Annotated in this window: 108 protein-coding genes and 10 tRNA genes (2 of these 118 cut by a window edge); 54 read left to right on the top strand and 64 right to left on the bottom strand. The window is 40.6% G+C overall.

Going from position 1 to position 115,343, the window contains the following annotated elements:
• The 4 genes from GGR22_RS00830 to GGR22_RS17115 form a co-directional block, all read left to right on the top strand.
• Positions 1-545 carry the 3' portion of a DUF4920 domain-containing protein gene (locus GGR22_RS00830; protein WP_246336904.1) on the top strand. The gene continues 88 nt to the left of window position 1, outside the view, so the window shows 545 of its 633 coding nt (coding positions 89-633); its start codon lies off the left edge, out of view; its stop codon occupies positions 543-545.
• Positions 545-997, top strand: a complete 453-nt coding sequence (locus GGR22_RS00825) for a hypothetical protein (protein ID WP_182492194.1) — start codon at positions 545-547, stop codon at positions 995-997. The genes GGR22_RS00830 and GGR22_RS00825 overlap by 1 nt, the downstream gene beginning before the upstream one ends.
• Entirely contained in the window at positions 997-1,662 is a 666-nt protein-coding gene (mnmD, locus tag GGR22_RS00820; protein WP_182492193.1) for a tRNA (5-methylaminomethyl-2-thiouridine)(34)-methyltransferase MnmD, read from the top strand. The genes GGR22_RS00825 and mnmD overlap by 1 nt, the downstream gene beginning before the upstream one ends.
• A 148-nt stretch (positions 1,663-1,810) precedes the next feature.
• Positions 1,811-2,008 carry a hypothetical protein gene (locus GGR22_RS17115; protein WP_121374514.1) on the top strand — a complete coding sequence of 66 codons (198 nt, stop codon included), beginning with the start codon at positions 1,811-1,813 and terminating at the stop codon, positions 2,006-2,008.
• Positions 2,009-2,034: 26 nt separating this feature from the next.
• Here GGR22_RS17115 and GGR22_RS00815 read toward each other — a convergent pair whose 3' ends face one another.
• The gene (locus GGR22_RS00815) at positions 2,035-2,982 is read right to left on the bottom strand and encodes a hydrogen peroxide-inducible genes activator (protein ID WP_182492192.1); all 948 of its coding nucleotides are present in this window, start codon (positions 2,980-2,982) and stop codon (positions 2,035-2,037) included.
• 118 nt (positions 2,983-3,100) lie between these two features.
• Between GGR22_RS00815 and GGR22_RS00810 the strand changes: the two genes are divergently transcribed.
• From GGR22_RS00810 to can, 4 genes are all read left to right on the top strand, one after another.
• Positions 3,101-3,580, top strand: coding sequence for a Dps family protein (locus tag GGR22_RS00810; protein WP_182492191.1), 480 nt, complete (start codon positions 3,101-3,103; stop codon positions 3,578-3,580).
• 216 nt (positions 3,581-3,796) lie between these two features.
• On the top strand, positions 3,797-4,027 hold the full coding sequence (locus GGR22_RS00805) for a hypothetical protein (RefSeq protein ID WP_170148720.1): 231 nt from the start codon (positions 3,797-3,799) through the stop codon (positions 4,025-4,027).
• A gap of 85 nt (positions 4,028-4,112) precedes the next feature.
• Positions 4,113-5,798, top strand: a complete 1,686-nt coding sequence (locus GGR22_RS00800) for a SulP family inorganic anion transporter (RefSeq protein ID WP_182492190.1) — start codon at positions 4,113-4,115, stop codon at positions 5,796-5,798.
• A gap of 34 nt (positions 5,799-5,832) precedes the next feature.
• Complete coding sequence (gene can / locus GGR22_RS00795) at positions 5,833-6,468, top strand: carbonate dehydratase (protein ID WP_121374510.1); 636 nt, start codon at positions 5,833-5,835, stop codon at positions 6,466-6,468.
• A gap of 33 nt (positions 6,469-6,501) precedes the next feature.
• Here can and GGR22_RS00790 read toward each other — a convergent pair whose 3' ends face one another.
• Positions 6,502-7,704 (bottom strand): LETM1-related biofilm-associated protein, encoded by a 1,203-nt coding sequence (locus GGR22_RS00790; RefSeq protein WP_182492189.1) that lies wholly within the window; start codon positions 7,702-7,704, stop codon positions 6,502-6,504.
• A gap of 194 nt (positions 7,705-7,898) precedes the next feature.
• On the opposite strand from GGR22_RS00790, the gene GGR22_RS00785 reads away from it, so the two are divergent.
• From GGR22_RS00785 to GGR22_RS00770, 4 genes are all read left to right on the top strand, one after another.
• Positions 7,899-9,101 carry an NAD(P)/FAD-dependent oxidoreductase gene (locus tag GGR22_RS00785; protein WP_182492188.1) on the top strand — a complete coding sequence of 401 codons (1,203 nt, stop codon included), beginning with the start codon at positions 7,899-7,901 and terminating at the stop codon, positions 9,099-9,101.
• Positions 9,102-9,230: 129 nt separating this feature from the next.
• The gene (locus GGR22_RS00780; protein ID WP_182492187.1) at positions 9,231-9,824 is read left to right on the top strand and encodes a DUF4142 domain-containing protein; all 594 of its coding nucleotides are present in this window, start codon (positions 9,231-9,233) and stop codon (positions 9,822-9,824) included.
• 36 nt (positions 9,825-9,860) lie between these two features.
• On the top strand, positions 9,861-10,022 hold the full coding sequence (locus GGR22_RS00775) for a lmo0937 family membrane protein (RefSeq protein WP_121374506.1): 162 nt from the start codon (positions 9,861-9,863) through the stop codon (positions 10,020-10,022).
• 40 nt (positions 10,023-10,062) lie between these two features.
• Positions 10,063-10,233, top strand: a complete 171-nt coding sequence (locus GGR22_RS00770; RefSeq protein ID WP_121374505.1) for a lmo0937 family membrane protein — start codon at positions 10,063-10,065, stop codon at positions 10,231-10,233.
• Between the two features lie 85 nt (positions 10,234-10,318).
• Here GGR22_RS00770 and GGR22_RS00765 read toward each other — a convergent pair whose 3' ends face one another.
• The 4 genes from GGR22_RS00765 to GGR22_RS00750 all read right to left on the bottom strand — a co-directional run bounded on the left by GGR22_RS00765 (position 10,319) and on the right by GGR22_RS00750 (position 16,389).
• A complete protein-coding gene (locus tag GGR22_RS00765; protein WP_182492186.1) occupies positions 10,319-12,124 on the bottom strand; it encodes an acyl-CoA dehydrogenase family protein in 1,806 nt (601 codons plus the stop codon).
• Positions 12,125-12,310: 186 nt separating this feature from the next.
• Positions 12,311-13,492 carry an acetyl-CoA C-acyltransferase gene (locus GGR22_RS00760; protein ID WP_182492185.1) on the bottom strand — a complete coding sequence of 394 codons (1,182 nt, stop codon included), beginning with the start codon at positions 13,490-13,492 and terminating at the stop codon, positions 12,311-12,313.
• A 23-nt stretch (positions 13,493-13,515) separates the two neighbouring features.
• Positions 13,516-15,906 carry a 3-hydroxyacyl-CoA dehydrogenase/enoyl-CoA hydratase family protein gene (locus GGR22_RS00755; RefSeq protein WP_182492184.1) on the bottom strand — a complete coding sequence of 797 codons (2,391 nt, stop codon included), beginning with the start codon at positions 15,904-15,906 and terminating at the stop codon, positions 13,516-13,518.
• Between the two features lie 9 nt (positions 15,907-15,915).
• Entirely contained in the window at positions 15,916-16,389 is a 474-nt protein-coding gene (locus GGR22_RS00750; RefSeq protein ID WP_182492183.1) for a MarR family winged helix-turn-helix transcriptional regulator, read from the bottom strand.
• A gap of 192 nt (positions 16,390-16,581) precedes the next feature.
• On the opposite strand from GGR22_RS00750, the gene GGR22_RS00745 reads away from it, so the two are divergent.
• Positions 16,582-17,385, top strand: a complete 804-nt coding sequence (locus GGR22_RS00745) for an AraC family transcriptional regulator (protein ID WP_182492182.1) — start codon at positions 16,582-16,584, stop codon at positions 17,383-17,385.
• Positions 17,386-17,543: 158 nt separating this feature from the next.
• Positions 17,544-17,921 (top strand): VOC family protein, encoded by a 378-nt coding sequence (locus GGR22_RS00740; RefSeq protein ID WP_182493489.1) that lies wholly within the window; start codon positions 17,544-17,546, stop codon positions 17,919-17,921.
• Between the two features lie 62 nt (positions 17,922-17,983).
• Here GGR22_RS00740 and GGR22_RS00735 read toward each other — a convergent pair whose 3' ends face one another.
• Positions 17,984-19,555: a Na+/H+ antiporter gene (locus GGR22_RS00735; protein ID WP_182492181.1), complete on the bottom strand. Its 1,572-nt coding sequence runs from the start codon at positions 19,553-19,555 to the stop codon at positions 17,984-17,986.
• Positions 19,556-19,760: 205 nt separating this feature from the next.
• On the opposite strand from GGR22_RS00735, the gene GGR22_RS00730 reads away from it, so the two are divergent.
• From GGR22_RS00730 to bla, 8 genes are all read left to right on the top strand, one after another.
• A complete protein-coding gene (locus GGR22_RS00730) occupies positions 19,761-20,345 on the top strand; it encodes a hypothetical protein (RefSeq protein WP_182492180.1) in 585 nt (194 codons plus the stop codon).
• A gap of 59 nt (positions 20,346-20,404) precedes the next feature.
• The gene (locus tag GGR22_RS00725; RefSeq protein WP_182492179.1) at positions 20,405-21,520 is read left to right on the top strand and encodes a helix-turn-helix domain-containing protein; all 1,116 of its coding nucleotides are present in this window, start codon (positions 20,405-20,407) and stop codon (positions 21,518-21,520) included.
• Positions 21,521-21,597: 77 nt separating this feature from the next.
• Complete coding sequence (locus GGR22_RS17095) at positions 21,598-23,013, top strand: hypothetical protein (protein ID WP_220477615.1); 1,416 nt, start codon at positions 21,598-21,600, stop codon at positions 23,011-23,013.
• Between the two features lie 188 nt (positions 23,014-23,201).
• Positions 23,202-23,696 carry an SRPBCC family protein gene (locus tag GGR22_RS00715; RefSeq protein ID WP_182492178.1) on the top strand — a complete coding sequence of 165 codons (495 nt, stop codon included), beginning with the start codon at positions 23,202-23,204 and terminating at the stop codon, positions 23,694-23,696.
• Positions 23,697-23,810: 114 nt separating this feature from the next.
• Positions 23,811-24,224 carry a DUF1801 domain-containing protein gene (locus GGR22_RS00710; protein WP_121374495.1) on the top strand — a complete coding sequence of 138 codons (414 nt, stop codon included), beginning with the start codon at positions 23,811-23,813 and terminating at the stop codon, positions 24,222-24,224.
• A 168-nt stretch (positions 24,225-24,392) separates the two neighbouring features.
• Positions 24,393-25,043 (top strand): NAD-dependent epimerase/dehydratase family protein, encoded by a 651-nt coding sequence (locus GGR22_RS00705; protein WP_182492177.1) that lies wholly within the window; start codon positions 24,393-24,395, stop codon positions 25,041-25,043.
• A 77-nt stretch (positions 25,044-25,120) separates the two neighbouring features.
• Positions 25,121-25,708, top strand: coding sequence for an LOG family protein (locus GGR22_RS00700; protein WP_220477614.1), 588 nt, complete (start codon positions 25,121-25,123; stop codon positions 25,706-25,708).
• A 66-nt stretch (positions 25,709-25,774) separates the two neighbouring features.
• Entirely contained in the window at positions 25,775-26,536 is a 762-nt protein-coding gene (gene bla / locus GGR22_RS00695; protein WP_182492176.1) for a BlaB/IND/MUS family subclass B1 metallo-beta-lactamase, read from the top strand.
• Positions 26,537-26,564: 28 nt separating this feature from the next.
• On the opposite strand, the gene GGR22_RS00690 is transcribed toward bla, so the two are convergent.
• Complete coding sequence (locus GGR22_RS00690; RefSeq protein WP_182492175.1) at positions 26,565-27,386, bottom strand: helix-turn-helix domain-containing protein; 822 nt, start codon at positions 27,384-27,386, stop codon at positions 26,565-26,567.
• A 59-nt stretch (positions 27,387-27,445) separates the two neighbouring features.
• Complete coding sequence (locus GGR22_RS00685; protein ID WP_182492174.1) at positions 27,446-28,456, bottom strand: helix-turn-helix transcriptional regulator; 1,011 nt, start codon at positions 28,454-28,456, stop codon at positions 27,446-27,448.
• Between the two features lie 132 nt (positions 28,457-28,588).
• On the opposite strand from GGR22_RS00685, the gene GGR22_RS00680 reads away from it, so the two are divergent.
• Both GGR22_RS00680 and GGR22_RS00675 read left to right on the top strand, forming a co-directional pair.
• Positions 28,589-30,010: an RtcB family protein gene (locus tag GGR22_RS00680; RefSeq protein ID WP_182492173.1), complete on the top strand. Its 1,422-nt coding sequence runs from the start codon at positions 28,589-28,591 to the stop codon at positions 30,008-30,010.
• A 13-nt stretch (positions 30,011-30,023) separates the two neighbouring features.
• Positions 30,024-30,167, top strand: coding sequence for a hypothetical protein (locus tag GGR22_RS00675; RefSeq protein ID WP_182492172.1), 144 nt, complete (start codon positions 30,024-30,026; stop codon positions 30,165-30,167).
• A gap of 10 nt (positions 30,168-30,177) precedes the next feature.
• Here GGR22_RS00675 and GGR22_RS00670 read toward each other — a convergent pair whose 3' ends face one another.
• The 6 genes from GGR22_RS00670 to GGR22_RS00645 form a co-directional block, all read right to left on the bottom strand.
• Complete coding sequence (locus GGR22_RS00670; RefSeq protein WP_182492171.1) at positions 30,178-32,505, bottom strand: BspA family leucine-rich repeat surface protein; 2,328 nt, start codon at positions 32,503-32,505, stop codon at positions 30,178-30,180.
• A 68-nt stretch (positions 32,506-32,573) separates the two neighbouring features.
• Positions 32,574-34,292, bottom strand: coding sequence for a T9SS type A sorting domain-containing protein (locus GGR22_RS00665; protein ID WP_182492170.1), 1,719 nt, complete (start codon positions 34,290-34,292; stop codon positions 32,574-32,576).
• A gap of 841 nt (positions 34,293-35,133) precedes the next feature.
• The gene (locus GGR22_RS00660) at positions 35,134-36,501 is read right to left on the bottom strand and encodes an alginate export family protein (protein ID WP_182492169.1); all 1,368 of its coding nucleotides are present in this window, start codon (positions 36,499-36,501) and stop codon (positions 35,134-35,136) included.
• A 1-nt stretch (position 36,502) separates the two neighbouring features.
• A complete protein-coding gene (locus GGR22_RS00655; RefSeq protein ID WP_182492168.1) occupies positions 36,503-36,943 on the bottom strand; it encodes a DoxX family protein in 441 nt (146 codons plus the stop codon).
• A gap of 3 nt (positions 36,944-36,946) precedes the next feature.
• Complete coding sequence (locus GGR22_RS00650; RefSeq protein ID WP_182492167.1) at positions 36,947-38,755, bottom strand: amidohydrolase; 1,809 nt, start codon at positions 38,753-38,755, stop codon at positions 36,947-36,949.
• A 69-nt stretch (positions 38,756-38,824) separates the two neighbouring features.
• Positions 38,825-39,514 (bottom strand): hydrolase, encoded by a 690-nt coding sequence (locus GGR22_RS00645; protein ID WP_121374475.1) that lies wholly within the window; start codon positions 39,512-39,514, stop codon positions 38,825-38,827.
• 1,330 nt (positions 39,515-40,844) lie between these two features.
• Between GGR22_RS00645 and GGR22_RS00640 the strand changes: the two genes are divergently transcribed.
• The 9 genes from GGR22_RS00640 to GGR22_RS00600 all read left to right on the top strand — a co-directional run bounded on the left by GGR22_RS00640 (position 40,845) and on the right by GGR22_RS00600 (position 41,860).
• A tRNA-Ser gene (locus GGR22_RS00640) sits at positions 40,845-40,932 on the top strand.
• A 4-nt stretch (positions 40,933-40,936) separates the two neighbouring features.
• Positions 40,937-41,010: transfer RNA gene (locus GGR22_RS00635), tRNA-Arg, on the top strand.
• Positions 41,011-41,031: 21 nt separating this feature from the next.
• A tRNA-Asp gene (locus GGR22_RS00630) sits at positions 41,032-41,104 on the top strand.
• A 6-nt stretch (positions 41,105-41,110) separates the two neighbouring features.
• A tRNA-His gene (locus GGR22_RS00625) sits at positions 41,111-41,181 on the top strand.
• Between the two features lie 6 nt (positions 41,182-41,187).
• Positions 41,188-41,259 (top strand) — tRNA-Pro (locus tag GGR22_RS00620).
• Positions 41,260-41,267: 8 nt separating this feature from the next.
• Positions 41,268-41,354: transfer RNA gene (locus tag GGR22_RS00615), tRNA-Tyr, on the top strand.
• 4 nt (positions 41,355-41,358) lie between these two features.
• Positions 41,359-41,431: transfer RNA gene (locus GGR22_RS00610), tRNA-Leu, on the top strand.
• Between the two features lie 6 nt (positions 41,432-41,437).
• A tRNA-Phe gene (locus GGR22_RS00605) sits at positions 41,438-41,510 on the top strand.
• Between the two features lie 29 nt (positions 41,511-41,539).
• The gene (locus GGR22_RS00600; RefSeq protein ID WP_182492166.1) at positions 41,540-41,860 is read left to right on the top strand and encodes a hypothetical protein; all 321 of its coding nucleotides are present in this window, start codon (positions 41,540-41,542) and stop codon (positions 41,858-41,860) included.
• A 256-nt stretch (positions 41,861-42,116) separates the two neighbouring features.
• Here GGR22_RS00600 and GGR22_RS00595 read toward each other — a convergent pair whose 3' ends face one another.
• Positions 42,117-42,383 (bottom strand): hypothetical protein, encoded by a 267-nt coding sequence (locus GGR22_RS00595; protein WP_182492165.1) that lies wholly within the window; start codon positions 42,381-42,383, stop codon positions 42,117-42,119.
• A gap of 130 nt (positions 42,384-42,513) precedes the next feature.
• On the opposite strand from GGR22_RS00595, the gene GGR22_RS00590 reads away from it, so the two are divergent.
• On the top strand, positions 42,514-43,611 hold the full coding sequence (locus GGR22_RS00590) for a slipin family protein (protein ID WP_182492164.1): 1,098 nt from the start codon (positions 42,514-42,516) through the stop codon (positions 43,609-43,611).
• A gap of 123 nt (positions 43,612-43,734) precedes the next feature.
• Here the strand turns inward: GGR22_RS00590 and GGR22_RS00585 are convergent, their stop codons facing one another.
• Together GGR22_RS00585 and GGR22_RS00580 are read right to left on the bottom strand one after the other, a co-directional pair.
• Positions 43,735-45,513: an AMP-dependent synthetase/ligase gene (locus GGR22_RS00585; RefSeq protein ID WP_182492163.1), complete on the bottom strand. Its 1,779-nt coding sequence runs from the start codon at positions 45,511-45,513 to the stop codon at positions 43,735-43,737.
• Positions 45,514-45,621: 108 nt separating this feature from the next.
• Positions 45,622-45,996, bottom strand: coding sequence for a ribosomal maturation YjgA family protein (locus tag GGR22_RS00580; RefSeq protein ID WP_182492162.1), 375 nt, complete (start codon positions 45,994-45,996; stop codon positions 45,622-45,624).
• A gap of 185 nt (positions 45,997-46,181) precedes the next feature.
• Between GGR22_RS00580 and GGR22_RS00575 the strand changes: the two genes are divergently transcribed.
• The gene (locus GGR22_RS00575; RefSeq protein ID WP_182492161.1) at positions 46,182-46,469 is read left to right on the top strand and encodes a hypothetical protein; all 288 of its coding nucleotides are present in this window, start codon (positions 46,182-46,184) and stop codon (positions 46,467-46,469) included.
• A gap of 36 nt (positions 46,470-46,505) precedes the next feature.
• Here GGR22_RS00575 and GGR22_RS00570 read toward each other — a convergent pair whose 3' ends face one another.
• The 4 genes from GGR22_RS00570 to GGR22_RS00555 form a co-directional block, all read right to left on the bottom strand.
• Entirely contained in the window at positions 46,506-47,258 is a 753-nt protein-coding gene (locus GGR22_RS00570) for a DUF3667 domain-containing protein (RefSeq protein ID WP_182492160.1), read from the bottom strand.
• An 81-nt stretch (positions 47,259-47,339) separates the two neighbouring features.
• The gene (gene purL / locus GGR22_RS00565) at positions 47,340-51,074 is read right to left on the bottom strand and encodes a phosphoribosylformylglycinamidine synthase (RefSeq protein WP_182492159.1); all 3,735 of its coding nucleotides are present in this window, start codon (positions 51,072-51,074) and stop codon (positions 47,340-47,342) included.
• A gap of 142 nt (positions 51,075-51,216) precedes the next feature.
• Positions 51,217-51,864, bottom strand: coding sequence for a DUF1579 domain-containing protein (locus tag GGR22_RS00560; RefSeq protein ID WP_182492158.1), 648 nt, complete (start codon positions 51,862-51,864; stop codon positions 51,217-51,219).
• A gap of 84 nt (positions 51,865-51,948) precedes the next feature.
• Entirely contained in the window at positions 51,949-53,493 is a 1,545-nt protein-coding gene (locus GGR22_RS00555; protein WP_182492157.1) for a hypothetical protein, read from the bottom strand.
• A 189-nt stretch (positions 53,494-53,682) separates the two neighbouring features.
• Between GGR22_RS00555 and GGR22_RS00550 the strand changes: the two genes are divergently transcribed.
• The 6 genes from GGR22_RS00550 to GGR22_RS00525 all read left to right on the top strand — a co-directional run bounded on the left by GGR22_RS00550 (position 53,683) and on the right by GGR22_RS00525 (position 56,899).
• Positions 53,683-54,108, top strand: a complete 426-nt coding sequence (locus tag GGR22_RS00550) for a hotdog fold thioesterase (protein WP_121374466.1) — start codon at positions 53,683-53,685, stop codon at positions 54,106-54,108.
• Between the two features lies 1 nt (position 54,109).
• Positions 54,110-55,171: a chorismate-binding protein gene (locus GGR22_RS00545; protein ID WP_182492156.1), complete on the top strand. Its 1,062-nt coding sequence runs from the start codon at positions 54,110-54,112 to the stop codon at positions 55,169-55,171.
• A 47-nt stretch (positions 55,172-55,218) separates the two neighbouring features.
• A complete protein-coding gene (bshB1, locus tag GGR22_RS00540; protein ID WP_182492155.1) occupies positions 55,219-55,935 on the top strand; it encodes a bacillithiol biosynthesis deacetylase BshB1 in 717 nt (238 codons plus the stop codon).
• Between the two features lie 63 nt (positions 55,936-55,998).
• A tRNA-His gene (locus GGR22_RS00535) sits at positions 55,999-56,074 on the top strand.
• A gap of 115 nt (positions 56,075-56,189) precedes the next feature.
• The gene (locus GGR22_RS00530) at positions 56,190-56,447 is read left to right on the top strand and encodes a hypothetical protein (protein ID WP_121374463.1); all 258 of its coding nucleotides are present in this window, start codon (positions 56,190-56,192) and stop codon (positions 56,445-56,447) included.
• Between the two features lie 122 nt (positions 56,448-56,569).
• Positions 56,570-56,899 carry a YegP family protein gene (locus GGR22_RS00525; RefSeq protein ID WP_121374462.1) on the top strand — a complete coding sequence of 110 codons (330 nt, stop codon included), beginning with the start codon at positions 56,570-56,572 and terminating at the stop codon, positions 56,897-56,899.
• A 32-nt stretch (positions 56,900-56,931) separates the two neighbouring features.
• On the opposite strand, the gene GGR22_RS00520 is transcribed toward GGR22_RS00525, so the two are convergent.
• Both GGR22_RS00520 and GGR22_RS00515 read right to left on the bottom strand, forming a co-directional pair.
• The gene (locus GGR22_RS00520) at positions 56,932-57,933 is read right to left on the bottom strand and encodes a M28 family metallopeptidase (RefSeq protein ID WP_121374461.1); all 1,002 of its coding nucleotides are present in this window, start codon (positions 57,931-57,933) and stop codon (positions 56,932-56,934) included.
• Positions 57,934-57,960: 27 nt separating this feature from the next.
• A complete protein-coding gene (locus GGR22_RS00515) occupies positions 57,961-58,923 on the bottom strand; it encodes a DUF3667 domain-containing protein (protein WP_182492154.1) in 963 nt (320 codons plus the stop codon).
• Positions 58,924-59,297: 374 nt separating this feature from the next.
• On the opposite strand from GGR22_RS00515, the gene GGR22_RS00510 reads away from it, so the two are divergent.
• From GGR22_RS00510 to GGR22_RS00490, 5 genes are all read left to right on the top strand, one after another.
• Entirely contained in the window at positions 59,298-59,990 is a 693-nt protein-coding gene (locus GGR22_RS00510) for a DUF421 domain-containing protein (protein ID WP_182492153.1), read from the top strand.
• Positions 59,991-59,999: 9 nt separating this feature from the next.
• Entirely contained in the window at positions 60,000-60,491 is a 492-nt protein-coding gene (locus tag GGR22_RS00505) for a GNAT family N-acetyltransferase (RefSeq protein WP_182492152.1), read from the top strand.
• 101 nt (positions 60,492-60,592) lie between these two features.
• On the top strand, positions 60,593-60,970 hold the full coding sequence (locus tag GGR22_RS00500; protein WP_182492151.1) for a SpoIIAA family protein: 378 nt from the start codon (positions 60,593-60,595) through the stop codon (positions 60,968-60,970).
• A gap of 18 nt (positions 60,971-60,988) precedes the next feature.
• Entirely contained in the window at positions 60,989-61,495 is a 507-nt protein-coding gene (locus GGR22_RS00495; protein WP_182492150.1) for a pyridoxamine 5'-phosphate oxidase family protein, read from the top strand.
• A 130-nt stretch (positions 61,496-61,625) separates the two neighbouring features.
• A complete protein-coding gene (locus GGR22_RS00490) occupies positions 61,626-64,109 on the top strand; it encodes an AsmA family protein (protein ID WP_220477613.1) in 2,484 nt (827 codons plus the stop codon).
• 3 nt (positions 64,110-64,112) lie between these two features.
• Here the strand turns inward: GGR22_RS00490 and tamL are convergent, their stop codons facing one another.
• The 14 genes from tamL to GGR22_RS00420 form a co-directional block, all read right to left on the bottom strand.
• A complete protein-coding gene (gene tamL / locus GGR22_RS00485; protein WP_182492149.1) occupies positions 64,113-66,422 on the bottom strand; it encodes a translocation and assembly module lipoprotein TamL in 2,310 nt (769 codons plus the stop codon).
• On the bottom strand, positions 66,415-71,496 hold the full coding sequence (locus GGR22_RS00480; protein WP_182492148.1) for a translocation/assembly module TamB domain-containing protein: 5,082 nt from the start codon (positions 71,494-71,496) through the stop codon (positions 66,415-66,417). The genes tamL and GGR22_RS00480 overlap by 8 nt, the downstream gene beginning before the upstream one ends.
• A gap of 419 nt (positions 71,497-71,915) precedes the next feature.
• Positions 71,916-74,522, bottom strand: a complete 2,607-nt coding sequence (ligD, locus tag GGR22_RS00475; protein WP_182492147.1) for a DNA ligase D — start codon at positions 74,520-74,522, stop codon at positions 71,916-71,918.
• Positions 74,523-74,526: 4 nt separating this feature from the next.
• Complete coding sequence (gene ku, locus GGR22_RS00470) at positions 74,527-75,315, bottom strand: non-homologous end joining protein Ku (protein ID WP_182492146.1); 789 nt, start codon at positions 75,313-75,315, stop codon at positions 74,527-74,529.
• A 131-nt stretch (positions 75,316-75,446) separates the two neighbouring features.
• Positions 75,447-75,782 (bottom strand): hypothetical protein, encoded by a 336-nt coding sequence (locus GGR22_RS00465; protein WP_182492145.1) that lies wholly within the window; start codon positions 75,780-75,782, stop codon positions 75,447-75,449.
• A 16-nt stretch (positions 75,783-75,798) separates the two neighbouring features.
• Positions 75,799-76,452: a YciE/YciF ferroxidase family protein gene (locus GGR22_RS00460; protein ID WP_182492144.1), complete on the bottom strand. Its 654-nt coding sequence runs from the start codon at positions 76,450-76,452 to the stop codon at positions 75,799-75,801.
• A gap of 135 nt (positions 76,453-76,587) precedes the next feature.
• Positions 76,588-77,349 (bottom strand): tryptophan synthase subunit alpha, encoded by a 762-nt coding sequence (trpA, locus tag GGR22_RS00455; RefSeq protein WP_182492143.1) that lies wholly within the window; start codon positions 77,347-77,349, stop codon positions 76,588-76,590.
• 3 nt (positions 77,350-77,352) lie between these two features.
• Positions 77,353-78,540, bottom strand: coding sequence for a tryptophan synthase subunit beta (trpB, locus tag GGR22_RS00450; RefSeq protein WP_182492142.1), 1,188 nt, complete (start codon positions 78,538-78,540; stop codon positions 77,353-77,355).
• On the bottom strand, positions 78,524-79,177 hold the full coding sequence (locus GGR22_RS00445) for a phosphoribosylanthranilate isomerase (protein WP_246336902.1): 654 nt from the start codon (positions 79,175-79,177) through the stop codon (positions 78,524-78,526). Before GGR22_RS00445 ends, trpB begins: the two co-directional genes overlap by 17 nt.
• The gene (trpC, locus tag GGR22_RS00440; protein WP_182492141.1) at positions 79,174-79,962 is read right to left on the bottom strand and encodes an indole-3-glycerol phosphate synthase TrpC; all 789 of its coding nucleotides are present in this window, start codon (positions 79,960-79,962) and stop codon (positions 79,174-79,176) included. The genes GGR22_RS00445 and trpC overlap by 4 nt, the downstream gene beginning before the upstream one ends.
• Before the next feature lie 2 nt (positions 79,963-79,964).
• Positions 79,965-80,957 (bottom strand): anthranilate phosphoribosyltransferase, encoded by a 993-nt coding sequence (trpD, locus tag GGR22_RS00435; protein ID WP_182492140.1) that lies wholly within the window; start codon positions 80,955-80,957, stop codon positions 79,965-79,967.
• A 39-nt stretch (positions 80,958-80,996) separates the two neighbouring features.
• Complete coding sequence (locus GGR22_RS00430; RefSeq protein WP_182492139.1) at positions 80,997-81,563, bottom strand: anthranilate synthase component II; 567 nt, start codon at positions 81,561-81,563, stop codon at positions 80,997-80,999.
• An 11-nt stretch (positions 81,564-81,574) separates the two neighbouring features.
• Positions 81,575-82,975: an anthranilate synthase component I family protein gene (locus GGR22_RS00425; protein ID WP_182492138.1), complete on the bottom strand. Its 1,401-nt coding sequence runs from the start codon at positions 82,973-82,975 to the stop codon at positions 81,575-81,577.
• 259 nt (positions 82,976-83,234) lie between these two features.
• Positions 83,235-83,750, bottom strand: coding sequence for a lipocalin-like domain-containing protein (locus GGR22_RS00420; protein ID WP_182492137.1), 516 nt, complete (start codon positions 83,748-83,750; stop codon positions 83,235-83,237).
• Between the two features lie 287 nt (positions 83,751-84,037).
• On the opposite strand from GGR22_RS00420, the gene GGR22_RS00415 reads away from it, so the two are divergent.
• Both GGR22_RS00415 and GGR22_RS00410 read left to right on the top strand, forming a co-directional pair.
• Positions 84,038-84,733: an SRPBCC family protein gene (locus GGR22_RS00415; RefSeq protein ID WP_182492136.1), complete on the top strand. Its 696-nt coding sequence runs from the start codon at positions 84,038-84,040 to the stop codon at positions 84,731-84,733.
• 244 nt (positions 84,734-84,977) lie between these two features.
• Complete coding sequence (locus GGR22_RS00410) at positions 84,978-85,421, top strand: hypothetical protein (protein WP_182492135.1); 444 nt, start codon at positions 84,978-84,980, stop codon at positions 85,419-85,421.
• A gap of 52 nt (positions 85,422-85,473) precedes the next feature.
• On the opposite strand, the gene GGR22_RS00405 is transcribed toward GGR22_RS00410, so the two are convergent.
• Genes GGR22_RS00405 through GGR22_RS00390 form a run of 4 tightly spaced genes read right to left on the bottom strand, consistent with a single transcriptional unit; the run spans position 85,474 to position 87,267 of the window.
• The gene (locus tag GGR22_RS00405; RefSeq protein ID WP_182492134.1) at positions 85,474-85,878 is read right to left on the bottom strand and encodes a VOC family protein; all 405 of its coding nucleotides are present in this window, start codon (positions 85,876-85,878) and stop codon (positions 85,474-85,476) included.
• Between the two features lie 20 nt (positions 85,879-85,898).
• Complete coding sequence (locus GGR22_RS00400; protein WP_121374440.1) at positions 85,899-86,321, bottom strand: VOC family protein; 423 nt, start codon at positions 86,319-86,321, stop codon at positions 85,899-85,901.
• 40 nt (positions 86,322-86,361) lie between these two features.
• Positions 86,362-86,745, bottom strand: coding sequence for a VOC family protein (locus GGR22_RS00395; protein WP_182492133.1), 384 nt, complete (start codon positions 86,743-86,745; stop codon positions 86,362-86,364).
• 18 nt (positions 86,746-86,763) lie between these two features.
• Positions 86,764-87,267, bottom strand: a complete 504-nt coding sequence (locus GGR22_RS00390; RefSeq protein ID WP_182492132.1) for a DinB family protein — start codon at positions 87,265-87,267, stop codon at positions 86,764-86,766.
• Between the two features lie 160 nt (positions 87,268-87,427).
• On the opposite strand from GGR22_RS00390, the gene GGR22_RS00385 reads away from it, so the two are divergent.
• Positions 87,428-88,390, top strand: coding sequence for a GlxA family transcriptional regulator (locus GGR22_RS00385; protein ID WP_121374437.1), 963 nt, complete (start codon positions 87,428-87,430; stop codon positions 88,388-88,390).
• Here GGR22_RS00385 and GGR22_RS00380 read toward each other — a convergent pair whose 3' ends face one another.
• Complete coding sequence (locus tag GGR22_RS00380) at positions 88,391-90,400, bottom strand: ATP-binding protein (protein ID WP_182492131.1); 2,010 nt, start codon at positions 90,398-90,400, stop codon at positions 88,391-88,393. It lies immediately after the preceding gene.
• 140 nt (positions 90,401-90,540) lie between these two features.
• Here GGR22_RS00380 and GGR22_RS00375 point away from each other — a divergent pair, with 140 nt between their 5' ends.
• Positions 90,541-91,443, top strand: coding sequence for a magnesium transporter CorA family protein (locus tag GGR22_RS00375; protein ID WP_121374435.1), 903 nt, complete (start codon positions 90,541-90,543; stop codon positions 91,441-91,443).
• A gap of 51 nt (positions 91,444-91,494) precedes the next feature.
• Here GGR22_RS00375 and GGR22_RS00370 read toward each other — a convergent pair whose 3' ends face one another.
• From GGR22_RS00370 to GGR22_RS00305, 14 genes are all read right to left on the bottom strand, one after another.
• Complete coding sequence (locus tag GGR22_RS00370) at positions 91,495-91,719, bottom strand: hypothetical protein (RefSeq protein WP_182492130.1); 225 nt, start codon at positions 91,717-91,719, stop codon at positions 91,495-91,497.
• A 97-nt stretch (positions 91,720-91,816) separates the two neighbouring features.
• Positions 91,817-92,845, bottom strand: a complete 1,029-nt coding sequence (locus GGR22_RS00365; RefSeq protein ID WP_182492129.1) for a serine hydrolase domain-containing protein — start codon at positions 92,843-92,845, stop codon at positions 91,817-91,819.
• A 6-nt stretch (positions 92,846-92,851) separates the two neighbouring features.
• Complete coding sequence (locus GGR22_RS00360; RefSeq protein WP_182492128.1) at positions 92,852-93,322, bottom strand: DinB family protein; 471 nt, start codon at positions 93,320-93,322, stop codon at positions 92,852-92,854.
• An 11-nt stretch (positions 93,323-93,333) separates the two neighbouring features.
• Positions 93,334-93,771, bottom strand: coding sequence for a DUF1801 domain-containing protein (locus tag GGR22_RS00355; RefSeq protein ID WP_182492127.1), 438 nt, complete (start codon positions 93,769-93,771; stop codon positions 93,334-93,336).
• A gap of 84 nt (positions 93,772-93,855) precedes the next feature.
• Positions 93,856-94,791 carry a hypothetical protein gene (locus GGR22_RS00350; RefSeq protein ID WP_182492126.1) on the bottom strand — a complete coding sequence of 312 codons (936 nt, stop codon included), beginning with the start codon at positions 94,789-94,791 and terminating at the stop codon, positions 93,856-93,858.
• 86 nt (positions 94,792-94,877) lie between these two features.
• Positions 94,878-95,432, bottom strand: coding sequence for a helix-turn-helix domain-containing protein (locus GGR22_RS00345; RefSeq protein WP_121374429.1), 555 nt, complete (start codon positions 95,430-95,432; stop codon positions 94,878-94,880).
• Positions 95,433-95,446: 14 nt separating this feature from the next.
• On the bottom strand, positions 95,447-96,109 hold the full coding sequence (locus GGR22_RS00340; protein WP_182492125.1) for a DUF6624 domain-containing protein: 663 nt from the start codon (positions 96,107-96,109) through the stop codon (positions 95,447-95,449).
• Positions 96,110-96,153: 44 nt separating this feature from the next.
• A complete protein-coding gene (locus tag GGR22_RS00335) occupies positions 96,154-96,858 on the bottom strand; it encodes a hypothetical protein (RefSeq protein WP_182492124.1) in 705 nt (234 codons plus the stop codon).
• Positions 96,859-97,034: 176 nt separating this feature from the next.
• Positions 97,035-98,846, bottom strand: coding sequence for a T9SS sorting signal type C domain-containing protein (locus GGR22_RS00330; RefSeq protein ID WP_246336901.1), 1,812 nt, complete (start codon positions 98,844-98,846; stop codon positions 97,035-97,037).
• 16 nt (positions 98,847-98,862) lie between these two features.
• Complete coding sequence (locus GGR22_RS00325) at positions 98,863-100,380, bottom strand: hypothetical protein (RefSeq protein ID WP_182492123.1); 1,518 nt, start codon at positions 100,378-100,380, stop codon at positions 98,863-98,865.
• A 341-nt stretch (positions 100,381-100,721) separates the two neighbouring features.
• Positions 100,722-101,726: a DNA alkylation repair protein gene (locus GGR22_RS00320; protein ID WP_246336900.1), complete on the bottom strand. Its 1,005-nt coding sequence runs from the start codon at positions 101,724-101,726 to the stop codon at positions 100,722-100,724.
• A 15-nt stretch (positions 101,727-101,741) separates the two neighbouring features.
• Entirely contained in the window at positions 101,742-102,266 is a 525-nt protein-coding gene (locus tag GGR22_RS00315) for an anthrone oxygenase family protein (RefSeq protein ID WP_246336899.1), read from the bottom strand.
• 10 nt (positions 102,267-102,276) lie between these two features.
• Positions 102,277-102,567 carry a c-type cytochrome gene (locus tag GGR22_RS00310; protein ID WP_121377577.1) on the bottom strand — a complete coding sequence of 97 codons (291 nt, stop codon included), beginning with the start codon at positions 102,565-102,567 and terminating at the stop codon, positions 102,277-102,279.
• 45 nt (positions 102,568-102,612) lie between these two features.
• Positions 102,613-103,425, bottom strand: coding sequence for a response regulator transcription factor (locus GGR22_RS00305; RefSeq protein WP_182492122.1), 813 nt, complete (start codon positions 103,423-103,425; stop codon positions 102,613-102,615).
• A gap of 250 nt (positions 103,426-103,675) precedes the next feature.
• Here GGR22_RS00305 and GGR22_RS00300 point away from each other — a divergent pair, with 250 nt between their 5' ends.
• Positions 103,676-105,313, top strand: a complete 1,638-nt coding sequence (locus tag GGR22_RS00300; RefSeq protein WP_211331205.1) for an NADP-dependent glyceraldehyde-3-phosphate dehydrogenase — start codon at positions 103,676-103,678, stop codon at positions 105,311-105,313.
• A gap of 53 nt (positions 105,314-105,366) precedes the next feature.
• Here GGR22_RS00300 and GGR22_RS00295 read toward each other — a convergent pair whose 3' ends face one another.
• Together GGR22_RS00295 and GGR22_RS00290 are read right to left on the bottom strand one after the other, a co-directional pair.
• Complete coding sequence (locus GGR22_RS00295; RefSeq protein ID WP_182492121.1) at positions 105,367-106,395, bottom strand: cytochrome d ubiquinol oxidase subunit II; 1,029 nt, start codon at positions 106,393-106,395, stop codon at positions 105,367-105,369.
• A gap of 5 nt (positions 106,396-106,400) precedes the next feature.
• Positions 106,401-107,702: a cytochrome ubiquinol oxidase subunit I gene (locus GGR22_RS00290; protein WP_182492120.1), complete on the bottom strand. Its 1,302-nt coding sequence runs from the start codon at positions 107,700-107,702 to the stop codon at positions 106,401-106,403.
• Between the two features lie 313 nt (positions 107,703-108,015).
• On the opposite strand from GGR22_RS00290, the gene GGR22_RS00285 reads away from it, so the two are divergent.
• Positions 108,016-109,506, top strand: coding sequence for an aminotransferase class V-fold PLP-dependent enzyme (locus GGR22_RS00285; RefSeq protein WP_182492119.1), 1,491 nt, complete (start codon positions 108,016-108,018; stop codon positions 109,504-109,506).
• Here the strand turns inward: GGR22_RS00285 and GGR22_RS00280 are convergent.
• Positions 109,499-110,392 (bottom strand): lysophospholipid acyltransferase family protein, encoded by an 894-nt coding sequence (locus GGR22_RS00280; protein WP_182492118.1) that lies wholly within the window; start codon positions 110,390-110,392, stop codon positions 109,499-109,501. The genes GGR22_RS00285 and GGR22_RS00280 overlap by 8 nt on opposite strands.
• A gap of 105 nt (positions 110,393-110,497) precedes the next feature.
• Here GGR22_RS00280 and GGR22_RS00275 point away from each other — a divergent pair, with 105 nt between their 5' ends.
• On the top strand, positions 110,498-111,121 hold the full coding sequence (locus GGR22_RS00275) for a rhomboid family intramembrane serine protease (protein WP_121377582.1): 624 nt from the start codon (positions 110,498-110,500) through the stop codon (positions 111,119-111,121).
• A 191-nt stretch (positions 111,122-111,312) separates the two neighbouring features.
• The gene (locus GGR22_RS00270) at positions 111,313-111,999 is read left to right on the top strand and encodes an SIMPL domain-containing protein (RefSeq protein ID WP_121377583.1); all 687 of its coding nucleotides are present in this window, start codon (positions 111,313-111,315) and stop codon (positions 111,997-111,999) included.
• Positions 112,000-112,155: 156 nt separating this feature from the next.
• On the opposite strand, the gene GGR22_RS00265 is transcribed toward GGR22_RS00270, so the two are convergent.
• From GGR22_RS00265 to GGR22_RS00250, 4 genes are all read right to left on the bottom strand, one after another.
• Positions 112,156-112,236, bottom strand: a tRNA-Tyr gene (locus GGR22_RS00265).
• Positions 112,237-112,397: 161 nt separating this feature from the next.
• Positions 112,398-113,546 (bottom strand): TlpA disulfide reductase family protein, encoded by a 1,149-nt coding sequence (locus GGR22_RS00260; protein ID WP_170148819.1) that lies wholly within the window; start codon positions 113,544-113,546, stop codon positions 112,398-112,400.
• An 81-nt stretch (positions 113,547-113,627) separates the two neighbouring features.
• Entirely contained in the window at positions 113,628-115,040 is a 1,413-nt protein-coding gene (locus GGR22_RS00255; RefSeq protein WP_182492117.1) for an MBL fold metallo-hydrolase, read from the bottom strand.
• Between the two features lie 20 nt (positions 115,041-115,060).
• Positions 115,061-115,343, bottom strand: the 3' end of a protein-coding gene (locus GGR22_RS00250; RefSeq protein ID WP_182492116.1) for a sulfite exporter TauE/SafE family protein. Its footprint extends 503 nt past the window's final position; only the last 283 of its 786 coding nucleotides appear in the window; its start codon lies off the right edge, out of view; the stop codon is at positions 115,061-115,063.

Below are 115,343 nucleotides of genomic sequence, written 5' to 3'. Positions count from 1 at the left end.
CAATGGAGACTCCTACAGATAGCATTCCTAAAACCGATTCAGTCGCTGTAGCTTCAGTTGAAACTGAGCAGGTTGCTGATCTTGAAAAAAACACTAACCCTGAAAAAGAAATTGAAGTCGTTCCTGCCAAAGAAGTCAAAGTAGAGTATGCTTCTTTTGGAGATAAGATTGCGGCAGATAAAGCATTGACCAAAGAGCAGATGCTTCAAAAATACAAATCCATGAAAAAAGGAGATACGATTGCAGTAAAGTTCAAGTCAAAAATCAACTCTGTCTGCAAGAAAAAAGGATGCTGGATGAAAATGGAATTGCCTAATCAAGCGGAATCTTTCGTGCGTTTTAAAGATTATGGATTTTTCGTTCCATTGAACGCAGATAGCCAAGAGGCGGTTGTTAGCGGAAGAGCTTTCGTTGACGAAGTTTCTGTTGCCGAATTGAAGCACTATGCTAAAGACGGAGGAAAATCTCAAGCAGAAATTGATAAAATCACAGAGCCAAAAATTACGTATGCTTTCCAAGCCGATGGGGTTTTAATCAGCAAATAATGAAGAATTACCTTTTAATTTTCTTTGGAATCATTGTGCTTTCTAGCTGTAATAAGAAGGAAGAAATAAAGCCTGTCGCTAAAAAAGATGCTCCTGCAAAAACAGATGCAAAAGAGTTCGAAATGTATGAGATGTCAGAAATGGCAGCACTTATGGAACAGATGTATGTCGACAACCAGCGTCTGAAAGAGCGTATCAAAAATGGCGATACAATAGGCAAGTTTCCTTCACATTTTTTAGAAATCCACAAAAGAGCAATGACCGATGAAACTGAAAATGATGCCTTTTTCAAAGAACAGGCTGCCGTTTTTATCAAGGCTCAAGAACTAATCTATGAAGATCCTAAAAATGCAAAAGCACATTTCAATAAAGCAGTTTCTGCCTGTGTTACCTGCCATGAAGTAAAATGCAGCGGGCCGATTCCAAGAATTAAAAAGTTATTTATTGAATAATGAAAAGAGAAATTATCCAGACATCGGATGGCTCGACGTCGATTTTGCTCCCTGAGTGGAATGAGACGTATCATTCAAAGTTTGGGGCAATACAAGAAGCAAAACATGTATTCATAAAAAACGGACTTTCCTTATTTCAAGGTCAGTCCGTTTCTATTTTGGAGATTGGTTTCGGAACCGGACTCAATGCGTTCATCACGTATCTGGAAGCTAAAGATCTTGAACAGAAAATAGAATATACCGGAATTGAAGCCTATCCTGTTTCAGAAGAAGATGCTTCAAAGATGAATTATGTCTCTGAACTCGATGCAGAAAAGGATAAAGCCGTTTTTCTGAAAATGCATCAGTCAGAATGGAACGAAAAAGTATTTCTAGCTCCTAATTTTTTATTAGAAAAGCAAAACATAAAGTTTCAAGAGATTGCAGATGAAAATAAATACGACCTAATCTATTTTGATGCTTTTGGGTATAGAGTCCAGCCTGAACTGTGGAGCCTGGAAATTTTCCAAATCATGTTCAAGGGGTTAAAAAGTGAAGGAATCTTGGTTACGTATGCCTGTCGCAGTTCTATAAAAAAAGCGATGGTCGAAGCTGGTTTTGCAGTAGAAAAATTAGCAGGCCCTCCTGGAAAGAGAGAAATGCTGAGAGCTAGAAAGTTAAGTTAGATTCCAGTTTTGCAAATCGGAAACAAAAATGTTAATTAATACAATACTTTATATCAATTAACGTTTTTTTATGGAAATGCAGTATTTAATTTCTGTAAATTTACAAACGTTCTTACAACAATAGTAACCTCCAAATTAAATTTTCACTATGACAAGACCTATGTTTGCTTATACGAAATCTATTCTTGAAAGAGTGAGTTTCGATCCTTTGTTGTTTTGCAAAGAGCTTGAAAAAGCAATACGATCATTGCTTCCTTATGAAATTGAGCAACTAACGGAATGGCTTTTAAGCTACACAGTCGAAAAACCAGAATTAAAAGAATGTTTATTAATCGTTAACAGATAAAGAAAAGGAGCCAATCGGCTCCTTTTTTATTGTGTTTTCTTTGACAGCGGACTTATTATCTGTACATTCTGAAAGACGATAGCACCTTTGACCACGCCCGCAATGACTTGACGCAGCGCATCAATAATGTGTATTTTCAGTTCGCTTTTCGGAAATATAAGGCTTACTTCTCTGGCAGGCTTTGGTTCCTTAAAATGACGAAGCTTTAATTTGTCTTTATCTTTTAGGTCTAAAGTATGTAGGTAAGGAAGAAGCGTCGTTCCTAATCCTTCATCAGCTAGTTTGATAAGCGTCTCAAAGCTTCCGCTTTCAATCTGGAAAGGTGAAGCTTCAGAGTTATTGACGTTTTTACACAAATTCAAGATGCCGTCGCGGAAACAATGTCCGTCTTGCAATAATAATAAAGTATCCACGTCAATATCATCTACTTCTATTTCTTCTTTCTGAAAACTGTGATGGTTTTCTGGGAAATAAGCGACGAAAGGCTCATAATACAAAACAATCTCTTTTATCTTTTCATCTTCCAACGGAGTTGCTGCTATTGCCGCATCCAGATGTCCATTTTTTAGACGTGTGATTATTTCTTCCGTATTGTGTTCCTCGATTATCAGCTTGATTTTCGGGTATTTTTTTATAAAATTATTCAAGAACATCGGCAAGAGCGTAGGCATTATCGTCGGAATGATTCCTAATTTGAATTCGCCGCCGATAAATCCTTTTTGCTGGTCTACAATATCCTGTATACGGTCTGATTCATTGACGATATTTTTCGCTTGAGTCACAATCTTCTGTCCAATTTCTGTCAGCTGGATTGGTTTTTTGCTTCGGTCGAATATCAAAATACCTAGCTCATCTTCCAGTTTTTGGATCTGCATACTCAGCGTTGGCTGTGTTACAAAACATTTTTCGGCTGCTAGGGTGAAGTTTTTATTCTCGGCGACTGCCAAGACATAATATAATTGTGTGATTGTCATTACTATAATAATTTATGATGCAAATATAAAAACTATAAGATTTATTTATGATTTAAATAGGCTATTTTTTTGTAATTTTATGATAGAGAATTTTTAAAAATTATAAAATCAACCAACAATGAAAACTAATATTTTAGGATTGCCAGTTAAAGAAACCGAAGAAATTTCAAATGATCTAAACATACTGCTTTCAAGCTTTCAAGTATATTATCAAAATTTAAGAGGAATACATTGGAATATTAGAGGAAAGCGTTTTTTTGATCTCCATGTGAAATTTGAAGAATTGTATAACGATGCCCAGCTCAAAATTGATTTGATTGCTGAAAGAGTTTTGACCATAGGCGGAAAGCCGTTACACACGTTCGAAGATTACGTTAAAAACAACAAATTAAAAGTAGGGAAAAATATTTCTGTAGATGAAGAAGCGGTACATTTGATCGTAACATCCTTATCGGATCTGCTAAAAATAGAAAGAGATCTTCTGACAAAATCTGCAGAAGCAAATGACGAAGGAACAAACTCGATGATGAGCGACTTTATCAAAGAACAGGAAAAAACAATCTGGATGATGAAAGCTTGGCTTGAAGAGAAAATATAGTCGGTTAGAATTTCGGAAATTAATTCCGTGTTTTTTATGAAAAATGCAACAATTATGATAGAGTAGCTGTTGCATTTTTTTCTGTTGTTAAAATTTGATTAAATTAATTTAGGATGTTTTAAAATAACGATTGAAATTTCTATTTTCGCGCTTATGAAATTGGCAGTAAAATTAGTTTTATTAATGTTTATGACTTTTATCGTCACACCCACGGTTGTGAGTCTGATAAAGGAAGACATCGATACGTCTATGGTTTACAGCATGTCTGAAGAAGAACAGCACAACCACAACTGCTGTAAAGAATTAAAAGCTGCTTTAAAAGCGACAGACTATATCACTTTCTCAAACTATACAGAAAGTTCATCAAGTCTTATCATTTCACAACACACTTTGAAGCACGATAATGCGGCTTCAAGCATTTTTTCTCCACCGCCTGAACAGGTTTAATACAATTTAAGATTTTGAATACTTCAAAATCTACGGTTGCATTTCTTTAATGTGATCTAAATTCTTGTATTAAATTTTTTTAGGTATGACAAAAAAAATCAATCTTTTTGCTAACCTTAAATCAGACTTTGCTTCTGGTTTAGTGGTTTTCTTGGTGGCGCTTCCATTATGTTTGGGTATCGCCTTAGCGTCTGGTGCACCGCCATTATCAGGTATTATTGCTGGAATCGTAGGTGGTGTAGTAGTGGGCTCCTTGAGCCGCTCTCACATCAGCGTTTCCGGACCTGCAGCCGGCCTGACTGCAATTGTTTTGACTGCTATTACAGATTTGGGAGCCTTTAATATATTCCTGACAGCCGGACTAATCGCTGGATTGCTTCAGTTGATTCTAGGATTTATCAAAGCAGGAAGCATATCTAATTATTTTCCGACGAATGTAATTGAGGGAATGCTTGCTGGTATCGGAGTCATCATTATATTAAAACAAATTCCTCATGCTGTAGGATACGACAGTGATTTTGAAGGAGATGAAGCTTTTACGGAGAAAGGTGGAGGAAATGCCTTTGAATCTTTAATGAGTTCACTTGATCATCTGCAATTAGGCGCAATCTTAATCACAGTTATCTCGTTGATTATCCTGATTTCATGGGATAGGGTAGGTTTTCTGAAGAAATTAAAATTAGTTCCTGGCGCTTTGGTAGCAGTTATTGTCGGTGTAGCACTAAACGAAATCTTTACAGCTTCCGGAAGCTCTTTGGCTATTTCTAAAGACCATTTAGTTTCATTGCCGGTACCTCAATCCTTAGATGATTTCAAAAACATTATCGTTTTGCCTGATTTTGCCGGATTCACGAACCCGCAAGTATGGGTTGTGGGAGCAACGATTGCTATAGTAGCTTCTATTGAGACGCTCTTATGTATTGAAGCCTCAGACAGGATGGATACACAAAAGCGCTATACAGATACCAATGTTGAGTTAAAAGCGCAAGGAATCGGAAATATGCTTAGTTCGCTTATAGGAGGATTGCCTATGACTTCTGTTGTGGTAAGATCATCTGCGAATGCGAATGCGGGCGCAAAATCAAAAATGTCTGCAATCATCCACGGTCTTTTGTTGTTGATAAGTGTCTTGTCAATTCCATTCCTTCTGAATAAAATTCCATTGGCTACATTGGCAGCTGTATTATTGATGGTAGGTTATAAGCTAGCTAAGCCGTCAGTTATCATGCATTTCTGGCACAAAGGGAAATACCAATTTGTTCCTTTCATTGCTACCTTATTGGCAGTAGTTTTCACAGATTTGCTTAAAGGAGTTGCCCTAGGAATCATCATCAGCATCATCTTTATTTTGAGAGGAAATTTAAAAAGAGCCTACCGCTTTAGAAAAGAGAAATTTGAAGATGGCGACGTGATCCGAATTGATTTGGCACAAGAAGTTTCTTTCTTGAACAAGGCTGCCATCAAGACAACCTTAGCTGAAATACCAGAAAATTCTAAAGTCGTAATCAATGCTTCGGATACGGTATATATTGCCCACGACGTATTAGACTTGATTCAAGAATTTGCAACCATCAAAGCCGCTGAAGAAAATATCAAGGTAAAACTAAAAGGCTTTAAAAGAGCATATGAATTGGATGATATTGACGATAAATCCAATCATGTCTTCTTCGAAAATTACGAAGAAGCAAGACTAAGAAAACAAGCCAAAGCCGATTATGACAGATGTATTGCATTAGTCGAAAACGAAAGAAACAATAAAGAGTCGGTATAACCGACGTAATTTTAAAATTATAATACTAAAAACAATGAGCGATTTTTATAAAAAGATATTAGACGGTAACAAAAAATGGGTTGAATCTAAAATTAGCCAAGATCCAAAATATTTCGAAAAATTAGCAGAAGGACAGTCGCCACCATTATTATGGATCGGATGTTCAGACAGCCGTGTTCCTGCCAACGAAGTAATTGGAGCACAGCCTGGCGAAGTTTTTGTTCACAGAAATATTGCCAACATGGTCGTGCATTCTGACATGAACATGCTTAGTGTTTTGGATTATGCCGTAAACGTTTTGAAAGTGAAACACGTTATTGTGTGCGGACACTACGGATGTGGCGGCGTAAAAGCAGCTATGGGCAACGATTCGATTGGTTTGATTGACAACTGGATTCGCCACATTAAAGACGTTTACAGACATCACCACCACTATTTGGATTCAATTTTGGATGAAAAAGAACGTTTTGATTCTTTTGTAGAATTGAACGTGAAAGAACAAGTGTATGACTTGGCTAAAACTTCAATTGTACAAGGTGCTTGGAAAAACGGACAGGAATTATGCCTCCATGGTTGGGTATACGGGTTGAGTTCAGGTATCGTAAAAGATCTAGAAGTAAACCTTTGCGGTAATGAAGACTTAGACAGCGTCTACCAGCTAAAATTCTAAATAAAAAAAGCCTCTTGATTCAAGAGGCTTTTTTTATTCTTCGGATTCCAGATTTTCGTTGAAAGTGGAAGGCAATAATTGCGGGATAAATTTTATAAGTATCGGCAGTAGTAAAGTTCCTCCAGGCAATAAAAAGATTGTCAGCGATGGAATCGTCTTGCAGATTTCCAAAAGCTGTTTTTTTACTTTTTTCTTCTCTTTTGCATCTAAGCTGCGGTGTGTGGAATGTGTAAGTAAAAGCATCAGATCGCCGTTGTTAGCCAATTCTTTTGCCAATCGCGACTTATTTCGCGTAATCAGTAGTTTTACATTCTGGGTGGCCTGATCGTAAAAATGCTTGACAGGATTCGAATAATTAAAATACGGAATTTGCTTTTTATACTTATTGATAAAATTGTCAGTCGAGACAATACTTTCGGTGACAAAATTATCAGGAACATTCATAGTTTTTGCGAGCTCGTAAAGAAAGTAAGCTTCGTTGCTCTCCATTTCCATATCATTCCAGAGTGCCATTCCAGCCATGTCTATCAGATACAGCTTTTCTAGTTGCTGGGTGAAAAAAATTAATTCCAAAGCTTCAAGGTCTTGGACATTCACTTTTGAAAATTTCGTATAACGGACAGAAGCTTCAAAAAGCTTGATTAGCAAATCGTCATACTGTGACTTCTTAAGCTTAGTCTTCAAAGCCAAAGAGATAATGCTGACAATAGTTTCTTCCAGCTTTTTTAAGTAATTCTCAGGAATAGCATTATTCATCAGATACTGCTGAAAAGCCAATACATCCATAAACAACAAAGCATTCGTCAAGATATGCGAAAAGTTCTTGCTGATGATGTCTTCGTTAGTTTGAACTCGTTCGGCAATAATCTTTTCAAGATTGTGCGACGGCAGACTTTCCGGAAGCATTTTATCCAAAAGCGTAAACCCTTTAGGATGCATTTCTTTGTAAAAAGAGATAGCTCTTGTGATAAAGTCTTTTGAATTGGATTCGTGAGAGACCAAACCGTAAACGCCATAAAGCGTATTCAAGAGCGCTACTTTAGAGTATTCTTCAGAAATCCATCCTTTAGTATCAATTGGCATCGGCGTATCGAAAGAAACCACATGGCCGTAGATAAAACCGGTCGCTCTTGTATTTTTATAAAACTCCAGAGGATAGCCCACGACAGGAAGCTGCAGATGTTTCTGTTCTGCAAAAAACTTGTCTATCCAGCCGTGTGCCGATGGGTTGATCATGGTTTGAATTTCTGATGCAAAGCTATGTTTTTTATTAAGAAGACAAAAAATATTTAAAGGCTGCCTTTTACGCTGTCGGTTGACATTAAAATCCTTAGAAAGTGTGTTGAACAAAACTTAAATTAGTCACAATTGAAACTGACTTTTGACGCTTTATACTTATTTTTAATAGACATAATCCTAAAATAATCTCCATGAACCTAAAATCAGGAATGCCTTTTTGGCTGATCAAAGACGGCCTGCCGTTTACTTTTCCAAAACTGGACAAAGACATAGAAACCGATGTGGTCATCATTGGTGCTGGCATTTCGGGAGCATTAGTTCGTTATTACCTTCTCAATGCCGGAATACAATGCACGATGATTGATGCCCGGACTATCGGGTTAGGCAGTACATCAGCCAGTACCTCGCTGCTTCAGTATGAAATTGACACGCCGCTGCATAAATTGATTGAAATGATTGGAAAGGAACCTGCAGAAAGAGCCTATCAGCTTTGTGATTATGCCATTGATGAATTGGAAAAGATTGCAAAAAAAGTCAAGGCGGAAGAATTTGAAAGAAAGAAAAGCCTTTATTATGTTGCTTATAAAAAAGATATTCCGATGCTGGAAAAAGAATTTGAAGCTAGAAAACAAGCCGGATTTGATGTAAAACTGCTCAACGAAAAACAGATTTATAGCCAATACGGATTCAAAGCTCCGTTGGCAATTCTTTCGAATCATGGCGCACAGACCAATGCCTATGCGCTAACGCATCGCTTATTACAGTTTAAAACAGGGAAGGAGCTTAATATTTATGACAGAAGTCCTATTGTCGATATTAAGACAAAAAAAGACGGAGCTGTGCTGAAGACCGAAACGGGTTTTACGATAAAAGCAAAAAAAGTAATTTATGCCACAGGCTATGAGATTGTGGAGTTTATCGATAAAAAGATAGTCGATCTAAAATCTACCTATGCCGTCGTTAGCGAACAATATAACGAAAAGAAATTTTGGAAGGACGAGGTATTGATTTGGAATACAGCTGATCCGTATCTGTACATAAGGACAACACCAGACGGAAGGGTTTTGGTAGGAGGCAGGGATGAAGATTTTCACGATCCTGATAAGAGAAATAAGCTTATCAACAAAAAAACCAAGCAGTTGACCAAGGATGTCAATACTCTTTTTCCTCATTTGCATTTTAAGCCTGAGTTCAGTTGGACGGGAACTTTTGGTTCTACAAAAGACGGACTTCCTTTTATAGGCACGTATGACAAGCTTCCGAACAGTTATTTTGCTTTAGGTTTTGGAGGAAACGGAATTACTTTCAGCTTAATTGCAGCAGAAATTATTACCGACTTAATTCTTGGCAAGAAGAACAAGGATGCCTCAATTTTTTCCTTTGATAGACTCTGATTTATACTAAAATTCGTGTCAGCAAAATCGTATAACATAAAAGACTAATTGTATAAGTAGGATGGATTTTTTATTAGGTAATTTAGATAAACTGAAAATTATTTATGAACCAGCTAAAATCTATATCTTATGAAAAAGCCCGCAATTTTTGGAAAAGCAATACTAAGCCTGGCTGTTTTGGCACTAAGTTTTGGAATGACATCCTGTAAAAACGAACCCAAAACAGAAGACCCTAAAGAAGTTGCAGAAGAAGAAAACGAAGCCAAGTTTGACGATACCAAAAAAGCCGAAGAAGATGCCGAAATCCTTGTCGATGCCGCTGAATTCGACTTGCAGCAGAGAGAGCTCGGGAAATTAGCCCAAGCCAAAGGAGTTTCGACAGCCGTAAAAGATTTAGGAAAGATGATGGAGAAACATCATAACGATTCCTTTAATGAATTAGCGACGTTGGCCAAAGGAAAACAGATATCTATTCCTTCCGCAATTACAGAAGACGGACAAAAAGAATATGACCGTCTCAACAAGGCCGATGCCAAAAACTTCGACAAAGAATACCTTGACCGTATTTATAAAGACCATCACGAAGCTATAGAAGATTTTACGCAAGATGGACAGAAAACACAAGATGTAGAAATCAAAGCCTATCTTGAAGGAAAAGTAATTGCTTTAAAAGGCCATCATGATGCCATCCAGCAGTTGCAATCCACCACTGTTAAAAAATAAGCCTTATAAAATCGTTATCAATCAAATTCATATACCATGGGAAATCTACTTTATACAATCGCCGTAATCCTGATAATTATCTGGGCCATAGGCTTTTTAGGAGGAATGGTTACTAGCAATCTTATTCATATTTTGCTTGTAATTGCAATAATTGTCGTACTTTTAAGAGTAATACAAGGAAGAAAGCCTTTAGAATAATTTATAAACAAATAGTCTAACCAATAAAAAACAAAACATTATGGGAAATTTGCTTTATACAATTGCAGTTATTTTGGTAATTATCTGGGCATTAGGATTCTTCGGAGTGCTAGGAACAGGAATTGCTACCAGCGGCTTGATCCACATTTTATTAGTGATCGCAGTCATTATTATCTTGCTTAGAATTATTCAAGGGAGAAAGCCTTTATAAGAAATTTAATCCCGCCAAAAGCAAAAACAAAAGCCGCCGCAATATATTGCGGCGGCTTTTTCATTGACCAACTATTTAAACTTAACTAAAAACAATATTGGTTTTCTTCAATTAACTTTGAAGCAATAGTTTCACGCAAAGCAACCACATTTGGGAGATTGGTGTATTTCGTGAAACGTCTTAATCCCATCAACATCATTCGTTGCTCGTCGCCTTCTGCAAAAGAAGCGATACCTTCTTTTCCTTTAGCATTTACGATATCTACAGCTTTGTATAAGTACAATTGCGCCATAGCAATCTGTTCTTTTACATTTTCGGCACCTTTTGATTTTGCTAGCTTTTCGGTTCTTAAGATGGTAGATTCGGCCATATAGATCTCAATCAAGATATCGGACGCAGCCATCAGCAATTGCTGGTGCGCGTCTAAATCCGGACCGTATTTTTGTACGGCGCTTCCGGCTACCATCAAAAATGCTTTTTTCAATTTGGCTATCAGTTCCTTTTCTTCAGCGAATAACTCAGAATAGTCAGGCGTATTGAAATCCGGAATTCCCATCAATTCTTCAGCCACTTTCATAGCAGGACCTAACAAATCGACATGGCCTTTCATTGCCTTTTTGACAAGCATTCCGACAGAAAGCATTCTGTTGATTTCATTCGTTCCTTCATAGATTCTTGCGATTCTCGCATCTCTCCAGGCACTTTCCATTGGTGTGTCTTCAGAGAATCCCATTCCTCCAAGAATCTGTATTCCTTCGTCTGAGCAATTTTGTACGTCTTCAGAAATAGCCACTTTCAAGATAGAACATTCGATAGCGAATTCCTCAACTCCTTTCAATTCTGCTTCTTGATGAGAAACGCCTTCGGCAACACGAGCATTAATTCGGTCTTCAATGGATTTTCCAGCACGATAGGAAGCGCTTTCTCCCGCATAGCAAGAAGTAGCCATTTCTGCTAGTTTAGAGCGAATAGCCCCAAAGTTTGCAATTGGCGTATTGAATTGGATTCTTTCGTTCGCATATTTTACAGCTCCCGAAGTCACTCTCCTTTGGGCATCAAGACAGGCAGCGCCTAATTTGATACGGCCCACATTCAAAGCATTCATGGCAATCTTAAAACCGTTTCCTCTTTCTGAAAGCATGTTCTCTACAGGAACTTTTGTCTCGTTAAAGAAAACCTGACGGGTAGAGGAGGCACGGATGCCTAATTTATGTTCTTCCTCGTTCATTGAAATTCCGTTATTCGGATCGTTTTCTACAATGAATCCGGTGATGTTTTTATCGTCGCCGATTCTAGCAAATACGATGAAAAGACTGCAGAATCCCGCATTAGAAATCCACATTTTTTGACCCGTGATTTTATAATGCGTTCCGTCTTCAGACAAAACTGCTTTGGTTTTTCCAGAATTGGCGTCCGATCCCGCACCAGGTTCGGTCAGGCAATACGAGCCAAACCATTCGCCAGAAGCTAATTTTGGTACGTATTTTTTCTTTTGTTCTTCCGTTCCGTATAAAGTAATCGGCATGGTTCCGATTCCGGTATGCGCCCCAAATGCCGTAGAAAATGATCCTGTAGCGCCCGAAATATAGTCGCAAACCAGCATGGTAGAAACGAATCCCATTCCTAAACCGCCATATTCTTCAGGAACAGCAACGCCAAGAAGCCCTAGTTCTCCAGCTTTGCGCATGCATTCTTCTGTAAAGGCATAATCCTTATTCTCGAAGCGATTTTTGTTCGGCCAGATTTCTTTATCTACGAATTCTTTTACCGTCTGCTTCATCATCAACTGTTCCTCCGAAAAATCTTCCGGAGTAAAAATGTCTTCACTTTTTGTTTCTTTTACCAAAAACTGCCCGCCACGGGTAACGTCTTTTTCGATTGTATCTGCCATTGTTTTTTCTGTTTTTTGTTAGAGTTTTTTAAGATAATAGAGAATAGAGCATAGTTTATAGTTGATAGAGGATAGTTTATAGAGAAGAGGATTGCAAAGAATTTTGAAAATCCATATAATCTCCTAAATTCTAAATTTTTTAAAATGATGTCTCATATCCACTATCCACTATCCACTTTCAACTATTTATAGTATTTCGTAAATCCCAGCAGCTCCTTGTCCAGTACCTACACACATAGTTACGATACCGTATTTGTTGCCTCGGCGTTTCATCTCGTCAAATAGCTGTACGGAAAGCTTGGCTCCTGTACACCCTAGCGGGTGTCCTAATGCAATTGCGCCTCCATTTACGTTTACGATATCGGGATTGATGTCCAATTCACGGATAACGGCCAATGACTGTGATGCAAAAGCTTCGTTTAATTCGATTAATTCGATATCGTTTAGCGACATTCCGGCTTGTTTTAATGCTTTTGGAATGGCTTTTACGGGACCGATTCCCATGATTCTTGGCTCGACTCCCGCTGCGGCATAGCTTACCAGTCTTGCTATTGGCTCCAGGTTTAACTCTTTTACCAATTCTTCCGACATGACCATTACGAATGCGGCACCGTCGCTCATTTGTGATGAGGTTCCTGCCGTAACACTTCCGTCAGCAGCAAAAACAGGCTTTAGCTTTCCTAAGGCTTCCAATGAGGTGTCTGCTCTTGGGCCTTCGTCTTTGGTCACCGTATATGATTTGGTGGCTTTCTTTCCGTTTTCGTCAACAAAAATCTGGTCGATGGTGATAGGAACGATCTGCTTGTCAAATTTGCCTTCAGCCTGTGCTTTCAATGCTTTTTGGTGCGAATTGTAACCGAACAAATCTTGATCTTCACGAGAGACCTTGAATTGCTTAGCAACTGCTTCAGCTGTCAGTCCCATTCCCCAGTAGTAATCTTCGTGCCCTTCTTTGGCTACGGCATAATCTGGAGTCGGCTTGTAGCCTCCCATCGGAATAAAGCTCATGCTTTCGGCACCACCAGCAATAATGCAATCGGCCATTCCCGACTGGATTTTTGCAGTCGCCATTCCGATAGTTTCCAATCCCGAAGCGCAGTAACGGTTTACGGTCACTCCCGGAACGTCGTCTATTTTTAGTCCCATTAAGGAAATCAAACGCGCTACGTTTAGTCCTTGCTCGGCTTCTGGCATGGCGTTTCCGACCATGACATCGTCGATTCGTTTTTTGTCGAAATCAGGCAGCTCATTCATCATGTACTGGATGGTTTCTGCGGCCAGCTCGTCAGGACGCTTGAAGCGGAAGACTCCTTTTGGGGCTTTTCCGACGGCTGTGCGGTATGCTTTTACTATATATGCTGTTTTCATTTCTAGTTTCTTTAATGTCTCGATTAGTTTCTCAATGGTTTCCCTTTAGTCAGCATGAACTGGATTCTCTCCAATGTTTTTCTTTCTGTACATAATGACAAAAAGGCTTCTCTTTCAATGTCCAGTAAATATTGCTCTGTGACCAAGGTTGGTTCCGATAAATCGCCGCCCGCCATTACATAGGCCAACTTGTTTGCGATTTTCTTATCGTGCTCGGAAATGTAGTGTCCGGCCTCCATGCTGTCGGTTCCTACCAGAAACATTCCCAAGGCTTGTTTGCCTAAGACTTTAACGTCTTTTCTTCTCACAGGCTGCGTATATCCGGCTTCTGCCAAAAGCAAAGCGTGTTTTTTAGCTTCTGCAATCTGACGGTCTCTGTTGACGACTACGACGTCTTTTCCATGCTGCAAGATGCCCAAGTCGTACGCTTCGTAAGCAGAAGTCGATACTTTTGCCATCGCCACCGTCAAGAAATATTCCTGCAATACGTTTAGCTCCACGTCGTTTTTGCGGAACAAGTCAGATGCTCTGAGTGCCATTTCTTTCGAACCACCACCACCAGGGATAACGCCAACGCCGAATTCCACCAAACCGATATACGTTTCTGCTGCTGCAACTACTTTGTCGGCATGCATGCTCATTTCGCAGCCACCGCCTAGGGTCATTCCGTGCGGAGCGACTACCACAGGAATTCCCGAGTAGCGCACGCGCATCATCGTGTCTTGGAACAGCTTGATGGCCATATTAAGCTCGTCATATTCCTGCTCGACGGCCATCATGAAAATCATTCCGATGTTCGCGCCGACAGAAAAATTAGCGCCTTGGTTTCCAATAACCAAACCGGAGTATTCTTTTTCAGCTAAATCGATGGCTTTGTTGATGCCTTGCAGCACATCGCCTCCAATCGTATTCATTTTTGATTGGAACTCCAGATTTAAGATTCCATCGCCCAAATCATGGATTACGGCGCCGCTGTTGCTCCATACTTTTTTGCTTTCGCGTATGTTGTTGAGGATGATAAACGCATCCTGTCCCGGTACTTTTTTCTGTGATTTCGAAGCCCTGTCATAAAAATAAGTAGCCCCGTCTTTTATAGTGTAGAAAGATTTGTTGCCAGATGCCAGCATTTCAGTAACCCAAACGGCTGGCTCATAGCCTTCGGCTTTCATCAATTCGATTCCTTTTTCAACACCAATCGCATCCCAGATTTCAAACGGTCCGTTTTCCCATCCGAAGCCCGCTTTCATGGCATCGTCTATCTTATAAAAATCTTCGGTGATTTCTGGTACCCTGTTGGCAACATACGAAAACATACCAGAAAAGTTTTTTCTGTAAAATTCTCCCGCTTTGTCCGTTCCTTTAACCAAAACCTTGAAACGATCAATCGGCTTGTCTATGGTCTTTGTGAGCTCCAATGTTGCGAAAGAAGCTTTCTTCGGCGCTCTGTATTCTAGCGTATCCAGGTCAAGCGACAAGATGTCTTTGTCTACTTTTTTGTAGAATCCTTGGCCTGTCTTGCTTCCTAACCATTTGTTTTCCATCATCTTGCTGATGAATTCTGGCAGCTTGAACAGTTCGTGTGCTTCGTCGTTCGGAACGCCTTCATACAATCCGTTGGCTACGTGCACCAGCGTGTCCAATCCAACAACATCTACTGTCCTGAAGGTTGCCGATTTTGGTCGGCCGATAACCGGTCCGGTCAATTTATCGACTTCTTCTATAGTGAGTCCCAATTCTTTTACTTGGTGGAACATGCTCATGATTCCGAAGATACCGATACGGTTTCCGATGAATGCAGGCGTGTCTTTTGCAATGACCGATGTCTTGCCCAAGAACTTTTCGCCATATTCATTCAAGAAATCCAATACCTCTGTGGAAGTTTTTGGCCCAGGAATGATTTCAAAGAGTTTTAAATATCGAGCAGGATTAAAGAAGTGCGTTCCGCAGAAATGTTTCTGGAAATCTTCGCTTCTTCCTTCGCTCATAAAGTGAATCGGAATTCCCGAGGTATTTGAAGTAATTAAAGTACCCGGCTTCCTGAATTTTTCAATCTGCTCAAAAACCTGTTTTTTGATGTCGAGCCTTTCGACTACGACTTCAATAATCCAGTCGGCTTCTGCTATTTTAGACAAATCGTCGGTTGTATTTCCCGTCTTGATTCTGTCAGCAAATTTCAGGCTGTAGATAGGAGAGGGCTTTGATTTTAACGCATTTGCCAAATGTTCGTTTACTACTCGGTTTCTGACCGCTTTGCTTTCAAGCGTCAGGCCTTTTTTCTGTTCTGCTTCGGTCAATTCACGAGGCACAATATCGAGCAACAGTACTTCTACGCCGATATTTGCGAAATGGCAGGCAATGCCCGATCCCATGATTCCCGAACCAATGACAGCAACTTTTTTAATGAGTCGTTTCATTCCTTTATATTATTTGTTTGTTGTTTGTATCTGTTTTTCTTCTTCGATATCCGAAAAGATATGCTTGTCTGCAATGAGATTGTTGATGGTTTCTGCCACTTCAATAAAGTGCTGCAGTTTTTCTTCAGAGATGTGCTCTCGGATCGTCTCGTTAAATTTCAGTACGGTATTTTTAGAGAGTTCTCTTTTTTCTTTTCCGAATTTGGTAAGGTGTATCAGCACGCCGCGTCCATCGACTGGATTTTTCTTGCGTGTAATCAATCCTTTGTCTTCCATGGATTTCAATGTTCTCGTAAGGCTGGTAGCTTCCATTCCCATTTTAGGGCCTAGCGTGGTCGAAGGCGAGCCTTTGTCTTTGTCAAGGCTCAATAACGCGAATCCTGTAGCCATAGTTGCACCGTATTTGGCGGCTTCTTCATTATACATGCGTGAGACGGCTTGCCATGTCGCTCTCAAAATATAGTCTATTGTTTTGTCTTTCATAAGTATTAGCTTATTCCAAATGTACAAAATAAAATATTATGCATGCATAGTAATTTGTTTTTTTAACAGAATAATTATCTTTTGATAACTTCCGTTGCTTTTTATCCGGTACCTAAATGCGGTTTCAGGCTATAGATTTCCTAAAGCAGCAATAAAATAATTTTAAATTTGTATAATCCTTATAATTGATAGATGAGAATAAGAGAGCTATTCACGCCTTTGCAGCCTACCGTAACGCCTTATAATCTTGAAGTGCTCTATCAAGATAAGGCTCCAAGTCTGGCATTGCAGGATACTATTTACTGCTATTGGCAATTAAAGACAAATGCGCCTCTAGAAAACGAATTCGTCTATCGGGTTGTGGCCGACGGCTGTATTGATATCTTTTTTGAGCTGCACAGGCCCGAAGAAAATTTTGTCATGGGCTTTTGCAAAAAATACACCGAATTTATTCTCGATAAAAACTTTCATTATATCGGCATACGATTTCTGCCGACCATGTTCACGCAATTATTTTCAGTCCCAGCCTTTGAACTGAGCAACCGTTCCCAAGAATTAGAATTGGTCCTGCCTGAAGTTGCCGCGTTTATCAGAAGCCGGTTCGACGCGACTATGGATTTTAGCAGCATTACAGATGTGCTAGATTCCCTTTTTATAGGCTACTTGCAAGAAGCCAGCTTGAGTTATGATAACAGGCTCTACGATGCCATCCAGATTATCCTTAAAAATTATGGCGTGGTCGACATCAAAAATGATCTGGATACGGGAATCAGTCCGAGGCAGCTCCATAGGCTGTTTGATTTTTATGTCGGGACCAATGCCAAGACCTTCAGCCAGGTCGTGAGATTCCAAAACATATTAAAAGCCAAGCCTTCCAGCCAGAGCCTTAGGGAGAACAAGCTGTTTTATGACGTAGGTTATTACGATCAATCCCATTTTATCAAAGACTTTAAAAACTTTTATGGCGTGACGCCGAGCAAAGCCTTCGGAAGGTAATTATGTCTATTTTTTACAATCTAATCCAATCGTATTTTGAGAAATTTGTAATGTAAAAAAGCAACATTATGAAAAAAGCACTATTAATTTTATTGTTGGCTGGCACATCAGCACATTTTTATGCTCAAAAAAGTCTAACCGTTAAAACCGCAAAACCCATGAAACTAAACGCAGGAATCGTAACAAATAAGCTATCCGAAAGCAAGGCATTCTATACCGATACCCTAGGATTTGGAGTCACCTTCGAAAATGAATTTTACCTGCTCATGCACACGCCCAACCATGAAGCAGAGATCAGCTTTCTATTGCCGAATCATCCTTCGCAGCAGCCGTTATTCCACAAGCCTTTTTTGGGCGACGGGATGTACCTGACCATCGAAGTCGAAAACGTCGACAGCCGATATGAAGAATTAAAAAAGAAAGGCGTCACTATCAAGATCGACCTGAGAGACGAGCCCTGGGGCGACAGGCACTTTGCCATCCAAGACCCGAATGGAGTAGGGATTGACATTGTCCAATATGCTTCAAGAGAATAATAAAAAAGAGTGCCCTGTATGTTAAGGCACTCTTTTTTTATTTTAAAAACAAATTAGTCGGTCTATTGAAACTGCATCTTTTCTTCCTCAATATCCAGACGGCGCAAGTGCCTTCGGACAACCTCTTCATTCACATGATGGTCGTGGTTCCAGGTACGCAGCCAATGCCTTTGCTGGTCGAGCATCGCGAGATAGACGGTCTTGCATTCCGAAGCCATCGAGGCATCATCCAGCAAAACGCTGCTGTCTTCCCATTTGCGGGCTATCTGCTGCAAGACGGGCTGTTCTTTTAGCTCTTTGGAATATTTGGTCTTTAGATGTTCCAGACTTTGCTGGGCCAGCTGTTTGTACATGTGATGATACGATTCCTCGTCACTAAGCAGATGGTCGTATTCCGGCAAGTTGAATTTCTTGATAATAAAAGGAAGCGTCAAGCCCTGCACGACCAACGTCAGTAAGATGACAACAAAAGTGATGAACAAGATGAGGTTGCGCTGCGGAAAGGCCGCCCCGTTGTCTAATTGTACCGGAATCGACAGTGCCGCTGCTAAGGATACCACGCCTCTCATGCCCGCCCATCCTAAAACAAACGGTCCTTTTATCCCTGGATTTCGGGTGTCGGCTACCGCGATAAAATTTCGGACGATCAGCGTAAAGATAACCGCCCCATACGCAGATATGATACGAACAATAATCAATACAGCCGTAATCAATACGCCGTAGCCCATGGCAGCACTTATGCTCACGCCTTCCAAGCCGTTTACGATTTCCGGAAGTTCCAATCCTATAAACATAAATACAAGTCCGTTCAGCACAAATACCAGCGACTCCCATACGTTTACGGCCCTGAGCCTGCTGCTTCCGGACAAAAAACGATGGTTTCGCGTGGCCAAGAACAAGCCGCCGCTCACGACAGACAAGACTCCCGAACTGTGCAGTTCTTCCGCAACCATATACATAATATAAGGCGCCACCAGTGTAAGCACGATGTCCATGTTGACGTCTGTTGGCAATAGCCTATGCACTTTAAAAAACACGAACGCGATAAGCACGCCGATGCCTATTCCTCCAAAGACCATCCACCCGAAGTTCAAGGCAGCTTCCTGCAAGATAAACTGTCCCGTACCAATGGTAATTAACGCAAATCGAAAGACGATCAAACTCGAAGCGTCATTCAATAAGCTCTCTCCCTCCAGCATAGAGGCCAGCCTTTTCGGCACTTTTACGAATTTTAATATGGCACCTACACTCACCGCATCAGGAGGCGATACGATGCCGCCCAAAAGGAATCCCAACGCCAGCGTGAATCCGGGGATAAAGTGGCTGGATACCAAGGCGACGGCAAAAGCCGTAAGAAATACGATCAAAAAGGCAAAGCTGCCGATAATCCTGCGCCAGCGCCAAAGTTCCTTCCAAGAGGTCGACCAGGCCGCTTCATAAAGCAGCGGCGGCAGGAAGATGATGAATATCAACTCAGGATCTATCTTAACCGGAGGTATGCCCGGTATAAAGCTGATAGCCAAGCCCGCCAATACCAATAAGATAGGGTAGGCAATCTTGATTTTGTTGGCCAGCATGACCAGAAAAATAATGGCCAGAATAACAGCCAGATAGAAAGGGAATTGGTGCAGCATAGGATAATTTTAGATACAAATATATAAATTTGGACGAGTCTTTTGCAATGGCCTAACTAAAGCTTCTTGCCACCTTAGAAATCGTGAATTACTTGCTGCCAAAACAAAAGAGTAGTTTGACTGCAAGGTATTTTAGCTTTGTTTATATTTGAAGTGCGCTATTTAGTAAGAAATAAAGAAAAGCTCTGAATTAACTTATGATACTATGAGGACTATTTTTGAAGGAAAGACTACTATTTGGAAAGAATTTGCTAGAGCAACTGATGGAAGATTTGTAGAAGGACATTCTTGGCATTCGGATCGGACCGAGATTGAGCATAAGGATTGGCTGGTTGTTTTTGACCATTATACGCTATGGTCCGGAAAATACAACCAGCAAATGACTAGAGTAATCGCCCCGTTGGTTTCATTAGACAATTTCCAATTTGAGATTTATCGTGCTGGTCTTGCTCGGAAAATTGAAAAACTATTTGGCGGACAAGATGTAGCAATCGGCTACCCTGAATTTGACAAAGCGTTTATTATTAAGGCCAATAACGAATTGAAAATAAAATCATTTTTACGCAATAAAAACATTCGAGATTCTATAGCACTGCAGAAAGAAGTAAATATACTGATGTCTGACCAAAAAGGAATTTGGGAAGAGAAGCTTCCGAAGAACCATTTCGAACTTTCCTTCTTTTTAGACGGATCGGTAGAAGATATCGCACTTTTAAAATCATTGCTGGATCTTTTTAAGGAAATGATAGACGAACTCTATCAATTGCAATCTATTGCGCCCAAAGCATAACACTATTTTAGAATGTAGTGCTGTTTATTTAAATAGCCTAAATAACCTTATTAGTATCGATGAACGTCTTCCTAATGTGCTTTTCTGCCGGAGCCTGCCTTCTCTTGAGCTTTATGCTTTTTTTCCATCCGCTGGGACAGAACCTAAAAGCCAACAGATGGCTTGCCCTGTTTGTCTTTCTGATGGGAAGCTCCTTTTTAGAAGTCAGCCTTAGAAGCGAAGAATATCCTTTTGCCAATCTTAGCCTATGGCTCAATGCCCTGCAGTTTATCATGGCGCCCAGCCTTTGGCTAAGCACGCTCTATTTTGTGAATCCCACCAAATCTTTTGCAAAGAAAGACGTATTACATTTTTTGCCCTTCTTGATCTACACGAGTATTGCTTTTCTAGGATTTTCAGGAAGCACTAACCTGATGTTGATAAAGCTATTTAGCATCGGTTCCGCAGATTTTTTAGTCCGCGATATAGTGCCCGTACAGTTGGCAGCCTACATAATCTTCTGTTATCTTGCCTTGATTCGGCACAAAAAGAACCTGCGCCTCATAGCAGCAGCGACTTCAGAGATAAGCTTGGACTGGCTTCGGTACTTTTTACTCATCTTGATTTTCATGCTGCTTTTCTGGATCAATGATGCCTTGATAGGCCTGCCGCAGATGCTAGATATCATGCCCGTCGTATATACAGGCGCTGTCTTTTTTCTATCCTATTTTTCCATCCGGCAGCGTACTATTTTTGAATTCGACACAAAAGAACTGCAAGACATAACCGCGCTTTTTGAAGCTCCCGTACCAAAACAGCCCAAAAAGACAGGACGGCTAGACAAAGCCGAGCTGGCCCTGTTATCAGAAAAGCTAGACAAGCTGGTTACTGAAGAAAAGATTTTCTTAGATAACGGACTAAGCCTTCCTGTTTTGGCAGACAAGCTCGGAATCAGCATACACGATGCTTCGTATCTGATCAATGAAGCTACGGGAGGCAATTTCTATAACTTCATCAACAGCAAAAGAGTAGAAGAAGCAAAACGGCTGCTGGCTTCAGATAAGGTAGAAGCACTCAACATGGTCGGCATTGCCTTTGCTTCCGGTTTTAATTCAAAGACGGCCTTTAATACCGCTTTTAAAAAGTGGACCGGGATGTCGCCTACCGAATACGCCAAGAGCAATAACAGGCAATAAAACCTGTTCGGATATATCCACCCGAACAAACAAGGCTGTTTTTCAGGCTAATTTTGGCCTTTCAAAACAGCGTACCTATGACCACTTACCGTAAAAATCTCGTTGCTTTTCTGTTCTCTATCTTTTTCAGCCTGCCGGCTTCCAATGCCTGCACGATATTTATTGCGAACGACGGGCGTCATGTCTGGATCGGCAATAACGAAGACGAAGCTCCATCTCTTAACTACAGGCTTTGGTATTTTCCTGCCCTCAAAAAATCCTATGGGTATATGATCTGGACAGAGCTTTCGTCCGATGAAAAAACCAACATCCAGATGTATAAGAATCCCCAAGGCGGCATGAATACCAAAGGGCTCTTTGTAGATTATACCGCCATAGACGAAATTCCTGCCACGCGCGACCCTAAAAAGACAGACAGAGAAACCGAAGTAGCTACAGACATCCTAAAGAGATGCAAGACCGTAGACGAAGCCCTACAATTCATCTCCCAATTTAATCTGGTGCGCCTCACGGGAGCCCAGCTTTTTATAAGCGATGCCAGCGGCGATTATGCTACGGTACACGGTAGTTATGTAATAAGACGTGCCGCAAAGAATTTTGCACTGACCAACTACAGCATCAACAACCAGCACCATGAAGCCTGCTGGCGAAGGGATCTTGCCAACGAATATTTACGCCAGGAAAAAAACTATGGATTGCAAGACATTGTAGAAATTCTGCAAAAGACAGCGCAGAAAAAGCCAAGCAATCTCGTTTCCAATTATTCCATGGCGGCAGAACTAAAAAAGAAAACCATCCATCTGTATTATAAAAACGACTTTGCTCTTCCGGTCGTTATTTCTTTACACGAAGAGCTTAAAAAAGGCAAGCATTTTCAAGACATGCAAGCCTATTTTCCCAAAAGTATTGCTCCGGTGATACTAGAAAAATATACAGCAGAAGGCATAGACAGCGCCTTGGCCGCCTATGATTCATTAAGAAAATACCATCCCCATGACTATAACTTCAAGAACAACGATGCCGTCGAACTGGCTGCACAGGCAATAGCCATGGGCCATACCAAAGACGGTATCCGTTTCTTAGAACGGCTGAAAGCATATGACCCAGAAAAACTCGAAATCGATACCTGGCTTGCAACAGCCTACCGCAAAGAAGGCAGGATTGCCGAGAGCGACCGATGCTTTGCAAAAGCGCTTGCTGCCGACCCATACAATTACGCTGCCACCCTCTTTGGCAAGCAGCACGACCAGACTATTACCTTCACGATGAATGATTTTGAGGGAGCTGAGCAGGTTTCCCTTACGGGAGATTTTTCCAATTGGGCAATCCTCCCGATGCAAAAAGAAAAGGGCAGGTGGACCTGTACCGTTTCACTGCCCAAAGGAGAATACCGTTATAAGTTCATCGTCAATGGCCTCTATCTGGCAGATCAGCTCAATTTGCTCTATGCAGGTTCCGGACCCGACATCTATTCTATTTTGTATGTGTGGTAGGCTGCCACGGACTGTTTTTCTGTTGTATGGTAATCGGGCAAGTTAAAAAAAACACTAAATTATTTTGTGCAACCAAAAAGTTGCATATATTTGCAACTGATAAGTTGCGCATTGAACCTTTCTGAAATCACTTTTTTAGGAAAATATTTTGCCAACTCGATAGTATTGAGTAACTTAAAGTAAAAAAAATGAAAAACAATCTTTTAATGAATTTTTCTGTTGACAAGGAAAATAAGAAAATCAGAGTAGAAAGGGAATTTGCAGCACCTCTAGACAAGGTATGGGCTGCGTGGACCACGAGCGAACTGCTCGACCAATGGTGGGCGCCAAAACCATGGAAAGCCAAAACCAAATCGATGGATTTCAGCGAAGGCGGAACCTGGCTCTATGCCATGGTAGGCCCTGACGGTACGCAACACTGGGCAAGAGCCGACTATAAAGACATCAAAGTTCCACAAAGCTATTCGGCCTATGACGCTTTCTGCGACGAGAACGGTACTATAAATACAGATTTCTCTAGATCGCTATGGAACAACACCTTCAAGCAGCAATCCGATTCGACTATCGTGACTATCGAAATCAGCTACAAAGAGCTGGCTGACCTAGAACAGATCCTCGAAATGGGCTTCAAGGAAGGATTTACTGCCGGATTAGAAAATCTAGATGCGCTTTTGGCATCCTGATCCCTTCTGTAAAAGCAATTATTTATCAAGCTGTCCTGCTATCATGCAGGGCAGCTTTTTTGTATATTAGCGGTGCATTGCAACAGGTTCCAATAATAAAGAAACACAAAGGCCATGGCAAAAAACAAGACGACAGAAACCCAATCCAGCGTAACAGATTTTATCAACACGGTTCCAGACGAGACCAAACGAAACGACTGCTTCCAGATAGCCGCTATCTATGAAGAACTTACAGGATACCCTCCCAAAATGTGGGGAGGCAGCATCATCGGGTACGGCAGCTACCATTACAAATACAACAGCGGCCATGAGGGCGACATGCCTTATGCCGCATTCTCGCCAAGAAAAGATTCGATAGTACTGTATATAGACGAATTTGAGACCCGCGAAGAATTATTGCAGAAACTCGGAAAACACAAGACAGGCAAGGTCTGCGTCTACATCAAAAAACTCGCAGATATCGACATCGACATCATGAAACAGCTCATCACTGCCTCGACAAAACACGCCAAGGCACTCTATCCTTAATCCGGTCTTCTAATCATAATTCGTAATTCCCAATTCATAATGCATTTGTGGACTCCACAACAAAGCACAATTGAACCTTACAGCAAAGCACAAAGTGTACAGAATACCGACTTTTGCCAGAAAAGATAACGACTGTATCATGAACATACAGCAAATACCCAATACGATATGAAAGTAATCATTACTGGAGCGACAGGCATGGTAGGAGAAGGAGTCCTGTTAGAATGCCTGCAGAACCCAGCCGTAAAGCAAGTACTGATGGTCAACCGCAAGCCATCGCCCTTAAGCCATCCAAAATTAGAAGCGCTTATCGTGCCGGATTTTATGAAGCTGGAACAATATGCAGCTGCCTTAGCCGGATACGACGCCTGTTTCTATTGCGCCGGCATAAGCTCGATAGGGATGAACGAAGCCGACTATACACACATCACCTACGATACGACGCTCGCTTTTGCCAAAGTTCTGGCAGCAATCAACCCGAACATGGTTTTTACTTTCGTTTCCGGCAGCCATACCGACAGTTCCGAAAAAGGCCGCATCATGTGGGCAAGAGTAAAAGGCCGTACCGAAAATGCGCTGCTAAAGCTTCCGTTTAGGGGCGAATACAATTTCCGTCCCGGATTCATGAAGCCCTTCAAAGAACAAAAGAACATAAAGGCTATCTTTAAGATTATCATACCGATAATTCCGATTCTGTTCCCGAAAAAATCGCTCACGATGCAGCAGATAGGGCAGGCCATGATTCATGCCGTGCAGAAAGGCTATCCGAAATCCATACTCGAAATAGAAGACATCAAGGAACTGGCAAAGCCAGTCTAACAGTCGTATACAAACAAATAATAAATGGGCTCTCGGGCCCATTTCGTATATTTGAACCCTACAAAAAAAGAAATGCTATGAGCATAAAAAGAATAACAGTGTTCTGCGGTTCCAGCTTCGGTACCGATGCGGCCTTTGAAAAACAAGCTTTCGGCCTAGGAGAAGCTATGGCAAAACACGGCTACGAACTGGTCTACGGAGATGCCAATGTAGGACTCATGGGTGCCGTAGCCGACGGCGTTCTAGGGCAGGGCGGAAAAGCCTACGGAATCCTGCCGTATTTCTTGAAAGACAAAGAAATAGCACACCAAGGACTGACGGAACTGCTTCTTGTAGAAAGCATGCACGAAAGAAAGACCAAGATGAACGAGCTCTGCGACGGCGTGATTGTCCTGCCGGGCGGCTTTGGTACCCTCGAAGAATTTTTTGAGATGCTCACTTGGGCCCAGCTCGGACTCCATAAAAAACCGATAGGCATACTGAACGTGGCGGGATTTTATGACCTGCTGCTCGAGTTTGTCTCCAACATGACCCAGAAAGGCTTTTTAAAGCCCATCAATGAGCAGATGATTCTTGTGAGCGATGATGCCGAAACACTTTTCCAAAAAATGGAAGCCTATAAAGCTCCCGAAGTAGGAAAATGGATTCCTAAAGGAAACGAGTAATCATGCCCAAAACCTCTTAGAACCCAGACAAGACACCCCGCCAAAATCAAAAATCCAAAATCAAAAATGATCCTACAAAAACACAACACCAATACCCAGCAGCCCGTATATGTCACAGCAGTATTCGCTATCCTGCTGCTGTTTTCCAATACCCTTTTCGGGCAGGCAGAAATACCCAAGCTTACGATCACGCCCTTGACGGATGACTTTTACGTCTATACGACCTACAAAGACCTCGACGGCAAGCCCTTTCCATCCAACAGCATGTATGTGGTGTCGGACAAAGGCGTTATCTTGATCGATACCCCTTGGGACGAATCCGACTTTCAGCCGCTATTAGACAGCATCTACAAAAGGCACCAGAAAAAAGTAGTGCTCTGCATTGCTACGCACTTTCATGACGACAGTTCGGCAGGGCTTGACTATTATAAAAAGCACGGCATCCCGACCTATACATCCAAGCTGACACATGAGCTGTCCGTTCAAGAGGGCAATGCCAAGGCAGCCTACCATTTTGAAAAGGACACCGTCTTTACTGTCGGGAATAAGAAATTTGAGACTTTTTATCCAGGTGCAGGCCATACTCAGGACAATATTGTTGTTTGGTTCGAAAAGGAAAAAGTACTGTATGGCGGATGCCTTATAAAAAGTACTGAAAACAATGATCTCGGATATACTGGCGATGCCGACATCGATGCTTGGGAAGGAACCATGAAAAAGCTAATCAACAAATACCCGAAGCCGAGCTATGTGATACCCGGACATTTTGCTTGGGACAGTCCCAAGGCACTGCAGCATACCCTAAAGCTCGTCAAGAAAAAACGGTAAGCAAAAGAAGTCACAGCAATCTGCGCTGCTATAAGAACAGCCAGTTTATGGTCGCATTTTCCTGCAGCGATATCGACTTAAAGAACGCCTTCGGTGTCAGCCCCGTAAACGACTTGAAGTCCCTGATGAGGTGCGACTGGTCATAAAAAGAATTGTCATAGCTTAAGGTGGTCAGGTTCGTGCCCTCCATGTTCTTCGCCATCGTCTGCCGAAAGCGCTGCGTCTTCTTGAATTCCGACGGCGTCTTGCCGATATGGATGCTAAACTGCCTGCTGATATTCTGCCGGCTGGTATGGTATTTCTCCGCCAGCTGTTCTATGGCATAGTCTTTTGTTTTGTCTGTAAGGTCAGACAAGATATCCTGCAAGAGTTCGTGCTCAAATCCCAAAAACTTTGACAGCCAATAGTTTTCGATGCTGTTCCGCTGTTCGTCCAGGCTCTCTTCGGCCAATACCGACTTCATCGCGGCCTCATAATCCTCGAACGGCAGAAACGAACGGAACGAATCTCCCAGATACTGCTGCAGCGGCTTTTCGATAAAAGCATTCAGTCCCAGCGGCTTAAAATAGAACGTAATCTCTCGGATACGCCCTTCGTAGCGGATCTTGATAGGCTTCTCGTAATGGCAGATAAGCTGCGAGGTAAAATCGCCCCCTGTTTTTTCTTCAATAAGCACGCTATTACCAGCCAAGGTCAGCTGCGTATCCTGCAGCAGCGATACGATGCTGAAATTGTTCGGAAACGTCAGGTATTCTACCGCAGGCTCGTCCCTTTCCTTTTCCAAGAAATAATATCCCTCAAGGTATCGGGCAAGAAGCTTGCTTTTCGGCGTGAAGTACTGTAATTGCATTTGGCGAAGTTCTGTTTTTATCTGATACGGATGCAGGCCATTATGATTTGTTTAACGGCCTATTCATAATTTCTCAGTGCTTTTTTCAGCTTTTCCCTGATGCGCTGTCTCAGGCTTTCCGGTGCCAAGACCTCGATGCCTTCGCCAAAGCCCAGCAGCAGCCTTTCGAACTCATAATTAACCTTGAGCCTCAGGCAGAAGACGATGCTTCCGTCTTCCCGCTGCTCTTCAATGGTCTGCGATGGATGAAACGGCTTGGTCAGTACATAAGGCGCATTATCGGCATCGACCCAAAGGCTGATTTTTCGAGCGTTGAGTCCTTGGTTGACCGTGACCCCGATGATGTCTTTGTAAAAATCTTCGGCATCAAAGTTTTCTTCGATATACGGAAGGTTAAAATCAAAATCAACAGCAACAATACGGTCTAAGGCAAGATTGACCACAGGCAGCGATGCTTTTTTCTTGCCGATCAAAAACCAGCGGTTGTTGAATTCTTTGAGCACAAACGGGTGAAAGGCAAACTGCTGCGGCTCTTTGGATTTGAACGACTGGTAGGTGAGCAGCACGACCACCTTTTTTATGATGGCCTGGTATAGCGTATCCAAAAAATGCAGTCCTTTCAAGTTCTCGTTCTTGTCGAGGTAGATGACCGGCTTGGTATGCGATTTCTCGGCATAGATCTTATCTTCGAGCCGCTGCAAGATGTCGGACACATCGCTAAAAAGAGAAAAGTCCTTGAACTGCTTGAGCATAGAAACCGTCTCCGTCAGCACGTTGATGTCCGTTTCTGTCAAGGGAATATCGGTAATCGTATACTCCTCGTCCTCATAGCGGTAATACTTCTTGTCATAGACCACTATGGGCGCATTATAGCCCAGCTTTTCGCTGCGCATAAGCTGGATGTCGAGCTGGGTCGTTCTCTTGCTCACGGAGTTTTCCTTGCCCTCATATTCAAACAAGGCATCAGAGCAAGCCTCCATCAGGTCTTCCAAAGTCCATTTCCGGTAGTGGTTCTGCAGGCACTTGTCAATCGTCTTATACCGGATAAGCGCATTTTTGTTTTGAGACATTTTTTCTTAGCTTTAAGATACAGCACAGGCAGGCTCGATAAAGCCTTACAGCCAAAAATAGAAATTCTTTTTTACTGCGCAAAATAATTGCGTACTTTGATTTCAGCTTTGTACCATCAAAAAACAAAAGACATGAAAACACCAATCAACGGTACAGACCTCCTAGAATTAGGATACCCGCAAGGAAGCATCATCGGGACGGCCTTAAAGATAAATAAAAAGAGAAATGGACTTACCAAAGAGCAGATGCTCGACTACTATAAAAAAGTGCTTGAAGCTCCAGAAAACTATATAGACGATGCGCTTTTCGGAAAGCTGGCCACGGCACTGATCGAAAAAGCAAATGAAAAGCCAGAAGATTTTATATCGCTAAACCCACAGCCAAAGGCATTTTCGTCTTACGGACTCGACCATATTGAAGAAGGCGCTATCCAGCAGATGAAGGTAGCGATGCAGCTGCCCGTTACGGCTGCCGGTGCCCTGATGCCCGATGCGCACCAAGGCTACGGACTGCCTATTGGAGGCGTACTGGCGACCCGAAATGCCATCATTCCGTATGGAGTAGGCGTGGATATTGGATGCCGTATGGCGCTGTCGGTATACGATATTCCAGAAGATTTCTATTACCAGAACGAAGACAAATTCAAGAGAGAGCTGATAGCCCATTCTAAATTTGGAGCCGGACACGGTTTCCACGGACAGTACAAATCGGACCATGCGGTATTGGAAAGCCCAAATTTTGAGACCAACCCGTTTATCAAGAACCTGAAAGACAAAGCCTGGTCGCAGCTGGGTTCGTCTGGTGGAGGAAACCACTTTGTCGAATTCGGAATCTTGGAATTTGCAGCCGATGATGCAGTACTGAACATTCCCAAAGGAAAATACGTCGCGCTGCTGACGCATTCCGGTTCCAGAGGTTTTGGCGCTACGGTTGCCGGACATTATACAAAGATCGCCAAAGAAGTTTGCCGACTGCCAGAAGTGGCACGAAACCTGGCGTATCTGGATATGGATTCTGAACTGGGCCAAGAATACTGGATTGCCATGAACCTGGCGGGCGATTATGCTTCTGCCTGCCACGAGATTATCCATAACAAGATGCAGCAGGCGCTGGGCGCTACGGTCTTGGCGAAGGTCGAAAACCACCATAATTTTGCATGGAAAGAAGTCTGGAACGGAGAAGAAGTCATCGTACATCGAAAAGGAGCCACTCCAGCCAGAAAGGGCGTGATGGGAATCATACCCGGAAGCATGACCGCGCCTGGGTTTCTGGTGCGAGGGAAAGGAGAAGAAAATGCCATCAACTCGGCTTCGCACGGTGCCGGACGACAGATGAGCCGTACCAAAGCCATCAAGACGATTACCAAAAACGAGATGCAGGGTATCTTAAAACACCATGGCGTGACCCTAATTGGTGCCGGACTAGACGAAGCGCCTATGGCCTATAAAGACATCAACCAGGTCATGGCCGCGCAGCAAGAACTGGTAGACGTGGTCGCCAAGTTTACGCCCAAGATGGTGCGAATGGCCGATGACGGAAGCCGAGAAGATTAACTTTAGGAATAGTATGAAAAATCTGTACAACAAAGGAAGATACCGCAACCGCGAACATGCAAAGCATCTGCGGCCATTTTTAAAGAAGCTTGGCAACCGAAAATGGCGCATGCAAGCTTCTTTATACATCCAAAATCAGCTTAAAGATCTGAATTAAGGCTAGTCTTTTATTCCTTTACGAACTTCCCGCTCCAATGCCCTTGGTCGGTAGAAAGCACAATCTGGTACATTCCGGCCGCCAAGCTAGCGATATCGATATCCGTTATATTTTGGGCAGTGCTGTACACGGCCTGTCCCAGCAAATTAGTTATCGTTATTTTTCGTATCGGTCCGTCTTGGCTGTCTGGCAGTTTCAGGTGCAGCAGGTTCTTCGCAGGATTCGGATACAGTACCAGCTGGCTGTTCTTGCCATTGTCTGGCACAGACAAGGCAGGCGAGAGCGGCCCATCCTGTGTCTTGGCGTACAGCCCGATAGTCCCCATCTTTGAAAGCTTGAACTCCACGAAAGCAATGCCGTTTTCAGAACCCGAATTGAACGGAACGATCTTTTCGGCACCCGGTAGCGCATAGGCAGCGGCAGACAAGCCAGCCACCACGCCCGCAGCCGTAGTCGTGCTAGACAAGAACCATCCCGCATCTACGATTTCTCCCGCAGGAGGCGTATTGATGACGAGATTGGTATATTCTGCTGTCGAATAATAGACCCTAACGATGACGCCCCCATTGGCGGTATGGTTTCCGGCATCGATAACCGTTACCAGACGGTTGCTGACTCTGGCGCTGTTCGTGCCGTTGCTGATCTGGTAGTAGCCGCTGGAAGAAGCGATTCCCGCCGGAAGCGCACCGATACTGTTATGGTTGATGGATACGCCAGACGGTGCCAGGCTATTGCCGTTCGGGTTAAGCGTCAGCATCTTTCGGGCACGGTTCGACGGATTCGACCAGTCGTAATTGCAGCCCGCATAAGTCAAGGTCACAGACGTGCCGGCCGTAGCCAGCAGCGGGGTAGAAGCCGCCAGCGACGTATCGCCCGAAATGTTCCATCCCTTTCCGCCGCTTGCAACCGGCAGGATCAGGTTGGCACGGGCAGCCGCGCCGTCATTGCAATAGTACATTCCCAAGGCTCCCATGGTAATGCCGTTTGGACCGTGCGTATTAAAGCCCACCAGTGTCGCGTCATAATTGGCGACGTTCATGCCGCAGTTCTCTAAAAAGCCGCCGAAAAAGCTGCCCAAGATGACATTCGGATTCAAGTGTTCTCCCCAAGGGCCAAGGTTCTGGTTAAAAGCCGTAGCATCTTTAAGCAAGGAATCCATATAAAGTGCCGAGGAAATATCCCAGCTGCTGATGTCTTGGTTGAAAGATGTCGCCTGCAGGAATAGATTCAGCATGTTGATGACCGAAGAAACGTTCCAGCCGCTGATGTTCTGGTTAAAAGCCGCAGCCTGACGGAACATGGCGTTCATGTTGGTAACAGCGCTGACATTCCACCCGCCGATATTCTGGTTAAAGGCGGTCGCGCCAGAAAACAGGGTAGACATGTCGGTCACCGCAGCCGTATTCCAGCTGCCAATATTTTGGTTAAAGGCCGTTGCTTCGTTAAACATGCCGCTTAGGGTAGTCACGGCTCCCGTATTCCAACCCCCGATAGGCTGGTTGAAGGCCGTCGCACCAGTAAACATGCTGCGCATAGTGGTCACGGCTCCCGTATTCCAACTGCCGATATTCTGGTTGAAGGCAGAAGCTTGCGAAAATGCGCTATCCATATTTGTGACATTTGCCGTATTCCAGTTCCCGATAGGCTGGTTAAAGGCCATGGCTGCATAAAAAAGATAATCCATGGTGGTTAGGGCACCCGTATTCCAGCTCCCGATTGGCTGGTTGAATGCAGTGACATTGGCCAGCATATTGCTCATGTTGGTCACCGCAGCCGTGTTCCAGCCGCCGATATTTTGGTTAAAAACAGAAGCCCCGCTAAAGAGGTAGCTCATGTCGGTAACCGAAGCCGTATTCCAGCTGCCGATATTGGCAGGGCCGTTCAAGGCCGTACAAAACTGGAACATATGGCTCATAGAGGTCACTCCCGCAAGCACGGGCACGTCGGTAGCCGTGATATTTAGCGTGGTACAGCCATAAAAAGCATTGCTAAAGCTGCTCCAGGCAATAGTGCCCCACTGCGTGATGTTTTTTATTTTGGTCTTGTCGCCCGCATTGTTAAAATGGATGCGCGGAAAAGCACCCGTAATCTTGACCTGATAGGCCGTATTTATAGCCAATCCCGTAAAAGAAGCATTGCCCGTTACGTTGGTCAGGGTGGTGAGGATGACGGCCGGAGTATCCAGCCGCGCTAGGGTAGCCGTATAATTATAGCCCGTTCCGGTAGTCGGAACCGTGATAGTAGTCGAAGCGCCCGTGTTCCATTCGGTGATGAACTGCCCGAAGCTCTGTAAAGAACAGAGCAGCAGGCCTGCAAAGAATAGTAGTTTTATCTTCATGGTCGGTTTGTTATTCTGGGTTGGTTTGATAGCCTATAAGGTTGATACGAAGCTAATTTGTATGGAAATTATTCCTTGACAAATTTGCCGTTCCAGTCGCCTTTGTCCGTTGTCAACAACAACTGGTAGAGTCCCGTTTTTAAGAAGCTGATCTCTATAGCCGGACTGTTATAAGCGCCGCTATAGACGAGCTGCCCCAGCATATTGGTGATCGAAATGTGCTGTATGGCAAAATCGGCCGCTTCCGGAAGCTTTAGGTTTAAGACATTCGCGGCAGGATTAGGATACAGCTTGATGGCATTTTTAAGGCCGATAGCCTCGTCCAGCCCTAGGCAGCCGTCAACCGTAAGCTGCAAAGGCATAGTCACGGTAGTGCCGCAGGCGTTGGTCATGGTGCAGGTATAGATGCCGCTGTCGGCCAGCGTAAGGCTGGCAATATTGAGTATTCCGGTAGTCTGCAAGGGCAGCACCGTAGAGCCTTTTCTCCATACGTAGCTTGCGGCGTTGGTATTGTGCACGTCGAACACGAACGGGTTGTTCTGGCAGACGATAAACGAGGCCGTATCAAAGAATCGGTACGACGGCTTGCGGCAGATCTCGATAAGGTCTTTTAGTTCAGACGTATTGCTGGCAATCATCTTGCGGATGACCGTATTGTTGGTTAAGTCGAGCTTGAAAGTTCCTTGCGGACTGTTGCCATAGATAGCATTATCGCTCCCCTTTAGCACCGCGCCGTAGGGCGACCGGACCAGATCATCTGCAACATAAGAAAAAATATGAGGCATCGATAAGGATCCTGTGGCAAGATCGTATTCAAAGACCAGCCCGTCTGCGTTGGCAAGAGCGCTGTTGTTGTTTCCGCCCAAGGTACCGTAGAGCTTGTTGTCTGCGCTCTTGGCGAGCGGGCTTGGGTTGGCCCCGTTGACTGCATAGTCGAAATCAAACTTTTTGGCCATGGTAGCGCCGGCTATCGTAAATTCATAGAGCGTGCCGCTTCCGAGCGGAGCCACGCCTTGAGGGCCTATATGTGCGCCGCCCAGAGCCGTGCCGTAAAGTTTTCCGGCGGCGCCTTCTACCAATCCGCTCTCATACATAGGATACATGATATCAGAGCCGCCCACGCCAAAGACATAGACCTTGACGAGCTGTCCCGTAGCAAGGTTGAGCCTGTAGATGCCGCCCGGATAGGGAATATTTTGCGTAGAAGGCGCCATAGACGTGACGCCGTAGAGATTTCCGTCGGAAGCCTTCATCATTCCTGCTATCAGTTTCGGGTACTGGTTGCTGCCGTTGTATATAAAGGGAGGCAGGGTAGCCACGATGCTGAACTGCTCTGAATCGATAACGTACTTGAACACCGAACTGCCGCCGTTGGTCACGCCATACAGCACACCCGGAAGCGGCTCGATTACGGCATGCATGGCGTTGACAAGACCGCTATAAAGAAGCTTGTAGCGGTCGGTCGTAAGGTCGTACTCAAACAAGACGCCCGAAGGCACTCCCGGTGCGGGAACGGTAGTCTCGTAGCTCGTAACACCGTATAATTTTCCGTTAGACGCCTGAAACAGCTTGCCTCTCGGATACCGTCCTGTCAGTCCCGTAGGATCAAAAGAGTACACCGTTTCCGGTTCAGTATCGGTTCCTGCAAGAGGAGTCTTGATAATCTGGCCGTCATTGCTGCCGGGCATACCGATTGAAGTCATTCGGTAGCCCCAAAGTTCTTTTTGGCTATAGGCTGAGGAAAATACAAACAGCAGGCCCGCTGTCCAGAGGGTAATTTTTTTCATAAGCATTGCTCGTGTTGGTCGGTTTTGTGGTATGGGTGGCGCTCTTTTTGTACTGCAACCGCCTTGTTTGGGGCATACGGTCTGTGTGGCAGATTCTGATTTGAGGGGCGGTAGACGGCAGGCAGCAGCTTGGTTATAAGGCCACTACTGCAAACTTAGGCTAATAAATTAAATATTGCGTTTTGTAATTGATAATTTTTATCAGGAAGTAGCTTCTCCGGCGCAGGCAACAGCCTGAACCACCCTCCCAGTCTTGTCCAGACCGTTTTTAATAGGCTGGAATCCTGTTTTGTAAGGAAGGTGGCAGGGCAGTATATAAATAAATTTGTTTATAGGGAGCTATCGTTTCTTTTTTTGGCTTGTTTTTGATAAAAATAGGCGTTTTTTTAGGGTTTATCCCAGTGTTGTTGCGGTCTTGTTCGGGTCTTGTTCGGAAAAAGATGTTTTTTTGCGAAGGTCACCCGAACAAGACCCGAACGAGACCCGAACAAAGCCCCTAAAATTTTGCTCAAAAAGAGGTTGTTTTTTTGAGTGTATTTGCGATTGTTTTTTTGTTAAATTTGAGAAATTATGGACGATAATAAATGAAATTATTTATAAATTAGCAATGGTAGATTGTAATTTTGTCGGGTTATTTCGATGAAATAAAAGTACTGGTTGTATTCGTTGGTGCTTGAGAAGCTAAAGGGGTATAGAAAGTTTTTCTGTTTTTAGCTTATTGAAGCCGTGGCAATGGATGGTGAAGAAAAGGATTTGAGCCTTTTTCTTTCTGTATTTTTTGATAATGATTTCGAAGTGCTGTACTTATCTTATAAGCTGCCTTGCCAGAACGAATGTAAGGTTAAAACCGTATTCGTGCCGTAAATGCGCTATAGAAATAGTCTTTTCCTGCTCCGGCTTCTTTGAGAAAGGCACCGCTGTCAAACCAGGCGCCTTCGAGCGTAAGGCTCAAAAAAGGGCTGGGCGTATAATCGATAGTGGCAGCGAGCTGGGAGCCGATAAAACTTTTGGTCGTGTTTTGTCCGGAATAGAGCAGCTGCATGTTGGGAGCATAGAGCCCATCGTTGGTACTCCAGCGCCAGAATAGGTCATAATCGATACCGAGGCTCCACGAATTGCTTATTTCTAGCTCTAAAGAGGGATGAATGTCAAACAAGTTGGCTGGCCCGATGAGTGCTACCAAGCCAAAGTAGGCGCCCCGGGGATATAGCGGATTGAATGTCTGTATTTTGTTGTCGTTGCTGGTCTTGTCTCCTGATATGATTTCGGACTTTAGTCCGAATACGGGCTTGAATTTTAGGCTTGCGGCTTTATAGCTGATGTTGGAAGATAAGGTCCAAGCCGATACGGTAGCCTGCGACAGTTTTCCAAATTGGTAAACGGCTTCGATATCATATTTCCAACGGTTGCTGTTTTTCCATACCCGAAAGCCTAAAGAATGGCGGGTTTCTTCTCCTGAAGCGGCATCATATTCGGCTCGTTTTTTCCATACGCCTAAGTAGTACAGGTCGATATTGTTTAAGAATTTCAAGTTGTTGATTACGGTATAGCTTCCCCATAAAAGAGCCTTTTTATTGAAAGGGTCATTAAATGTCCCTGGCTTGTTGGCAACGGGGTGGGCATAGAACAGATCGCTTTGAAACTGGTCTTGCTTATACAGCAATTTGGCGGCATCCATAGCGATGCGGCTGTTGGGACCTTCGCGTACGCCAATCAACCTTTGTGAGCCATAGAGGAGTTCTTGCCTGCCTGCCCGAATATTGAGCTTGCTTTTTTCATCGCTTAAAACGACAGCTTCTATAAATGCTTGATGCAGGTCTAGGGTGTTGTGGTCGACCGGACTGGGATTGTCTATGCCATAAGCCAGGCTGCTTTGCAATTGAATAAAAGTTCTGAATCGGCCAGACTTTAGGTCGGCATGAAGCAGGTAGCGCGACAGCAGGTAACCATCGGGAGCATCTGAAAAGTCACCCCATCCATTGTTTTTGGTATAGATGTACTGCTCCCGTATTTCTCCTCCGAACGAAAGGTAGTGCTTTTTATTTCCAAGGGGCAGGTATTTAATCTTTTCGTAGGTACTTGGAAGGGTGTCTTCTTCCAGATAGCTAAAGTCATCATCATACCTTAGCGGTTTGAAGTCGGCTTGGGTTTGAGCCGTCATGGAGGCGGCAAGCCCAAAGGTTAAAAGCAAATAAACGATTCGGTTCATATCATGCTAGTCTTTTTATTTTTTGGCTGAGGAAGTAATCGGCTGAATATCTGCCGCTGCCCAAAAATACGATTAGGAGCAGCGAAATGCTGTACATGTATGGAACATCGCTTACGGATAAAGGGTCGTGGGCATGCACTATAAAATATCCGGTCAGCGTTACGGCCAAGGCAGGCAAGGCAGCGAGCCTTGTGAGAAAACCAAAAATAAGCAGTACCGGCAGGTAAACATTTGCGGCAATAGCAATGCCGTCATTGAGCGCCGATGGGAATCCTAGTGGATTAGGAATGGCTTCTGCGTTTTCAACACCAATGCCTAGTTTTTTTAGTCCGTGTACGGCTATAAGTTGTACTGCTAAGGCTGTCCTGAAAAAAAGCATCGCGAGATTATAGAACGGATTTTTCAGATCGGACGCTATGACGTGGTAGGCTGCTTTTTTCATGGCTTAGTTTTTTTGGTATCCTCCATAATAGTTTACTGGACTCCACTCAGGGATGGCTTTAGGCTGAGGGGCGGCATAGTTTCGGTATTCTTCGTTGGCATACACTACTTTGCCATTTACGATAGTGAGCTTGGATTCGATGTTGAGTATCTTGTCTTCTGATGTTGTAAAATAGTCGTCTGAAAGGAGTATGAAATCAGCCAGATAGTTTTCTTTGAGTATGCCTCTGTCTTTATCGAGGTTGATGAGCGTGGCACTTCCTTGGGTAAACAGTTTCAAGGCTGTTGTCCTGTCAAGTATATTTTCTTCGCTCATGTATTTTAAGCCGCCTAGTGTTTTTCCGGTCGAAAGCCAATATAGCCCTACCCATGGATTGTAGCTCGCTACTCGAGTACCGTCTGTACCCATACCGACTTTAATACCCATTTCCATCATTTTTTTGACAGGTACGGTATTGGCGGCGGCTTTTTTTCCGTAACGCTTGATAAAGTTCTCTCCTTGATAGGCCATTCGATGCTGTATGGCGATACCGCCTTGTAACGTTTTGATTCGCTGCAGGTTTTCTGTAGATACGGTTTCGGCATGGTCAAAAAACCACAGCAGTCCGTCAAGGGGTGTTTCTTGGTTTATTTCTTCGATGACATTTAAGAATCGGGTGATGCTTTCATTATAGGTAGCGTGTATCCTGAACGGCCATCTATTTTTTATCAGCAGTGACAGCACTGCTTTTAGCTGGCCTTCCATGGCAGGACTTAATTCGGGTCTTGGCTTGTCGAAATTTTCAAAATCGCCTGCGCTCATTACCAGATTTTCTCCGCCGCCTTGCACATGGTATTCCATTTTTGGCATTTTTCCGAAGCGCTTGGCTCCGTCTGAAGGGACATCACATCCGTCGCCAATTTCTACAGAGCTGATCCACTTGGTGTAATCGGCAAGCTCGTTGCCTGCTTTTTGGGCAAACAGATAGTAGGGCATGCGTACGGTCAGGGCGTTTTCTTCGCAAAGCTTTGTGGTGATGCCATAGTCATCAGGGTAGTTTTGAAATCCGCCTCCGGCATCCATAATGGCGGTTACGCCCAGCCTGTTCATTTCACTCATGAACAGCTTTGTAGAATTGACTTTTTCTTCATTGCTCAATTCAGGAAGTTTGGAAAGGGTAGCGTAAAGGATGTAGGCGTTGGGTTCGGCAATGAGCATTCCGGTTGGGTTGCCGTTGGTATCTTTTTCAATCAGTCCTCCGCTAGGATTTGGGGTGTCGGCATCTATCTTTAATGCTGCAATACCCGCTTTGTTGAGGTAGGCATGTCCGTATAGGTGGAGTATGAAAGCAGGCACATTGCCTGTAGCTTCATTGATTTCGTCTAGCGTTGGAAGTCTTTTTTCTTCAAACTGGTAGGCATTCCAACCTCCTACAACACGCACCCATTGTCCAGAAGGAGTTCGTTCTGCTTGTTCTTTTAGCATCGACAATGCTTTTTTGAGGGAGCGTACGCCGTCCCATCGAAGTTCGGTATTATAGAATCTTCCACCGCGGATGATATGCATGTGGGAGTCAAATAAGCCGGGTATGATGGTACTGCCCTTGGCATCTATCAGGGTCGTATTTTTGGCTTTAAGCTTCAGGATTTCGCTATTGGTACCTGTCTTGATGATTTTTCCATCGGCTACTGCTATTGCTTGCTTGACCGAGTTGTTGTGGTCTAGGGTGTGTATTTTGGCATTGTGGACAATAAGCGTAGGGCCATTTTGTGCGATGCCCTGCATTGTAGCGAGCAGAAAGTATGTGTAAAGTAGTAGTGTAAAATTTTTCATGTTTGGAAGAGCTAAGGTTAGTAAAAGAGAAAAAGAGGGCCGTACCGAGGCACGGCCCATTTTTGTTAATTAATGTTTCAGCATTTCGTGTGCATATAGTACGCCTATGCCATAAGCACCTCCGTATTTCTTAACCAAGTCGGTAACGGCTTTGTACGTTTCTTGACGTGCCCAGTCGCGTTGCAGTTCTAAAAGGTATTGCAAAGAAGTGATTGGTTTTGCTCCTGCTTGTACCATTCGGGTTACGGCCATTTCATGTGCTTCTTTAGAAACGTCGCCGCTGGCATCGGTAATTACATACACGTCATAGCCTTCGCTGATGGCAGAAAGTGTAGGACCAACGATACAAACACTTGTCCATAATCCTGCAAAAACCAGTTTTTTCTTGCCTTTTCCTACAATGGCTTTGTGTGCATTGGCATCTTCCCAAGTATTCATTGTGGTACGGTCTATATAATTAGAGGTTTTTTGCGGATAAAATTGTTCTATTTCTGGAAAGACCGGACCGCTGAATGATTTTTCGGCTACCGTAGTAACAACAGTTGGTACATTGAAGATTTTTGATGCGCCAGCTACTAATGCAGTATTATTGCGTAATTGGTCGATAGGGTGGCTTGCTACCGCAAAGGCCATTTGGCTTTCATGGTCAACCAATATTAGGGCATGGTTGGATGGGTTTAATAGTTCTGTACTTGGTTTTTGAGCAAAAGCTGTTAAAGTAGCAAAAAGTAATGATGCTGTTAAGAGAATTGTTTTCATGATGTTTAAAGATTTAAGATTATTATTGATTAAATTTTTTGTTTATTCCTTTTTTGATTCATTATTGTTTTAATTTCTGTTACAAATTTATATCCTTGTCAACAGCGATGCATTGAACTAGGACAAGAAAATACATTTGGATGTTTTTTTATGCTTTATAAAATAGTTTAAGGTAATTAAAATTGGTTTAGTTATTTGATTATCAGTATCTTGCTTTTATATTTAAAAATAAACAGATAATACAATGCGGCTGTAGATAGCAAGATAGGCAGGGGTCAGCTTGCTGCTTTTCTGGTTAGGGCTGATGAAAAAGGGATAAGATAGAAAGAGGCATTTATATAAAAAGAGAACATCTTATGGAATTAATCGTGTTTTTTGGATCTGTTTGCGGCAGCAGGCTTATGGTTTTGATAGAGAATTGTATGGAAAGCCATAAAATATTTGTGTACGATAATGGGGCTTTTTGGATACCTAGCTTGACGCGATTCATTTAGAATAGGTTGCTTGATTTTGAAACGACAGGAGCGGGACTTATCGTTTATTTAAAAAAATCAATTACATTTGCCCTCGAAATGGAAAATAGATACCAACATAGCACACCGTCTTTTGGACCAATAAGCGATCGTCATGAAGCAAAACTTCTGGCGGGACGTCATGGATGTGGTAGGTATCGTAAAGATTTCAATCAGGATTTGTAACTGGTAATCTGAAACTATATAACAAAAGCGTCCCGACATCGGGGCGCTTTTTTTGTTTTCACTCTATTTGGAAACGAATGGGAACGAGCAAGAACGGTTTTAGAGAAGAAATAAAAAGCAAAAAAGAACAGAAATGATATAAAAACAAGCACCGTAGCAAATACGGCCTAAAAAAAAGCAAAAAAATGTTTCATGCCTAGTATAAAAAAACGAAAATAAGACTTGGAAGCTAACCAAATGAGAGACAGTCATTTGAATATTGTAAGGATATCTGTTGTATAACGGACAGGATTTTCTATGCGCAAACATAAGTATAACTAACTGATTATCAATAAAATAAATTTAAAAATAATTTGGAGGTTTGATTTTTTTGACTTTATCTTTGCCGAAGAAATTTTAGAATTGGGAATTAGAAATTACGAATTACAAATGAAGACAATGAATTCACTATATAAAAACACAGAAGCGATGGCTATTTATTTTAGATCACATAACGGGCAGCCGTCTAGCCCGAGTCTCGATCGCAGATTTTATAAGATACAGGTGTATGATCATTACAGGCTGATAGGATAAGCATATCCTGCCCTATGATTTGAAGCACCTTTAACGAGGTGCTTTTTTTATGCCCAAAAGGAGAGTAGGCAAATAGTGGTTTATTGTAACCGACTGCTAATCGGTTTTGTTCAAAAGGCAATGAGAGTTCGATTCTCTTGCTCTCCGCAATGGCCTTGTAGCTCAACAGAATAGAGCATCTGCCTACGAAGCAGCAGGTTACTGGTTTGAATCCAGTCGAGGCCACACGAGTTCTAGAAAGGAACTGGCTCATTGGGGTTACTGGCTAACCTTCCCGACTGTCTCTCGGGAGAAACGGGTTCGATCCCCGTATGAGCCGCGAATGGTGCTTTTAGTTTATTTGGTAAAACCTCAGATTGTGGTTCTGAAGAACAGGGTTCGATTCCCGAAAGCACCCTAAAACTGGGAAGATAACGGAGGTTGTTTGTCCGCCTTGGACGCGGGAGGCCGCAGGTTCGAATCCTGCTTCTCAGACAAAGTAAGGAAGTACGCCAAAGTTGGAGGGTTGGGGCAGACTGTAAATCTGTTGTTTAAGTACGGAGTAGGTTCGATTCCTACTACTTCCACCAAAATGCAGGAATGGCGGAATGGCATACGCGGCAGATTTAGGATCTGTTTTTTGAGAGTTCGAGTCTCTCTTCCTGTACGAAAAGGAACAGTGGTGTATGTGGTATGCACGGTAGTTTGAAGCACTAGAGGTATTCGTTCGACTCGAATCTGTTCCGCAGTGTTTAATTTAAAAAGAATGAGAATCATGAGACAAGACATTTTAAAAAGGTTTTTGACCAATACGGATGAGACGGGCCGCTTCTTGATGAAGTCGCGGCTGACAGGTATTGTTTATTTTGTCGAGCCGATCTATAACGGGAAGACGCCCGAATGGGGCGACGTGGATCCGGCGACAAAAAAGCTGACGGGCAGTTATGGTTCTAAATATACTGGAGCCGTCACTAAAAAAGAATCGCTGATAACAGAAGAAAACGGCTTCGTGAATATAGGCTATTTCAAAGGAAGTCCCTTTGGGGCAATCGAACAGAGAGACCGAGAGCACCAGAAAAAAATGGGGCTTTTATAATTTAATTCACTGCGCAAAATAATTGCGCAGTGGTTTTAAAATCTTTGTAGAGGAATAAGACAAGTTCATTGAAACAACAATATCAAACAAGTCCTGTTGCGTGTTTCTGTATGGCACCATTGTAGAGAACTTTGCCGAAAAGCATCATGTTTTTCTATGCAACTTGATTTGGAGGCTTGGGTGGTTTGCCAAATAACCATCACCACTCTATGTGTTGTGGGTTCGAATCCCGCTCTGCATTAGGCAGATAGTTCAATTAGGTAGAACAATAGAAGTTACGCAGGTTCGAATCCTGCACCGAGCTCGTTTCGGTTTGACAGCGGTTGTCGCCTTCGCAGACTATCAATCTGTAAGCAAGAGTCGCATTGCTCTTTAAAATAATGCCACCAAAGAGAAGGAGCCTGTCTCTATCAGCAATTCCCGTATGCAATGTCTGGGTTTTTGCACTTTTGACAGGACCTGCGAGCATGGAAGCGTCTTTTGGACTATTGGTTTTTCTTTCTGGCTTGACAAAAGATTTCATTTGCTGGATTTCTTTTGGAAATGGACAGAAACAGATCCTGATTAAAAAAAGACCGACCAGCGCTCCCGTTTTTGAAGAAGGATGGAGAAGGTTCGTTTTCTTATTTATGTTGAATTTAAAAAGTATAAAAATGATTAGAAAAGTACGTATTAATGCCTACCAAGTAGGTCTGGTATTTGAAAATAGAAAATTAGTAGGTGTCTTGGAAGAAGGCACTGCATGGGTATTCGGAAACAAAGAGGTAATGGTTTTTGAAAAGAAACAAACCTTCGTGGCTCCAGTAGAACTGAACCTTTTGTTGCAGAATGAAGCCTTGGCTTCGTTGCTAGAAGTTGTTGAGATTGCCGATACCGAAATTGCCTTGTATTTTGTAAACGGTATCTTTAAAGAAGTCTTGGTCACTGGAAGGTATGCTTTCTGGAAAGGCTATGTCAAAAACGAATTCGTAAAGGCAGACTTGTCAAAAACAGAGATTACCGAACAGATTCCGACTGCTTTATTGGAAACGGCCAAGTTGAAAATGTATGTAAGGCGCTTTCAGGTAGCCAGCTATGAAAAAGGATTGTTGTTTGTCAACGGTTCTTTTGTCAAGGAATTGACAGCAGGCGCTTATTACTTTTGGAACAATGCCATTTCTGTTGAAGTGAAGACTATCGACGCAAGGCAGCAGCAATTGGAAATCTCAGGACAAGAATTGCTGACTAAAGACAAGGCTGGGTTGAGAATCAACTTTTTTGTGAGGTACCAAGTTGCGGATATCTACAAGGCTTTGGTTGATAACAAGGATTTTGAAAAGCAATTGTACGTTTTAATGCAATTGGCCTTGAGGGCTTTTATCGGAAGCCTGACATTGGATGAATTGCTAAACAGGAAAGATACGATTGCCAAAGAAATCTTGGAAAACGTGGAAGCAAAAATCAAGGATTTGGGTTTAACGATTTCTGATGCAGGTATCCGAGACGTTATCTTGCCTGGCGATATGAAGGAAATCATGAACCAGGTGCTTGTAGCCGAGAAAAAAGCACAGGCGAACAGCATCATGAGGCGTGAAGAAACGGCTTCGACCAGAAGCTTGCTGAATACGGCAAAATTGATGGAAGAAAACGAAATGTTGTGGAAATTGAAAGAGATGGAATATGTTGAGAAAATCGCAGATAGGATTGGTGAAATCACCATTTCTAGCGGTGGCAACGTCATCACTCAGTTAAAGGACATTTTCCTTAAATAAAAAGCAGCCATGGATTCATTGAATCTGTGGCTGTTTTGTTATGGCTTATTTACAGTGGAAAATTAGCGACAGTATCGTATAAAAAAGACGAAACCACAAGCAGGATGTTTGTGGTTTCGTCTTTTATGCGTCTTTATAGATCTTGTCGTATAGGTCTTGGTATTTTTCCTTGACGTTCTTACGTTTCAGTTTTAGGGTAGGAGTGAGCTCTCCGCCATCAATAGACCAGACGTCTGGAGTCAGCTCAAAGCGCTTGATCATTTCCCAGTGTCCGAATTTTTTGTTGATATCGTCTACTTCTTCTTGGAAGCGTTTTTTGACTTCTTCGTTGGCAACAATCTCTTTATTTGTGCTTCCGATTGAGAGTCCTTTTTTAGAAGCCCATTGTTTTACGAAATCAAAATCAGGCTGGATAAAGGCGCCAGGCATCTTTTCGCCATCGCCAATGACCATAATTTCGCCAATAAAACGGGATTGCTTCATGGCATTTTCTATGAGCTGCGGCGCGATATATTTTCCGCCAGATGTCTTGAACATTTCTTTTTTCCTGTCGGTAATCTTTAGGAAGCCGTCTTTATCAATAAGGCCGATATCGCCTGTATGAAAATAACCGTCAACGATAACTTCGCTGGTAAGTTTTTCATCTTTATAATAGCCCATCATTACGTTCGGACCTTTGCACAAGATTTCTCCATCTTCGGCAATTTTTATCTCTACATTATCGATGATTTTCCCAGCAGTACCAATCTTGAAGCCTCCATTGCGTGTATCATTTACTGATATTACGGGTGATGTTTCTGTCAAGCCATATCCTTCCATTACATAGATTTCTGCTGCTGCAAATACGCGTGCCAACCGCGGTTGTAGTGCGGCACTTCCGTTTACTATTAGATCTAATTTTCCGCCCAATCCGGCTTTCCATTTACTGAAAATAAGTTTTCTAGCAATCATTAATTGAAATCCGTACCACCAACCATTTGCATTGTCTGGTTCGTATTTTAAACCAACAGAAATCGCCCAGAAGAACAGTTTCTTTTTAATTCCGGTCAGTTCAGAACCTTTGGCAATAATTTTTTCATATACCTTTTCGATAAGCCTCGGAACGCCGGTCATTACGTTTGGCTGCACTTCTTTTACATTGTCAGAAATCTTTTCGATCGATTCGCCAAAATAAATAGCAACTCCATAATATTGATAGATATAGGTTACCATCCGTTCATAAATATGACAGATAGGCAAGAAGCTGAGCGCTTTACTTTTTCCTGCTTCAAACGGAATTCTACTGGCAGAATCTAATACGTTAGAAACTATATTATTGTGCGAAAGCATTACTCCTTTAGGTTTTCCGGTTGTTCCAGAGGTATAAATTATGGTAGCAAGTTCAAGTGGTTTTACGTTGTTTTTTCGTTCTTCTACTTCACTTTGATTGCTTGTATCTTTTCCTAAGTCTAATAGCTCCGTCCAATTTTTACAACCTTCAATCTGATTAAAAGAATAGATTCCTTTTAATTTCGGAACATTATTCTTGATCGCATTTAGCTTGCCCAATACCACATCGTCTGAAACAAAACAATAACTTGCTTCGGAGTGGTTTAAAATGTATTCATAGTCTGTTTCAGAAATAGTCGGGTAGATAGGAACATTTTGCGCTCCGGTCTGCAGAATTCCAATGTCTAGAATATGCCATTCTGTTCTGTTATTGGAAGAGATGACAGCAATTTTGTCATTTTTCTGTATTCCCATTCTCAAAAGCGCCCTCGATATGGCATTGGCTTTTGAAATATATTCATCAGTAGATGTCTTGACCCATTCGCCATCGTGTTTCGTAACTAATGAATCAGGAATGCTATATTTTTCTTGCTGATGATATGGAAAATCAAACAGTCTAGTAATTGAAGCCATTTTATTGAAGATTAAATTCCCTGCAAAATAGGAAATTATTAATAAATCAGCAATGTTTTTATCATTTCGTAAATTAAGATTTTCCAGGCTTTAGAATAGACAAAATGCTTAAGATTTTTTTTTCTGAATCAGATACATGTCTCCTAGAAAAGTAATCGTTATTCCAAAGGTATAAGCAAGTAGGTCGCTCCATAAAAAGCCTTGTCCTAAAACCAAACGACCTAAAACAGTATGCCTGATTTCATTAATCCAATCTGCTTGATAGAGTTGTAAAGTCTCGATGCTATAACATACTAGCAACGAAATAAAGGCTGTCTTTTGCAGTTTGGTTTTCAGGAAAAGAAATCGGATTAAGAAATAGACCATTATGGAATACAATATATCGCCTACAACTAAGGGTAGAATCTCCGTTTTTCGGGACAAGATACCCAAAGCAATTATGCTAATACAAAGTAAAAAGTAGAGAATTCTATTGTTTCTCATAGATGGAAAGAAGTATGGGATTTTGACAAACATACTAATTTATACCCTATAAAAAGCGGTATTTTCACTCTAGAAAAAACAGGAAATGACCTTGAATGTATGTGAATAGCTGTATCTACTTTTGACTTATGATTAATGCGTAAGCCGAAAAGCAAAAGAGTAGGCAACAACTAAAACTTACTATTATGGGAATGTTATTTTATTTAGCGATGGGATGGTGCGGAACAAAATTTCCAGGCTGGTGGCGTTTTCCGGTGCCTCCACATCCGGATCCTGAACCTTGGAGAGACTTTTCGATTTTATCAGTAATCGGAATCATTGCAGGCGTAGCCGGCGGTGCCTTATTTAACAATCAAATATCACAGAATGCATTATTTGCAGGACAGGAAATGATTGCTTCCGGGATGTTCGCTTTTGCAGCTTCAGGTATTGTGACAGGTATTGGTGCTGTTATGATGAAAGGGAAACGATAGAAAAAAATCCTTTCTAAATTTTAGAAAGGATTTTTTTTATTTGAAGATGAAAAAAGTACCAATAATAAAGAGGGCTATTTCTAATAATAATAAAATGTCAAAAGCAATTACTCTCAAGATTATATTTAATTTGGTGTACATCAAATGAAAAGCATTGTAGTAAGCAAAGCTAATATACAGCAATAAGGCTATTGGAGTTATTTTATCAATGATATAAGCAACTGTTGAGAAATCTTCTAAAAAGCCTAAAAAGGAAAGAAATATGCTAAATGTACTGATTAGCATTACGCCTAAAAAAGTCATTCCAGAAACTATAAAATGCTCACTCAGATTTAATTTCTTTCTCCGAAAAAGGATAAAGCTAGTCAAGGCAAAAAGAGGAATCAGGGAAAGAATTAATATTTTAGCATAATCGGATAAAAAATCGCCTGATTTAAGGTCTTTATTTAGCTTTATTTCGTGTAGTTCAGGATAATATTTTAATTCAAGATGGTCGTAATAATTTGCTAAAAAAATATTAAGTCCGACCAATAAAACGGTTAGGTAGAATACATTATAATACTTAATTCGTTTTCCGCTAATATAATCCAAAGCAGCTTTTCCTGGTCGTGTGAAGGCCTCTTTAACCGTAAAGAAGATACCTTTCTCAAAATGCCATACCCCATGCAAAATGTCATGGAAAATAAAATGTTTAAAATTGATTCTGTGTGTATCGGTTTTTTGGCCACAGTTAGAGCAATAATTCTTCTCAATAGGTTCCTGACAATTTAAACAATAGGGGCTTTCCATAAATAATAAGGTTTAAGTCTTGCTAAAATAGGAAAAGGCTTCCATTTTCTGAAAGCCTTTTCTTAAATAGTTAAAAATAATCTATTTTTTATTCTCTACCCATTTTCTCGCATTCACAAAAGCTTCATGCCAAGGTGAAACTTCGTCATTTCTGCCTTCTGGATAATTCGCCCAGTTCCATTGGAAAGTTGAACGCTCGATATGAGGCATCATCGCCAAGTGTCTTCCAGTTTTGTCGCACATCATGGCAATGTTGAAGAAAGAACCATTTGGGTTGGCCGGATAATTTTCGTAGCCATATTTTCCAACCACATTATATTTGTCTTCTGTGTAAGGCAAGTCGAATTTCCCTTCTCCATGAGAAATCCAGACTCCTAAAGTGCTTCCCGCCAAAGTGTTTAGCATCACAGAGTTATTTTCTAAAACGGTTACTGAGGTAAATGCGCTTTCGTGTTTGTGAGAATCGTTATGTCTTAATTTTCCATGAACTTCATGTTCTGGATTGATCAATTCCAATTCCATAAACAATTGTGCTCCGTTGCAAATTCCGACAGACAAAGTATCTTCTCTTTTGAAGAAATTATCCAAAGCTGTTTTTGCTTTTTCGTTGTATAAAAAAGCACCAGCCCAACCTTTTGCAGAGCCCAAAACATCAGAATTAGAGAAACCTCCAACTGCTCCGATAAATTGAATATCTTCTAAAGTTTCACGGCCAGAAATCAAATCGGTCATGTGGACGTCTTTTACATCAAAACCAGCTAGATACATAGCATTGGCCATTTCTCGCTCTGAATTACTTCCTTTTTCACGGATAATCGCCGCTTTTGGTCTTGGCCTAGAAAAATCAATTTCTGGTTTCTTTCCTGTAAAGTGACTTGGGAATTCAAAACGTAAAGGCTGGTTTTTGAAATTATCAAAACGTTCCTTCGCTTTTAATTCTCCCGATTGTTTTTTGTCTAATAAATACGAAGTTTTGTACCAAGTATCTCTAGCTTCTGCTACATTAACCGAAAGGTTTTTATCTCCGTTTTTAATGGTAACGGTATCGCCTTCTTTTACTTTTCCGATATTGAAGAACGTTACATTATTGTCATTAAAAACCGTTTCAACGGAAGCATCCGCTTGAAAAACAATTCCGATATTTTCTGAAAATAATACTTTTATAGTATCGCTTTCGCGTAAGGAACTCAAGTCGTAATCAGCGGCCAAATTTACATCAGCAAAACACATTTCTAATAAAGTGGTAATTAAGCCACCGCTTCCGATATCATGTCCCGCTTGGATTTTATCGGCTTTAATCAAATCTTGAACTACGTTGAACGCCGTCTTGAAGTTCGTTGCATTTTTAATCGTAGGAACTTCGTTTCCAATCTTATTCAAAACCTGTGCAAAAGACGAACCTCCTAATTTGAAATCGTCTTCTGAAAGATTAATATAGTAAATGTTACCGCCGTTTTTCTTTAAAACCGGTTCTACCACCTTTTGAATATCTATACAGTTTCCGCCTGCAGAAATAATTACAGTTCCAGGAGCAATTACATCTCCATCAGGATATTTCTGTTTCATGGATAGCGAATCTTTTCCTGTGGGAATGTTGATTCCCAACTCAATAGCGAAATCGGAACAACCTTGAACGGCTTCATACAAACGAGCGTCTTCGCCTTCATTTTTGCAAGCCCACATCCAGTTGGCAGAAAGCGAAATGCCTTTCAATCCGTCTTTGATTGGGGCCCAGATAATGTTTGACAATGCTTCAGCAATTGCGGTTCGGCTTCCTGCAGCAGGATCAATCAAAGAGGCGATAGGCGAGTGGCCCACAGTCGTGGCAACACCTTCTTTTCCTAAATAATCCAACGCCATAACGCCGACATTATTCAAAGGCAACTGCAACGGTCCAGCACATTGTTGTTTGGCTACTTTTCCGCCTACGCAGCGATCCACTTTATTTGTCAGCCAGTCTTTACAAGCGACGGCTTCCAATTGCAACACTTGGTCAAGATACTTTTTGAAGCTTTCTTGAGTATAGTCTAAATCATTATATTTTCTATCGATTGAAGTATCGGTCATCACGACTTTTGGAGAACTTCCGAACATGTCTTCCAAAGCAAAATCCATCGGTTTGGCACCTGTAGTTTTTGATTCAAAAGTAAAACGGTGATTACCCGTGACATCCCCAACTTGGTACATTGGTGAGCGTTCACGATCGGCAATTTTTTGTAAAGTTTCGATATCTTTTTGGCCGATAACCAATCCCATCCTTTCTTGTGATTCGTTTCCGATGATTTCTTTGGCAGAAAGCGTCGGGTCGCCAACTGGTAATTTATCCAAATCAATCAAGCCGCCTGTTTCTTCCACCAATTCAGAAAGACAGTTCAAATGTCCGCCAGCACCGTGATCGTGAATAGAAACAATCGGATTGTTGTCGCTTTCTACCAATCCACGGATGGCATTGGCAGCACGTTTTTGCATTTCAGGATTAGAACGCTGGATTGCATTCAATTCAATTCCAGAACTGAAAGCACCCGTATCTGCTGAAGAAACTGCAGCACCGCCCATTCCGATTCTATAATTTTCTCCGCCTAAAATAACGACTTTGTCGCCTTCTTTTGGTTTTTGTTTGATGGCTTGGCTTTCTTTACCATAGCCAATTCCTCCGGCAAGCATGATTACTTTATCGTAACCTAATTTTCTGTCTTCAGCTCTGACAGGGTTTGAAGTCTCGACGCTGACAGGGTTTGAAACCCTGTCAGAGTTAGTGTCTGTAGTTTTTTCTTCATGTTCGAAAGTCAAAACGGAACCTGTAATCAAAGGCTGTCCGAATTTATTTCCGAAATCAGAAGCTCCATTTGAAGCTTTGATTAAAATATCCATCGGGGTTTGATACAGCCATTTTCTTTCGTTCATTGCTTCTTCCCAAGGACGATTTTCTTCCAAACGGGAATAGGATGTCATATAAACAGCAGTTCCAGCCAATGGCAACGAACCTTGTCCGCCTGCTAAACGATCGCGAATTTCTCCACCAGAACCTGTTGCAGCTCCATTGAAAGGCTCCACCGTTGTTGGGAAATTATGTGTTTCTGCTTTAAGTGAAATCACAGAATCAAAATCTTTTGTTTCGTAGAAGTCAGGCTTGTCTGCTGATTTTGGAGCGAATTGTTGCACTTTTGGACCTTTGATAAAAGCCACATTGTCTTTATAAGCTGAAACAATATCGTTTGGATTTTCAGAAGATGTCTTCTTGATCAATTTGAATAGGGAAGAAGGTTTTTCTTCTCCGTCAATGACGAAAGTTCCATTGAAAATCTTGTGGCGGCAGTGTTCTGAATTGACTTGAGAGAATCCAAAGACTTCAGAATCGGTTAGTTTTCTGCCTAGTTTTTTTGATAAATTATCTAAGTATTCAACTTCTTCTTTGCTCAAAGCCAAACCTTCTTTTGCATTAAAAGCGGCAATATCTTCAATTTCAAGGATAGGTTCTGGTTGAATATTTATGGTATAAATGTCTTGATTTAATTCAGGATATTTCTGAGAAAGCATCGGGTCAAAACCAGAAAAAGCTTCGGTTACTTTTTGAAATTCTTCAATTCTGATGATGCCTTCAATAGCCATGTTTTGGGTAATTTCAACAGCATTTGTACTCCACGGAGTAATCATTGCGGCACGAGGGCCAACAAAAAAATCCGCTAGGACGGATTTTTCTATTTTATGAGTGTTGCCAAAAAGCCAGTTTAGTTTTGAAATGTCTTGCGCAGAAAGCTCGTTTTGCGTCTGTACTGCAAAAACGGTATTGCTTTCGTTTCCGAAGAAATGAATCATTGTTTTTATTTTAGTTGTTGTTGTGGTGCAAATTTAGTTCAAAAAGTCTAAAGTCAAAAGTCTTGAAGTCAAAAGTTCAAAAACATTGTACTAAAATAAAAAAGACTGCCTTTCGACAGTCTTTCTCGTATTGTTTTCGGTATTATTTTTTTCTTTTCATCATGATTTCCATGCTCTTGAATTCTTTGCCGTCTGGAGACATGTCATACATTTCCATCTTTTGCGTATTGGCATCAATAGCTGTGATTACTTCTCGTATTTTTTTGACTTTTTTGGTCATTGGGTCGGTAACTTCGCCTTCCATTTTTACTGTTTTTGAAGCTTCGTCATAGTTTCCTTTCATTACCATGATTCCCGATCCCATATTATCGATCCAAGTAGAGACATATTGTTTTGCGGCATTATCATACGCAAGAGTACTGCGTCCCTCAAATGGCATTCCCATCATGTTTCCGGTATGAACTGATTCTTGATAAAGTCCGTTCAAGATCATTTTAGTATTGGCTGTTGCCGTGCTTTTTTGCGGCTTGGTATCATCACGACCCATCCAAAAAGTAAGTTCTTCTTCCCAAGTTCCTGTATCAGCAGCCATTTTTTTGTGCATTTCGCTCGGAGTCATATACTCTTCCCAAGCTTTTTGCATGGCAATAGAATCCATTGGTTCTGATTTCACGACTTCTGCTGGTACAGAATCTTTTTCAACCACTACTTTTTCTTCTACCTTGACTTCCTTCTTACAAGCTGTCAGGCATAAAAGCATTGCTCCTAAATAAATGTAGTTTGTTTTCATAATTGAATTGATTTTGTTTGATTCGTATAAAATTATGAAAAAAATGTATTTAATCGTATTTTAAGGAGGTGTTTTTAAAAATTTCTATTCTTCTTCAAAAGTGATGGATTCGTAAGCTCCAAGGTCAGGGCTTGTCAGATTTCTTGCTGTTCCTTTTATATCTTCTGGAACTTGTGCAGCAACAGTAGAATCTCCAAAACCATTAGCGCTTGATTCTTCACCAATTGCTAATTTGTTATTGCTGATATCCAAGAAATTTGGATTTCCGTTCCTAACAATATTTGTAGCATCATTCACGAAAGAATACAAGTTATTGGTCGTATTGATTGAGGTGCTGAGTTTGATCTGGCATTTTGTAAATACGGTATTGAAATTGTCGCTTCCTTCTTTTTTGTTCAGCAGTAATCCTGATTGGTTGGAACTAAAAATGATACAGTTTTTGAAGCTGGCGTCTAAAGGTTGTATTTCTGGCGTTGCTCCATCAATAAAATTGTCAAGCGCAACGGCATATTTTCTAGAACCTGACCAGTTGTTGTTAAATGTACAGTGCTTGAAATCATATTTTCCGCCATAGCTTCCTATAAAGCTGGAAGAGCCGCCCCAATTGATAACTACGTTTTCGCCTTGTATATGCCCTGTCTGTGCAAGTATTCCGGCATTCGACGAATTATAGATTTGTACGTTTTTCAGTTTCAAATCGGCAACAGGATTGTTGATTCCTGCATTCCCTGAAACTAAAATCCCTACAGTAGCATTTTTGATTGTAAGATTTGTAAATTCATGTCCGGTACTACCGTTGGTCAGCCAGATAGCGAGCCATTGCCCTGGCGAATCAGAAAAACCAGGTTCTAGTCTGTCGCCTTCAAAAATAACCTCGTTTTCGAGCTGGTTGGTAAAGGATCGGCTTCCGTTTATTTTGATGGAACTTCCATTATAAGCGATTAATGCTGAACCAGAGTGGAAATGTACTCTCGCTCCGGCATCTATGGTAAGCGTTTCGTTTGCGGGCACGCCAGCATAGCCATATATGACATAGGGTTTGTCTTTAGTCCAATGCCTTTCAGTATCATCTAAAAAGAAGCCTCGCCCGGTGATAGGATTACCTTCTTCATCAACTCCAATCGGAATTTGTTCGTAATTACCTTCGTTATCGCGTGTCGGATACAAGAATACAGCGTCTTTGACTAATGTAACCAATTCGACTTTCTGCTGTTTTGTTCCAGCGTCGAATAGGATTTGGTCTGTATAAAGGTATTCTGCTTCTGGATTGGCGAAATCATCGTAATCGATAGTTGTTTCTATAAAAATAAACAAGCTGTCTTTAGCCAAAAGCTCAACGTTATTGAAAATTTTCCCTTCAGTTCCCTGCATTCCATCCACCATCATTCTGTATTTTGAATTCATTCCTTTAGCTAGTTGGATAGTAGGAATGTTGATGTCTTTATCACTTCTATTGTACACTTTCAAAGTATAAGTGCTGGAACCGATGTTGGTAAAGACCGTATCCAGATAGACCGTGTCTTTTGAAAATCCAAGATTGCCATTGCTCGGTTCGAAATCAAAATCTTTTCGACAAGAAGTCAACGAAATAGCAGCAATTATAACTAGAAAGAAAAATGAAGTACGCATTGGTTTGAATTTTGGTAAAAATAGTAAAAATCTGATTTATTGAATAGGTTAATTTGCAAATTTGAACGATGATTGATTTGTAAACTCAAAAATGTTAAAATTAGTATAGTCTTTTTAACTTTTATGATAGAATCCGAACGTTTATGTTCCGTATTAATTTCCGTAATTTTGGAAAAATAAATTAAAACGATGGCTTTCGATAAAAATACAATGCTTGAAAACTGCAAAAAGTGGTGCGAAAATACTCTAATGCAGACTTTAGAAATAGAATTTATTGATGCTGGAGAAGGTTTTTTAAAAGCCCAAATGCCAGTAAATCCAAGAGTTCACCAGCCAATGGGACTGCTTCATGGCGGTGCTTCTGTGGCGTTGGCAGAAAGCGTGGGAAGCGCGGCATCCTTAATGTTCATCAATCCAGAAACTCACGAAGTGAGAGGAATAGAGATTTCTGCCAACCATGTAAAGAGCAAACGTGCCGGAATGGTGTACGGAACGGCAAAAATCATCCACAAAGGAAGAATGGTGCACCTTTGGGAAATTAAGATTACTGACGAAAACGATATGCTGATCTCGCTCTGCAAAATCACCAATATCGTATTGGAAAGAACCAAATAATATGTCTGATTTATACCAACAAGCAAAAAAACATTTCGAAAACAAGCTTCCTTTTGTACTGTATTCGAAACCGAACGAAACAGTTGCTGTCGGGATTTTCCAGAAGGACGATTCTTTGCATTTTGCAACAGATTTTACGGAAGTAGGTTTTGTTTTTGCACCCTTTGAAGGAAAAGATTTTGTAGTGCTGCCTGAAAAAGAGTCTGAGATTTATATTGAAAATTATGTAATGACTCCTAACAAAAGTACTGCTAATTCTATAGCTGAGGCAAATACAAGTGCCAAAGAAAATTTTGAAGAATTGGTACAGAAAGGCGTTGATACAATTCGCGAAGGCGATTTCAAAAAAGTTGTTTTATCGCGAAAAGAATCGGTTGTATTGGAACAGATTGATATTTTTCTTCTTTTTCAAAAATTACTTTCGGCCTATCCGGCGGCTTTCAAATATTGTTTTTTTCATCCTAAAATAGGATTGTGGTTGGGCGCTACGCCAGAACAGTTGCTGAAAGTTTCAAACGATCATATAAAAACTGTTGCTTTAGCAGGAACGCAGGTATATCATGAAGGTGAAATTACATGGGAAAATAAAGAGCAAGAAGAGCAACAGTTTGTCACTGAGTTTATTCTCGACGGACTGAAAAACTATGTTGCTGAACAAACTATTTCAGAACCATATACTTTCAGGGCAGGAAATATTGTCCATATAAAAACAGATATCGAAGCCCGTCTGCAGAATCAGGAGGATCTAGGTATGATTATAAAAATACTGCATCCGACGCCAGCGGTATGCGGCCTTCCAAAGAAAGAGGCGAAAGAGTTTATCCTAAAGAACGAAGGTTACGACCGGGAATATTATTCAGGATTTTTAGGGGAATTAAACAAGAACTTTGCAAAAGGGCAGGAGCAGGATTCCGACCTATTTGTAAATCTTCGTTGCATGAAGGTGGAAAATAAAACAGCTAATTTATTTATAGGATGCGGCATCACCAAAGACAGTATTCCTGAAAAAGAGTTTTTGGAAACCGTGAACAAATCATTAACTATGAAAAATATACTAGGGTAGCACGTCGCTATTCTTCGTATTTTTACGAATAACAACAAATAAACAACATGAAATTAGATATACTTTTTTTTGGTGCTCATCCAGATGATGTCGAGTTGGGCTGTGGCGCTACCATTGCTAAAGAAGTCTCATTAGGCAAAAATGTGGGGATTGTCGATCTTACAAGAGGCGAGCTTGGAACACGCGGAACTGCGGAAATCCGTGACGAAGAAGCTAAAAATGCAGCTTCGGTTTTAGGTGTCGAAATTCGCGAAAACCTGAGAATGCGCGACGGTTTTTTTACTAACGATGAAGCACATCAGATGGAAGTCATCAAAATGATTCGAAAATACAGGCCAGAAATCGTAATCTGCAACGCTGTTGATGATAGACATATCGATCACGGAAAAGGCAGCAAGCTGGTTTCTGATTCTTGCTTTTTATCAGGCTTGATTAAGATTGAGACCGAAATTGATGGTATAAGCCAAGCGGCTTGGAGGCCGAAACTTGTCTACCATTACATTCAATGGAAAGACCTGAAGCCAGACTTTGTTGTTGATGTTAGCGGATTTATGGATAAGAAAGTTGCCTCTTTGATGGAATACAAATCTCAATTTTACGATCCGAATTCCAATGAGCCAGCAACGCCAATAGCGACAAAGAACTTTAAAGACAGCATACTCTACCGTGCGCAAGACTTAGGAAGGCTGATTAACTCGGAGTATGCAGAAGGATTTACCGTAGAAAGATATTTGGCTGTCAATAGCTTAGGAGATTTGATATAATTTTTTAAATTTTTTGTTTGCAGAAATCAACTTTTGCAGTATATTTGCACTCGTTAAACAAATGGTGGTTGTAGCTCAGCTGGTTAGAGTATCGGTTTGTGGTGCCGAGGGTCGCCGGTTCGAACCCGGTCTGCCACCCATTTTTAAAGCCTTGGAAACTTCCAAGGCTTTTTTTATACCTTATTCTTTGCTAATTAAAACTTAAAGAAACTGCTTCTGTGGGCTTTATTCTTTAAATTAGTAAGAAAAACATCATGTCACAGCAAATATTCATAGGAAATCCGCTTTCCTTCAAATCAATCAGAGATTATATATTCGATCATAAGATTAACAAAGGTGATTCTATTGTTTTAAATCCGTTGAATTTTAAAAGCCTTATTGAGGAAATAAAACATTCTGCCGGAGAAACATTTGAAATTCCGATTAATGTCTTTGGCGTATTGCTGCTCCAAGACGATAGCGTCGAACTTGGAAAAATCCAGATTGTAAAGAATGAAAATCTCAATTCGTAATTGTTTTAAGAAAAAATAATGAAGATTTGTTATAAAATTTAATAAAATTGTTATATTTTGGCTTATATATTTCTAAGAATTGCATAAGAACCAAATTAGTATAACTTAAAAAATTAAATTTTATGGGTACATTCTTGATTTCTAAAAGAAAAAACGACGAGTTTCAGTTTGTATTAAAAGCAGGAAACGGAGAAGTTATCTTGAGTAGCGAAGGTTATTCAAGCAAAGCAAATTGCACAAATGGTATCGAATCGGTGAGAAAAAATTCTCAAGACGATTCAAAGTTTGAAAAAAAGGAGGCTTCAAATGGAAAGGCTTACTTCAATCTAAAAGCTACTAACGGACAGATTATTGGCTCGAGCCAGATGTATGCTTCGACTTCCGGACGTGATAACGGAATTGAATCGGTAAAGAAAAATGCTCCCGATGCAGATGTAAAAGAAGATTTATAAAATAAAAAAGCTCCGAAATCGGAGCTTTTTTATTATTTGCCATCCCTGTCAATAACAGGTCTTTCTTTTCGGTTTGCCAATTCCCAAGCTGTTACAAAAACAAGTTGGGCTCTTTTTTGGAGCAGATCGTATTCAATCTTATCTGGCGTGTCTGTCGATTTGTGATAATCAGCATGAACGCCGTTGAAATAAAATAGCGATGGAATTCCGTTTTTCGCGAAGTTATAGTGATCCGAACGATAATAGATTCTTTCAGGATCGTTCCTGTCGTTGTATTTATAATCCAGTAATAGCTTAATATAGTCTTGATTCGCTTTTTCTGATATCTTATGAAGGTCGGTACTCAAGCGGTCTGAGCCTATGAGGTACACGTAATTTCCATTATCTTTATGTTTCTCATCTCGACGACCAATCATGTCAATGTTCAAATCAGCAATAGTATTTTTCAAAGGGAATAAAGGATGTTCAGCATAATATCTTGAACCGTGTAAGCCATGTTCCTCTCCAGTTACATGAAGAAAAAGGATAGAACGTTTCGGACCGTGACCGTCTTTTTTAGCCTGCATAAAAGCTTTGGCAATCTCTATCAAAGCTACTGTTCCTGAACCATCATCATCGGCACCATTATAGACTTCGCCGTTTTTCATTCCAACGTGGTCGTAATGGGCAGAAATAACCAAAATTTCATCTGGCTTTTCAGAGCCTTCGATAAAAGCCCAGATATTCTCTGAATCGTTTAATTTCGGACTGAAGGATTTTGACATAAACTCCGAAGGGACTTTTTGGTAAAAGTCAGTGGCACCTTTTGGGTAAGAAACGCCCATTTTTTCATATTGGTCGATAATATACTTTCCTGCCTTTTTTTGACCAGGCTCACCCGTATTGCGGCCTTCCATTTCATCGCTGGCAATTACGTAAAGATTTGTTTTCAAATCTGCCGCCGATATCGAATCTATATATTTTGTAGGTTTTACTGTAGAACAGCTTACTAAAAAAAGCGAGAGCAAAAAGCCGGTTATAAGCGTTTTCTTCATTTTCAAATTTTTATAAATATAATAATTTTATTGGATGTGCCATATGCTATACATAAATAAAGCCAATGAAAAGATGGATATCAAAAACATATTTATGAAAAACAAAATGAAGCTCTTTAATCGTGAAATAATTTTTTCTTCGCCAAAAAATCTGCTATGTGCTCTAAAAAAGTAAAAGAAGCAATATCCCAATGAGATAAAGTTATAGATGCCTGAAAGGTCGTCTAAAAGAAAGAGATGCAAAATCCATTCGAAAAGTACGCCAATCGTGATCGTTAGTAAAAGAAATGAAAAGTAGTGGAGCGTAAACACACCGCTATCAAAATAATATCGCTTTTTTTTGTCGTGCAAAAGCCAAAGGAAAAAAGCAAAAATCGGCATGTATAAAAATAAGACTTTCGGAAGCGTATGGAAAAAGGACTCTATCACTTTTTTCATAAACTCCTTTTGATTTTTTTCTTGCTTGACTTTCAACAAGTTTTTATACATCCCATATTCAAGGTAGGACAATTTTTCGGTAGGTATATTTTCTAGGGAATCTAGCTCCTTGATACTTTTTACAAATACATCATCCTTAATTCTGATGCCTCTATTTTCTTTTTTAGCTAGTGTGTCTTTTTTATCGTTTATGTTTATAAATTCTTTTTTTTCTTCGGTGTCGCCAAAAAAAGAAACATCTGGCAATAAAGTTGGAAGCAAAAACGTCACAAAGCTGATAAAAATGTACAGCTTAACAGGAGGTACAAATTTTTTCCTTTTGCCTTCCAGATATTCCTTTGTTAAGTAGCCCGGCTTGAATAAAAGATTCTTTATTGTTTTCCAAAAACTGCCATCATAATGCGTCAAGTCTTCTATAAAATGGGTAAACAGATAATGAAAAGATTGTCGTGTCTCAGTATTTTCTTGCCCGCAATTGGGACAGTATTTATTTTCGACTACATAGCTACAGTTAAGGCAGGTCTTGTCTTCTCTTAGTTTTTGGTGTCCCATGGTAGGAAGATGTATGTTTTTAATGGATGCTAAAACTATAAAAAATCCAAAACATTTTTACATTTATTTAAGAAAATTCCAAAAAAAAGCAAGGCTTCAACACCAACTGGTACTAAAGCCTTGCACATGAATTACAAGCTACTCTAAATTAACGTGATTGCAATTCGTGTTATTTCAAAATCTATTTGGTTTATTATAGTTGCAACTTGTTTTCGCTATGGAATAAAGTAAAAAGCAACATCCAAATATAATTCGGATTATAAAGTTACGATATAATTCAATTTTGTTATTCTAAAACAATATTAAATTTCTCTTAAATCTTCACTATAGCTATGTTTTAATTAGTAAATTCAATAAAAAATAAACACCCTAAAATGCACGATATTTTTGAATGGGAAAGAGTCCTCATTAACAACCATCCGCTTGAATTTCTTTTCGAAGTAGTTTTCAGGTCTGTCGTAATGTTCATCGTCCTGCTGATTACTTTGCGCTTTACCGGAAAAAGAGGCGTAAAGCAGCTTTCTATTTTTGAAACCGTTATCATTATCGCTCTAGGCTCGGCCGCAGGAGATCCTATGTTTTATGAAGATGTTGGGCTCATTCCAGCTATCACTGTTTTTATTGTCATTATTTCGATGTATCGTTTTGTAACGATGTTGATCGGAAAATTCCAATGGTTTGAAAATCTGGTTGAAGGAAAAACAGAGTGCCTTATAAAAGAGGGAAAATTCTCAATTTCTAGCTTTGAAAGAGAAGGCTTGGCACAAGACGAGTTCTTTTCAGAATTACGTTTGCGTTCTATCGAACATCTCGGACAAGTGAAAAATGCCTATCTCGAGACTTCCGGTGAAGTCAGCGTTTTTTTCTATGATGATAAGGATGTAAAATACGGATTGCCTATCTTGCCGCAGTTATTCAACCAAAAGAATGTGGCCATACCCAAAGACGGTCTGTTTTCCTGCACGTTCTGTGCCCATACGCAAAAAGTAAAAGCAGGAAAAGCAAGTTGCCAAATCTGCCAAAAAACCGAATGGGTGGAAGCCATCAATACTTTACGTAAAGCATAAATATTAAAAATGATTTCTATAACGAATACTACCAACTACCAAGCAATAAGGGATATTGCTGGAAAAACTTGGCCAATAACTTACGGTCCTATTCTTTCTTCCGAACAAATCGACTATATGTTTGCTATGATGTATGATATCAGTGCGCTGGAAAGCCAAGCCACTGCAAAAAAGCATCATTTTATTTTGGCAGAAGAAGACGGAATTCCATTAGGATTTGCTTCTTATGAGTTGAATTATAATGAAGAACCCAAGACCAAAATTCATAAGATCTACATCCTGCCTGAAACCCAGGGCAAAGGAATAGGAAAAAAGCTTATTGATTTCATAGCCGATAAAGCCACAACCAATCAAAATACTGCTCTTTCTTTAAACGTAAACCGTCATAACAATGCCTTCCAGTTTTATGTAAAGCTTGGATTCGAAAAAATAGGGGAAGAGGATATTGATATTGGGAATAGCTATTTGATGGAAGACTACATCATGGAAAAAAAGCTATAGCTATTTAGGGTTTTATTGTGCAAACATTATGATATCAATAACATAGTGCCCATTTTATAAGGCGTAAATTTGAGTATGAACCAACCAAAATACTCAATGTTATGATAGAACAGATTCACAATTTGCCTGACAATATGGTCGGTTTTCGTTCTAGCGGCGAAGTCACCCAAGACGATTTTAAGCTTGTAAATACAAAGGTTTCGGAGCTTGTCCAAAAGACAGGCAAGCTGAATTATTTACTTTACTTAGAAAATTCTCCAGCCGATTTTACTTTCGGAGCTTGGATTCAAGATGCTTTACTCGGAATCAAAAATATAACCAAATGGAACCGGGCCGCCATTATCTCCGATTCGGAAACGGTTGACAAATTCACTTCTTTTTTTAGCAAGATTATGCCAGGTGAATTCAAAGTTTTTCATAAAAACGATTTGGAGCGTGCTATCGACTGGACTTCAGAAAAAATTGACGTAGAAGAATAACCAACTAAATTAAATATTATGGGAGATTTTAAAAACCTAAGCAACGAAGACGCGATTTCAAAACTGAAAAAGCTAGCCGAAGACATACGAGTGTGCATGTTTTGTACCGATTTATCACACAGTCCATTTTCCACACGCCCGATGAGCGTTCAGGAAGTCGACGAAGCAGGGAATATTTGGTTCCTAAGCGGTGCCGACAGCAATAAGAACTTCGAGATAAAGCAAGACGAAAACGTGCAATTGCTTTTTGCAAAAAATTCAAGCTCGGAATACCTGAATATCTATGGAAAAGCTTTTATCTATAAAGATAAATCCACGATCGAAGACAAATGGAACCCGATTGCAAAAGCATGGTTTTCTAAAGGAAAGGACGATCCGAATGTTACCGTAATCCGCATACAGCCAGACTATGTCTATTATTGGGATACTAAAAGCGGTAAGATGGTCGCAATGCTAAAAACCGCAGTAGGAGCCCTACTAGGAAAGCCATTAGATGATAGCATAGAAGGAAAACTTTCTGTTTAAGCACAATCCAGACAGCAAAAGTAAAAAGCTTCCAATCGGGAAGCTTTTTATTTTTAATATATTTAGGCTCATCTTCAACGTTTTATTGTAAATTTAGGTATTGTTTGCCCGCCAACACTAATGACAATCTATGCAAGAAAAAACCACGAACTCTAAATTTCTTCAAAAATTACGCGGCCTGCCTCGTTGGGCAAGGCTTTCGCTTAAAATAATGTCAGGAGTCTTTCTCTTTACGATTCTTGCTTATATGGGACTTGCTTTTTATGTCAATACGCATAAAAAAGAAATCTTAGCTTCCATCACCCAAAAGATCAATGAAAATATCAACGGAAAATTTACCGCAGAAAGCATGGAACCTACTTTCTTGCAAGGATTTCCCCGTGTTTCCTTAAGAATAAAAAACGCCGTTTTAAAAGACAGCCTCTGGACATCCCACAAAAATACGCTGCTGCAAGCCGAAGACTTTAATATTTCGATTAACGTATTAGCTTTCCTCCACGGTACGCTAGAAATTAAAAAGATCGACATCAGCGATGCGACGATTCATTTATTCGTTGCAGAAAACGGCTATAGCAATTCGGCAATTTTCAAGTCAAAACAAGAAAAAGAAGCCTCTGGCGAAAGCAGTTCCTTTGCCGAAATAAAAGCGTTTGAACTGCACAATGTAACCTTTATTTCAAACAATCTCAAGGGCAAAAAGCTTTTCAATTTCTCGATTGATGATCTCAAAGGCAGGCTTGATTATGATTCTGAGGGATGGAAAGCAGCTATAAAACTAGAGGCTTCGGCACAAAGCCTTGCTTTTAATACCCAGCACGGCAGTTTTATCAAAGACAAAAAGCTCAACGGAAAACTTGATATCGCGTATAATGAAAAAGCAGAAACTATTGTCTTTGAGCCCAACGATTTAGAAATAGGCGACGACACCTTCAACATTGGCGGAAAGTTCAACATCGGCAAATCCAATTCTGATTTTTCGCTGCATATCAAAGCCGACAAAATTCTTTGGAAAAATGCTTCTAATTTACTTTCAAACAATATCAGCCGACAGCTCAACCGCTTCGATTTGGAAAAGCCGATCGATGTGACCTGCGATATCGTAGGCGATTTGAATGCGGCTGGCGATCCGTTGTTTTTAGTAAAAGCAGCGATTAAAAACAACCGACTCCACATTCCTGACGGGATTATCGATAAGTGCAGTTTTGATGGAGTTTTCACGAATGAATTTGTCAAAGGCAAAGGATTTGACGACCCGAATTCTGTTGTAAAACTGATGGATTTCAAAGGCGAGTATAAAGAAATTCCTTTTGTGATGGACTCTGCGATAATCAATGATTTTAGCAAGCCGATTGCCTCGGGCGTTTTTAAGTCTAAATTTCCGTTGGAGAAGCTAGGCAATGCTGTTGACAAGGAGCTGCTGGTGTTTTCCAAAGGCAATGCTGATGTAGAATTTCACTTCAAAGCTGATATTGTTGATTTTGAAATTACCAAGCCGTTCGTTTCTGGATTGGTGAAGATTGAAAAAGGTGATATACGTTATGTGCCGAGAAATCTGTCCTTCAAAAACACCAACGTCGCCTTGAATTTTACAGAAAAAGATTTGTTTATTAGCAACATAAGACTACAAAGCGGCAGGAGTATCGTGAATATGGAAGGCAGTATCAAAAACTTCCTGAATCTCTATTACACAGAACCTGAAAAGCTGGTGCTCAACTGGAAAGTGACCAGTCCGCAATTGTATATGGGCGAATTTCTCGGGTTTTTAGGAAACCGTAAAACAAGACAGCCTGCCTTGAAAACGCAAAAGAGTAATGTAAATGATAAACTGAATTTTCTTTTCGAGAAAAGCAATGTCGCCTTGACGGTTCAAGTCGATAAGTTTTATTATAAAAAATTTACGGCCACCAATGTAAAGGCGGCTATCCTGCTGTCGGAATCAGGAATTACGATACAGAATGCGATAGTCAATCATGCCGGCGGACAAGTAACCCTTAACGGTTCGATAGAGCAGGGGAAAGCAAAGAATCATTTTTCGATGAAGGCAAATGTGGCTAATGTTGCCATTGAAAAATTCTTCTATGCGTTTAATGATTTTGACATGCAGTCTCTGACATCGAAAAACCTGAAAGGCTATCTTACAGCTAATTCTTCTATTTCTGGAAATATCACAAACGATGGCAATTTGGTAACGAATTCTATGAACGGAACGGTCGGCTTTACGCTTAGAAAAGGCGCCTTGATTGGTTTTGAGCCGATCAAAAGTGCCGGAAAATTTGCATTTCCTTTTCGGGACTTGGACAATATCACGTTCAGCAATCTGAAAGGAGGCTTTAATATCAAAGGCGAAAAGATAACCATCGAGCCAATGCAGATCAATTCCAGCGTATTGAATATGGATATTGCGGGAGTCTATTCTTTTGGGAAAGGCACAAACATAGCGCTCGATGTGCCGCTTCGAAATCCTAAAAACGACAAAGACATTACCGACAAGGAACAGCTGGAAGAACGAAGAAATAGGGGTATCGTACTGCATCTTTTGGCTTCTGATGGCGATGACGGAAAAATAAAAATCAGGCTCGTCAGCAAGAAAAAGCGAAATGAGGAGGTAAATTAATTCCTAGAAAGGGTAGCCAATCGCCAAATTAAAGACTAAGTTTTCTTTTCTCCAGTCTGGGCTTCCAAATTGTACTTTATCCAAGACCCAGCGTTCGCCTTCCGGCAGATAAGGCTTGCGCAAAGGGAAAGCCAAGTCCAATCGCAGTACTAAAAACGACAAATCGAATCGCAGACCCGCACCAGTACCTACTGCAAGCTCGTCTAAGAATTTGCTTGAGAATCGCGCTCCGGCCTTATTTTCGTTGTCATTCATCAGCCATATATTTCCGGCATCGACAAAAACAGCACCATGCACGATGCTAAATAGCTTGGCGCGGTATTCGGTATTGAATTCTAGTTTTAAATCTCCTGATTGGTCCGGCAGGAAAGAACTTTCTTCTACATTCGGATTGTAAGTACCAGGTCCAATCGAACGTGCCCTGAAAGCTCTGATGCTGTTGGTTCCTCCGATAAAAAACTGCTTGATAAAAGGCAATTCTTTGGAGTTTTCGTACGGAATTCCCACGCCTACGATAATTCGGCTGGCCAATTGCGAATCTTTTCCGAGTTTTAAATAATGGCGGAATTCGTTTTCTAATTTTACGAACTGGCTAAAAGGCACTCCTAAAATTTGCTTTGGATTGTCTGCATCGCCGCCCATAATCAATCCGGTTGCTGTGGCAGAAAGATCGATGCTTCCTTTGTAGTAAAAAGTATTTGTCCTTCTTCTGCGCATCGTGTTCGTATAGGTATAAGAATAGGTCGGGCCAAAAATCAGCTGTTTGTCGATGACGCGCTGCAATGACGGATTTCCAGGTATTTCATCCGTTCCGTCAATCTGTGCTTGGTATTCGGCGGAAACATTTCCGGAACTTACATAGGTGATTTCCGTCAGGTTTAATTGATGTTCTTTTCGGGCATTTTCTTTCCATAAATAGCCAAAAGAACCTTTAAAAGTATTCAGGGTATAAAGACGCTGTCTTTCTTGATGTTCGTAACCGATTAAGGCTCTGGTTTTAGGCACGAAGCCGCTACCGGATTTTAGCTGGAACGGAGCAATAAAACGCGGCCAGACAATACTTGCCTCGCCTCCAAAGCGGAACACATTATAGCCTTTGTTTTGCCCAGAAACTTGCACTTCCATACCACCAAAGCCTGTAATCGTAAGCAATTCGGCGCCTTTAAACGTATTTCTGTTCAGCCAGTTGACATTTAGTTCGGTTCCTGTATAATTGGCAGAGTTTGTCTTTCCTAACACTTCTACTCGGATGGACTTTTTTGGAAGCGGCGTCAGGTAGTAATAAGCATCCAGCGCATTTTCGACAGAATCGGAAACGCGGAATTCGTTTTTTACAAACTTGAAAGTTCCCAGATTGACCAAGCGGTTCAGGGAAAGATTATGGTCTGTACGGTTATACACATCGCCTTTTTTGAAATACAATGTCCTGTCATAGATTCGAGGATTGAATGTCTTGACGGTGTCGATGATGGTAAGGTCTTTATATTTTTCAGCAAAAGACTTGTCGTTGCTGATGCTGTCTGTTGTTATCGAATAGTTTGGATAAATATAGGTTTCGTTGATCGTATAGACTTTTTTAGCACGTTCTGGAGTCTCTTTTTTTACCTTGACAATCAGGTCGACTTCTTGCTTGCCAACGGTACTGTCAACCTGCACTAAGATAAAATCGGGATTGAAGAAATAATAGCCTTTTTCTTTGAGTCGGGTGTCGATACGCTCTCGTTCTTCCTTGATCACCTCTAGGCTGTAGGCATTGCCGACTTTTAAGCGACTCCTGCGTTGTAGTCGGGCGATATTTTTTGACAGTTCGGAAGAGTCGGAAGGAAACGTAACGCTTTTTATCTTGTACTGTTTTCCCGGACGGACAATATACTCTGCAGTTACTTTTCGGTTACGGCTTCTTCCGGTCGAATCGGACTCGGTTCTTACCTTGAAATACCCATTATTTTCAGCATAATTTTGAAGAATGCTTTCGTTGTATTCTAAATCAACCTTGCTGAACGACACTGGCGGCTCTCCTACCTTATTGCGAAGCCAATAGCGGAATCCTTTGTCTTTTTTAGGCTCTCCTGCAATATTGTAAAAATATAATTTCGGGCGCAGTCCCAAAAAAGTCTTGTTAGGCAGCGGACGCAATAAAGGCTCGAGTTCTTTTTCAAGATTTTTTCTTTCTTTTCGGGATAGGAGGGTGTCTTCTACTTTTACTTTTCCGCCTACATACAAAGCATCACCTTCTGGAAGGTATTTCAAGTTGCTGCAGCCATACAAAAAAAGTAGGGCAAAAAAGAGCGTATATTTTACAGTATTAGTCATTGTCGATTTCTTTTTCTTCTTTTTCTTCGGCTAATTTTTCTTTCTCTTTTTGTTTTTCTCTTAGTTCTTTTTCGCGTTTTCTGGTTTCGCGGATCATTTTCTTTTCTTCTTCGGTCCTGTGGAAAAGCTCACGGAATTTGTTGTAATCCATCGTGATGATAAAGGCAACTCCGGTTTCAACAACTTGTCCTTGCAAGGCGACTTGGTATTGGTTTTTTCGGTAGGCGCGAACCATATACCTGCCGTCTTTTGTCAATTGGTAATCGGCCGAAATATCGCCTGCAATGTTGGTCGTTTCTTCATTGGATTGTTGCGGCCCTTCGATACCGAAACTGCTTCCTACGGTCACTTTAAGGCGGTCATTCAGTAATCGTTTTGATAATCCTACATTAAGATCGGTACGGTCTTCTCTGGTACCGGTGGTATAATCTTCTCTAGATTCTAAGTCAAAATCAAGTTCTACGCCTTGTACCAAATCGCTGGCAAGATTGTTTAGCTGTTGCGAAAGGATCTTGCTCACGCTTTGTCGTGCTATAGCTCCTGCATTAGTTCCTCCGGCTTCGCTCGCAAAAGGATTTTCGCCAATAAAACGGCCCAATAGCAACAAAGCAAATACCTGCTTGTTTAATTCTCCAGGCTCTTGGCGCAGCTGTGCCAGTTTTGTTTTGGAAGAGGAAATGATTTCTGTCGCAACGTTGTAATTGCCATCCGGCAATACGATGTCAAAACTAATCTCGGGCTTCAACAGCTCGCCATTCATTTTTAATAATGTCTGGAACGGAATACGTTGTTTATAGGTGTTTCGGACAGCAGGCGAGGCATTGCTCAACTGGGCATCTAATAAATCAATAGGCGCAGTTTCTATTTCATATACGGCAGTAATGTTGATATCGGCAGAAGTAGGCTCTCCGGTCCAAAGGATATAACTGCCCGCCTTGATGTCAAATTTTCTCTTGAGGAGGTTGAACGTCATTTCATAAGCTCCTTCGCTAAATTCATACCTGCCTGTAAGCGTCGTTTTTCCTGATTCGTCGATTCCTCCAGTCAGTTGCGCTTCTCCTTTTAGGTTCAGGTAGTCGCCGTTTCCTTTGTCGATAATCATGGTCAGTTCGGCTTCTTTTACGATTTCTATGTTTACCGAAACGTCCATTCCCTTAAATTGTGTCTGGGTTATGGCGTCTGTCTGTGAGGTAAATCGCTGGTCGATCTGCACGGCATCTTGGTCGATAAATTCTACGATGCCTTCACGATCCGCAATAGAAGGGTCGGATTGCGGAAGGACGATGGTCAGGTCTGTGTCTTTGTTGATCTTGATCGTTCCGTCAACGACAGGCTTGTTCAGGTCGCCTTTTACGCTCAGTTTGGTATCAATGAACAAATCGCCATAGTAAAGGTCGTTGTCTTTTTCCTTAGAGTTTAGTGCCTTGAAGTTGTCGGCATTGACTGTAAGGTCAAAGCCATAGTCGGTATAATTGGTCGTTAGCACGCGTCCATCCACTACAAGCAGGTTGTCTTCTGAATCGGATATTGAAAAATCATCAAAGTTGATTCCTGAACTGGTGAACGTAATCTTATCGTTTATCGACTTAAATTTAGAAGCAAGCTGTTTTACCTTGAATCCGACTTCGTTGAACTGCAGTTCTCCAATCACGCTCGGCTGTTTGGTACTTCCGGTAATCTTGAAATCGCCAGACAGGAATCCTGTGCTTTCGGCAAGATTGCCCATCGTAAAGCCTTGGATGCTTTTCATGTTGAGCTTTTCGATATCCAGCGTCATGTCAAAAGTACTGTTGTCGGTTCTGTAGGTTCCGTCTAGATTTACTTGGTTGCCGTCGCCGCCCGTAATGGCAACTTGGGCATCTAATACATTGGCTGTCTCGTTGTTGACTTTCACGCTGATATTGCCGATGGTGTCTTTTTTGAAGCTGAAATCTTCAATAGTCATATCGGCTGTAAACGTTGCTGTTTTAGAAAGGTTTTTCACCAGCACGTTTCCGTTGATTCTTCCTCCGGCCAGCAATGTGTCTTTTTGTATGGCGCTCGTGATGGTTTCGATCTTAAAATCTTTAAAATCGACATCTAGCGGCGCGTTCGGCGCTTCGGATTGCGACTGGATTTTTATGGAGCTTCCTTCGTTGCTTAATTCAAAATTAGAAGCGTAGATGCCTTTGTCTCCAAACTGGATGATGTTTTCTCTGTCAATGTCCCAAGGCTCGTAGTTTAAGATCAGTCCGTCGGGTTCTAGAGAAATCTGCATGGTTCCGTCGGTAGATTTTAGGCTTCCGGCCACAAGATAGTGGTCTTCGTCTTTTTTATTTCTTACCAGCAAGGTATAGTTGATCTTGTTGTCTCGTACTTCTCCAGAAATGCTGGTGTACGGCAGGTTGATCTGCGAATTTTTAATATCGTCAATAACCAAGCTATAAATCAAGGCGTTTTCATCGGTCTCGATATCGAGCTGGCCGTTGGTGATGGTATTGGTTCCGTAGATTATTTTCGGAATCTTCCCGTTTACGGTAATGCTGTCGCCTTCGCTGTTGTATCTTCCTGTAATTTCAATAGGCGAGACGCTGGTGAGTTGCGGCACTAATTTTACTAAAATAGGATCGTCTTTGACGCCAATCTTTAGGTCAAACTGTTGTGGCTTGGTTGTTTTTTTAGGAACTTTCGGATTGGTATCGTAGTATTTTGCAATAGAGTTGGCCAATGCTGTCGGCGCTTGGTCGATCTGGAATTTCCCTGCAAGCTGCGCATCTACGAATTGTGATTTCAGCCTGATGGTATCGCTTGCAGCTGTTGAAATGGCTTCTACTTTTATCGAATCTAAGGCATAGGTTTCTTTAGCGTCGGCAATCAAGATATTGTGGATGCTGATGGTACCGTTTAAGAATTCTGGATTTGAGCTCGGGATATCGGCATAAACATCGCCTCGAATCTTCATAGGTCCGGCATGGAGGTTCAGCTTTTCTAAATCGGCAATGTCGGTATTCAGTTTTAGTTTTACAGACGGGTATTTGTCTTTGAAATTTCCTTCGGCTTTTAAGGCAAAGGTGAGGTTGGCATCATTCATTCCGGCTGTGGCATTAAAGTTGCCGTTTTGGATGGCGCCTTTTAATTGTAGATCGCGATAGGCATAGCGGTTGAATTCGGCCTTGATTAAAGTACCGTCAATTGTCGCGTTCGCTGTTTTTGGGTCCAAGCCCGTTCCTTTTATTTTTGCCTTCAGGCTCACTTTTCCTAGAGAATCATTCTTGAGCAGTTTGCCGATATCGAAATTGTCGATCGTGGCATCGGCTTGGTATTTTTCATGATTTTTTCGTCTCTGGTCAAAAGAGGCTTTTACTTTTGCCTTTCCGAAACTGCTGGCAAGGTTCAGGTCGGTATTGAAATTATTGACCGCTCCTTTGAAAAAGCCGTTCAATGACAGCTGTGCCGGAAGCTGGATCGTTGCCGGAAGGGTTCCTTCGGGAACAAAGGTGTTGATGTCTTTTGAAGAGGTCTTGAATTCTCTTATTTTTAAGTCAAAATATGCTTTTTTGGCATCAGGCAGTCCGGTAATCCTGCCGCTGGCCGCAATGACTGTCGTGCCTATGCCGCTGATTTCGAGGTTAGGAATGACAAGATCGCTGATTTTTCCAGATACTTCGCTGTTGATGTAAAGTATGGCTTCTGGATTGTTCTTGAATTGATTGGTGTTTTCTAGATTCGGCACAAAAAGCAGGATGTCCTTGAACCCGATTCGGCTGTCTTTTAATGAGGCCTTGATGCCGAGATCGCCAAGGTTATCAGCAATTGTAGCAAGATTATCATAGGTAATATTGATTTCGTCTTTGACTAAAGTCTGCGGTGTTTTTAGATAGAGCTTTTTGAGGGAGGCTCTTTTTGAACCGTAGAAAAAATCGGTACGGAACGACTCGATGGCTACGCCGCTTTGGTCGTTCATCGTGAAGGCTTGGATGTTTCCCGAAATGGTATCGGCACTGTAGTAGAATTTCTCGCCTTGGAGTTGTACGTTTTCTAGGTTCAGATGTTTGTAATCGATTCCTTTTTTGGCTCTTGCCGCGTTTTCATCGTCAAAGCGGAACGCAATGTTTTTTAAGGACGTATGGTCTAATTTTACTTTCCACTTTGGTCCCGAAGCCTTGAGCGAATCGGGCGCTTGAACAGTTATCTTTTTGTCAAGCTTTCCAAACGTGAGTCCGCCCTTGATACCGTCGATTTCAAAGTTTTTTAGGTCGATAAATTGTTTTTTTAGGTCGATTGAATTGAATTCTACTATTAGTTTTTTCAGGTTTAGGCCTGTATTCAGTTTTGTTCCGGCATTGTCGAAGCCGATGTTGATGTTGGCGAGGTTGATTGCTCCTAATTTTAAATTAAGTTCAGGACTGCGGACGGCTTCATCGGCTACTTCAACGGTATTCTGGGCTACTTCTTGAACAATTTCGCCTTGTTTTAGCATTACCGTGAATCCGTCGAGATTGATTTTTGGGACTTCGAAATCCATCTTGTCTAAATCAAATTTGGTAATCTTGGTATCGAAATGCTTGAGATAGGCGGTAAGATCGTTTTTGGAAATCTTGTCGTCGAAACGGACTTTGATTCGGTCGAGATTTATTTTTTGTATGGAGAATTTCATCGGCTCTGAATCTTCTGCTTTGGGTTCTTCGGAAGCAAAGGCCTTGATAATATAATCGAAATTAAAGACTGAGTCTTTGTCTCTTTTTATAGTCGTGGTAATTCCCAGCAGGTCGATCGAATTGACTTCGACTTCGTTGCTCAGCAATTTGAAAAGGCTGATGTCTACTTTTAATTTTTCTCCTGCCAGAAGCGTGTCGCCTTGCTGGCTTTCGAAATAAACGTCTTCTATAATTACTGTTTTGGGAAAGCCGATCTCGATGTGTCCGATAGAAACAGGCGTCTTGATTTTTCCTTCGAGATAAGTCACGGCCTTGTCTTTGATAAGATTTTGGAAATAAGGAATCTGGATCAAAATTATAATCAATAAAAGCAAACCTAGGATGGAACCTAGGGTCCAAGCTGTAATTTTAAGCCCTTTCTTTACGTACTTATTCAATGGTGCAGGTTTTATATAAGACTAAATATAGGAATTTAAAAATGGTTTTTTGCTAAATACTTGCTAAAAGTGACAGAAAAAAACTAACAAATTTTGTTTAATGTAATCTAAACGATTTATAGTTTGAAATAGGCTTGTTTTACTTTATTACAAGCGTATTTAAGTTTGAAATATGCCTTTTCAAGTTTACCATAAATAATTTCAATTTTGTAATGATTGTTTTTAATTTTAAAATATCTCGTTTACACTTGAACATAAGTAGTTTCTATGTAAAAATAAGTGCGTTCAACGTGAAAATATTGCTTTTCCAGATGAACATAAGCGATTTCAACTTGAAAATAAGCTCATTCTGTTTAAGAATAAGCGAATTCAGGCTATAAACTTTTCGTTTCTACTTTAGAATAGGCTTTTTCTACTTTCTAGATTTGATCTAGCAGGGATTTTAGATCGATGCTGTCTTTAAAAAAGTCTTTCCACAAGTCGCCTTTTTTTTCAAGCCGTTTTGGGACGGTCTTGAGGGTAAAGGCGCTAAGGTCTAGCTTGGCATTCACTTCGTCCCATTCTAGCGGCGTGCTGACGGTGGCTCGGTCTCTCGGCCGTAGCGAGTAGATGCTTGCCATGGTTTTTCCTTTTCCGTTTTGCAGATAATCTAGATAGACTTTTCCTTTTCTTTTTGACGGGCTTCTTTCGAGACTGACTATTTCGGGCAGCTTTTTGAGTACCATCTGGCTGACGAGATGCGAGAAGGTGCGTGTCTGGTTGTAGGTATATTTGGGCAGTACTGGAATAAAGACGTGCAGTCCTTTTCCGCCTGATGTTTTTATATAGGCGGGCACTTTTAGGGAATCTAGAATTTCTTTTAAGGCCAAAGCAGTCTTGATAATCTTGTCCATTCCTGCCTCGTTCGGATCGAGGTCAAAAATAATATAGTCGGGATTGTTCAGTGTGCCGATGCGGCTGCTCCAAGGGTTGATTTCGATACAGCCCCAGTTGGCCAAAAAGAGCAGGGTGTCTTTGTCTTGGCAGAGCAGGTAGGTAATGGTTTCGCCTGTTGATTTTGATTTCAGCTTTTTGGTCTTGATCCAATCCGGAACTTGTCCTTCTACGTTTTTTTGGAAAAAGCCGTCTTTTGCGATTCCGTTGGGAGTGCGTTTTAACGATTCCGGACGGTCTTTTAGGTAGGGGAGGATGTAGTCGGCAACGGCATCATAATAGGCTATCACATCGCCTTTGGTGTATTTTTCTTTGGGCCAGAAAATCTTGTCGAGATTTGAAAATTCGGCCTTGCTGTCTGTCTTTTCCATAGCCTTTTTGTTTGTGGTTTTGTCTTTCGATTCGATTTTCTTTAGGGCACTTTCTGTGGCTATCTTGCTTTCTTTTATGACCTCGATTGCTTTTTTATCTTTCCGCAGGCCTAAAAATACGGGATGGCGCATGCTGCCTGCATCGGTCCATTCGGTAAATTTTAATTGGACGACCAGTTCTGGCCTGACCCAATGCGTGCCTTGCAATCTGGGCGGTGTCTTAAAAGGGCTTGTCTTGCGTTCGAGCTTTTCTAGTTTGGTACGGAGTTCTTTTAGGGTCTTATCGTCGAATCCGGTTCCGACTTTTCCAGAATATATAAAATCGTCTTTGTCAAAATAACCGCAAAGCAGCGCGCCCAGTCCGTTTCGGCTTCCTTGCGGGTCGGTAAAGCCGCCGATGACCATTTCTTGCTGTTGGGTGGTCTTTATCTTGAGCCAGTCTTTGGTGCGCTGGTCTTGGTGGTATTTTGAGGTGATTTTTTTGGCAATGATTCCTTCGCCTCCTAATTTTTCGATGGCAGCAAAGGTTTCTTTTCCTTGCCCGATCGTGTGCGATGAAAAGATAATATTGTCTAGTTTTGGAAGTATGGCTTTTAGGATTTTTTTGCGTTGCAGCAATTCGAGCTGTCTTAGGTCATAGCCGTTAAAATATACGATGTCAAAGACGTACAATTTCAGGGTGCCTTTTTCTCGGTGCTCGTCAAAATGCTGCAGCCACTGGAAATGGCTTTTTCCTTTGCTGTCTTCTACAACAACCTCGCCGTCTAAAATGACGTCATCATTTATTTTTTCTAAGATCGTGACAAGATCGGCGTATTTGGTATTGAAAGAAATTCCGTTTCGGGAAATAAGCTTTACTTTCTTCTTTTGGATTTGCGCAAAAGCACGGTAGCCGTCGAATTTGTTTTCGAAAAGCCAGTCATCATCGTCAAAAGCTTCATCGGCCAGCGTCGCCAGCTGCGGACGCCAGTCGTCTGGGAAGGTTTTTAGCGTAGTGGCTTCTTGTAGGTCTTCGGCAGAAAAAGCTTGTTCGTTACGGATTAGGGATTGCCTGGGCTTTTCTTTTTCGGCTTCTTTGTCTTCTTTCTCTTTTTCTTTTTTGGTTTCGGCTTTAGAAAGCTTTTTGCCTTTGTCGGAACTGTACATGGCTCCGTTCTTTTCTATTCCTTTAAAATCTAATCCGGAAACGGCAGAGTTTTCATCGAATTTTATTTTTGCACCCGCAAATTCGTCTTTTGACTTCATCAGCAGCCACAGGTTGTCTTTGCCTTTCATTTCGACCAAATGCCAAGCGCCAGATAATTTTTTTCCTTTCAAGATGATTTTGATGGAGCCTTCTGCAAGCTGTTTTTTCATCGTCTTGTTGTCTTGGGCAACGGCTGTTTCTGTGTTTTCGGGGCGATAGGTTCCGTAGTCCCAGACCATCACGGTCCCGCCGCCATATTCTCCTTTGGGAATGGTTCCTTCAAAATCAAAATAATCCATCGGGTGGTCTTCGGTCTGTACGGCCAAGCGCTTGTCTGACGGATTGGCGGAAGGTCCTTTTGGAACTGCCCAGCTCACCAAAACGCCATCTATTTCTAGTCGAAAGTCATAGTGCAATCGCGAAGCCGCGTGCTTTTGGATGACAAAAGTAAGCTCGCCTTTGGAGGCTTTTTTGATTCCTTTGGGTTCTTTGGTTTTAGAGAAATCTCGTTTCTGGTTGTATTTTTCGAGCGCCATGGTCTTAGTTTTTTATTGCTTCAAGACTTGCTTTGAGTTGTGCCAGTAGATCGTCTGTAGCCTCTTTTTTTGCTTTAGGTTTTTCTGCTGATTCTTCTTTTTTTGCGGGCTTGCCTTTTTCTTTTGATTTTTTCCTGATAATTTTCAGCAATTCGTCCTTGTAAGTGTCTTTGTATTTTTCGGGCTCGAATTTGTCGGTAAGCTGTTCGATAATGTTCAATGCCATATCGAGTTCTTTTTTGGCAATTTTTACGTCGTCTGGAATTTTTGCTTCGGATGGGCTGCGCAGGTCTTGATCAAAACGAATTTGTATGAGCAGGATGGCGTTGTCTTCGACCTTAAGGATTCCGAGATGCTCGGTATTTCGCAGCACAAATTTTGCAAGGCCGACCTTTCCCGATTTCTTTAGAGCCTCTCGAAGCAGGGTATAGGTCTTTTTGGCTTCTTTGGCAGGTTCTACGATATAGGGCTTTTCAAGGTATTGGGCAGGAATTTCTTTTTCGAGCACAAATTCAAAAACATCAATGGTTTGTGTCTTTTCGGGCATGGCTCTGGCAAAGTCTGATTTGTCGAGCACCACATAGTCGCCATTTTCTTTTTTATAGCCTTTGGCAATTTCGTCCCAAGGCACTTCTTTTCCGTCTTTTTTGCAGACGCGGACAAATTCGATGGCGCAATGGTCTTTTTTACGAATCATATCCAGGTCAATCCGATGCGTGACAGCACCGCTGTATAGGCGAACGGGTATATTGATCAGGCCAAAACTGATGCCTCCTTTCCAAATTGCTTTCATATGATTTGATTTACAACTACTTAAATTTATTGCTTTTTGGCCAAAAATGATAGGGCTTTAACATCCCTTTCACGTGTAAGGGTAATAAAAAAACGGAGACCTTTAGCCTCCGTTTTTGAATTGTATTAAGATTATTCTGGATTAGTATTCGATCCTGTGCGCTTCTGGTCGCGTTTTGTCTGCTGCGGATCATCGTCAGCATCTTCATCATCCGTCAGCGAATCGTCATCGTCATCATCATCGTCATCAAAACCATCGTCTAGAAAATCATCATTGTCTTCTTCTTCCTCATCGTCGTTATCGAAATTTCGGTCTTGATCAAATGTATTATTGCGATCTCTGTTTAGATCAGGATTGTCAATTTCTCGTTTGCCGTTTCCTCTTATTTGTTCTCCATTAAGAGGATGGCTTGGGCTGTTCTGTCCCCAGAGCAGCTCTTCGTTCAGATCGTTATATTGTGTTCTCATAGCATCATTTTTTTAGTTATTCTTCAGTTTCGTCTATATCATCGGCCGCATCGAAGTTAATCGTGTTGTAGGCGGCTTCGGTCAAGGTAACGTCAGCTTCTTTTTCTTCGTTTAGCGTGATTTCCAGAAGTCGTGCGGCTTCATCTTCGCCTAACGTTTTTGCAAAAGCGCAGAGTGTTCCGTAGCTGGCAATTTCATAATGTTCTATTTTTTGGGAAGCCGCTATGATTCCGGCATCGCGAACAGCGCCTGGTTCTGTTTCTTCTAGAATGCCTTCGCCTTCTTTGATAAGGCCTTCCATGGCATCGCATTTTTTGGCTGTGGCTTTTTTGCCGAGCGTATCAAAAACCTCCTCGAGTCGGGTAACTTGTTCTTTGGTGACTTCTAAATGGTCTTCGATTGCCGCCTTTAGGTTTTCTGAAGTAGCGTTTTTAGCCATTTTAGGAAGTGCTTTCGTGAGCGCTTTTTCAGCCCAATAGATATCCTTAAGTTGTTCCATAAGCAATTCTCTCAATCCATCGGCAGCATTTGCTTTTGGTTTCACAGATTTTGCACCAGAGCTCGGGCTTTTTGCTGTCGATTTTGAGGCACTTGAACTGTTTTTAGAATTGCTGGATTTAGCTGTGGTTGTCCTGCTATTTTTTGCAGCAGAAGAATTTGAATTTTTCATAATTGCTTATTTTTTAGTTGATCTATTCTCAAAGTTCCAACTTGAACAAGCATTTTTACTTATACAATTGATTTTAATTTTTATATGTTTGGCTAGATTGTAAGGTGTTAATATTAAATGGTTTATAGAATAGTATCAAACGATGGTATCTATAAATGATTCTGTATCGTGAGAACCGTATTTTTCAAGATGGTTTACAAAATGACTGCCTAGTATAGCGCCTTTTTGGAATTGTGTAGCCTGCTTGAAAGTGGTACTGTTGCTGATTCCAAAACCTATAATTTGCGGATTTTTAAGTTTCAGGGAAGCAATCCTTTCAAAATACGCCAGCTGCGTTTCGTCAAATGCTGTCCTGCTTCCGGTAACGCTCGAACTGCTGACCATATAAATAAAGGCGTTAGAAGCTTCATCAATTAGTCTTATCCTGTCGTCAGAAGTCTGCGGCGTGATAAGAAAAATAGGCGCGAGATGGTAGCTTTCAAAAATAGATTTGTAGTCGGACAGGTAGACTTCTAAAGGAAGATCGGGGATAATCAATCCGTCAATTCCTATTTCTTGGCATTTTTTGCAGAAGTTTTCTACGCCAAACTGCAGTATCGGATTGAAATAGCCCATGATCAATAATGGAATCTTGACGGTTTGGCGGATGTTTTGTAATTGCTCGAAAAGCAGCTGCGTTGTCATTCCGTTTTTTAATGCTTTTGTAGAGCTGGCTTGTATCGTCGGTCCGTCGGCTAAAGGATCGCTGAACGGAAGGCCGATTTCGATCATGTCAACTCCTGATTTCTCTAAATTTTCGATAATGACTTTTGTATCGTCTAGATTCGGGAAGCCAGCCGTAAAATAGATGGAAACTAGCTTTTTGTTTTCTCTTAGTTTATCTTGGATGCGTTTCATGTTCTAAAGCTTAAAATAGTTGATATAGGTAGTGAGGTCTTTGTCACCGCGGCCAGAAAGATTGATGATCACAATATCTTCGGGACGGAATTTTTTGCGTTCCAAAACGGCTAGGGCATGGGCGCTTTCAATCGCAGGAATTATGCCTTCTAGCTGTGCCAGTTCTATTCCGGCTTGCATGGCTTGGTCGTCTGTTATCGAAAGAAACTCGGCGCGCCTGCTTTCAAACAGATGGGCATGCATCGGACCGATTCCGGGATAATCTAAACCTGCCGAAATGGAGTAGGGCTCTGTGATTTGTCCGTCCTCTGTCTGCATTAAAAGGGTCTTGCTTCCGTGAATGATGCCGATCTTTCCGAGTGCCGAAGTCGCAGCGCTTTCTCCCGAATCGATTCCTTTTCCGGCGGCTTCTGCGGCAATAAGCCTTACGTCTTCATTTTCTAAGAAGTGATAAAATGCTCCTGCTGCGTTGCTGCCTCCACCTACGCAGGCAATGACATAATCTGGGTTGTGACGGTTTTCCTGCTCCATCAATTGCAACTGCATTTCTTCTGAAATCACGCTCTGGAAACGGGCCACCATATCAGGATAGGGATGCGGACCGACCACAGAACCGATAATATAAAAAGTAGCTTCGGGATTGCTGATCCAGTCCCTGATGGCTTCATTGGTAGCATCTTTTAGGGTTCTAGATCCGGAGCTTACGGGACGGACTTCGGCTCCTAGCATTTTCATTCGGGCAATATTCGGAGCTTGGCGCTCGATATCAACTTCGCCCATATAAACGATGCATTGTAGTCCCATCAAGGCGCAGACCGTTGCTGTCGCGACTCCATGCTGTCCGGCACCGGTTTCTGCAATAATGCGTTGCTTTCCTAACCGTTTTGCTAGCAATATCTGTCCGATGGTATTGTTGATTTTATGGGCTCCGGTGTGGCAAAGATCTTCTCTCTTGAGATAGATTTTTGCGTTGTATTTTTCGGACAGTCTTTTGGCCAAATACAAAGGCGTCGGCCGGCCCACATATTGCTTGAGCAGGAAGTGAAATTCTTTTTTGAATTCGGGTTCTTGGGAAATCTTGAGGTAGTTTCGACGCAATTCTTCTACATTCGGGTAGAGCATTTCGGGAATAAATGCGCCTCCGAAACTGCCGTAATATCCTTTTTCGTCTGCGTTATAATTTGTGTTCATGATTTTCTTTTAGTTGTTGTATAAATTCTTTTAGCCTGGCGACATCTTTTAGTCCGAGACTGGTTTCGAATCGGCTGTTGACATCTATCGCGAAACACTTTTTGGAATAGTCTTTTTGGAAGAATTCGAATAGCTTTTTGGTATCTTCTCTGCCGATGCCGCCGCTCAAAAAATACTCTTTTTCTAAAGCGTAATTTTCTAAGATATTCCAATCGAAAGCAGTTCCGTTTCCTCCAAAATGCTGTCCTTTGGTATCGAATAAAAAATAGGAACAGGAATCTTTGTACTTTTCTAAAATGCTAAAATCAAAATTGTTGCCGAGTGCAAATGCCTTGATTACTTTAGCTCTTGTGAAGCTTTCTATTGCGGTACAAAATTCAGGCGTTTCATTGCCGTGCAGCTGGATAAAATCGAGGTCGTGCTTTTGTGCTTTTTCTTGAATTTCTGGAAATGAAGCATTGACAAAGACGCCTGTCTTTTTTATTGCGGGACTGATTTTGGGTATTTCGGCTTCAAAATAACGGGGCGATTTTTCATAGAAAATAAAACCCATAAAATCAGGCGCCAGCAGGCCAATTTCCTGAATGTTTTCAGAAAACTTCATGCCGCATATTTTTAGCTGTATTTGCTTTGTCATAGGTTGGAATTGATTTCTTTGATAAACTTTTCAAGAGCTACGCCAGGGTTGTCAGTCTTCATAAAGCTTTCGCCGACCAAGAATCCTTCAAAGCCATATTTCTTGAGCTTTTGGATGTCTTCTGGAGTATTGATGCCGCTTTCTGATATCTTGATAAAGTCATCAGGAATAGCAGCGGCCAATTCAAAGCTGTTGGTTAGGCTGGTTTCGAAAGTTTTAAGATTCCTGTTGTTTACGCCAATCAGATCAAGGCTGGGCATCATTGCTTTTTCCAGTTCTTCGTGGTTGTGAATTTCCAGCAAGACTTCTAAAGAAAGGGATTGGGCAAATTGCGAAAGCTGCCTGATTTCTTCTCGGGTCAGCACAGCGGCTATCAGTAGGATGGCATCGGCTCCGTGCGACTTGGCTTCTACAATTTGATAGGTATCGACAATAAATTCTTTCCTCAAAAGGGGCAGAGAAACGGCAGCCCTTGCCAATTGAAGGTCTTCGAGCGAACCGCCAAAATACTTGGCATCTGTCAATACTGAAATTCCAGAAGCACCGCCTTTTTCATATCCTTTTGCGACTTCTTCTACTGAAAAACTATTATTTATTATAGCTTTTGAAGGTGAACGACGCTTATGCTCGGCAATGATTCCTGCTGATTTCTTGATGTGTTCAGACAGCGAGATTGTATGCTTTCCAAATAGATCGGAACTTTCTAATTGTTGGATAGAAATGATGCTTTTCTTTAAGGCGACTTCGCGCTTTTTGTCGGCAATTATTTGGTCTAAAATAGTCATGGCTATCGGCTTAAGTGTTGCAGTTTTTTTAATTTTTCTAAGGCTTTTCCGCTTTTGAGGCTCTCTTCGGCTTTGTGATAGGCCTCCGCCAGCGAATTGTTTTCTACAGTGCTGATTGCTACAGCAGCATTGGCGCAGACGACTTGGTTTTGGGCTTCTGTTCCGTTTCCGGAAATAATCTCATGGAACAGCTGTGCTGCTGCTTCGACAGTAGCACCTCCTTTTATAGTGTCAGGATTCAGTGCGTGCAGGCTGAAATTTTTGGGACCGATAATGGTTTCGGAAGCCTTGCCGATGATTTTTGCATCGCCCGTCAACGAAATTTCGTCGTAGCCTTCAAGGGAATGCAAGATGGTATAGTTTACGTCGGTATTTTGGTATAAATAGGCATACATCCGAGCCAACTCTAAGCTAAAAACGCCGACGGTCTGATTTCTCGGAAATGACGGATTTACCATAGGGCCTAGCATGTTGAAAAAAGTCTTGATACCCAGCTCCCTGCGGATCGGGCCTACATTTTTCATAGCGGGATGGAAGAGCGGGGCATGAAGGATGGAAATATTTGCTTCTTCGAGGCATCGTCTTAAAAAAACAGCATCATTGCTGAATTTTATGCCGAGATTTTCCATCACGTTACTAGAACCGGAAATCGAGGAAACACCATAATTTCCGTGCTTCGCGACTTTAATTCCGGCACCTGCCGTTACAAAAGAAGCTAGGGTAGAGATGTTGAAGGTGTCTTTTCCGTCGCCGCCTGTGCCGCATAAATCAACCGTATTATAATCGGAAAAATCAATCGGAATGCAGAGTTCTAATAGTGCTTCTCTAAAACCGGATAATTCGTCTATCGTAATGCTCCGCATCATAAATACGGTTAGGAAAGCCGAAATCTGGCTCGGATTGTAGTGTCCCGAAGAAATGGCTACCAGCACAGATTTGGCTTCTTCTTTGGATAGGGTTTCGTGACTTATGAGCCTGTTGAGTATGATTTTCATTGTTTCTATTTTTAAATTGACATGGACTAATTGTTGCTTTTAACTGTCGAGCCAATTTTTTAGGATTTTTTTTCCATACGGCGTCAGGACGCTTTCGGGATGAAACTGTACGCCTTTTATATCGAATTTTCGATGCCTTAACGACATGATTTGTCCGTTTTCATCAGTAGACGTTATTTCTAATTCATCGGGAAAATTTTCTGCTGAAATGACCCAAGAATGATAGCGGCCGACTTCAAATTCTTCTGGAATTGAATTAAAAAGCGTTTCGTCTTTTACTGAAGTTTTTACTTTAGATGAAATGCCATGAAAAACTTTATCTAAGTTAATTAAGCTTCCGTCATAAACTTCTCCAATGGCTTGCTGACCGAGACAGATTCCCAATATGCTTTTGGTTTCGGCATAGTGGCTGATGACTTGTTTTAGGAGACCCGCTTCGTCTGGAATTCCAGGGCCAGGAGAGAGTAATATTTTATCAAAAGCTTGCAGTTCTTCGATTTCAAATTCATCATTTCGGAGCACAGTTACTTCTCCTGATAATTCTTCTAGATAATGGACAAGGTTGTAGGTAAAACTGTCGTAATTGTCGATGATAACTATTTTCATTTCCTTGATTTTTAGATGTTTTCGGCCAGATCCAATGCTTTGGTCAGCGCTCCCAATTTGTTGTATACTTCCTGCATTTCGCTTTCTTCGTCGGAACTTTCTACGATTCCGGCTCCTGCTTGATAATGGAGCTGATGGTCTTTGCTCAAGAAAGTGCGTATCATGATGGCATGGTTAAAATTGCTTTTAAAATCCATAAATCCAATGGCTCCGCCGTAAAATCCGCGGTTCGTTTTTTCAATTTTCTCAATAAGCTGGAGGGCTTTGTGCTTTGGAGCGCCGCTTAAGGTACCGGCTGGAAAAGTGCTGGCTACCAAACTCATGGTGCTTGATTTTTCTTTTACTGTTCCGGTTACTTTTGAAACGAGATGGATGACGTGGGAGAAGAATTGTACTTCCTTGTACTTTTCCACTTGAACGCTGTGGCAATTTCGGCTCAAGTCATTTCGGGCAAGATCGACAAGCATGACATGTTCGCTGTTTTCTTTTTTGTCTTCGGAAAGTTTTTTGGCTAGGACGGCATCTAGCTCATCATTTCCAGTTCTTTTGAAAGTTCCCGCAATGGGATGGATTTCGGCCTTGCGGTTTTTGACGATTAATTGTGCCTCTGGGGACGAGCCGAAGATTTTGAAATTGCCATAGTCAAAAAAGAAGAGATAGGGTGAAGGATTGATGTTTCTCAAAGCTCTATAGACATTAAATTCGTCGCCTTTGAAATTTTGCGTAAAGCGTCGTGATAACACAAGTTGAAATACATCGCCGCGATGGCAGTGTTTTTTTGCCAATGCCACGTTTTCCTTAAATGTACTATCGGTCAGGTTTGAAGAAGGTTTTCCTTGCTTGGAAAAGGAATAGGAAGCAAAATTCTTGGCCAACAGCAGCTGTTCGATTTCGGAAATATTGTCCCTGCCGTCCAGGCTGTGGCAAAAGATATAAGCTTCATTTTTATAATGATTGATGGCGATGATGTTTTGGTAGATGGCATAATAGATGTCGGGAATTTCCTGACCGTCTGGCTTTGGGCTGATCGTAATCTTTTCGAAATGACGTACGGCATCGTATCCGATATAGCCAAACAAGCCGTTGTTGATGAACTTGAAGTTGTTTTTTTCTTCTTCAAACTGCGAAGCAAAGTCTTGGATGGCCTGAGCAACTTCGGTTGTATTCTCGATTTGTATTTCGTGAGAGCTTCCGTCGGGATAAGTCTTCAGGATATTATTACCCGCTATTTTTATGGAAGCGATAGGATTGCAGCAGATATACGAAAAGCTGTTATCGCCGCCATGGTAATCGCTGCTTTCTAATAAAAGGCTGTTTGAAAATTTATCTCTTATTTTCAGATAAACGCTTACTGGCGTTATGGTGTCTGCCAAGATTTGCTTGTGTTTTGAGTGTAATTTATACATTTTCATATGTTCAGTTTTGGGAATAAAAAAAGGCTTGTCGTGATGACAAGCCTTAAATATTTGGATTTAAAAAATACAGATAGCAGGATTCGCTCACGAAGTTCGACGTAAGTTATTCCACCACCAAGTATTGTTTAAAATGCAGTTCATGTGAATGATTATTGTGGCAAATGTATAAATGTTTTTTTAATACGGCCTATACTTTGGCTTAAATTTAAAAAAGAACTGCTTCCGTAATGGAAGCAGCTCTAGTTTTTTTGGAGTATTATCGTTTATCAAATACTAGTTCGACACTACCGGCTCTATTGAATGGAACGCCATCGCCATCGCGGTCAGGATACGTTGTCAAGACAGTGGTTTGTGTCAAGGTGTTGCCATTGTTGGATCTGGCAAAATTTAAGGTCACGTCTGTACCATCTTCTTGCTCGTAAGTAACCGTTATGGTATTGTTACTCGCTGTCCATGTTCCTGTTACGTCGTTTTGTGCACATACGGCTACTCCGGTATTGGTATCAATCAGGATATAATCGATTTCATACGTAAACGTATTGTCCGAATTAAAACTGATTTTTCTATCGTCATAGCAGTTGCTTTCATCCATCTGGTTTGTGGATTCTGTTCCGTCTTCGTTAAAATCTGTTGCCGCTCCTGTGTTGAACTCTGTCAGATCATACGTTCCAGCGATAGCTCCCGAATTGTTGTTGTTCGAATCATCATCACTTGAGCAAGCTCCTAAGCTGATGGATAGGATTGCCATAGCTAAAAATTTTCCTTTTTTCATAACTTGTGTTTTTTTGGTTTAGTTAATTGTACTAGCATTTTTACAAATGTCAAAATTACCTACTGTTAATTGTTTACATTATTGCTAATAAAAGTTATATGATTTTTAATTTATGTTAATAAATGTTAATTATTTAAGAATATAGCGGTGTAAACTTTAAAAAACACGAAATTAATAGTGCTTTGAAAAACAGCACGTTAAAACTTGGTTAAATGCCAATAAGAAATAAGACGGAATTCAATTTTTAGCTCTAAATTTATATGTGAAGAAGTACTAAATTATTGAAAATGAAAGCACAAGAAATCCTTTACCGCGTATCTAATTTGGAAACGAATATGGGAACAACCGAAAGAGTCGTTTCTGTTTTGTCGGGCTCTGTATTGCTCTATGATGCCATTGCGAAAAAGCCCAAAAGTATGCCTGGAGCTTTATTGGCAGGATTTATGATTTTTAGAGGAGCCACAGGATATTGCCCTGGCTATGATACCTTAAACAAAGCAAAAGTCGAAAAGACTCCGATTATCAACATCAAGATCCAGATGAATATCGATAGGCCTGTTTCTCAGGTGTATGGGTTTTGGCGCGATTTAGAAAACCTGCCTTTATTTATGGAACATCTCGAAAGCGCAGTACTCTTAGATGAAGAAACTTCGGAATGGAAAGTAAAGATTCCGGGAAATATCGGGCAGCTTACATGGAAAGCAGCGATTATTAAAGATGAAGAAAATAAGGAAATCAGTTGGCGTTCGTTTTCAGATTCTATTATCCACAATATAGGGAAAGTCCAATTTTATGATAATGGAAAATCAGGCACAAAGATGCAAGTCATGATTTCGTATCAAGTTCCGCTTGGAAAAATAGGAGAGACGGCAGCCAAGGTATTGAATCCTATTTTTGAAAATATGATAGAAAATGATATCAAAAGGTTTAAAGAATATATTGAGAACCAACAGCCTTACGATTTGCTTCCCATATCCTTTTAATAAAATCCCCATCATGAAAATGATGGGGATTCCAAAACAAATAATAAACCTCAAAAAATAAATACAAATCAAGAGTTCTTGAATTGAAATTTTAGATGATTTTTATTATCGGCTATTTTAATAGATTTTCCAATTCTTATTATTCCAAAGTTACGATTGCAAAACCTAAAATCGATTATATAATTATCCTTAAGTTTTATATAAAATTATAAATAGATCAACAAACTTTACTAAATTATTTCAAATGGAACTTCTAAAAATCTGCGTTGCTGCTTTTGCGGCTACAAATATTACCCTATTATTCAGCCAGTATGTTTCGGAACGGTTCGGCCAAATTTTTAAGGAACCTTTGGTATTGGGCCTTATCTTGTCAAGGATAGGAAGCAATGTTACTCTTGAACGTAAGAAAGTTTGGGAACAAGCTTTCCGCTATCTATCCGGACTTTTTATCGTCTTGTGCTATCATTATATCTGGACGCATACGGATATTGATCCTACTTGGTTCAGTGGTCTTATTTTTGGAATTATCACTGGCCTTGCGGCCGTCGGCTGCTGGTATTTTCTTTTTAAGTTTTCTGTAGTTTCCAAAGTGCGTTTTAAAGAATACTACCTGCCACTTTTTGCGACTTATATTTTGTTTGCTTTATCGGTTATTGTTATTTATAGGCTGTTTGGCCTTTTCCAATAAAAAAAAACACGGCTTTTGGCCGTGTATGATTGGTCTTAAATAGGTTGCTTGCTTATTGCGGCATGGCGCTTTCGTCCATATACGCTATTTCCCAAAGATGTCCGTCTAGGTCTTGGAAACCGTGGCCGTACATCCAGCCATGATCCTGCTTGTCATTTGGTGCAGAACCGCCTGCTGCTATTGCTTTCTTCACCATATCGTCTACGGCTTCGCGGCTTTCTGCAGAAAGGCAGATGATGGATTCTGTATATTTAGAAGTATCACAGATTTCTTTTTTGGTGAAATTCAGGAAAAAAGGCTCGGTTACCAACATTACGAAAATAGTGTCGCTGATAATCATGCAGGTCGCATTTTCATCGGTAAACTGCAGGTTAAAAGTATAGCCTAGCTTTGTGAAAAATTCAATCGATTTGTTCAGGTTTTTTACGGGAAGGTTTACAAAAATTTGTGTTGTCATAGTTCTCTTTTTTTTATTTATTACTTTTTCTCATACTCATAATTGATCATCCATTGGATGCCAAATTTGTCGGTAAACATGCCATATAAGGCACCCCAGAACATATCGTCTAGCGGCATTTGTATTTTGCCTCCTTCAGAAAGTTTTGCAAACAAGTCTCTCGTCTGCTGTTCAGAATCGGTATTGATTGAAATGGACATACTGGTTCCGTTTTTGACTTGTTCCATCGTTTCCGGAACATCCGTTCCCATAAGCATATTGCCACCGATTGGAAGGGCGATATGCATGATTTTGTTTTTGTCTGTCTCAGGCATTTCTTCGCATCCAGGAGTATCTCCAAATCTCATTATTACTGCGAAGTCGCCGCCAAAAGCTGCCTTGTAGAAATTAAAGGCATCTTCTGTGTTGCCATTAAAATTTAAATACGTGTTAATCGTTGCCATTTTGATTTAATTTAATTGTTCGTAATTGATTGAAATTGTTTTATTCTTCTAATACTGAAAGTATATTTCCTGCCGGGTCTTTGAACCAAGCAATCAACGGACCGCCGCCTCTAAAGATTCCCTTTTCATCGGTTGGCGTGCCGTCAATAACATAGTGTTCGAATTGTATGCCTTTTTTAGAAAGCTCTTCTACTGCCTTCTCGATATCAGGCACTGGAAAATTAAGAATCGTAAATGTGGCGGGCTCGTGGTTTTCTTTCGGATAGATTAGTATCGAAGTGCCGGCCGTTATTTTTAGCGTTACTATTCCTTCCATTTCCGGATCTTCTTCTACTTCCAATCCTAAGATCTCGCCGTAAAATTTTTTGGCTTTTTTACTGTCATCGACAGAGAAACCGCTGAATGCTTTGCTTTTATGTAACATGGCTATTGTTTTAAAGATTTACATATCATCATATCGTAGGGCATCATAGCCTAAAAGTCTTCTCCATAGTGCTATCTGGCCTATGCAGTTTGCTTCGCGGTAGATAACGAAAGTGATTAGTTCGTAATGAGACATTACCATTCCTTGCATCATTTCAAATTTTTCATCTAGCTTTTCATCGGTTACTTTAGACAATAGCTCCTGCAATATTGGACTGATTTTGTTCCAGTCCTGTAAGAATTGCGATAAAGGCGGATATTGTACATTGTCTTGTATGCCTTTACCATCCTTAAATAAGCTCTCCGCTTGTTGCTTTTCTGTATAGCCTAATAGGTTTGCGACTTCGTAGCGTTGCTGTACCAAGCTTCCTGCCAACCAAGCAATGTGGTTGGCTTTGGTGTCTAATCTTTTATGGGCATCTTCATCCGAAATTTTCTCTAAAGCTCTCTCGAAAAAAAGCGTCTGCATGTCGTATAAGACAAGCAAAGAAAACATCCTGCTACTTGTGGGCTTGATTTTCATATTGATATTTTTTAGTATTAAAAATTGAATTAAATTCCTTCTTTTATAAGGTTTGATAAAATTAATTCAAAAAATAAGCATAAAAGGTGTGGGTTAAAGTCATTATGAGGGGGGATTTAAGACAAAATATTTTATATTTGTTCTTCCTAAAAAATTAGCTATGAAACTAGGTATTTTGCTTACACAAGAACACAGGCTTTTGAGCGTTGCAGCGATGCTAGACGTCTTTGAAACCGTCAACAGATTTTATCTGCAAGACAATCTTCAGCCTTATTTTGACATCAGCCTTCTCCATATGGAAGAGGTAGCACAGACGTATTCTGAATATAACTTGCGGCAGCCGGATTCAGATACAGTATATGATATTTTGCTCATTCCGGCATTCAAGCAGGATATTATTCCGAGAGCCGTTACCTTGAACCGACATTGGATTGTCTGGTTGCGGGAGCAGTATGAAAAAGGAGCCTCGATAGCCAGTTTCTGCACGGGCGCTTTTCTTTTGGCTTCTACAGGCTTGCTGGATAACAAGCCTGCAACAACCCACATCAATGCAGAATATGCTTTTGCGAATGCCTTTCCGGCGGTTGACCTGAAAGTAGATGCCGTGGTTACCGAAGAAGATAGGGTGTATACAAGCGGAGGCGCCACGAATAGTTTTCACTTGATGATGCGTCTTATCGAAAACTTCTGCAGCAGAAAGATGGCTGTGAAAACCGCCAAGATATTTTCTATCGATCTTGACAGAAACCAGCAGACCTATTTCGGGACTTTTACTCCAGCCGAAGACCATGGCGATGATCTGGTGAAGCAGGCGCAAGATGTCATCAAGAAAAATTTTAGAGAGGCAAATACAATTGAAGAAATTATTACGGATGTTCCAGCCAGTAGGAGAAATTTGGTAAGGCGATTCAAGCAGGTGACAGGCATTACGCCGATTGAATACCTGCAGAAGACTAGAATTGAAGCCGCAAAGCAGATGCTAGAACATTCAAGGCAGAGCGTTATGGAAGTAATGTTTGAGTCGGGCTACAACGATTTGAAATCATTCCGAAGCCTATTCAAGAAAAATGTAGGAATGACTCCGACGGCTTATAGAGAAAAGTTCAACAATCTTGTTGCCTGATTATTTTACGGGAAGGTATACTAAAAATTGTGCCCCGACGCCAGGCGTGCCTATGGCGCGAATAAACCCGTCGTGCTTTTGAACAATCTTTTTGCATATGGCAAGGCCGATTCCAGTGCCTTCATAGTCGGTTTTGCCATGTAGCCTTTTAAATAGTTCGAAGATTTTTTCTTCGTATTCTTGCTGGAATCCGATTCCGTTGTCTTCAATATTTATTTTCCAGAATTGCTTTCCGGCAAATTCTTCTAAAGAAACTATTTCAGCATTTATCTTTATGACAGGGTCGATGTCTTCTCGGCTGTATTTTATGCCGTTAGAAATTAAATTAGTCAAAAGCTGCTGAAACTGAATCGGAATTACAGGAAGCGTAGGCAATTTGGCTACTTCAATGCGGGCATTCCTTTTCTCAATAATATCGATCATGTTATTTTTTATCTCGTCAATTACGACATTCAGATCGGTAGGAACTAAATGAATCTCAGAAGCATCCATGCTTGAATAGTTGAGCAATGATTCGATTAAGTTCTGCATACGATTCGCCGCATTCGTGATGCTTTGGAAATAACCAAGCGAAGACTCGCTGAAATTAGACTTTTCACGAAATAGGATACGGCTGGCAAACAGCTGTATTTTACGGAGCGGCTCTTGCAAGTCATGAGAAGAAATATAAGCAAAGGAAGCCAGTTCGATATTCTGTCTTTCCAGCTCTTTGTTTTTCATCTCCAAAAGCTTTTCATTCTGGAGGCGCTCAAATTCCATCTCGCTTCTCTTGGCAGCTATTTTCAACAGCGATTCGATATACGATATGTCGCATATCTCGGTTTGGTGCAGCACGGCTATTAGGCCGATTATTTTTCCCGATGAACTAATCAACGGATGGGCAATATAACCTTCGGCATTTAGCTCTGCTAATGTCCTGCTATCAGGAAAGAGTTTTTGGCTATTGTTAGGATAATGCGTGTTGTTTCCTTTTATGACTTCTTCACAAGGACCGCCTTTTAAGAGGTATTTGAAATTATCCGTAACCTTTCCAAAAGCTATTACAGAAACGCTTTTGATACACTCTTCTCCTGATTCTTCTGTAATGACTTCGCCAAGAAGCACATAGTCCATCTTTGTTTTAGCGGCTATTTCAAGCAGTAGGGAGTTGAAAAAATCCTGACCGCTTCCATAGGAGTAAAAGCTTTCCGAAAATTCCGTAAGCAGTTGCTGTTCGAGCTCCTTGTTCTTATTTAAAAGAAGCGAATTGATGCCTTCGATTTCTAGGGCAGCAGTTTTTTCTTGAGTTATGTTTTTTGAGGTTACGGCAACAGAATTGCCTACTTTTTCGATCGTGGCATTGAACCATATAGTAGTATTGTTATGCTCAACAGAAATTTCGTAACTATCAGGAATTCCCGTTTCCATACAAGCGGCCATTCTTTCAAAGATTCCGTTTTCAAAGATTCCAGGATAGACTTCTCGGCATGTCTTTCCGATTACTTGTCCTGGCTCAAGTCCGAAGTTTCTGGGTACTTCTGGATTCGTATACGAAATCTTGAAGTCGCCAATCGTGCCGTCTTTTTGATATACGGCTTCATAGCTTGCAATTCCATAGTTTGTAGAATTTAGCACAGATTGGAGAAACGACTGCAGTTGTTCGGCCTCGCTGCTGATATCATTCACGGCCAAAAGAAGGAATGTTTCTTCTGACAATTCGATGGAATCAATATTCAGCAGTAATTTGCTGTTCTCTGAATTTTTGGCATACCGGAGTTCGTAATTTTGGATAGTTCCTTTTGTTTCCAGAGTTTCTAAAAGAAGCTTGGACAGAGTAGTAATATCAAAAGTGTCATGTCTTATTTCCAGAAAAGACCTTCTCCCGTCGCTATCAGGCTCTGACAAGCTGAATTTGTTATTGAACGCAACATTGGAATATACTACTTTTAACGCCTTATCAAGCAAAAGCATAGGCTCGTGTGCCGATGCTATGATTTTTTCGATAGCAGAATAGTTTTTGGATGCCGGCATAGTAATGTCAGAGTTAGAGGGTACAACAAAGTTAAGAAAATCTTAAATTCATAAGCAGAAGAATGCAAAAATTTTGCTATTCTTTCAGAATATGTTCCCAAATATTACCTTAAATTTGAGATAATTAAAAGAATAAGGCTATGGCTGTAGAAACCTGCAAATTTTCAGATACGGATATTGTCTGGACCGATATTACAAATCCAACAAAAGAAGAGCTCGAAAAAGTCAGCGAAATATATGATTTAAATCCTTATACTTTGATGGACAGTCTTGATCCAGACCATCTTCCTAAATACGAAGAGCATAACAATACGCACTTTTTTATCGTCAGGATTTTGCAGCATTCTCATGAACACGAGCAGACAATCCGAGAGCTTAGCAGCAAGATTGCCGTTTTTTATAATTCTAATTTTATCATCACGATTCACCGATCTGCCCAGCCGATCATGGAAGAAATACGCAAAACTTGTATGGATACGGGTAAACTAAAAACGACCGGTGGCATGGCAGTAAAGATTATTTGGGAAACTTTGCATTCGTACGAAGTTCCCGCAATACGGCTTTCGGAGAAGATAGATTACTATGAATCGAAAGTATTTCTCAAAAAAAATATTCCTGCAGACATGATTGAAGGGATGTATTACCTGAAAAGAAAGACGGGACTCTGCAAGAAATTGCTGCTGTTGACAAATGAAGTCGTAAATTCGGTGAAAGTAGAAGAGAAGGATCTTCCGGCATTACAGGATGTCCGAGACTTACATATCAAGCTGCTTACGCTTTACGGACAGGTGCAGGATGACGCAAATAATCTATTAAATATCTACCTTTCTTTATCTGCCCGAAAAACAAACGACGTGATGAAAATCCTGACTATTTTTTCTGTCTTTTTTATGCCCTTGACTTTTATTGCAGGTATTTATGGGATGAATTTTAAGTTTATGCCTGAGCTTGATGAAAGGCTAGGATACCCGCTTGCCTTATTGGCCATGGTCATTGTTTCGGTAATTATTTTTATCTGGTTCAGGAGAAAAAAGTGGCTGTAACAAAAAAGGCGGAAGTATTACCTTCCGCCTCATAACTAAACTCAAATTTGTTTATGGTATTCCCATAGTTTCATTGTCCTTTCCAGTCTCTGGCTGTGATTCTTTTGGTTTAGGATCAATTGCGCTGTCGCGCTTGTTTTTTAGGCTGTCTCGGAAATCCTTATCGTCATCCAATTTTTGCGTAGGAATCTCAGAAACATGAATATATTTTTCACCGGAAGCTTTGCCGTTGTCTGTCTTCACAGTGTTTTTTTGATTTTCTTTATTATCTTCCATAAAAGTTCTTATTGAAAGAAAATCAAATTTAGCAAGCCAGTGGATTTTTTGTGTTATATGATTCCTTCAAAAGATTATGAAATTGAAATATGCACGGTTATAACTCGTTTTCAATCTCTTGCATAAATTGCTGTAGCGGAAAAGCATCGCCTTGGTTTGTCAACACAATGATCACAGTTTTCTCATGAAGGTTTCTCCAAATGCAGGCTCTATAGCCGTTTAAGCCACCAGTGTGGCTAACTATTGTATGCCCTTCTTTTTCTTGTATGTTCCAGCCGAAACCATAATTTGAAATGCTTCCGTCATTTAGTTTTGCCGGCTGATAAGCATTTTCCATTTCCTTTTTACTGAGCAGCTTTTGGCCGTAAAGTGCCTCTTCCCAAGCAAACAAATCTTTTGCAGTTGAAAAAATACTTCCGTCGCCAGTGGTCAGAATCGAATAATCATCAAGTTTTTTGTCTATGTTGTAACCGATTGCCCTGTTGGTAATGGTTGGTTTTGTAGTATCATAAACGATAGTTCTTTTTAGATTCAATGGATGAAAGACAGCTTCTTTTAAAAAATCGGCATAGGATTTACCACTTATTTTTTCAATTATGAACGCTAAAACAATATACCCTGTATTGCTGTATTCGAATTTATCTCCTGGCGAAAAGTTCAGGTTGTTTTTTGTGCCTAGCCATTGCATGACCTGTGTATTGGTAAGATTTTTTACGGGAGCCATTTCTTTTTCATAATCAGGAATTCCCGAAGTATGATTAAGTAATTGGCGGATGGTGATTTTTTGTGCAAATGGTGGCAGATCGGAAATATATAGTGAAATAGGGTTTTCATACTCTAATTTATGCTGTTCCTTCAATTGCATGATAGCCAGCGCAGTAAACGGTTTAGCAAGCGATGCTATATAAAAAACGGTACTGTCGTTTAAGGACTTTTTTGTTTGTAGGTCGCTATAGCCTAGAACGGTATCGCAAAGAATCTTTCCGTCTCTGGCGACTAAAAGCGTTCCGTTAAAAGCGCCTTTTTTGTGATAGCTGCTTGCTATTTCTTTGATATTGCTTTCGGGAGTGCTAGTGCAGGATGTAAATATAATTACTGCGAATGCCAGAAGGAAGAGGTGTTTCATATTTGTTTATTGTTCCGCTAAAATTAGTTTTTTTAAGATGACAACTTGGCCCAAATGATAGTGTGTGTGCTCAATAATTCCGTGGATATTTCTGTAATAATTGCCATATTTTTCATCCGTAAAATGTTCCCAAAGTTTTTCTTCTGGCAATTGCTCGATCAAATCTGCAAAGTTTTCTGCATCTGCCCAAGTTTTGTCGAGCAGCTTTTCCCAATCTGCTTGCGAAAGGATAGGAGGATGGTCAAAGCTGTATTTGTCTTTGGCTTCTAGCGGATTTCCTTGCAATACTTTTAAGACAGCACTTACGTAATAATTCATATGATAGACTAGGGCTGCAATCGTATTAAACGAATGGATTTTTGTTGTTGCCTGTTGCCAAGTTATGTCTTTCAGATTTTCTTTTAGGTTTGAGCAGGTCCAGTTGCCTCCAAAATGAATTTCTCTAAAGTGCTTTGCTATTTGCTGGGTGAGGTTCATGTCTTTTGATCTTACTTTTTTATTTTTGAAATTGTCTTGCCAATTGCTTTTGAAGGCTTGTCCATATCATTGATTGCAAATTCTGCTGCCGATTTGATCAAATTCTTTACTTTTTCGTTCTGATAATCAGCAATCGTTTTTATCGGAATATGACGTATTAGGTTTCCAGTTCCTGTCAGTAATTTATCTGGATCTTCGAGTAGAGTTCCTTTGTTGAAGCCTAGATTGAGATGATTTGTATAGATTGGAATCATGCAGAAAGCATCTGATAATTTTTCTGAAATCGAGAAGACCGAAGTCAGCGCATGCGTATGATACAGCAGTTCATTGCTTTCAGGATAGAGTTCTAAGATTAATGCTCTTAGGTCCTGAAATAAATGAATTAATTCTGGCTCCTTACGTTCCAATAGATTTTGAAAATCAGGATGTAGGCTTCGGATGGCTTTCATTTAGTGTCTGAATTTTTAGTTTCCTAATACAGACGAAATTAAGAAAAAGAAAGACAGTAAAGAAAAAATCTATAAAAGTCTGGTTTAATAGATCATAAATTTCTGTTTTTTACAATCCAGGAGTAGTATTTTGCCCATAAAAATTTTATTGCCTGCCATGCCTTCCATTCCGGAAGATTTCATTAGCATACGCTGTAAAAAAGAGGTTCCTTCAATATAAGTTACTTCCGACAAGGTAATGTTAGTATTGCCAATCCGGATTTTCTTATTTGCTTTTGCGGTATAAGTTGTCAGCTTATTACCCCAGGAATTTCCTTCTCCTTTAAGAATAGGCCCGCTATTTCTATATTTTTCCCAGCTTTTTTTGCTCGTAATCAATTCAAATGCGCTAGTTCCTGAATCATATATTATTTTGATTTTTTTGTTTTCTATTTCCGCAGGAAGCAGTATTCGTCTTTTTTTAAATTCAAAATCGGACCAATTGTATTTTTTGTGCTCGTTAGGAATAGATTCAGAAAAAGAACAGTAGTTATCTTTAAAATCTAAAACAGTTATTCTTTTTTCCAATAGATCAGTTCCCAAAGTTCCAATTATAATCGGCGAATCCGAATCGTTCCATCGTATTGAATCACCATATTCTAACATTTTGAATCGGTTTGAAGAAACCTCCATATTTCCTAATTCAAAACCTAGCTTTATAGGAGAAAGGCTGTCGGAAAAGTTAAATTTAGGCCCGTATTTTTGTTGGATTGATTTTAAGGGCGCTGTATAAAATAAAGTTGTAGGCGACCCCAAATCTAATTGCATATAAAATTTTTCGGGAATGCCTTTTAGGGTTACAGGAAGGAGCAAGGCGGTCATTGAATCTTCCCATACGATAGGAATTCTGCTTGAAGAACCGCTAACAGTCAACGCATTTTTTTCGGGAGTAAATTTTTGATCAAAATAAAAGTGGCCAAATAGGGCGCCCATGACGATAATTGCAACTACAATAAGGGTGATTTTTTTTAAAAGTTTCATCGGATTTTTTTTGCAATACTCCGATGAAGAATTTGATTTTTCGCTTAGAAACTACCGCCAATTTTGCGCCATTTTTACGTCATGGCTTATAATATATTGTTTTTCAGTGAAATATAAAGTCTTTGGTTTTTGTTCAGTTCTATGCTATTTCTGATGATGATATAGGTATTCGTCAGCAAGGAAACCAATAAGACGACTAAAATGATAGGGATTTTTGTTGAAAGAAGTTTTTGCACAAACGGACTTATGATAAGCAGAAAAGAGTTAATAATGGTCCATACTATTTGGAAACCTATAATCTCACGTCCTATTTTTTTTGTTTCTGCTCCAGAATTTCTGAAGGTCAGAATTGAAGGAAATATAATATTCCCAAAAGGCAAGATTATAAAGGACAAAGCTGTTATGTTGATGAGCTTGGCTTTGTCTAGGCTCCAGTTTTCAGGAGCTTCAGCTTTGGGTATTTCTATAAGATCTTCCGGAGCAATGTCTAAAGATTTTGCCAGATTCTTTAGGGTAAATCCTTTGAGCGGACTACCTGATTCTATTCTTTGTATTGTTCGTAAGGATACTCCTGATTTTTCGGCAAGCTCCGATTGAGTCAGCTGTAATTTTTGTCGATAGATAGAAACCTTGTTTGTCATTCCTTGTCTTGAACTTAATCGATTTTATTTTTCTTTTTAAAAAAGGTTTCTTCAATTGCTGGCAATTCCTTTTTATAACTTTCTACATCCCATTTCATGTCCATTTCTGCTAAATAAGCTTGTAGATTTGGTAAACCTACTTCGGCTCTTCGCAGGTCTACATTATCGGGATCTTCAAGTGGAGCGACAAAGCTCTCATTAGTCTTCATGTTCCAGCTGATCTGGCTTCCATAAATTTGTTTTTTTCCTTGTTTTAAAGCGACTCTGTCTTCTAAGAGAGCGAGCGAACTTGCTCTGGCATTTCCTTTTTTTACAGCTTCTCTCATCATTGGCAGGTATTTTATCTGCGCAGGAAGTTCCGCGTGTTGTATGACCATAAACAAAGTCGTATTGGCTTGGCTGCCGATCTTATCAGAACCCAGCCAGCCATGTTTATAGATTATAGCTTCGACTTGAATCAGATTTAGTGAATCGGTTGTCTTCATGTTTTTAAACAATGCTTTTGATTCCTTTGAATCACTTCCGAAACGCGCTATAGTTTCTTCTATCTGGTTTCGATAGCGTTGGTCTAGCTCATCAATATCTAGCAACTGCTTGGTAATATTGTTAAAGGTGGCATCTTGTCCGAAGGCAATCGAACAAGCCATAAAAAAGAAGATAAACAGCTTGTGTTTCATGAATGATTCTTTTAATATAAACCTAATCTACTACTAGAACATTATTACTTTAAAATAATTGGAAGATTAAATTTTTCCCAGAAATCGACATTGTTTCCTTTATTTTTTGCTGAAGTATAGGTGACCATATTTCTTAAAATAGATAGAATTTCTTTTTTTACAGCTTCTTTGTCTTTTTCTTCAGCTTCCACTTTAATTATTTTTCCATCAAAGACGTTATATTTATTTATATTTATCTGTATAATTATATTTCCTTTAGCTTTTTCTTTTAAAATTCGAGATTTTTTAAGTTCGGCAACTAAAATTTTTCTATATGTCGAACTTAAGTTGTTAGTTTCATCAAATAAAAGGGATTCTTTTCCTTCATAAATGAATTTTGGCTTTTCATCTACCTCGTTTAAGGACATTATCGTACCATTTCTAAAATCTGGACAATATTTTTTGATAAGTTTTACCGCTTCACTATCATCAAGTAAATATGCTTTATATAAATGTTCACAAGCGTTGGTATTTTCATTTAAATTTAGTTCAGCAACAGCAAGATTAAACCACAAATCTTTATTATCAGGATTTATGTTAGTAGCTTTTATATAAAGTTCTTTAGCCAAGCCGAAATTATTTTCGGCGAGAGCTTTTAGTGCTTCAGCTACTAATTTTTCTCCTTCTGAAGTTGAGTTTCCTATGTTAGTTTGTGAAGTTGCAATTTGAGTAAAAAAGAAAATTGAGAGATACAGTATTTTTGTTTTCAATTATTTAAGTGTTTTTAAGATAAGTTTATAGCGTAATAATTTCCCAAATCTACTCTTTTTTTTCAAAAAGAACCATTTAAAATCACTAGCTTTTATGAGATATATAATTTTAAATATTATTCGCTATTCTATAAGTTTTCCAGTGCTTTATATATAAAAAAAAGACCTTGAAAGGCCTAATTTTTTTGATTGTTTACGATTATTTTCTGACTGAATTTCTGATTATCAGAAGCCACAAGATCGACTATATAAACTCCTTTGCTCAAGCCGCTGGTTGAAAAAGAATACTTTTCATTGGTACCCAGATTGTCTTTTTTGAAAATGCTTTTGCCTGTAATATCAAACAATACGACTGACTTAAGATTAGCTAGATTCGGATTTTGTACCGTGAATGTCTGCGATGCATTGTCCTGCGTGATTCCGAAATTATGTTTAATCGTTTCACCGACGCCTAAAGCCGTATTTACAAAAGTAATCTGAAATCTGCTGTTGTAGATTCCGGTAGGAAGTGTCACTTCATAGCTGCCGTTTTTAATATCGTGATACGAATCGTCGGCTCCATCGTATAAGTAGATCATTTGGGTCGGATCAAAATTTGTTACTTCCGGCACATAAAATTTTATCGAGGCGTTGTTGGCTGCCTTTACGCCTAGAGGAATCCTTTTGTTACTATCGAAACTGGTTCCTTGAATTACATATTTGCTGTTGTCCAGAAAAAAATAAGCATCATTTGGCAGGTCATCTGGGGCTATGCTCAAAGCATCGATTCCCACATCGATTCCGTCTGTAGCTTCAGGCAAGAATACCAATGCAATCTGTCTCGTAAACTGGTTGTCGAGGATGATATTGAGCTTGAACTGCGCTTCTGTGATTACAATAGATTCACTTTCGGTAGTTTCAGCAAGTTTTTTTGGCGCTGGCTCTTGCGAGCGTTCAAACTGCGATAAAGCGCCGCTTTCTTTATAATAAGCTCTGTGTGCATTCTTCAAAGTTACGGTGCCGCTTGATGCGCCCTTGATCATAAATCCTTGCCCGATTGGAGCATATTTTCTTTCGATGATTAGTCCAGATGAAGTACCTACGCCATTCAGCGATCCGTCAGAATTATAAGAATTAAAAGTAGCTGGAACATACACGCCATTGGAACCAAGGCTGATAGGCGAATAAGCGCCATAACCCCCTTTATAAAGGCCGACATTGTGGGAGTTAACTGTTTTGTCTTGTTCCCAATAGTAGGCAATGCCTGTTGCAGCATTGTTTGTAGCGTCCAGTAGAAAAGCATTGACATTCAGTGCAGACGGATACGGATTTCCGGTAAGTGTCAAATTATTCGTAGCGACTGTTACTAATATATTTCCGTCATTTGGCTTGCCTCGGAAATCATAGCGTTGAGAGCCACTGCCTCCTGGATTGTTTTGTATTCCGTTGGCTTCTACTATAGTTGGGTCTGTTCCTGCTGTTCCTTTCATGGAAAATCCTTGGCCGGGAGCTAAGGTCGAAGCGCCTCCTACATATATCCATTGCGAATAGGAAGTTGAAGACAAAAATTTATAAATCCATCTTGAAGAGATAGCAAGCGGATTGGCTGTACCGTTAGAATTGGAGGATGGCAGTATCGTAGCTTGAGTACTGGCGGTAACTGTTGTGGGCTGATGAATCATTGAAATTCCAAAATTTTCATTTCCTGTAGCTGCCGAAGCATTGCCTACAGGCGAACACCAATAATTATAGTCAAAATTGTCTGCCGTTCCTTCTTGAAATACAGAGACTTTGCCAAGACCTTTATTAGCAGAAACGCCTGTCGTTCCTTGTAGTAACTGAGATTCGTTTCTCATGTACATATTTCCATTATTCTGGAGATTGATATCCTGCTTTACGAATACTACTTGGTCCTTAACATACATATAGCTGTTGGTACTGACATACAATTGTGCTTGTGTTACAATCGGAAGTAGCAGAAGCGGCAGTAGGAATTGGAGCTTTTTCATTGTTTTGGGATTTGGGTTATTTTATGCTCATGTTAAATGACCTTACCAGAAAGCTTTGTGCTGTGGTGCCGGTCCCTTGGTTTAATCTCTTGACCCATAATTCTATAGAATCTCCTGTGTTGAGATAAACCGAGCCCTGAACAGGGAATGATTGAATATATCCTGCATTGGTATCAATTAGAGTTTCTGTAGATATTTGCGGATCAGTTCCTCCAGCAGACGGGATTCTCATGATATAAAAAGCATATTCTGTATTAGTGAGTCCTGTAGCATTACCGAATGAAATAGAGCAGTTTACCTGAAATACTCTGCCTTTTTTTCCTGAATAGGTAATTCTGTTGGTCTGCGCCGAAGTAGCTCGGTAAAGGTTAGAATTCAATCCGGCATTGATGGCTAATTTAGCTCCTACGTTTAATGTTCCAATAGGCGTCTGAACTTGCGCCGTTCCAGTTCTATCGAGATAGACCGTTCCAGTCGATTGTGAATCACCTTCGTTAGGGATTCCAGTACATCTTACCGACCAGCTGTTGTTAAAGTTGAACCCTGTATAAGTTCCCACCGTATAAGGATTGACATATTTTCCAGAAGTCAGCGTTCCTGTAAAGACGACGGTTTCCATCACGGCATCTCCCGTAACTGTCGGATTTCCAGAAACATCAAAACCGATTTTTGTTCCAGTAACTTCACTAAAGCCGCCTTGTTTAGCCACGAGACCGAAGGTGCCTTGTAAGGTTTCGTAGGTTCCAGAGTTGCTCGAAAACCATCCTGCGTTGCTCAATAGCAATCTGCTGATATCCTTATAAATAATTCCCGTCGTATTGTTGATATATTGGACGATACTTATAAATACGAGCGCAAAATTTTCCAATTTTCCTACATTAGCAGAAGTGCTGACAATGCAGTCCCTGACAATCATGCTCTGGGTTTGTGTTCCTCCTACGATGGAGCCTGTTCCTGTAATGTTAAACACATTTCCTGCAGTAGCCTGCAATGTCAGAATACGCATTGAACCACCAGTAGTTCCTATGAAAAGGTCGCCAGTGGCTTTGACTAGCTTGTCTTCTGAGGAATCTTCTCCTACAATATAAGCGTTATTCAGCTCTATGGGCAGGTCTACGCTGATTGTTCCGTTAATTTCATAGAGTGTTGCCGAATCTAGCAAATATTTTGTGTTGCTTCCTGCTATTTTTTCAGCGGCTAAAACGGTAGCTAGTACATCGGTCGATTTAATGAGTTTGTATTTCAGCCTGCCATCCTTGCCACTGTTTATTTTAATCCAAGCTGTTGTCGGCGTGTCATAGTAATAGAACGATGCTAATGTAGTATCGTAGACCATGAGTCCATTAGCAGGAGTCGTTATGGCGGTCCTTTGTGCCGTTGTCATCCTTGGAGTTAAAAATCCCTGTGTTGTAGATTCTACATGCAGGACAGAAGTTGGATCAGGCGAAGTAGTGCCAATCCCAATTTGCGAATATCCGAACGTGCTTAGCAAAAAAAGAAGCACCATCGGAATGGTTTTAGTAATCATTATCATAGCAATAGATTTGAAGGTATCTCAAATTTATGGAATATTTATTGAATATTTATTATAAAATAAACAATTAACAATTGTATAATTTAGTATATGGTTATTTTTACTGAATAATTAGTTATTCTCAATTTGTGATTTTATTTATGTTTACTGTTGTTTTTAATGAATTAATGCGAAAATAATTACAAATAAAAAAAGCTTCCTAAATGGAAGCCTTGTGAAATAGAAGCGTTTTTTATTTCTGAAAAATTACAGAGCTAGTTCGAAGGATTCTGTATTTTTTTCATCACCATTAATAATAAGAGAAAGTTTATGTAAGCCCGGATAAAACTTACGTGTCGTGATTAGCTTAAACGATTGTTTCTATTGATTGTTTCCTTCTGTCCAGAAGCATACGTTCTTTCACTGATCTTGAAGACCTTTTTCGAAAGTTGGCCATTCGCTTTGTTGTAATAGACTGCATATTCCAATCGTATGCTTTTTGGTGTGTCATTGGTGTTTTTGACAGCAAAAGCAAACTCAAGGCTCTCTTTTATTTTTACTTTTGGAGTGATAATTTTGAAATCTGTAACTTCAAGCCCGTTGCTGTCAAGCCCATAATGGCTTAAAATTTCTGGATGCCCTTGCTTGAGCAGTGTCCTGCTCCCGTGCTTGATGATGGCATCGGTTTCTTTGCTATGACCTTTCCACTTTTGTGCTACTGCCAATACGATATGTGGATGGTCTTTCGCAATATCATTAAGGCTGTTGGCAACGCTGCGCCGTACATATTCTGAAGGATCATTTTTGAGGTTTTCTAAAAGCGGAAGTAAAGTCTCTGGATTTTTTTTCAGTTCTGGCAAGGCCATGGCCCAAGGTAATCTGGGACGGCTTCCTTCACTCGCCAGCCTGCGTACTTTATGGCTTTCGTGTGAAGACCATTTTTTCATTTGGTCAATCATTCGGTCGCCATATTTGATAATGAAGGGTCTCACGGCAAACTCACAGCTAATGAACTGGGTCACAAACTCGATAGATTTTACAGCATTTTCATAATCATCGATTCCATACATTTCAATATAGTCTGGTAAGAATATATAAGCGAGACTGTCTTCGCCATGTTGATTTTCGCGAAGAAGGATAATCGTTTTTTGAAGGATATCCGCTGCGCTACCAAAATCGTCAGGCATGAAATTGCGCAATACTTTTGTTGTATGGCGCATACGGTCTTTGAGTTCTTTTTGTGAAAAAGTATCGTCAAAAATCTGTGCGATAAATAGTTTCTTTTCAAACGAAGAGACAGTCTTCGCCAGCGTGTCGGCTAGTCTGTCATAAAAAATAGGAGAGTAGATGTCTTTTAAGGCACTCATTATAAAGCAAGTCTTTTAAGAGGTGATTAGTGTTGTGGCCTTCGAGGATATCGTGAGGCTGATAAGTACCAAAAGTAAAGAAATTACAGAAGCGACTGTGCGTACCAGATGAAGATTATTCCACGGAATTTCGAAATTTTTTCGAGCGATGCTGATTTCTGCTGCTGATGCATTTTTCAAGTCAAAAGCATCCAATGCTTCATTCAAAGGTACGTTGCCAAAAATAGTGATACCAAATGTACCGCAGGCATACAATACCAAGGCACCCAATAGCAAGAGGAATTTTGGAGAATCCCATGCCGTAAAATTAAGGAATACGCTTATTGGCAGGCAAACAAGAGCGCCTACAAAGCTCAAAAAGAACACAGGATTGAGTATGGCACGGTTGATAGATTGCATCGCGTTTATATATTCCGAATCGCCAAGCTGTTTCAAGCCAGGATTTACGGAACAAGAATAGCTGTAAAAAAGCCCTGCGGACAAGGCTAATAGCAGTGCTGTGATAATCAAGATAAGATCTGTCATAGTTGTTTTTTTCATGGTTCGTTTTTTATTTTCGTAATGATTTTATGTAAGCTGCCACAGATTCGATTTCAGTCTGTGACAATTTCTTTTCCCATCGCGGCATTCCTCTTCTGCCTTTGGATATGATGGCGGTCAGTTCGGTATTCTCCAATCGGCTCGTTTGTAGATTCTTGGCGCCGAAGAGCCCTTTTGTACCGTCATTGCCATGGCATCGCTGGCATTTGGCCTCAAAAATGTTCTTTCCGGAAGCAGCATTCTGAGCGGTTGTTATATTTGTTGTAAGTAAGAGGAAGCCTAAGTATAGGAATGTTTTCATCTTTTTTTTAGCAAAATTGCAACGAATAAAAAAGACAAAATAGAATCAAACCGACAAAGCTGGCTGTGTTGCAAAATTATTTTCAAATTCTGATAGGTAGAGCTTGGGAGTTATACCAGTAAATTCTTTAAACGTGCGGGTAAAATGCGATTGATCTGAAAAACCGTTTTCATAGGCAACGTCAGATAGTTTAGTGTAATCATAAGAATGCAGCTGCGCCAATGCCGACTGGAATCGGCACACTCTTGAGAAAAGCCTTGGCGATACGCCTATGGAGTTCTCGAATCTTCTTTCAAAAGTGCGTTCCGACAAGCTGAATTCTTTTTGCAGTTCAGTAAGCGATATTTCTCCATTGTGACGGATAATTTTCTCTGTGGCTTGCTGTAGCATCAAGTCTGGATTGTTTTTTCCGGCAATAAAAACAAGGAAATCAGAAATCAGCCTGATCTGATTTTGGATGCTTGTCGTTTCAGATAGTTTCTCCAATAATTCCGGAGTCAGTTTTGGCAGCAATAATGAGATGTCCAAGCAAGTGTCCGTTATTTCACTGGCATTGATTCTAAAGAGCGAGCCCAATACATGCGGTTTCAAGTAGAAGATAATCTTTGTAAATCGTCCAAAAGAAAAAATATTGATGGGTTTGATGGTCTGTCCGTACAGATAGAAGCTGCAAAGCTTATCTGAGCAGGCATCCGTAAAAAAGCCGCTTTCCGATTGGCTGAAAATAATTCCAGGACAACCGTCGGCAAAAAAACGTAGGTTGGTTTCAGATTGCATAGAGGCTCCAGAAGTGATTACTTCGATATGCTTTACGAAAGGCTCTAATTGTAGGGCAGGTGGTATGGAGTTGTACTGCATCTGGACGCTTCTATTAGTTAACTCTATACAAATATAATAAAAGATGCTTTTAAAATACTGAATGCGTTTCTGACAAAAGAAATGGTCTTTTTGTTGGATTTGATTTCAAAAAGCAACAAAAGCCCAAAATAGGGCTATCGCTATGATTCTATAACAAATTATGATGCGAGAGCAATGCGACTTGTCATTAATCTGACTATATTTACGTACCTAAAGCCTTATGATTAATTCCTTTTAAAACTAGAAATTTATGGATGACAAAAAAATATCCTTTGAGGAATCTCTGGAAAATCTGTTCATTGAGGAAAGCGCAATCCCCGAACAATTCCGAATTGAGGAAATCCACCAAAAAGAATACCTGAGCAATGGCGAAATGAAAAAATGGACTGGCGATGTCCATGAAGTCTATTCCCCAATTTATACAAAAACTGCCGATGGATTAAAGCCGAAGCTGATAGGAAGCTATCCCGTTAGTACCGAAAAAGAAGCCCAAGCATCGCTTGAAGCAGCAGTTACAGCCTATAACGACGGTCGCGGTGAATGGCCAACGATGAGCGTTTCCGAAAGAATCCACCACGTTGAGCAATTTACGGGCAAGATGATTGCCAAAAAAGAAACGGTTGTAAAACTCATCATGTGGGAAATTGGCAAGTCGTATGCCGATTCCATAAAAGAATTTGACAGAACGGTAGAATATATTTATGCTACAATTGACTCACTCAAGAATTTAGACAGAGATTCTTCGAAATTTGAAATCGCTGAAGGAATTGCGGCGCAAATTCGACGTTCTCCACTTGGCGTAGTACTTTGCATGGGTCCGTTTAATTATCCACTAAATGAAACTTTTACGACATTGATTCCCGCCTTGATTATGGGAAATACAATCTTGTTCAAACCGCCAAAATTTGGAACATTATTGCACTATCCGCTACAAGAAGCTTTTCAGGAAAGTTTCCCGAAAGGCGTTATCAACGTGATTTACGGACGTGGAAGCGATATCATTCCAGGCTTGATGCATTCGGGAAAAATTAATGTGCTGACGCTGATTGGTTCTAGCAAGGTGGCCAACGAACTGAAAAAACAACATCCAAAAGTAAACCGACTTCGTGCTGTTTTAGGATTGGATGCAAAAAACGCTTCTATTATTACCTCAAAAGCAGATATCGGCTTGGCGGTAAAAGAAACCATTACAGGATCTTTGTCTTTTAACGGACAGCGTTGCACGGCTTTGAAAATCGTCTGGGTGCATAGAAGCATTGCAGATCAATTCATAAGCGAATTCAGCAAGGCAGTTAGCGATTTAAAATTCGGGCTTCCGTGGGAAAATGGAGTGTCTTTGACGCCGTTGCCTGAACCGTATAAAATAGATTATCTAAATGATTGTATCAAAGATGCGGAGACACATGGTGCCAAAGTTGTGAATGAAAATGGAGGCGTTTCTAAAGCTTCTTTCTTTTATCCGGCTGTGGTTTATCCGGTCAATGAAAAGATGAAATTATATCATGAAGAACAGTTCGGACCGATTATCCCAATTGTTCCTTTCGATGATGTCGAAGAAGTCATCCAATACTTAATTGATGCAAAATACGGACAGCAGGTAAGTATTTTCAGTATGGATGCTTCGGAAGTAGGCTCATTGATCGATCCTTTGGTAAATCAAGTAAGCCGTGTGAACATCAACAGTCAGTCGCAGCGTGGCCCTGATATTTTTCCGTTTACGGGAAGAAAAGACAGTGCCGAAGGAACGTTATCTATTCCAGATGCCATTCGTTCGTTTTCGATTCGTTCGCTGGTTGCTTTCAAGATGAATGATGCTAACAAAGAACTGATTAATGATATTGTCAATTCAGATAAATCGAATTTCTTGAGTACTAAGTTTATTTTTTAGTTGAAAGTCGAAAGCGAAAAGTTAAAAAGGTTTGCCGTTATTGGTGAACCTTTTTACTTTTCTTCGTTTTCTAGAATCTTGATCATTTTGAATGATTTTAGAAGATGGAAGAGGCCGGGCAAGATAATCAGTCCGCCGATAATCAGGGAAATCCCTAATATATTTATGGTGCTTTCTGGCGCGATGCCATCTAATAAACTGACTTGGCTGTTTTTCGTAATAATCAGATTTGGAAAATGAGCCCCTACTGCTGCTGAAAGAATTAATACGACTTGTAATCCTGCAAAAAAGCGACACAACACGACCTTTCCTTTTCGCATGCTTCTCCATAAAGGGAGAAGTAATAATCCTGACAAAAGAACCGCTCCTACAGCGTAATAATTTTTAAGGAAATCAAGGACAAATTTATTTTCTTCAGAATAAGCAACGGCCAGCGTAATAAAGCCCAATAAGACTACAATCCAAGTAGCAATTCCTGCTTTTCGGATATACATCCTGCGTTCGTATTCGGTGGCTTCTCCAATCAAAAAAGTAGCAGAAAGAAATACGCAGAGCGCACTAAAGAAAAAGCCGGTCAGGATAGGGAAGGGCTGCAACCACGGTTTGATAAATACAGAAGCGAAATCCGCATTCGGATGGTCTTCTAAAAGTATAATATTGCCACTGATCAAAGCTCCGTACGTCATTCCTAAAAATATAGGCGTCACAAGGCAGGAAAATTCAAACATGCGGTCGTACAAAAGCTGCGATTTGTCTTTTACGGCATCATAATGACGGAAGACAAAAGCAACACCGCGGAGCGTAATTCCCAACAAAATCAGAGTCAGCGGAATATGGAGATAGATGATGATGATATTGTAGAAAGCGGGAAAAGCAATCCAAAGAATGACGATTAAGATGATAATCCAGATATGGTTCGCTTCCCAGACCGGTCCCATGACGCTGTATACCCTTTTTTTGATCGACACCTGATGGTCTTTGGAGGAAAATAACTCGAGTATTCCTGCGCCAAAATCAGCTCCGCCTAATAAAACATAGAGGAAAAGCGAGAAGATGGCAAAAAACAAAACAACGTATAACATAATCTTTAGTCTTCAGAGTTATTGAGCACTTTTATCTGGCGTCCCATCAGCCATGTGATGGCAATAGAAAGGACGGCATATAGAATTACGTAGAGGTAAAAGCTGTAAATCATTCCAGGCATTGGCGTTACCGCATCTTTGGTCCGCATCACGTTGTGGATTATCCAAGGCTGCCTTCCTACTTCGGTGACAATCCATCCGGCTTCCAAGGCCAGAAATCCGACAGGAGCAAGACAGGCAAAATAGAGCCAATACTTTTTAGAATCCTGCCACTTTTTCTTTTTGAGGCTGATGAAATAAAGAAGTCCGGAAAACATAAGCAGTGTTCCCAACCCTACCATAATTTGGAAGGCATAATGCGTAATGGCTACAGGCGGCCTGTCTTCTTTCGGGAAATCGTTCAAGCCTTTTACTTCGGCGTCAAAATCTCCAAAAGACAGGAAAGAAAGTGCTTTCGGAATTTCAATCTTGTAACTTACGGTTTGGTTTTCTTCGTCAACAATTCCGCCGATATACAACGGCGCACCTTTTTCAGTTTCGTAATGAGCTTCGAGTGCGGCCAATTTTACAGGCTGCCTTTGGGCAATATCTTTAGCGGACAAATCGCCACTCAAAGGCTGAAGTAAAGCCGCAACTGCACCAAAAACAATAGCTATTTTAAAAGCTTCGCGGTGTAGCTCTATATTTCTTTTTTTATAAATCTGCCACGCATGTATTCCCGCTACGGCAAACGAAGTAGCTGCAAAAGCGGCCAAAGTCATGTGAAGCGCCTGTGTAAACCAAGCAGGATTCAAGAAGGCTTTTAGCGGATCAATATTTAGGAATTCACCGTTTATATATTCAAAACCAGATGGAGCATTCATCCAGCTATTGGCAGAAACTACCAAAATTCCCGAAGCCACGCCTGATAAGCCTACGATAATTCCAGTGAGCAGATGAAATCTTTCGGGCAATTTGTTCCATCCGTACAGATAAAATCCCAAGGCAAGCGCTTCTACGAAAAAGGCGGCACCTTCGAGTGAAAAAGGCATTCCGATTATAGGTCCTGCGTGTTTCATAAACTCTGGCCAGAGCAGTCCCAATTCAAAAGATAAAGCTGTTCCAGAAACGGCGCCTGTGACAAAGAAAATGGCGACGCCTTTTTGCCAAGATTTTGTAAGTTTTAGGAAGACTGGCTTTTTCGTCTTGAGCCATTTGTAGTGTGAAATTACCATAAAAAAAGGCATTACCATTCCAATACAAGCAAAGACGATGTGGAATATGAGGGTAAATGCCATCTGCATTCTTGCAGCATCTAAATTATCCATGAGAGTTCGGATTTTGCCTAACAAAGATAACCTATAAAAAGCAAGAAACCCTGATTTTTGTAGGTTAATTTCGCTATAAATGAAGGTTTTGCGTGAAAAAACAAATACTTGTTTTAACAAAAAAACTTCCTTTGAAATAAAAGAGGAATAAAAAAATACATAGTGCCGAAAAAATCTTAAATCAGCTTATTTTGTGAAGAGATTTAGCATTTTTTCAAACTCCAAAAATTACCTTTTTTTGAAGCGTTTAAATTTTTTTGGCACAATTTTGAAATCAGCAAAAAATAGTATCTTTGGAACAAATAAAAAAGCAATGACCACAACCGAAATATCCACCCAGCTTGAACAATATTTTCAGCAATTCCGAAACAATATCATAGGCATCGACCAAGAGTTTATTTCGCCTTTCGGAAAGAAGAAGATTATTTATACAGACTGGACGGCGAGTGGGCGCCTATATCGTCCGATAGAAGAGAAGCTGATGAATGAGTTTGGTCCTTTTGTTGCCAATACACATACTGAAACGACTGTTTCTGGAATGGCGATGACAATGGCATATCATCATGCACGAAACATTATCAAAAAGCATGTAAATGCCAATGAAGATGACATATTGATTGCAGATGGTACAGGAATGACGGGTGTAATCAACAAATTCCAACGAATATTGGGATTGAAAATTCCAGAAAATCTTCGTGAATTCACAGCTATTCCAGATGAAAAAAGACCGATAGTTTTTGTTTCACACATGGAGCACCATTCGAACCAGACTTCATGGCTGGAAACTATCGCAAAGGTTGAGGTAATTCCCGCTTGCGAAAAAGGATTACTTTGCTTCGATAGCTTTAAAGCGCTTTTGGAAAAATATAAGAACCATACATTAAAGATTGCTTCGATTACTTCTTGCTCCAACGTGACGGGAATCAAAACGCCCTATTATGAAGTAGCAAAACTAATGCACCAAAACAATGGTGTCTGTTTTGTAGATTTTGCCTGTTCGGCGCCTTATGTCGATATCAACATGCATCCTGAAGACAGCGAGGCATATTTGGACGCGATTTTCTTTTCGCCTCATAAATTTCTAGGCGGTCCTGGTACTTCGGGAATCTTGATTTTCAATAAAAAACTTTACAGAAATATGATTCCTGACAACCCTGGTGGCGGTACGGTTTCATGGACAAATCCTTGGGGAGAACATAAATATCTTGACAATATCGAGGAACGAGAAGATGGCGGTACGCCAGGATTCCTTCAAGTCATAAAAACGGCTTTGGCCATCCAGCTCAAAGAAAAGATGGGTGTTGCCAATATCTTGAAAAGAGAGCATGAAATTATTGATTATATCTTTTCCGAATTAGGTGCTGTTTCCAATATAAATATTTTGGCAGACCAGCATAAAGATCGACTTGGAGTAATTTCTTTTTACATAGACGACCTGCATTTTAATCTTGGCGTTAAATTGCTGAATGATAAATTTGGAATACAAACACGCGGCGGCTGCAGCTGTGCAGGAACCTACGGACATTATCTGCTTCATGTGGATGAAGAAACATCGCATGACTTGACCAATTTGATTACGGCAGGAGATTTGATCAGAAAACCAGGATGGATTCGTATGTCGATTCATCCAACGACTACAAATACTGAGATTCAGTTTGTATGCGAAAGCATCAAGGCAGTAGCGGCAAATCACCAAGAATGGGCAAAGGACTATGAGTATCATAAAAACTCCAATGAATTCACACACAGAAACGCGTCGAATCCAGAAAAGGATTTGGTAAAACAGTGGTTCGGAACTATTTAGTAGGATGTAGCTGGCTCTGGCCTCGGAATTTCCAACGCTTGTGCGTCCATAAATAATATTCTGGCGCTTCAAGTATTTGCTGTTCGACCAAACGAAGAAACATATCTGATATTTGATAATTGGGAACTTCTTTCGGATTGTCAACCATTTCTACGAACGTGGCTTGATAATAGCCGCGTTTTATTTTTTCTCCTTTGACGAAAATCACGTTAAGGTCCATTCTTTTGGCAATCATTTCCGCTCCGGTATGCATCGGGACATTGACACCGAAAAATTCTCCCCAATGAAAAGCTTTAGAAGCTTTCGGAGATTGATCGCTAGCAAAACCATAGACACCTTTTATATCATTCTTTTGGTTTTCATGGATAACATTGATGGTTTCTTTTGTATCAATAAGATGTGCTTGGAATCTGGCACGTATATCTCTGACCAACTTGTCAAAGTATTTATTGCGTATTCTTTTATAGATAGCATATCCTTTGAAATTGATTTTCCTGTTCATTGAAATCAGCCATTCATAACTCGAATAGTGGGCACAAAACAATGCAATGCTTTTTCCCCTTTTTTCCATATCGAGATAGACTTCAAGATTGGTAAATGTGAAGCGTTTCTCAATTTCTGAATCAGAAATCGTCATGGTTTTTATCATTTCAAAAAAACTGTCGCAGAAATGATGGTAGAATTTCTTTTCGATGACATGTCTTTCTTGTTTTGAAAGATGAGGCAAGGCGATTTCAAGATTTTCCCGTACTGTTTTTTTTCTGTAGCCGATAATGTAATACACCAATACATAAACGCAGTCAGAAAAGAAATAAAGCACCCTAAACGGCAATATAGAAATCAGCCATAAGAAAGGATAGAGGAAAATAAAAAGTAGTAATTGCATTCTTGGAATATTTTATGCAAATATAAGGCGAAAGCTGTTAAATAGTATAGTGCTTTTACAATTGATACAGAAAGGGTTTGTATTTTTACGGTCAAATTACCATTTATGAATATTTTTCTTATTGTTATTATCGCTCTCAATCTGATAATAAGTTTCAAAGGATTCAACGATCTGTCTTTTTTTAGAAAATACGAATTTCATGTCGGCAGTATCCGTGCCGGCGAACAAGTTCGTATGTTTTCATCAGGATTTCTCCATGTTGATATCGCGCATTTAGCGTTTAATATGTTGACGCTTTATCTTTTTGCGCCTTACGTAATTTCAGGACTAGGGTCATTTACCTTTTTGATGGTGTATGCCGGAAGTTTGATTTTGGGCAATCTGCTGACGATGGCTTTACATAAGAATGATTATAGCTACAGAGCGGTTGGTGCTTCGGGCGCGGTCATCGGAGTGGTGTATGCCGCGATTTTAGTACAGCCTGCCTTAGAAATATATTTTATGCCAGGCTATATTTTTGGTATCATCTATCTTTTATATTCGATTTACGGCATGAAATCCAAAAGTGATAATATTGGACATACGGCGCATTTTGGAGGCGCTGTGGGAGGTTATTTGATTACATTGTCACGCGTGCCTGAAATGATTACCGAAAACACTCAGACCGTAATAATACTGGCACTTCCGATTATCATCTTGTTTGTCATGGCAAAGATGGGAAAGATATAATTTTTTCAATCAGATACATCAAGAGGTAAGTTTTTTATAAGTCACTTAGCATTACGATTTTATACGTTGGCTATTTGTTTTAAAAGATGTATTTTTAAGGTAAGTTTCTAAGGAGCGGCTAAAAATTTTGTAAGATATTTGACATTGGCACGCAATTTGAAAATACACAACAAAAATAAATACAAAACACTATGAAAAAAACAATTTTGATCTTGATGACTGTTTTTACAGCCGCTGCACAAGCACAAGAATTTAAGCAAGTTCCACAAATCACCGTTTCTGGAGAAGGAAAAATCAAAGTAACGCCAGATTACGCTATCATCTCTATCGGTGTAGAAAACACAGGTGCAGATGCGGCAGAAGTCAAAAAGAAAAATGATGCAACTGTTGATGCGGTAATCAAGTATCTGAAAGGTTTCAAGCTTCCTGCTTCGGATTACCAGACAAAACAAGTGTATCTGCACAAAAACTACGATTACACCAAAAAGAAATACAGCTATGTGGCTTCACAGCAGATTTCTATTACGCTAAAAGATTTGTCAAAATATGATACTATGATGATGGGATTGGTTGACACAGGAATCAATAACATCCAAGGCGTGGAGTTCAAGTCTACAAAAGTAGCGCAATTCGAATCAGACGCTAGAAAAGCGGCTGTAGCAGATGCTAAAACAAAAGCATTAGACTACGCATCAGCTTTAAGCCAAAAAGTAGGAAAGGCTATCATGGTTTCTGATAATTCTCAGACTCACTATCCAGTTCCGATGATGTATGCAATGAAAGCAGGTGTTGCTGAGGATGCTATGCCGAGAGAAACTTTGGCAATAGGAGAGATTGAAATTACGGCTAACGTAACAATAAGCTTTTCTTTAGAATAGAAGTTTTATAGAATTGATAGAAAGCCTGAGAAAAACTCTCAGGCTTTTTTATGGAATAACTTTATTGACGGATTTAGGTTTGGGCCAAAATTTATAACCGGATAGAATATAAAAGAAAAACCCTGTAAAAATTTTACAGGGTTTTCTTCATTTTTGTGGGGAGAGCAGGATTCGAACCTGCGAAGTTTTCACAGCAGATTTACAGTCTGCCCTCGTTGGCCGCTTGAGTATCTCCCCATGGCCTTTTTGCTTGTTGCGGTTGCAAATATAGGACTGTTTTTAATTTATGCAAGCCTTTTTTTAAGATATTTCACAACAAAATTTTAATGTATTGGTAATGAATAAAATAAAAAAATCTCCACAAGGGAGATTTTTTATAATGCTATTCTGAAAAGGAATTAAGCTCCTAAAAGCTCTTTTACTTTCGCTTTCAATTCATCGCCACGAAGGTCTTTTGCGACAATTTTTCCTGAAGCATCAAGAATAAATGTAGCTGGAATTGAAGTAATATTGTATTTTTTAGCAATTGGATCTTGCCAGAATTTCAAATTAGAAACATGTGTCCATGTTAGTTTATCAGCTTCGATAGCCTTTTTCCAGCTTTCTGCTTCGCCTTCTCTGTCTAGAGAAACACCAACGATGTTTAATCCTTTATCGTGGAATTCATTGTATAAAGCCACAACATTTGGATTTTCTTGACGGCAAGGTCCGCACCATGAAGCCCAAAAATCGATAATTGTCACTTTTCCTAAAGATTCTTTTAAAGAAACCGTTTTTCCGTCTGGAGTTTTTGCTGAAAAATCAGGCGCTTTTTTACCAACCTGAACAGCCTCGCGATTGTCTAGTTTTTCTTTGATCGCTTTACCAGGTTTCGTATTTTTCAATTCAGAAGTTAATCCGTCGTATATTTTCTTGATTTTTGCAAAATCAGGTTCCGGCATGTTGAATAAGCTTTGCGTAATCAAGACGCTGATGAAAGATTTTGGATTGCCTTCTGCATACGTATAGTACTTTTGTGTAAGAGGCTCCTGAATCTTCGCATATTCTTTCATTAGCTGGTTGATAACTACTGTATCTTTAGTTTGTTGAGCAGCAGTCATTTTTTGCATGTTTGCTTCTTGGAAAGCCATCGCTTTCTTTTGAAGGTCTTTTTGGATTACCTGCATGTCAGTCTTGAACTTGGTCAATTCCTCATTGTTATAGGTTCCAGTAACTTTTGATTTTGCAATCGTATCTTTATCTACAGCAACATTAATTTCTCCGTTTTCAAGGACGAAATCAATTTGTCCTGGTTTGGTTTCAAATTTCAAAATATGGATAGCAGGTTCAGTTGCCGTACCTTTAATCTCGAATTTACCATTCTCGATTTTTACGGTATCCACAGAAACCATTTTACCCATTGTTTCATCGTCTTGCTTCTGAAGGATTACAGTTTTTCCATTTTCGATACCCGTTACCGTACCTGTAATGATATATTCGTTTTCACCTGTTTTCTTACAGGAAACCATTAAAGCCGTAACAGAAAGCAATAAAAGGATTTTTTTCATTTGTAGTTTCATTTTTGATTTTAGTTAGCAAAAGTATTTAAAATTATAATCTCACGATGGAAATCGCTCTAAATTTAAGAATTATTTATTTGTTGTAGGACAGACAAATGTGCTGAGTTTGATCCCTGTTTTTCGAATACCAGCCATACCTTTCTCAACATTTACCATATTGTGATAGCCTCGCGCTTTTAAAATGGAAGCCATGATAACAGAACGGTATCCGCCTGCGCAGTGCAAGTAAAATTCCTCTTCTTTAGGAACTTCTGATAATTGCTCATTGACAAAGTCCAAAGGAATATTTACAGCACTTTCTACATGCTCGGCACTGAACTCTCCTGGTTTTCTAGCGTCGACGATAATGCTTTTCTCGGTCATTTGAGATTCAAACTGCTCTGGAGAAATTGATTCGATACTGTCGGTCTCAAATCCAGCTTCTTTCCATGCCATTATGCCGCCATTTAAATAGCCCAGAGAATTGTCAAAACCGACTCTAGAGAGTCTAGTAATTGTTTCTTCTTCTCTTCCTTCTGGCACGACCAAAAGCAGAGGCTGTTTGACATCGCGAATCAAAGCTCCAACCCAAGGGGCAAAATTTCCTTGGATACCGATAAAGATAGCACCCGGAATGTGGCTTTTTACAAAATCATCTTCATGGCGGACATCCAAAATCAAAGCTTCAGATTGATTGGCTGCTGCTTCAAATTCTCTTGGTGTCAAAGGCTTGAAAGACTTTTCTATGATACTGTCGAGGCTTTCGTAGCCTTGGATATTCATCATTACATTTTGCGGGAAATAGGCAGGAGGAGCTCCAAGCCCGTCTAGCAATTCTGCTGTAAACTCTTCTCGCGTCATGTCGGCTCTCAATGCATAATTTGTTTTCTTTTGATTGCCTAAAGTATCTGTCGTTTCTTTGCTCATGTTTTTTCCGCAGGCGCTTCCAGCTCCATGGCTCGGATATACGATTAATTCGTCTGGCAGTGTCATGATTTTGCTTCTGAGAGAATCGAATAGATAAGAAGCCAGCTTTTCTTGCGTCAAGTCGTTTGACATTTTTTGTGCTAAATCCGGACGTCCGACATCTCCGATGAATAAAGTATCTCCGGTTATGATTCCGTGCTGTTTTCCGTTTTCATCTGTAAGAAGATAGCAGGTACTTTCGAGTGTATGTCCTGGTGTGTGGATCGCTTTTATCGTATACTTCCCGACTTTGAATTCTTGCCCGTCTTCAGCAATAATAGCCTCAAAATTAGGTTTTGCAGTCGGACCGTATACAATTTTTCCTCCCGATTTTTTCGCAAGATCTAAATGTCCCGAAACAAAGTCAGCATGAAAATGCGTTTCAAAAACATATTTTATTTTCGCATTGTCCTTAGTTGCTCTGTCGATATAAGGTTGTATTTCGCGCAAAGGATCAAAAATTGCTGCTTCGCCATTGCTTTCCAGATAGTAGGCTGCTTGGGCAATACAGCCGGTATAAATTTGTTCTAGTTTCATAATTTTTTATGTTTGAAAATCTAAAGGAATACTTCTTTGGTGAGAATTAGGATTGACATGGTCAATACAAACCATCCGAAGCCTTTTTTTAGATTTTTTTCATTGATGAACTTATTGAGGTAAATCCCTGCAAAGATACCTAAAATTGAAATAAAAGAGAAAATAAATAGGAAGCTCCAATCGATGTCGATATTCCCTAAATCTCCCGTAAAACCGATAAGCGAATTGATAGCAATAATAAATATGGAAGTACCGACCGCTTTTTTCATCGGAAGTTTAGCCAGATAAACCAAGGCAGGAATA

This window comes from Flavobacterium gossypii (genome assembly GCF_014138495.1).
Lineage (GTDB): Bacteria > Bacteroidota > Bacteroidia > Flavobacteriales > Flavobacteriaceae > Flavobacterium > Flavobacterium endophyticum.
Note: the sequence above shows the minus strand (reverse complement) of the source record. Positions and strands in the feature narration are given on the sequence as shown.

Coding starts and splice junctions, on each gene's coding strand:
- GGR22_RS00430 (WP_182492139.1), bottom strand. CDS start 81,563: ATGAAAATAGTTATCATCGACAATTACGACAGTTTTACCTACAACCTT.
- GGR22_RS00710 (WP_121374495.1), top strand. CDS start 23,811: ATGGCAAAAAACAAGACGACAGAAACCCAATCCAGCGTAACAGATTTT.
- GGR22_RS00390 (WP_182492132.1), bottom strand. CDS start 87,267: ATGAAAATCAAGCCCACAAGTAGCAGGATGTTTTCTTTGCTTGTCTTA.
- GGR22_RS00345 (WP_121374429.1), bottom strand. CDS start 95,432: ATGACAAACAAGGTTTCTATCTATCGACAAAAATTACAGCTGACTCAA.
- GGR22_RS00330 (WP_246336901.1), bottom strand. CDS start 98,846: ATGAAAAAGCTCCAATTCCTACTGCCGCTTCTGCTACTTCCGATTGTA.
- GGR22_RS00425 (WP_182492138.1), bottom strand. CDS start 82,975: ATGAAAATGTATAAATTACACTCAAAACACAAGCAAATCTTGGCAGAC.
- GGR22_RS00415 (WP_182492136.1), top strand. CDS start 84,038: ATGAAAGCACAAGAAATCCTTTACCGCGTATCTAATTTGGAAACGAAT.
- GGR22_RS00405 (WP_182492134.1), bottom strand. CDS start 85,878: ATGACAACACAAATTTTTGTAAACCTTCCCGTAAAAAACCTGAACAAA.
- GGR22_RS00750 (WP_182492183.1), bottom strand. CDS start 16,389: ATGAAAGACAAAACAATAGACTATATTTTGAGAGCGACATGGCAAGCC.
- GGR22_RS00380 (WP_182492131.1), bottom strand. CDS start 90,400: ATGCCGGCATCCAAAAACTATTCTGCTATCGAAAAAATCATAGCATCG.
- GGR22_RS00515 (WP_182492154.1), bottom strand. CDS start 58,923: ATGGGACACCAAAAACTAAGAGAAGACAAGACCTGCCTTAACTGTAGC.
- GGR22_RS00785 (WP_182492188.1), top strand. CDS start 7,899: ATGAACCTAAAATCAGGAATGCCTTTTTGGCTGATCAAAGACGGCCTG.
- GGR22_RS00325 (WP_182492123.1), bottom strand. CDS start 100,380: ATGATAATGATTACTAAAACCATTCCGATGGTGCTTCTTTTTTTGCTA.
- GGR22_RS00655 (WP_182492168.1), bottom strand. CDS start 36,943: ATGAAAAAAGCAGCCTACCACGTCATAGCGTCCGATCTGAAAAATCCG.
- GGR22_RS00775 (WP_121374506.1), top strand. CDS start 9,861: ATGGGAAATCTACTTTATACAATCGCCGTAATCCTGATAATTATCTGG.
- mnmD (WP_182492193.1), top strand. CDS start 997: ATGAAAAGAGAAATTATCCAGACATCGGATGGCTCGACGTCGATTTTG.
- GGR22_RS00800 (WP_182492190.1), top strand. CDS start 4,113: ATGACAAAAAAAATCAATCTTTTTGCTAACCTTAAATCAGACTTTGCT.
- GGR22_RS00290 (WP_182492120.1), bottom strand. CDS start 107,702: ATGGATAATTTAGATGCTGCAAGAATGCAGATGGCATTTACCCTCATA.
- GGR22_RS00560 (WP_182492158.1), bottom strand. CDS start 51,864: ATGAAAACAAACTACATTTATTTAGGAGCAATGCTTTTATGCCTGACA.
- GGR22_RS00765 (WP_182492186.1), bottom strand. CDS start 12,124: ATGGCAGATACAATCGAAAAAGACGTTACCCGTGGCGGGCAGTTTTTG.
- GGR22_RS00700 (WP_220477614.1), top strand. CDS start 25,121: ATGAGCATAAAAAGAATAACAGTGTTCTGCGGTTCCAGCTTCGGTACC.
- GGR22_RS00580 (WP_182492162.1), bottom strand. CDS start 45,996: ATGAGAAACAATAGAATTCTCTACTTTTTACTTTGTATTAGCATAATT.
- GGR22_RS00735 (WP_182492181.1), bottom strand. CDS start 19,555: ATGCTGCACCAATTCCCTTTCTATCTGGCTGTTATTCTGGCCATTATT.
- GGR22_RS00320 (WP_246336900.1), bottom strand. CDS start 101,726: ATGAGTGCCTTAAAAGACATCTACTCTCCTATTTTTTATGACAGACTA.
- GGR22_RS00715 (WP_182492178.1), top strand. CDS start 23,202: ATGAAAAACAATCTTTTAATGAATTTTTCTGTTGACAAGGAAAATAAG.
- ku (WP_182492146.1), bottom strand. CDS start 75,315: ATGAAAGCAATTTGGAAAGGAGGCATCAGTTTTGGCCTGATCAATATA.
- GGR22_RS00730 (WP_182492180.1), top strand. CDS start 19,761: ATGAGGACTATTTTTGAAGGAAAGACTACTATTTGGAAAGAATTTGCT.
- GGR22_RS00815 (WP_182492192.1), bottom strand. CDS start 2,982: ATGACAATCACACAATTATATTATGTCTTGGCAGTCGCCGAGAATAAA.
- trpB (WP_182492142.1), bottom strand. CDS start 78,540: ATGAACACAAATTATAACGCAGACGAAAAAGGATATTACGGCAGTTTC.
- GGR22_RS00545 (WP_182492156.1), top strand. CDS start 54,110: ATGTCTGATTTATACCAACAAGCAAAAAAACATTTCGAAAACAAGCTT.
- GGR22_RS00670 (WP_182492171.1), bottom strand. CDS start 32,505: ATGAAGATAAAACTACTATTCTTTGCAGGCCTGCTGCTCTGTTCTTTA.
- GGR22_RS00690 (WP_182492175.1), bottom strand. CDS start 27,386: ATGCAATTACAGTACTTCACGCCGAAAAGCAAGCTTCTTGCCCGATAC.
- GGR22_RS00275 (WP_121377582.1), top strand. CDS start 110,498: ATGAATATTTTTCTTATTGTTATTATCGCTCTCAATCTGATAATAAGT.
- GGR22_RS00510 (WP_182492153.1), top strand. CDS start 59,298: ATGCACGATATTTTTGAATGGGAAAGAGTCCTCATTAACAACCATCCG.
- GGR22_RS00685 (WP_182492174.1), bottom strand. CDS start 28,456: ATGTCTCAAAACAAAAATGCGCTTATCCGGTATAAGACGATTGACAAG.
- GGR22_RS00420 (WP_182492137.1), bottom strand. CDS start 83,750: ATGAAAAAAGGAAAATTTTTAGCTATGGCAATCCTATCCATCAGCTTA.
- GGR22_RS00770 (WP_121374505.1), top strand. CDS start 10,063: ATGGGAAATTTGCTTTATACAATTGCAGTTATTTTGGTAATTATCTGG.
- tamL (WP_182492149.1), bottom strand. CDS start 66,422: ATGACTAATACTGTAAAATATACGCTCTTTTTTGCCCTACTTTTTTTG.
- GGR22_RS00595 (WP_182492165.1), bottom strand. CDS start 42,383: ATGAAATCTTTTGTCAAGCCAGAAAGAAAAACCAATAGTCCAAAAGAC.
- GGR22_RS00465 (WP_182492145.1), bottom strand. CDS start 75,782: ATGAGAACACAATATAACGATCTGAACGAAGAGCTGCTCTGGGGACAG.
- GGR22_RS00270 (WP_121377583.1), top strand. CDS start 111,313: ATGAAAAAAACAATTTTGATCTTGATGACTGTTTTTACAGCCGCTGCA.
- GGR22_RS00505 (WP_182492152.1), top strand. CDS start 60,000: ATGATTTCTATAACGAATACTACCAACTACCAAGCAATAAGGGATATT.
- GGR22_RS00355 (WP_182492127.1), bottom strand. CDS start 93,771: ATGAAAGCCATCCGAAGCCTACATCCTGATTTTCAAAATCTATTGGAA.
- bla (WP_182492176.1), top strand. CDS start 25,775: ATGATCCTACAAAAACACAACACCAATACCCAGCAGCCCGTATATGTC.
- GGR22_RS00555 (WP_182492157.1), bottom strand. CDS start 53,493: ATGCGTACTTCATTTTTCTTTCTAGTTATAATTGCTGCTATTTCGTTG.
- GGR22_RS00340 (WP_182492125.1), bottom strand. CDS start 96,109: ATGAAACACAAGCTGTTTATCTTCTTTTTTATGGCTTGTTCGATTGCC.
- GGR22_RS00285 (WP_182492119.1), top strand. CDS start 108,016: ATGACCACAACCGAAATATCCACCCAGCTTGAACAATATTTTCAGCAA.
- GGR22_RS00395 (WP_182492133.1), bottom strand. CDS start 86,745: ATGTTACATAAAAGCAAAGCATTCAGCGGTTTCTCTGTCGATGACAGT.
- GGR22_RS00740 (WP_182493489.1), top strand. CDS start 17,544: ATGAAACTAAACGCAGGAATCGTAACAAATAAGCTATCCGAAAGCAAG.
- bshB1 (WP_182492155.1), top strand. CDS start 55,219: ATGAAATTAGATATACTTTTTTTTGGTGCTCATCCAGATGATGTCGAG.
- GGR22_RS00300 (WP_211331205.1), top strand. CDS start 103,676: ATGGATGACAAAAAAATATCCTTTGAGGAATCTCTGGAAAATCTGTTC.
- GGR22_RS00660 (WP_182492169.1), bottom strand. CDS start 36,501: ATGAACCGAATCGTTTATTTGCTTTTAACCTTTGGGCTTGCCGCCTCC.
- GGR22_RS00350 (WP_182492126.1), bottom strand. CDS start 94,791: ATGAAACTTTTAAAAAAAATCACCCTTATTGTAGTTGCAATTATCGTC.
- GGR22_RS00255 (WP_182492117.1), bottom strand. CDS start 115,040: ATGAAACTAGAACAAATTTATACCGGCTGTATTGCCCAAGCAGCCTAC.
- GGR22_RS00315 (WP_246336899.1), bottom strand. CDS start 102,266: ATGAAAAAAACAACTATGACAGATCTTATCTTGATTATCACAGCACTG.
- GGR22_RS00295 (WP_182492121.1), bottom strand. CDS start 106,395: ATGTTATACGTTGTTTTGTTTTTTGCCATCTTCTCGCTTTTCCTCTAT.
- GGR22_RS00675 (WP_182492172.1), top strand. CDS start 30,024: ATGAAAAATCTGTACAACAAAGGAAGATACCGCAACCGCGAACATGCA.
- GGR22_RS00375 (WP_121374435.1), top strand. CDS start 90,541: ATGGCTGTAGAAACCTGCAAATTTTCAGATACGGATATTGTCTGGACC.
- GGR22_RS17115 (WP_121374514.1), top strand. CDS start 1,811: ATGACAAGACCTATGTTTGCTTATACGAAATCTATTCTTGAAAGAGTG.
- GGR22_RS00370 (WP_182492130.1), bottom strand. CDS start 91,719: ATGGAAGATAATAAAGAAAATCAAAAAAACACTGTGAAGACAGACAAC.
- GGR22_RS00665 (WP_182492170.1), bottom strand. CDS start 34,292: ATGAAAAAAATTACCCTCTGGACAGCGGGCCTGCTGTTTGTATTTTCC.
- GGR22_RS00600 (WP_182492166.1), top strand. CDS start 41,540: ATGAGACAAGACATTTTAAAAAGGTTTTTGACCAATACGGATGAGACG.
- GGR22_RS00445 (WP_246336902.1), bottom strand. CDS start 79,177: ATGACAAAGCAAATACAGCTAAAAATATGCGGCATGAAGTTTTCTGAA.
- trpC (WP_182492141.1), bottom strand. CDS start 79,962: ATGACTATTTTAGACCAAATAATTGCCGACAAAAAGCGCGAAGTCGCC.
- can (WP_121374510.1), top strand. CDS start 5,833: ATGAGCGATTTTTATAAAAAGATATTAGACGGTAACAAAAAATGGGTT.
- GGR22_RS00495 (WP_182492150.1), top strand. CDS start 60,989: ATGGGAGATTTTAAAAACCTAAGCAACGAAGACGCGATTTCAAAACTG.
- ligD (WP_182492147.1), bottom strand. CDS start 74,522: ATGGCGCTCGAAAAATACAACCAGAAACGAGATTTCTCTAAAACCAAA.
- GGR22_RS00755 (WP_182492184.1), bottom strand. CDS start 15,906: ATGAAACGACTCATTAAAAAAGTTGCTGTCATTGGTTCGGGAATCATG.
- GGR22_RS00780 (WP_182492187.1), top strand. CDS start 9,231: ATGAAAAAGCCCGCAATTTTTGGAAAAGCAATACTAAGCCTGGCTGTT.
- GGR22_RS00575 (WP_182492161.1), top strand. CDS start 46,182: ATGGGAATGTTATTTTATTTAGCGATGGGATGGTGCGGAACAAAATTT.
- GGR22_RS00280 (WP_182492118.1), bottom strand. CDS start 110,392: ATGCAATTACTACTTTTTATTTTCCTCTATCCTTTCTTATGGCTGATT.
- GGR22_RS00360 (WP_182492128.1), bottom strand. CDS start 93,322: ATGAACCTCACCCAGCAAATAGCAAAGCACTTTAGAGAAATTCATTTT.
- GGR22_RS00385 (WP_121374437.1), top strand. CDS start 87,428: ATGAAACTAGGTATTTTGCTTACACAAGAACACAGGCTTTTGAGCGTT.
- GGR22_RS00810 (WP_182492191.1), top strand. CDS start 3,101: ATGAAAACTAATATTTTAGGATTGCCAGTTAAAGAAACCGAAGAAATT.
- GGR22_RS00525 (WP_121374462.1), top strand. CDS start 56,570: ATGGGTACATTCTTGATTTCTAAAAGAAAAAACGACGAGTTTCAGTTT.
- trpD (WP_182492140.1), bottom strand. CDS start 80,957: ATGAAAATCATACTCAACAGGCTCATAAGTCACGAAACCCTATCCAAA.
- GGR22_RS00500 (WP_182492151.1), top strand. CDS start 60,593: ATGATAGAACAGATTCACAATTTGCCTGACAATATGGTCGGTTTTCGT.
- trpA (WP_182492143.1), bottom strand. CDS start 77,349: ATGAAACGCATCCAAGATAAACTAAGAGAAAACAAAAAGCTAGTTTCC.
- GGR22_RS00585 (WP_182492163.1), bottom strand. CDS start 45,513: ATGGCTTCAATTACTAGACTGTTTGATTTTCCATATCATCAGCAAGAA.
- GGR22_RS00745 (WP_182492182.1), top strand. CDS start 16,582: ATGAGAATAAGAGAGCTATTCACGCCTTTGCAGCCTACCGTAACGCCT.
- GGR22_RS00645 (WP_121374475.1), bottom strand. CDS start 39,514: ATGAAAACAATTCTCTTAACAGCATCATTACTTTTTGCTACTTTAACA.
- GGR22_RS00400 (WP_121374440.1), bottom strand. CDS start 86,321: ATGGCAACGATTAACACGTATTTAAATTTTAATGGCAACACAGAAGAT.
- GGR22_RS00570 (WP_182492160.1), bottom strand. CDS start 47,258: ATGGAAAGCCCCTATTGTTTAAATTGTCAGGAACCTATTGAGAAGAAT.
- GGR22_RS00680 (WP_182492173.1), top strand. CDS start 28,589: ATGAAAACACCAATCAACGGTACAGACCTCCTAGAATTAGGATACCCG.
- GGR22_RS00410 (WP_182492135.1), top strand. CDS start 84,978: ATGGAACTTCTAAAAATCTGCGTTGCTGCTTTTGCGGCTACAAATATT.
- GGR22_RS00260 (WP_170148819.1), bottom strand. CDS start 113,546: ATGAAAAAAATCCTTTTATTGCTTTCTGTTACGGCTTTAATGGTTTCC.
- GGR22_RS00590 (WP_182492164.1), top strand. CDS start 42,514: ATGATTAGAAAAGTACGTATTAATGCCTACCAAGTAGGTCTGGTATTT.
- GGR22_RS17095 (WP_220477615.1), top strand. CDS start 21,598: ATGACCACTTACCGTAAAAATCTCGTTGCTTTTCTGTTCTCTATCTTT.
- GGR22_RS00550 (WP_121374466.1), top strand. CDS start 53,683: ATGGCTTTCGATAAAAATACAATGCTTGAAAACTGCAAAAAGTGGTGC.
- GGR22_RS00825 (WP_182492194.1), top strand. CDS start 545: ATGAAGAATTACCTTTTAATTTTCTTTGGAATCATTGTGCTTTCTAGC.
- GGR22_RS00490 (WP_220477613.1), top strand. CDS start 61,626: ATGCAAGAAAAAACCACGAACTCTAAATTTCTTCAAAAATTACGCGGC.
- GGR22_RS00460 (WP_182492144.1), bottom strand. CDS start 76,452: ATGAAAAATTCAAATTCTTCTGCTGCAAAAAATAGCAGGACAACCACA.
- GGR22_RS00705 (WP_182492177.1), top strand. CDS start 24,393: ATGAAAGTAATCATTACTGGAGCGACAGGCATGGTAGGAGAAGGAGTC.
- GGR22_RS00530 (WP_121374463.1), top strand. CDS start 56,190: ATGTCACAGCAAATATTCATAGGAAATCCGCTTTCCTTCAAATCAATC.
- GGR22_RS00650 (WP_182492167.1), bottom strand. CDS start 38,755: ATGAAAAATTTTACACTACTACTTTACACATACTTTCTGCTCGCTACA.
- GGR22_RS00365 (WP_182492129.1), bottom strand. CDS start 92,845: ATGAAACACCTCTTCCTTCTGGCATTCGCAGTAATTATATTTACATCC.
- GGR22_RS00760 (WP_182492185.1), bottom strand. CDS start 13,492: ATGAAAACAGCATATATAGTAAAAGCATACCGCACAGCCGTCGGAAAA.
- GGR22_RS00790 (WP_182492189.1), bottom strand. CDS start 7,704: ATGATCAACCCATCGGCACACGGCTGGATAGACAAGTTTTTTGCAGAA.
- purL (WP_182492159.1), bottom strand. CDS start 51,074: ATGATTCATTTCTTCGGAAACGAAAGCAATACCGTTTTTGCAGTACAG.
- GGR22_RS00310 (WP_121377577.1), bottom strand. CDS start 102,567: ATGAAAACATTCCTATACTTAGGCTTCCTCTTACTTACAACAAATATA.
- GGR22_RS00520 (WP_121374461.1), bottom strand. CDS start 57,933: ATGAAGAAAACGCTTATAACCGGCTTTTTGCTCTCGCTTTTTTTAGTA.
- GGR22_RS00305 (WP_182492122.1), bottom strand. CDS start 103,425: ATGCAGTACAACTCCATACCACCTGCCCTACAATTAGAGCCTTTCGTA.
- GGR22_RS00725 (WP_182492179.1), top strand. CDS start 20,405: ATGAACGTCTTCCTAATGTGCTTTTCTGCCGGAGCCTGCCTTCTCTTG.